Here is a 115,343-nt window from a genome sequence, read left to right on the forward strand (position 1 = left end):
CTGTCCGGTTCACTGGCGAAAAAATAGTGCGATTGCCTGAAACTTAATTCCCGAAGCTCTCGTCTTCCTCTTTAACCGCCGCAGAAAACTTGCGGCGGGTGATCAAAGGTCCGGATGATCCGGCCTGAACATTAGCAAGAGGTTGTCCCATGAAAACCGTTCTTCGTTCCATCGCCGCCACTGCCGTTCTGCTCGCAGGCGTCAGCCTGTCCCACGCCGCAAGCCACGGCGGAAACAAGATGGTCGGCGGCGCCGAGATGTTCCCCGACAAGACCATCGTCGAAAATGCCGTCAACTCCGCCGATCACACCACGCTGGTTGCCGCCGTCCAGGCCGCAGGCCTGGTCGAGACATTGTCGGGCGAAGGCCCGTTCACCGTGTTCGCGCCGGTCAATGACGCATTCACAGCCCTGCCGGAAGGCACGGTCGAAACCCTGCTGAAGCCTGAAAACAAGGACCAGCTCACCAAGATCCTGACCTGCCATGTGGTGGCCGCCGACGCGATGTCCGATGCGATCATGAAGATGGTTGACGACGATGGCGGCGTGCACCCGGTCAAGACCGTTGGCGGCTGCATGCTCAACATCCGCTATGAAGGCGACAAGGTCATGATCGAGGACGAAACCGGCGCCGTGGCCAATGTCACCATTGCCGATGTCGACCAGTCCAACGGCGTGATCCACGTCATCGACAAGGTGCTCCTGCCCAAGGGCTGAATGGTGATGAACTGACACTGTAAGTTCGGCGCGCCGGCGCCTCCAAGAGCACTCAATACGGCGCGCTGCGACAGTCCCCCGTCCTCCTCTTTGGCGGGGGACTGCTCACGGGCAATTGAAAACATGTGCTTGGCCTTTTCCCGCTCGCCTGCCTAGATTTCAATCAACGCAAGGAGACACGCCATGACAACGAAAACGGAAATCAGCCGTCGCGCGCTTTTGACTGCCGGAGTTACCGGTGTCGCCCTGACCATGTTCGGACGCCGCACGCCGGCGAGGGCCTCGGAAGGCACATTCGAATTCACGCTCACCGAGGCGGAATGGAAGGCCAGACTGTCACCCCGGCAATATGATGTGCTGCGCGAGGAAGCCACGGAACGGGCGTTCTCAAGCCCGCTCAATGATGAAAAGCGCAAGGGCATGTTCCATTGCGCCGGCTGCGATCTGCCGGTCTATTCCTCCGAAGCCAAATATGACAGCGGGACCGGCTGGCCGAGTTTCTGGAAGTCAGAAGAAGACGCCGTGCGGACCAAGGAGGACAGGTCGCTGTTCTCGCTCCGCACCGAAGTCCATTGCCGCCGCTGCGGCGGGCACTTCGGTCACATTTTCGATGATGGCCCGGCGCCGACCGGCAAACGCCACTGCCTCAACGGCCTGGCGCTGGCTTTCAAACCTGCCGAAAGCGCCTGAACAGGCAGCTGGTCATTACAGCGTGATGGCCAGCGCAATCGCGATTCGGAGTTCGGCAATGCCCTGATGCTTTTCCGATGAGGTGGCCAGCACTTCCGGAAAGGCCGCCGGGCGCTTCTTGATCGCCGCCAGCGTTTCGCTGATCAGCCGGGGTATGCCGGCTTCCTTGATCTTGTCGGTCTTGGTCAGAACCAGCTGGTAGGACATGGCGGCCTTGTCGAGCAGGTCCATCACCACTTCATCGTTCTTTTTAACCCCGTGCCGCGAGTCGATCAGCAGATAGACTCGCTTCAGCGTCGAGCGTCCGCGCATGTAGTCGAACACCAGCGCCGTCCACAGATCGACCTGGTCCTTCGGCGCCTTGGCATAGCCGTAGCCCGGCATGTCGACCAGCGCCATCGGCGGCAGGTCATCGGCGTCGCCGGCATAGCCTTCGGGCACGAAATAGTTCAGTTCCTGTGTACGGCCCGGCGTGTTGGATGTCCGCGCCAGACCCTTGACGCCGACCAGCGCGTTGAGCAGCGACGACTTGCCGACATTGGAGCGGCCGGCAAAGGCGATTTCCGGCGGACCTTCAGGCGGCAGGAACTTCAGCGACGGCACGCCGCGGATGAACACGAAGGGCTTGGAAAACAGCGTTGCCGAAAGCTCTTTTGCGGCTTGCATTGCCGGGTCTGCGGACAGTGTGCTCATCGCTCCGGCCTCCGCGCCGCTCAGGTTTTTGGGGATTTGGGTTTGAACAGGTCTCTGAGATTGTCCCACAGCTCGATCTTGGCACCCTGACGCTTCATGATCACGCCCTGCTGGAGAACGGACAATGTGTTGTTCCAGGCCCAGTAGATCACCAGACCGGCCGGGAAGGTCGCCAGCATGAAGGTGAAGACAACCGGCATCCAGGTGAAGATCATCGCCTGGGTCGGATCCGGCGGCGTCGGGTTCATGCGCATCTGGATGAACATGGTGATGCCCATGATCAGTGGCCAGACGCCGATCATCAGGAACGACGGCACGTCATAGGGCAGCAGGCCGAACAGGTTGAAAAGCGATGTCGGGTCCGGTGCGGACAGATCCTGGATCCAGCCGAAGAATGGCGCATGCCGCATTTCGATGGTGACATAGAGCACCTTGTAGAGCGCGAAGAACACCGGGATCTGCAACAGCACCGGCCAGCAACCGGCCACCGGGTTGATCTTTTCTTTCTTGTAGAGCTCCATCATGCCCTGCTGCAGCGCCATCTTGTCGTCGGCATGCTTGGCCTTGAGCTCTTCAAGCTTGGGCTGGACCTTCTTCATGTTGGCCATCGAGACGTAGGACTTGTTGGCCAGCGGGAAGAAGATCAGCTTGACGATCACGGTGGTCGCCAGGATCGCGACACCGAAATTGCCGAACAGTTTGAACAGGTAGTCGATCAGCCAGAACATCGGCTTGGTCAGGAAGTAGAACCATCCCCAGTCGATCATCAGATCGAAATTGAGAATGTTGTGCTCGTCCTGGTATCCGGCGATGACCGGCACTTCCTTCGCGCCGGCAAATACCAGCGTCTTCGACGACACGCTGCTGCCGGGCGCAATCGCCTGGGCGTCGGTCTTGAAATCGGACTGGTAGCGGACGCGGCCATCGGTGAAATGCGCAAAACGGGTCTCGAAGCCCGCGTCCTGCGGCGGCACGATCGCGGCAGCCCAATATTTGTCGGTGATTCCCATCCAGCCGGCAGTCGCCTTGGCGTGGGCGATGATCGGGGTGTCCTCGACATCGGAATAATCGATTTCCTGCAGGCCGTCCTCGCCGATGACGCCGATCAGGCCTTCATGCAGCACATAGATGCCCTGGGTGGCGGGCTTGAAGAAGCGCGTGACCCGGCCGTAGCCGGCGATCGACGCGGTGGCGCTGCCGGAATTGGCAATAGTGTCTTCAAAGCTGAACAGGTAATGCTCGTCGATCGAGATGACCCGGGTAAACAGCAGGCCGTTGCCATTGTCATAGGTCAGGGTCACCGGCGTCGAAGGGGTCAGCGTCTGGCCCGATTCCGCGGTCCAGACCGTATCGGGTCCGGGTGCGGGACCCGACTGTGCATCGGCAATGAAGCCGACCTCGGCAAAATAGCCATTGGCCAGCGAAGCCGGGCTGAACAATGTGATGTTGGGGCTCGATGGGTCGATGGTCTCGCGATATTCCTTCAGCAGCAGATCGTCGATCCGCGCTCCGGCGAGATTGATCGATCCCCTCAGGGCCGGGGTATCAATGGTGATGCGCGCAGTCTGGGCGACCGTTTGTTCGCGCGACAGGGCAGCGGCAGGCGCTGGCGTGGCAGCGGTGTCGCCACCGGGCGCTGAGCCGCTGACGGTACCCGGCGTGGCGGTGTTGGTTGCGGGCGCCTGGGCTGCCTGCTGGGCCTGCAGGGCTTCTGCGGCCACGCGTTCCTGTTCGATCTTGGGGCTCACATAGAGAAATTGCCAGCCGACAAGGACAAGCACCGACAAGAGGATTGCGACGAAATAGTTGCGATTGGTTTCCATCACTCATTCCTGATGGCCGGGCTCGAAGTGCCTGGCGTTCTGATGTTGTCCGTTGCGCCGGAACTGTGCCCGGCGCGGGCGTGTCTGGGCCGTGTCTGATTGGCACTTTCGCCGACCCGGTCAGTGAGCGCGGCGGCGAGTCGGTCAAAGGGTGCGGCCAGGGTGTCCCGGCGTGCCACCACCACATAGTCATGTCCGGGCTTGAATGGAACCCCCGCCGTGAGGCGGACGGCTTCCCTGAGCCGGCGGCGCATTCTGTTGCGCTCCACCGAGTTGCCCTGTTTTTTGGTGACCGTAAAGCCAATTCGGGGGGGCTGGTCCGGTTTGCCCCGATCGAGGCACTCCAGCAGGAAATAGGGCCCGCGCAGGCGCTTGCCTTTTTGCACGGCAAGAAATTCCGGCCGGGTTTTAAGCCGTCCGGGTTTCATGGTGATGTCGTCTTGTGCCACGCGACAATCTCTCTTCGCGGGCCGGTGTCAGCGATCAGGCCGACAGGCTGGCGCGACCGCGTGCGCGGCGAGCCTGGATGACCTTGCGGCCGCCCTTGGTAGCCATACGCGAGCGAAAGCCGTGGCGACGCTTGCGAACAAGTTTGGATGGTTGGTAAGTACGCTTTGGCATTATTTTAATACCGCGGTGTGCGGCCCTTCTTGGAACAACTTGGTTTGGGTGTTCAGTCCGTCAAAACACCTCCCGGAAACCGGAAGTCTCCACGGACGAGCGGCTTATAAGCGCGTTCACGTCCAAAAGTCAATGAGCCCGGCATTCCTGCAAACATGCAAGGCGCCGGCGCCGGCTCGCGCTTCCGGGTCACGTTCCTTCACAAGCCGGTGAGACCGCCCGCCTGCGGGTTGCTCCTTGCGCGCCCTTGCGCCAAGTCATTGAGACACCGCGTCGCAGCGGCCCGATACAGCACAGGATACATCATGGATCTTCACCGCCGCTTCGTCCTCGCAGGAATCGCCACCGTGATTGCCGGGTCGGCGCTGCAATCGGTGCCCACCTCGGCCGCACTCACCGGTTTTCGCCCCAAGGGGCAGTCGAAGGTCGATCATTCGGCGTTCGACGCCTTGCTTGCCGCCCATGTCAAACCCGACGCAAACGCCTACAACCGGGTCGACTACAATGGCGTCAAGGCCGATCTGGCCGCGCTCAGGGCCTATCTCGCCGCATTGCAGGCGGTGGACCCGGTTACGCTGTCGCGGCAGGAAGCCCATGCCTACTGGATCAACCTTTACAATGCCAAGACGCTTGAGGTTGTCGCCGATGCCTTTCCGGTGGCATCGATCAAGAAGATCAATCTCGGCGGGACTGGCCTGTTCGGTTCGGGCCCCTGGAAGGCGAAGCTGCTGACCGTCAATGGCAAGGAATTGTCGCTCGATGATGTCGAGCACGAGATCGTTCGCGCCCTGTTCAAGGACGAGATGTCGCATTACGGTCTCAACTGCGCCTCCTATTCCTGCCCGAACCTGGCACGCCGCGCCTATACCGGCGCCAATGTCGACGCGCTGTTGCGCGAAAATGCGGTGGCCTATGTCAACCATCCGCGCGGCGTGACGGTCGACAATGGCCGCATCACCGCCTCGAAGATCTATTCCTGGTATGACGATGATTTCGGCGGCAAGGGCAGGCTCAAGGCCCATTGGCAGGCGCTGGCCAGCCCCGACAAGGCCGCCCGGATCGCGACCGCGTCGATTTCCGGTTACGACTATGACTGGAGCATCAACGCATTGTAGATGTGATGACGCGGACCTCACACAAGCGTGAGCCTTGAAGGCGCCGGGATCACGCATGTTTGGGCCATTGTCATTGGCCAGGCAACCGGCGCTCCTCTAACCTCGTCTCCACAACTCTCTTGCGGCGCGCTCGCTGCAACACCAGACCTGGAGAACCAAATGACAACGCAAACCGCGACAGGGCAGATGGACAAGACCATGGCAAAGACCCCGGACACGGAGGCGCAGTGCACCAGAGCTCCGGCCTGGCGCCGTTATCTGCCGCTTGCCATTATTGTCGCCGGGCTGACGCTCGGCTACGCCGCCGGGCTGCACAATTATCTGTCCCTCTCCGTCCTGGCCGAACAGCGCGACGGTCTCAAGGCTTTCGTCGCCGATCACCAGATCGGCTCGGCCCTGGGCTTTGTGGTGGTTTATGCGCTGGCCGTTGCCTTCTCGTTTCCGGCAGCCTCGATCCTGACCATCTTTGCAGGCTTTCTGTTCGGCTGGCTGCTCGGTGGCGCGCTGACGGCGATCGCCGCCACCGCAGGCGCCTCCGCGGTTTTCCTGGCCGCCCGATCGGCCTTCGGCGATGTGCTGCGCAAGCGCGCCGGGCCTTTTGCCAGCAAGCTGTCTGAGGGATTTTCGAAAAACGCCCTGTCCTATCTCTTCGTGCTGCGGCTTGCCCCGATCTTCCCGTTCTTCATCATGAATATTGCGCCGGCCTTTTTCGACGTCAAGCTGCGCACCTATGTGGTGGCGACCTTCTTCGGCATCCTGCCCGGCACCTTCGCCTATGCCTGGCTCGGGCAAGGGCTCGACAGCGTCATCGTCTCGGCGGCCGCCGCGGGCCGTGAGGTCACCATTTCCGATCTGGTGACCACGGAAATCACCATTGCCTTTCTCGGGCTTGCAATTGTCGCGGCGATCCCCACCATAGTCGGCAAGCTTCGCGGCCGCTGACAGCCCCGCCCGGACCGAAATAAAGCGCCAGCCGCCCATTTCACGGAAAGACCTGATCATGACCAGTCGATTGACACCTGATATCTGCGTTATCGGCGGCGGCTCCGGCGGGCTGTCGGTCGCCGCAGCGGCCGCCGCCTTCGGCGTCGATGTCGTTCTCATCGAAAAGGGCAAGATGGGCGGCGATTGCCTCAATTATGGCTGCGTGCCCTCCAAGGCGATGATCGCCGCCGGCAAGCACGCCCACGCCATTGCCGAAGCGCCGGACTTCGGCGTCAGCGCCGGCGAGGCCACGGTCAATTTCCGCAAGGTCCATGATCACATCCATTCGGTCATCGCGGCCATTGCCCCCAATGATTCGGTCGAGCGGTTCCGCGCCATGGGCGTCAATGTGATCGAGGCCGAGGCCCGCTTCATCGACAAGAACACGGTGATGGCCGCTGGCACCGAGATCCGCGCCCGCCGCTATGTCATTGCCACCGGTTCCTCGGCCTTCGTGCCGCCGATCCCGGGACTCGATACGGTCGACTACCTGACAAACGAGACCCTGTTCGAGCGCACGCGTGCGCCAAGGCATCTCATCATCATCGGCGGCGGCCCGATCGGCATGGAAATGGCCCAGGCCCACCGCAGGCTCGGTGCCGAGGTGACCGTGGTCGAGGGCGACAAGGCGCTCGGCAAGGACGATCCCGAACTGGCGGCGATCGTGCTCGAAAACATCCGCGCCGAGGGGGTGGCCATTCTCGAGGGCAGCAAGGTGACATCGGTCGAAAAGCGCGGCAAGACCGGCGTGCGGGTTCATTATGAAAGCGACACCGGCACAGGCTCCGTCGATGGCAGCGATGTGCTTGTCGCCGTCGGTCGCCTTGCCAATGTCGAGGGCCTCGGGCTTGACGAGGCCGGTGTCGAGCATGACCGCCGCGGCATCAAGGTCGGCGCCAATCTCCGGTCCTCCAACAAGCGCGTCTATGCCATCGGCGATGTCGCAGGCGGCCTGCAGTTCACCCATGTCGCGGGCTATCACGCCGGCCTGGTGGTGCAGCAGATCCTGTTTCGCGCCCCGGCCGGGGAAAACCGCGTCATCATTCCCTGGGCCACCTACACCGATCCCGAGCTCGCCCATGTCGGGCTCACCGAGGAAGAGGCCGGCAAGCGCCATGGCGGCCGGATCTCGATCCTGCGCTGGCCCTATGCCGAGAACGACCGCGCCCAGGCGGAACGCAAGACCACCGGCCTGATCAAGATCGTGGTCGACCGCAAGGCGCGGATCCTCGGCGTCTCCATTGCCGGCGCCGGTGCCGGCGAAATGATCAACATGTGGGCGCTGGCGGTGACCAACAAGATGACGCTCAAGGATGTGCGTGGCTATGTGCCGCCCTATCCGACCATGGCGGAGATTGGAAAACGCGCCGCAGTCTCCTATTATAGCCCCCTGACACGCAAGCCGCTGGTGCGCTGGGTGGTCCGTTTCCTGCGACGGTTCGGATAACGGTTGAGCCGGGGAGGGTGGACAATGACGGATGCACATGCTGACGCGACACGGATCCCGTGGTGGAAACCCAGGCCGCGAAGCCTGACCGCAAAGCTGTTCTGGCTGACGGTGCTTTTCGTGATGATCGCCGAAGTGCTGATCTTTGTGCCGTCCGTGGCCAATACGAGGCTGCGCTGGCTCGACAGCCGGCTCAACATCGCCGCCGGGGCCGCCGTGGTGCTTGAGGGCGTCACCGAGCTGGCTCTGCCCCGGGTGATCCAGAATGATGCGATCATGGCCACAGGAACCAAGGCCATCGTGCTGCGCAAGGACGGCACGTCGCGCATGATTGCCGTTGCCGACATGCCGCCTGTTGTCACCCATCAATACAATCTGGCCGAAGTCACGCCGCTGGGCGCCATCATCGATGCCTTCGACACGATCCTGTTTGGCGGCGACAGGGTGATCCGCGTCTATGGACCGGTCAATGGCGACCCCGACATCGTGATAGATCTGGTGCTGGAGGACAAGCAGCTCCGCCACGCCATGCTGATTTACGGCCGCAACGTCTTCTTTCTCTCGGTGCTGATCTCGATGATCACTGCGGGGCTGATGTTCTTCTCCATCAACCGCCTGCTGCTGCGTCCGGTGCAAAGGGTGACCGCCAACATGCAGGCCTTTTCGGAGGATCCTGAAAATCCCGGCAATATCATCGTGCCCACACCTGCAGTTGACGAGCTGACCGCGGCCGAGGGCCACCTCGCGGCCATGCAGACGCGGTTGCAGCAGACGCTGAAGGAGCAGCGCCATCTGGCCGATCTCGGCCTGGCTGTCTCCAAGATCAATCATGACATGCGCAACATCCTCACCTCGGCGCAACTGATGTCCGACCGGCTGGCGATGATCGACGATCCCATGGTCAAGCGCTTTGCGCCCAAGCTGCTGCGCACCATAGACCGGGCGGTCGGCTATTCCAGTGAAGTGCTGGCCTATGGCAAGGCGCGCGAGGCGCAGCCGCGCCGCCGCTTCATCAATGTGGCGATGCTGGCCCGCGAGGTTCGCGACATCATCATCGAGGAAACCGGATCCGACATCGATTTCGTGCTCGACATCGACGATGCGCTCGAGGCCGAGGCCGACAGCGAACAGATGTTCCGGGTGATCTACAATCTGGTGCGCAACGCCGTGCAGGCCTTCGACGTCGATCCCATTGACGACCAGGCGCTGGTGCGGCGCATCACTCTGTCGGCGCGGCGGCAGGGCACGGTGGTGGAGATCAAGGTCGCCGACACCGGGCCGGGATTGCCCGCCAAGGCGCGCGAGAACCTGTTCCAGCCCTTCCGCGGCTCGGCGCGCTCCGGCGGCACCGGCCTTGGCCTTGCCATTGCCCGGGAACTGGTCATCGCCCATGGCGGCTCGATCACGCTGGACGAGACGGTGGCCCAGTGGCACCGCCTTCCGCATCGAGCTGCCCGATCAGCCGGTGCCGCTCAACACATTCCGGGCCCGCGCCTGAGCGCAAAGTGGGGGGCATCCAGGCAAGGCAGTCGCGATACTCCCGCGCTTACAGCGCCGGGCCGGCAGGCAAACTTGTGAGCTCATTCGTACTCCGGGCGTGGTCACGACCGCTAACGGTGCGCACCGCGCCACCGCACGGACCTTGCCAGATCACGAAATTCCGGCGCTCAAACCATTCCATTTCAAGATGAACGGCTCCAGGCCGGAGCTGGCGGACCGCCCGTGGCGGCGGCAAAAATCATGGCTTTCTGCCAGCCCTGATCGATCTGTCCTGCGACATTGATGCGACAATCGCTTTTTTCTCCAAATCCGCTTGCAATCCCCCGCAGTCCGTTTTAGGAGAACGCCTCGCAGGCAAACGACGCCTGCAACGCGCGCCCGTAGCTCAGCTGGATAGAGCACCAGACTACGAATCTGGGGGTCAGAGGTTCGAATCCTTTCGGGCGCGCCATTTATCTTCAATAAATCAACGAGTTGGTTGTGGGGGTGCTTGGCGCCAAGCGCGTTCGTTGTGGCGAGTCGCCACCGAGTCGCCACCGTCCGGTAAATGTGAACAGAGCGAAAAAATTTATCATTCGGCAGTTCAAAGTACGGGCTCAGAGCGAACTCCAGAAAATTCCAGCTTTGGTGTCCCCAAACTCGGGGCTATTTGATCAGCGCAAGCGTGTGGTTGGCGATCCATTTTCCGCTCGTCTATAAATCCAGCGCCGCGCCGTGCTTTCTGAGCCATGATTTGCGGCTCTGGTAGTCCGGGAGGATCTTGTCGACTTCATTCCAAAACGCATCGGAGTGATTGTGGTGGTGCATGTGGCAAAGCTCGTGAACCACCAGGTAGTCGATGACACTGGGCGTGGCCATCATGCACTTCCAGTGGAACGCCAGTGCCCCCTCAGAACTGCAAGTCGCCCAGCGATAGCCTAGGTCCCTTATCTGTATGCCGGTCGGATCGACACCCACCTTGGGCGCGAAATAGGCGACGCGGGCTTTGATGCGACGCAGGCCGTTTTCCGAGTAATAGGTTTCAAAGGCCCGCTTGGCAGCGCTCACACCGGACTTGTCGATCAGATCGCGGCTAAGGCAAAAGCGGCCTTCCTTCAGTTTGAGGTCCACCTCTTGGCCCTCAACCAACGATAATCGATATGCCCGCCCCAGATAGAGGAACGTCTCACCATTCACCCATTCCCGGATGACAGCGGTCGCATTCAGGTCGCGCCACTCAGCAAGGTTCCGGTAAATCCAAAGGCGTTTGCTTTCGACCACGGCGTCGACGTTTTCCGGGCTGAGGCTTTTGGGCGGGCGGACCACCACCGCGCCGTTACGCTCGATGACGATGTCGGTCGTGCTGCGCTCTGTGCCAGGCAGTAGTTGATACTCGATATCCAGAACACGGCGCGAATTCATGACGATTGGCCCTCATTCGATGTGCCTTTGAGCAGTTCGGTATGTCGATTTTTTGCCAGCTTCATGATCTCGACCGCAATGCGTTCCCGCTTGGTTTTCAGTTCCTCGATGCCCGTCATCGTCAGGGCAATCTTGATGTCGCTACGGGTCTTCTTCTGCTTGTCGGCATTGTTCCAGAAATCAATGCTGCCAATGCTGTCCTGCATCGTCTCGACGATGGCCTCCATTACCACCTTCATTTTTGCCTTGGCACTAAATGGCACCTTGCCGTTCTCAAAAGCTTCATTGGCAACGTGGTCGTAAAATGTGGTGGCTTCCTTGCTCATGCCAGCCTCGCCGGATTGCCTACCGGCAGCGGCTTCGGTGCGCAGTTTGTCCAGTTCTTCGGCCAATCGGATCCAGTCGCTCTGATGCTGGTTGAGCAGGTTTTCGACCTTCTCGGACAGGCTCTTGTAGAACGCGGGGTCCTCGTCGTGGTGCACCGTGCAATGCTTGCGAATGGCGTGTTCCATCTCGCTGGCCTTGGCTTCCGCGTTTCCTGCCGCGTGCAGATTGAGGCTTTCGATGAAGTCATCGGACAATAACTCAACCGGGGGAACCTTCGGATTTATGCCCAGGCTGATCAGATGCTCGTTGATCAGGTCTTTCACCTTCTCGCCCGCATCTCCAAGGTTCAAGCTCGTGTCCTTGTACCGCTCCTTGGTCACCCGAAGGATGTAACCAAAGCGCTTGGCGGGCACCTTGAACGGGTTCGCCGCCTGATGCGGCAGAATGATATCCATGCTTGCCAGGAATTTCTTCAGATAGACGTCGAAATCCGCCCGCAGTTTCTCGTCCTTGAGCAGCTTCACCGCCTCATGCACCACAGCGGTGTCGGCCTCAAGGCTTGGCAGCTTGCCTTGAACGAACGCCTCGACCTTGGCCACCTCGTTTGCCGAGAACAGTTGCAGCAGGCGCTGATAGCGCTCCTCGAGTACAGGCATTTCGGAGGTGATGCTCTTCAGTCCCTGCGCAAGCTCCTGCTGCTCGTCAGCGGCCGCGTAAAGGGTCAGTGCGTCGGTAAGGTTTTCCGTCAGCCCGATGTAGTCGACGACATATCCCCGCGTCTTGCCCTTCTTGACCCGGTTGGTGCGGGCGATGGCCTGCAGCAGAGTATGCTCGCGGATGCGCTTGTCGATGTACATGACCTGCTCGATAGGCGCGTCGAAGCCGGTCATCAGCATGTCGCAGACGATCAGGAAGGCGATCCCTGTGAGAGACCGGTCTGGATCATCCATGTCGAATGACCGGCAGAAATTGTCCACCGCGTTCCAGGCTTTGGCCTGCTTGCGTGCCTCGGTGACATAGGCAGCTTCGTTGGTCCCGTCGCTCGAGATCACCACGGCTGCCTTCAGGAATTCCACTTTCCTGATCAGCTCATGGTCGGGAACGGGGGCAGCCTTCAGCGCCTGCACACGATCGTTCAGCTCATTGGTGATCGCGGCCTGGTACCGAACGGCCGCCAGTTTGGAATGGCAAACCACCTGCGCCTTGAAGCCGTTGGGGAAGATGTGCTCGAGATAGTGGCTGACCATGTCCTTGGCGATTGCCTTGATGCGCGCCTCGGCTTCAAGAATGTCACCGGTTGCGCCGTATTTCTTCTTGATCGCCAGCAGCTCTTCGTCGCTGCGATCTTTGAACAGGTTTTCAAATTGCGTCTCAAAGCCGTGCTTGTCATTGAGCGCGGAGTCCGCCGTCCTGCCTTCATAGAGGATCTGCAGCGTGGCGCCGTCGTTCACCGCGTCCATCAGGCGATAGGTGTCGATATACTCGCCGAAGCGCTTGTGGGTCTTCTTCTCGCCATGCCGCTCTGTGATCAACGGCGTACCGGTGAAGGCGATGCGGGCAGCGTTGGGGAATGCCTCAAAAATATTGTCGCCCAGATCCGAGCCCTGGGTCCGGTGCGCTTCATCGATCATCAGCACGATGCGCGGCGAGGCATTCACCACCCCGAATGTCTGGGCGGCCGGCATGGCCTGATAGGTGCCCAGCGCTGCAGCCACTGTCAGCGGCAGGCTCTGATCGCGCAGCAGGAACTTGTGCACCATCACCATGTTGACGTCCGAGCTGTCGGTGGCCAGATCGGTGCGCAGTGCCTGGGCGCTTTCGATGGTGTTGACGCGCCCGCCGATCAGCGTGGCGGTCGCGGTCAGCTGGTCTTCCAGATCAACCCGGTCGTTTATCAAGAGGATCTTGTAGTCATTCAGATCCTCGGAGGTGCGCAGCATCCGCGCCACGAACACCATTGTCAGGCTCTTGCCCGATCCTTGGGTGTGCCAGACCACGCCGCTCTTCTCGGCGACGCTGTGGCCATTGCGCAGGCGTTCAACGATCTTGTTGGCGGCACGGAACTGCTGATAGCGGCAAATCACCTTGATGCGCGGTCCGCCATCGGTGTCCATGAACACCGAGCAAGTGCGCAGCATGCTCAGCAGGTTGGCCTTGGTGAGCATGCCATTGATCAGCTGCTCTTGCTGGGTCATGCCCTTGGCGGTTACATCGTCCTGCGGCCATTGGGTCTTCCAGGGAAAGAAGTGTTCTTCGCCTGAGGTGATGGTGCCGTAGTCCGCTTCCAGCCCGCAGCTGCGGATCAGCATCATCGCGGTGTGATACAGGCGCGGCTCGCCCTCTTTAAGGCCCTGCTGCTTGGTGGCGTTGCGGGCGTTCATATAGCGCTGTAATTGCTCGAAAGCTTCGGGCATCGGGTTGGCGCAGGTCGGGCCACCCTTCTTGCATTCAACGACAATCAGCGGAATGCCATTCACGAACAGCACCAGGTCGGGGACCATGAACGCCTTCACGCAGCCGGGTGTGTCGATGCGGAACTGGTTGATGGCGTGGAAGCTGTTGTTTTCCGGATTGGCAAAGTCGATCAGCTTGACGACCGGGTCGGGCTCGCCGGTCGCTTCGTTGACATCGACCTGCGCCTTGAACAGCAGCTTCTGGATCGCCTCATTGGCCTCCAGCAGGGTACGGTTGGGCTGGCGGCCGATCTGGTCGTGCAGGTCCTGCAGCTGCTTTTTGGTCAGCCATTCGGCGCCCGTGGCCGTCCTGTTGATCCGTGCGACCGCCCTGGCAAAGACCTCGGGCAGGATCCATTGCCGGAAATTCTGCCGCAGGCTTCTGAGCGGATCCTGCGGAATGTCCGCGCCTTGGTCGATGCTGATCCAGTCTAGGTCCGACAGCAGCTTTAAAAACGGTTGCTCGACCTCGGTATATTCAGACATGGGCGGCCTCGGGGTCGTTTACTTTAACTTGCACCTCACCGGTAAGGAGATCGTGCATAAGGCCCTTTTTCTGTTTCCGAAGTTTCGCAAGAACTGCACCGTTCGTATCCAGCATATTTCGATAAAAAAAGATGTGTTTCGCAATTTCATCCTGTTCTTCGGGTTTGGGAAGTGCGAGAGGCAGTTTTTGAAGGGCTGCCTTATTCAACTTGTATCTACCAGCACCTTGGCGAGTCAGCCAAAAGGTTATGTCTCTGTGCAGGAAATAGTAGAGCAACCAATCAGTGGAACATCCGTCTTTGCCGCTTAATACATGTGCGTGATTGTTTACATTGAATTTTCCTACTACTTTCTGGGTCATTTTTTTGTAGGAGTATTTCAAGAAATGATCTCCGTCTTCGCCGATTAAGACGTAGGTGCCATCAGCCCTAAATTCGTTGATGAAACCCACGATTCCAGTTGGCCCATAGTATGGATAGTCACCTCTCATTCCTTCTCTGACTTCAGACGAAAGTGGAAGCCGAAGATTGTTGTGGATATTCGCGCACTCATCAATGGTTTTGAATTCCCACTCCTTCGGAATCCAGCCAATCGGGGTTTCTTTGTAGAGGTCCGGTGCCTCTTCACGCGGGGGGCGGAGTTTACCGCCGGGGGTGAGGCCTCGGGTAAGCAGGTCATGCATCATCCCTGCTTTGACCAAGCCGTACTTATCAATCAACGCCTCGGTTTTTTCGATGGCTTCGTCGACAGTTCGAAGGATGATGGCGATCTTTTCCTGTTCGTTCTCATTCAAGGGAAACTTGACTCTGAATTTTGTCAGTTCTTTGCGAGTGACATGCTTCATAGTCGAGCCTTGTGACTGACCTGCCAACTTCTCCATATTGAAATCAAGAATCTGAAGGAGAAGTTGCTTGTTTACTCCGCTATTCGGCACAACCTTATAGAGGTGTTGATTGAGAACGGCAGGCCCGCCAGACCAAATTATGACTTTGAGCGTAGCGCTCCATGAGAATATTAGATCGCCGGTATCGATAAGATTTCTTGGAAGTACGAATCCGTTGAATTTGTCAGTTTCGGAGTTTGGTTTATTGATTTGTTCGATCCGAACAATAGGCAATCCATCTTCAACCCAATCCTTGGGCTTGAAAGCTGCGCCATTGTGATACTCGGCTAGATCATACAGGATTCTTTCATCCCAACCCTCCAAAATTTCCAGCTCGTTACACATATCCCAGCTCCGCCAGAAAACCCTGCAACTTTTCCGCGGCCTCATCGCGAGCCTGTTCAATCGACTTTGCTGTCACCGCGTATTTTGACCAGAGGTTCTCGATCGCCTTGACGCAATCGCGCTGGTCGGCCCGCAGATAGGCGGCATAGGTCTGCATCAGGATCTTGCGCAGCCGTTCGACAATGACAGTGCGTGCCTCGTCATCTGAAATTTTTGCCCGCGCACTGGCGACCAGTTCGTCCCGCTTGCCCTCGATTGCTTTGATGGTCGCCTTGAGGTCCTTCACCTCGTCCTCGAGCACCTTGTGCTGCTCAAGCGCTGTGGTGATGGATTGAGCCAGTTGGTAAGCAAGCTTGCCTTGCCCGATGGCGTCCGACAGAGGCGCCGAATACTCCGACTGGTGTTTCACCTGTGCCGCCAGATCGAGAATGCGCTTGCCATTGTCAAAGACCGGATTGCCGGGAGCGAAGCCTTCGCTGCAATAGAAAGCCTTCTTGGCCCCATGCGGCAGCAATCCTGCGGCCTGCAGTTCGATGAAGATATTGGTGGCCAGCGCTTTCATCTCTTTCAACTGCGCCTTCCAGTCGGCAGTGGCCGTTTTCAATTCCGCCTTTTTGCTTTTGACCTCATCTGCGGGCAGAACACCGCTGTCGTCACTGTCTTCAAAATCTTCCTCACTGGCAGCCGCAAACAGTGCCTGCAACTCGCCCAGCCGTGCCTGCGCCTTCTCCAGTTCCTCCAGCACCTCGGGGAACTGGCTTTGCAGAATATCCTCGTCCGGGATCAGCTCCGCCCCCCAACCGCTGGCGGCGATGGACTTGAAGTCAGCCTTGAGCCCGTCAACATATTTGGCAAAGGCGCCGCGCACCTGGGACGGTGTAAGCAGCGTCTGCTCAGCTAGTTCCTGATTGATGCTGGTCAGCAGCGTGCTGCGCATGACATAGACATTGCCCGCATGCTCGTGCTGGTTGTCGGGATCCGGCGCAAGCGCTTCGACAATCGGAAAATTGGCCTGCCACCAGTCTTCCAGCTGCTGCATGAACGCCGCATGGCTAGCCAACACGCTTTGGTGTTCCGCCACAAGACCGGCGATATCACGCTTTTCGCCAATAACCGGCGCAAGGTCACAATAGGTTTCGTCGCGAGGCACGAAGCAGTCCTCGCGCAGTTGCGGATAGTTCACCCAAAAATGTCCGAGACTATCCACCTCAACAAGTGGCACCCCACCATGCAGATGCGCCCTGACGTCCTGCGGTTCAGGCGGCGGTGCGTTGTCGACATAGCGGCGAATGTTGCAGTTGTAGTCCTCCGCCTCGATCTCCGCCTTTGGCACACGCCGCGCATAGGCGGGAATGTCTTTGTCCGACCGGTAGGCTTCGATGATCTTGTCGATGTCCTCAGCCCGCAGATGGTTCTGTGCCTTGCCCTCGCGATATTCGCGATCCGCATTGATGAACAGGACGTGTTCCCGTTTGGTCTTTCCATCAGGATATTTTGCGCCTGCCTTGTTCATCACCAGGATGCAGGCGGGGATGCCGGTGCCATAAAACAGATTGCTCGGCAGGCCGATGATCGCTTCGAGATAACCCTGTTCAATGAAGTGCTTCCGCGCTGCCTGCTCTTCGCCGCCACGGAACAGCACCCCGTGCGGCATCACGGTGGCCAACCGGCCGTCGTGCTTGAGCACCGAAAGCATGTGCTGCACGAACATCAAGTCCGCCTTCTTGCCGCCCTCCGGCATCATCACCGGGAAACGTCCGGGGAACTTCAAATTGGTCTTGCTGTAATTCTGGCTGAACGGCGGATTGGCGAGCACCCGGTCGAAGCGCCTTAGCTCATTGTTCTCGTCAAGGTGCTGCGGCTCCTTGATCGTGTCTTCCTGCCGGATGTCTGCGTGCGAGATGCCGTGCAGCAGCATGTTCATCTTGCAGATTGACCAGGTGGTGCCGATCTTTTCCTGGCCGTTCAGGGACACCTCGTTGGCGTCGCCATTGTTCTCGCGCAGATAATCCCGCGTTTGAATCAGCATGCCGCCAGAACCGACTGTTGGGTCATAGACACTCATGCCCTCCTTGGGGTCGCAGACCTCAACGCAGATCCGCACCACTTCGGCTGGGGTGTAGAATTCTCCAGCCTTCTTGCCCGCAGAATCTGCAAAGAACTTGATCAGCCATTCATAGGCCGCCCCGAGCAGGTCGGGGAATTCGAAGTCCTCGTCCCGGAGCGGAATCTTCTCAAAGTTCTGGACGAAGTCCGCGAGCGTATCGTCATCCAGCGTGCGCTGGCCGATCTTGCGGTTGAAATTGATTCCCTTGAGAACATCCTCCAGGGCGTCGGGGTTGGCATCTTCGATTGCCTCGAGCGCCTTGTTCAGCGTGGTGCCGACGTTTTCCTTTGTGTGTTTGAGAGCGGGCCGCTGAACGCGTTCGATTTCTCCGTCATCGTTGATGACGTCCTCGACCCAGCCCTGATTCCACCGGGCGCGTTCCGGCACGTAAAAATATTTGCCCGAGAAGTTGTCTGGGTCTTCCAGTTCGATCGCAATATCTTCGTCGGCCATGCCTTTGGCTTTGAGTTCAGTCTTCAATTCGGCGCGGCGCTGGTCGAACAGATCGCTGGCGCGCTTGAGGAACAGCATGCCGAAAATGTATTCCTTGTACTCGCTGGCATCCATGCTGCCACGCAGATCGTCACACGCGGTTAGCAGAAGGCTTTCGAGCCGGGCCAAAGTGAGCTTCAATTTCATTTGTCAAAATACCTTAGTATGCTGTCGAACAACCGAGACTGGTTGCGGGCAGTGTTGGCCTGCGGATGAGGTTTACGTCAAGGGGTGCATTATGTGCCGAGCGCGAGTGACAGCTCGAAGCGTGGGCTTAGCGGTTAGGTGATAAAAGTGCGTTTAACATTGGCGAATTCGCCTGCATTGGGCTTGCTGGTGATTTTCCCGAGTGTTGTGGGGTGGCAATTGAGGAAGCATTTGCCCCAGAACAGATGGACACCGGATCGCGCGAACCGCGGCGCCGTTTTGAATTCCAATTGGAGTTGCAAGCCATGAAGTTTGATGACCTGAGAGCCCGGCACGCGGTCATTTTCCCCCCGACCAGTGCTATTGAATGTGGGGAGGGGTGGGCCGCTGTAGTGGATCGTTTTTTGGCGACCGTAGCACCGTTGATGCAGGCTACCGGGTCGACCGTGACGGTGGTGCGACAGGACATGGGTGCCTTACGGATTCTGGACAATTACCCACAACCATATGCGACCGTTTTTGTGAGGGCGCGCCTGCTTGCCGAGTTCCGCAGCCGGACGACGTGCGAGGTGTGCGGAGAGCCTGGCCACATGCGCAAGGCTGCAGGCTGGTACCGGTGTCGGTGCGATGAACACGCCACGGCTTCGGAACGCGAAGAGCCGCCCCGCCCGTCATATTCTATTGGCCGCGATACGAGCGCTGGCTATCTCTGGTATGATGCCGCTGCCGACGATGTGAAAATTGTTGACGACCTCACCACCATTGGGATGCCGCCCAGCCAAATAGAGCGGCTGTTAAGATCGCGGGAGAACCTGCCGCCACGGAGCCGCTCATAAGTCGATAGATGTGTGACAATTCTAACCATTGGGCGGGGACACATATAGGCCAGAGATGCAGACGTCGTTCCTGATCCTTCCAGATAGCGTGTACTTCGCATGATCGACCAAGCGAAATCACCGAAGCGGCTTAACCGAAGATTATGATTGTGCACGATAGGTCTACTGCACGTTTTGCCATAACTGTGGAGGTCCCATCTTGAAGAGGAACACAAAGCTCTGGCTCGCCGGGTCACTTCTGACCCTCACACTGTGCCCGCCGGCAGTCGCGGATGTAACTGAGCGCTATGGGGAACTGCAGTCAGTCATTGATGCCATCAATGATCCGGACCCGCTGATGCGCTTGGCGCAGCTCGAGGAAATCCTGGAAAACGGCAATGCGACCGACATCCAGCTGGCTATACGCACCGCCTTTTCTGTCGATGACCCCAACGTTCGCTCCCTCGCTCTGCGCGCGCATTTTGCTGGTTTTCGCACATTTGTCGTCACGGCTGAACTGCCCGAGAGTGTGAAGGAGGTCCTGGACGGAAGTGACAAGGATGCGGCGAAAAAGATTCTGAATGGATACTTGTTCGAATTTTTTGAAAACGTCGGGTATCAATTCAGCTTTCAGGCAGAATATCCATCGAATGCCGAGCTGGAATTCAAGACTATGCTCTTGAATAATTACCGTACACAAAACGAGTTTACCGGGTCCGGCAACATTCGTGGCGGAATGCTGACAATCACGACGCCGATCTTCTTCAACAACAACAATCATGCCTGTAGCTTCGAATTTACCGAATATGAGGGCTTCACGCTGAAAGGGCTTGGCAGTTGCAACCTGAAGGGCGGCTTCCTGTTCCCGGTAGCCTTTCACCTGTTCGACGATGAAAAGGCCCCGCTTAAGGAGTGAGTGCGACCGTTGCCGCTCAAATAGGGGCGCGCAACCTTACCCGCCTCAGCCTTTCACAAGGTGCAGGGTCTCAACAATGTAGCCTGCGTCTCCGGAGCCCGTGAAGCTCAGCCTCAGCCTGGATGCGCGCCGGGTGGCCATCATGCACACCGTTTCGGCGGCAAGCTCGCAACGTGCGCCGGGAACAAAGCCCTGACCGTCATTGTCTGCCTCGATGATCATTGCACCCTGGCCTGACAAGCCCTTGATGTTGATCCGCACACCCTGGATCGCTGACACACGGTCAAGATCCAGAATGAGGGAGACGCGACCGTCCACAGGCGCCAGATGCAGGGCAGAGTCACCAGAGAGAAAACTGCCGATACTTGTATCCTTCTGCGAGATCCGTCCCTTTACCAGAACCAGGCTGTCATAAGGTCGCGTCGCTTCAGCCAGGCTTCGGGTTTCCGGGGTTGGAGCTCCAATCTTCTGAAGTTCAGCGGCAATGATATCGTAGCGAAGGGCAATGCCCAGGCCCTCGTCCGGCTCGACTTCGTACAGCATGGCGATGGGGCGGCCTTTTGACATTACAGTGCCGCCGCTCATACCCTTTTGGAACGAGGCGGAGGGATCCAGCGACGACAACACGATGATTCTTCCACCGTCGGCGTCTCGTGACAGGGCACGAAACGTAACCGACAGAGACTGGCGCTCAGTCGGTGTGGTGATCTCAAGCGTAGCCTGCTTGATGCTGTCGATGATTGGTTGAAGCGGTACTGACCTGACGCGATCTCTGCTGCACCCTTCCTTTGCAATGGCGCCGCCAACGGTCAGGAATGCAAGATCGAGGTCCTCGTCGATTGCCGCAACAGGCGATCCCGTTGGGTGCAGCCGGCCAAAACTGTCGAGAAGGTCGGGTGACGACAGAGTTCCATCCATCCGCTCCACGACATGGCGCGGCGTGGCAATGCGGCACGCGCCCGAAGCATCCAGGAAAAGCCAGCCCTGTCCAAACGTATCGTCACCCCTAGCCAGCAAGACTGTTTCCGCCCGGGCGGACAGGGAGCCAGATCCGCACACGGCAAGCAGAACGGAGAGGACCATCAGGCGGCAAATCGGTCTCATGCTGTGGCTTCTTTGTTTTCCGGAGGCGCGGCTTGGATATCCGGCTCACTTGGCGGCTCATCAGGATCCATTTTTTCCTGACGTGAATAGGCCAGGTTGATCGCATCCATGAACATCGGCCAAAGAAGGAACGGGAGCACAAAGAAAAGCTGGAGTTTCAGGAACACCGGATCGTTGATGAGTTGCACGAGGAGACTGAGATCAACACGGCTGCTGTTGGCACGCCCGCCTGGCGGCGTGATGGTCAGTGTAAGGGATTCCGTCGAAACGGAGACGGCAAGGCCGGGTTTATCCTCGGGAACCTTGATAAAACCGAACATCGCTGCTTCAGGATTGAGCGCAAGATCCTTATCACCCTCGATCGGCGCGGCATCGGTTTCTATGAGGCTGCCAGGTGGAATCTCCATTTCCTCAATGGCGACGTAGATTGAACCACCCCCATCCAGAATCGGTACATCTATGGTCCGACCGAAGACGTCGAGGTCGCCGCTCAGAAAGACCGGCGCTGGTCCATCACTGCGCATGGCGAAACGGGCGCCGATGCTGCCTGGTCCCCATATCGGCAGGCGTCGGGAGAGCAAGTCAGGGGCACAAGTAACATCGGCAAGCAGGATAAGCTCGCCCGCAAACGATACGGTTTCGCCGGTTTCCCTGCGAAAGTCACCTGTCCCTTCGACAGTCACTCGCAGAGGGTTCTTGTCAATGCGCTGATAGGTCACCATGGAACCAACGCCGGGCAGAAAGGCGCCTTCTGCACACGCACCGTCGAAGCTGCCATCGGGCCAGATGGCAATTCGAAAGCCTTGGCCGTACAGGATTGCCAGTTCCGGATTGGAGACGGCAAAGGAGACAATCTCGCTCTCGGCCTTGATCGAGGTTAGTGTTTTCGGCGTGTCGGAAATGCGATGCAACGCGTAGCTGGCCAGGAGCGCCAGACCGACCGCCAGGCCGATCGAAACGCCAATACGCCGCCAAGCAATGTGTTCAAGCTTACTCCACATGGACAGCATAACGCTGTTCAGTGGTCGTGCCTGTCAGACCTCTGACGCTGATCACAAGGTGCAGCGCCTTGCCCCTCATGGTCTCGGTGACAGGAATGTCGCATATATGGGAATAGGTCACGCGCGCGCCGCCAATCGGCTTTTTACACTTCACCTTTTCCATAGCCTCCTGGTCGTCGATCTGCAGACGGGCCTCCACTCGGCTTTGGCTGACATTGACATAGGCGAGCAAGCCGGCCGCGTCACGCTTGGCGCCGATGATGGCCGGCACATAGGTTTTTCCGGCAAAATCGTTGCAATTTTCTGAAAGCGTAGCAAGAAGAAGAAGGCTGTCAGAGCCATACATGCTGAGCTGCTCGGCGTAACGGGTGTGCACGGGTACCTTTGGCGGGGCTGAGAATCCGCCGGCAGCACGGTACATGTTGGCGGCCCAGTAGCGTCCGTCATCTGTCATCACACGCACACAGATCGTTGCCGGAGCGGCCTCGCTCTGCCGCAAAAGTCCCAGTCTCAGATCGTCAAGCGCGCCCTGAGTGATGGGGCCCGAATAGGCAAGCCCGGAGAGAAACTGGCCGTTGACCTGGGTGTTGCCTGCGTAGCGTTCGTTGAAATCCGGAACATTGGCGAGCTCCAGCACCGGGCTATCCGTCTGAGCAAAAGCCGTCACCGGGATCAAGAAAAGCGCGGCGATGAGCGGAAAAAGCCGTATCAGCGCGGAATGTGTAAAAAGCAATTTTATCACCGTCATGCCCCCATAGTTCGACCGGAGGTTGGGGCTTTAGGTGCTAAGATTCGCTTAATTGGAAACCCCACTCGCAAGTTACTGGGCAATTCACAACCGCAGGCAACGGCGTAACGATGTGAACTGTCCAGTTTCGAGTTTCTCGGCATGGAGTTGCGGGGCATCGGACATGGTCCAGCGATAGTATGGACCGGTGCACAAGTCCATAAGGTAGCGTGTGAGGGGCGTGTAGGCTTGCCCCCGAACGAGCCTTTATCGGATCCGCCCCGAATAACGCTGAAAGGCCGTGATCTCGAACATAGGAAGTTGCACGGGAGATCGGAGTACCTCTGACTGCAGGAATTCTACCTCTGCATCGATCAAGTCAGAGGGAACATCCTTCCACCAAGCCCGCGGGCCGATTGCTCGATCTGCATTCCATTTGTATCCGCGATTTTTTAAGGCATCCTTCATCTCGAACGGTGCGGCATCCGCAAAGATTCGCCAAGTCGACTGGCGCGCAGCCTTTAGGACGCAGCTAAGTACACGCTCACCACTCTTTGGCAGCTTCATCGTCAGCAGAGCAATGCCGGCTTCGCAATCATCGACGGCACGGTGCGCGTCAAAGAAATAATGGAACTTGTACAAAAGGTCGGACAATCGTCGCCCCTCGAAACCTTCTCCCTTCCAAGGAACATCGCACATCGTGCAGGCCCAAGGCTTAGCTGCGAATATAGGTGATATCCGTTCAACGAATGGCCGGTCGAAAGCGGCATTGTGGGCGAGCAGAACGTCCGTTTGTTCCACAAATGCTTCGATCGCGGGAATATCCAACCGGTGACCAGCCACGAGCTCATCTGTTAGACCGGTAATCGCGGTGATCTCTGGAGGGATCGAAGTCGCAGGCTCATTGAACTGGTGCAGGGGCTGTCCAACTGAAACGACCCGCCCATCAGCGCCATATTCGAACGGCATGATGGCGAGCTCTAAGATCTCACTGGTGCCAACGTCCAATCCAGTACTTTCGACGTCCAAAAACATTCCGGTTCGATTCCTCGAGCTATCGCTTGGCTCGATGTGCTCACTAAGCTTCAGTCGTCGAAGTACCCTGAAATCGCCTGTCGCCTCTAGTCTATCCACCAGTTCTTCAAGGTTCAGATTGGGATATGTATTGGTTACATCTTGCTCCACGTCAGGTAATGCTCCGTGGCGGTTCATCTTGCATCGAGCGCGGAACGCCAAGCAGTGGCTTGTCACTTTTCAGCGCGTCTTCCCCTTCTTCTGGGCCTACCGTGCCGTTTGTTCCAGGTAGCCATCGATCGTCAACGTACAGCCAATCGACAAGAGCCGGCAAAGGAGTCATTGGCGGCATTTCATAGCGCTCCGACTTGAAGGAATCTGTCCGTTTCCGAAGCCAAGCCGGATCGTCCGCAAACTCCTCGAGCACACGCAGTGCGGCCAGTGTTTCTGCAATCGCGGTCTGATAGTCGGGTGGCAGGTCCTCATCAGGAGAGCCCACGTTAGGTTTTGAGCGCCAGACAGACTCTAGTTCTAACGCCTTGGCGACTTTATAACGGGCCTCAGCGAAAGTGAGTGCCTTTCCATCGACCGTTCGTGTCCGGGGCTGACGTTGTTTGTTCGGATAGGAGCCGGGACCAGCATGGTTGCCTTTCTCCGTGGCGAATATTATCGGGAGGTGCGCAACGAGCCGCAGAGAGCGATGTTGATAATGCGGTCGGGGACGTTGATCGGTGGTTCGCAGCAAGTCGAGATCGGCAATGACCATGGCGGCCTCGGTTTCACCGAGCGGGCCACTATGCGTATCTCCGAGCTGGAAGATGCCCGGCGCTCTAGATCCATAGGGGGTCTTGATCCCTTCTGTTCGCTTCCAGCCATCGAGACCAATGAAACCGCTCTGACCACAACTCGCATGCGGAACGACGGCATTACAGAATACCGTAACAAGTCCAGCAGCCAAATACTGGTTCTGCCCGAAGATATGATAATCGGCAGAGCGTGTCGTCATGGCGGGAAGAACGATGAGCGTTCTCTGGAACGTTTCTCCCCTCAACAGTGCACCGTGGGTGTCGCCCGTAACCTTGGCTGAGTTTCGAAACGCGGTCCATCGCGCGAACTCGTAAATGTCTCTGCTTATATGGGTGAACATCGACTCGCCGCCCTTGCCGATGCCATATCTATCGGCAAGTTCGCTGTTTTCCTCAATGATGCCGACGAAGTTTGCGCTGCTGGCATGGGGGAACATTTCCGAGCAGACGAGCTCCAATGAGAACGTCCCGAGGTTGAACGGATCATTCTCGTTGACCAACAACGGGGTCCACGGCTCTGTGAATGGTGGCCTAATCAATTCTCCAGCTGCAGCGGACGGATAACGCTTTGGTCGTGCGAAATGCTCAACTCTAAGGCTCTGCTTATCCGTCCTAGTGCGCACACAGGTAAGAAGCGCCGTATGCGAGTCCCACCTATTCGTAAGCGTTGGCACTGAGCCCGCAGTGGAAGACACGAAGGGCACAATAGCCGCTTCGCTGAAATCCTGGTCAAGCTGCGTGCCATTGGGAACTCGAAAAGTGCCGCACCAAATGGTGATTTGCCGAGGCTGGGTTTTTAGCTGGCGCGTGAGCCAGTTGATGGTCTCGGGTCGCAGGCTGTATTCCGGAAACACAAGTCCATCGACCTTGAAATCAGCGCATGCCTTCAGAACTTCTCGTATGAGCGCGCGGCGGCGGTGTTCGGAAGTCGAAAGGAATACGCCGCCGCCTTTGACTTTTACCGGGTCGGCCTCCTTGTCTCCAGCTGCAGAGACCAGACCTTCATATCTTCCCCCGTTATGTCCCGGGCTGTAATAGCTGTCGGCGACATCCCATTGAATCAGCGCAACCCTATGTGTACCAGGATTCTTCGCCTTGGAACGATCTCCCCAAGAGCGAATGCGTTTTGTGTCAATCAACGCCAGCGCGTCATCCAGAGTGTTGGGATCCGACGGCGCTGGTTGATCCATAGCTTTATCTGGTGAGGTGCCGACCTCCGGGCCAGCTGCGGGATCCTCAATAATAGTCTCACCAGCTTCAGAATCCGGCATCACCTCCGGTGCCACTTTGTGCTCCCCCGAAGGGGTTTCAGTTTGGAACGGCTTTCCGAAAGCCGCCTCTCCAAGCTTGCGCGAAACGAGGTGCAGACCGAGAATTTGATCGCCACAACGCGAGATTGAATAAGGGAATCGCAAACGGCTACCGTCCGGATAGGCTTCCATTTTGGCACCCCGCTCGCCCCGTACATACGACACGTCAATCTGCCACTCGGCAAGGCTGACAGAACTGCCGTCGGCGAGCCGGATGATTGGGCGGTTGGCTTGACTGTCATTTGTTCGAGGGGGCGATATTGAAACTTCGTTGCTCACGGTTATGTCAGTTGCGTCGGTGACCTGCCGCAATAGCAATGGCAGATCGGAGGGGCGTTGCGAAAGCAGCTTGTCGAATACGTCCCACGGCCAATTGGGTGCATTCGCGTTCGCTTTCGAACTGCTCGCGAAATATTGAAGAAGGTTTTGGAGCGCAGTTTCGGCGCTGGCTAGCCCGGCATGTGCCTGCCATAGAGTTGGGCGGGCAAGGTCGCTTCGCTGGCGTACGGGAACGACCTGGATCAGGATGGCGACGAGCACTACCCAGCCGGCGGGTGTGATCTGGTCGCGGACGAAATTGAGGCCCCGGCGTTGGCCAAGAACTACTTGGGAGAACGCGCGCACGACCTTGTTCGTCTGCATGGCGAGGCCCGGTTCGTTGGTCGCAGACCTGTCATTAAGCATAATCAAATCGAGGCCCACAATGTCCGACACCCAGGCAAGATCAAACTCGGCGTCGGACAGGCGGTTCAGCGAGTCCTCGGGTAAGGCGGCAGCAATTTCAAAAGCTAACGCCCGCAGATCAGCGATTGCCGCCAGCACCTCAGCGCCTGCCTCGAGTGCGTTTAACGAGTCCGCGGTGTCTCCGGGAAGATCTATTCCCGCATGCCCGATCGCTGTCGACAATATCTGCCAGGCCGAAGCACCGCGTCGATGCGGCAACGACGGCGGGACAGCGATGTTCCAATGTTTAGCTGCTTCAGGAAGTGCGCGGCTCACTCGTCTGGTCGCCGCGGCGAGAAGCTCTGCCGGATTCCCGTTCGAAGTTAGGTCGTGGAGAACATTCACTCGCTCGCTCATGAACATTCCTTCCGCGACGGCTGCGACCAAGCACGATGCAGCTGCCGCAGCAGTGCCTGCGCGATCAAAATTCTCAAGAAGCGTCAGAGCGCGGCGAATGCGTATGGGAATCGGATTGTCTGGCGTACCCTCGCCAGGTCCCCACTGGTCGGCCCCAGAAAGGCGCGGAAGCACGCGGGCGACAATCGCTTCTCGCCGATGGAAATCCTCATCCAGCGCAGTTTCTGCGTGGGCATCCATCCCGGCATCATCGTCATGAGATGGCTCGGCGCGATTGCAGGCATCCCGTACAGCCCATCCATACCGCCAGTGATCCGCGCCATCAGCGTAGACACTGCGCGCCTCCAGCGAGGGCCCGACGCGGATGAACGCATGGCCATCAACGCTCGACCGAAGGGCGGGCCATGAAATCAGCTGCACGCTCGAGAAGTCGATGACGCCATCCGTCATGATGCCGAAGAAGGAGAACGCCGTTGGCACAGGTACGCGCCCAGCATCAAGGTCGATCTGTTGTGCGAACTGAGTAAATCCGGCCCGATAGAGGTTTGCGATTTCTGAGGGGAGCCATTTGCGAGCTTTTTCAACCAACAGCCTGCTGCCTTCAGGAAGTGTGGCTTCTCGCAAGGCGATTCCGGGTACTGACTGATCATTCAAGTCTGTCCATGTCACGCCAAGCGGCGGCGCTTCCGCAGTGTCGGGCGGCGATGCGAGCAGCAATCGGCCATCATCGGGACACCACAAGAGAATGCCGGAGGCTTTAAGGCCAGGTGGCGACGGCAATGGGACTGCATTCGCAACGCGGGCAATCATCTGCGTCAATCGTGGCCTGCGTAATACGATTTCGCCGAACACTGAGTATGTTAAATTGACCAATGTCGCGGCAGCATCCAATTCGACTTCAGTTGGTGGCGCGGTGCTGCAATCGATGTCTTTGCCCGGAGCCCAGATACTCAGTATCGATTTGGCGACGCTGACGACCTTGTTAGGGTCCTGCAATTCGGAAACGGAAAATATGGCGGGACCTTCATCACCTCCAAGGGCTTCGGCGCGCTGGAGTTCGACGAGCGTCTGATTAAGGCGGGAGAAAGCGGCCTTCGCGGATTGTCTGCTTGCAACAACCAAGCCCGGCAATGGGCGTGCGAACGCGGCGTCGTGTTTCAGCAGCGAGTGAAGCAAGCCTTCCGGCAGCACCTCGCCAAGACAAACGTTCGGCAGCAGGAATTTGTGTAGGCTGGTGAATTGGAACGTGCGGTCGCGGGGGCCTAGCTTCTCCGCGGCGAGGGAGGCCATATTTCCAATCTGGCAGCGAGTGTCGAAGCGCGAAAGCAGTCGATTATCGTTACAGTCGAGGAGCAGCGTTTCAAGCGGTGTAAACGGGTCATCTAGCACAGCCGTAGACAAAGTCAGCAAGTTTCGCTCAATTCGCTCGCACAATTCTTGCCCGAATGTTCCGGGAGGAACGGCGAATCGCAACGCCCGGTCCAAGCCCTCCATCGCTGCCATTGCAATATCGAGTCGGTCGGTTTCGTCCGCGAGCGGCAATACGCCTGGTTCGGCTTCGGCTAAAAGTTTTGCAAAGGACGCTGCGAGTTCCTCGCCCGACGCATTCTCTAAATTGTCAGATGCGAAGCACCAAAGTCGACGATACGCATTCGCCCGGTCATTGAACCGGATTTCGGTTGCGCTCAGTGCTGTGCCAATTTTGACCACGCCAATATCGGCATTTGCCGGGTTGTCCAGATCTGGGTCAAAAAGTAGCCCGAGTGCCGTACGGCGATCGATTTCGCCTGCGTCAGCAAGCGGATCCATCGCCTCTGTCGTTGGCAAATCGGCAAGCGCTCCTGAAAAGCCGAAGCCAGCGCGGTTGTCAGTGATCCAGCCGCGAGCCTGCGCCCGCGTCATTGGCGGCGGCGTCACATTCTTGCGATTGAGCGACAACCCCTTCAGGGAGACCAATGACTCGATTTTACGGCGGAGTTGGGCGGCGGTTTCGAAATCCCTACAGATGATAACTATATCGTCGACATAGCGAGCGTAGGCGGCCGAGCATCGGTCTTGATCGCGGGTTTCGTCTGGTACGACCTCTTGCTCATTCAGCCTAGCAACTTCGGCGCCCATCATGTCGTCGAGATCAAACAGCGAGATATTCGCGAGGTATGCTGAAAGGTCAGGCCCCTGCGGAATGCCACGTTTAGAGTCGGAGGAAGCTTCTTTTCCAGTGATTGGATCAAAGTAGCGGAGCCCGAAGCTGTGCTGGAGTAGGAATCGTGTAAAAGCCTCGGCCCGTCCCGTTGCGTCCTCGTGTTCTGAGGGAGCGAGCAAAGGCGCGAAGGAGCCAATATCGCCATCGGCAAAATTCAAGCCGTGGAGCGCTCGTTCGAGCGGCTGCGCAAGTGCGTCGCCGAATACGTCGGACCGAATGTGATCGTAGAAACCGGTGATATCGAGGCGCAGAATCTGCATCTCTTCATGCCGAAAATGTTTGATACGGCCATCGATAAAATCGATGAACGAGCGCCAACACTCGAAATAGGGCCGGAAAATGCCCTCACGTCGTGGCGGCTTGAGTCCGTTTACGATCGCCATGTCGATCTGATAAGCAAAACTTAATGCGGGTTGTTTTCGTCCGCTACCGGTCTTGAAAATGCCGTCATCGCCTTCCCCGTCGCGCGCATAGCGTATGGCGGGGATGCTATCCGCAAAACTTGGACAATCGTCGCGATCTCGCAGTAGTTCGACGAGGGCGTATTGTTGGAGAATTGCATCGTGCGCGACCGGTCCAGACTTTAGCCGATACTTTCCGTTTCCTTTGGGCACCTGCCGCGCCAAGAGCGGACTCGCCGGTCCGTCGGATGCCGCCAGCCTTTCACGATGAATGTGAAAGAGCGGAGACGCGGCGATTGCCAGCCGCTCCCATGCTTCATCATCGAGTGGATACTCGCGGCGCGAAGTCGATGAGCGCCCGAGGGTTAACGCAGTCAGAAGGTCTGAGCGATCATCTGCCGGATCCCGTAATTTCTGGAGGATCTGCGACGCTTGCGATGGCCCTAGTTGCGCGCCTCCATAGCTGCTCACCAAGGCAGCGAACTGTGTCAGACCAGGATGCTGATCGGCCGTTGACAACGGCGCGAAAATGCGCGCCCAATCGGCATCGCGCAGGGAATAGGCGACGCTCCTGGCGATAGACGCGAGCCGCAGGCGATTGACCGTCGACCAATCTAGCCGGGAGGGCTCCGTTCCCAGCCTATAAGCTGCCAGAAACTCAAGCGGCCCGACGCTTGCTGAAGCCAGCAACTTCTGAGCAGCTTCGGGTGGTACGTCGCGCAAGAATGTGTCGGGATCGGCCTTGGCCAGATCGTTGTTCGGCGAAGTGATGACCGTCAAATCGAACGGATGACCGTGCTGGAGCAGCCTGAGAAGCTGCAGCGTAGCGTCGTATGCACCGCGCTTGCCTGCATCGTCCCAATCGAAAAAGATGTGGAATCTGAGTTCCCCATCGAACTCGCCAACCTGTTCCTGAATTCGGACGATTTGTTCGATCTGGCCGGGCGTTAGCTGCGCGCCGAGCACGCCCAGCGCATGAAAACCCAATTGATCAAGACGGAGGGCGTCGAAGATCCCCTCGACGAGGTAGATATCAATGGCACCGTTGCGGTCAGACCGACGCAGATTTTGCACCGCCTTCAGCACGCGTCCTTGGCCATAGAGCGAGGTTCTGCGAGGAAAGCCGTAGGAGTAGAGGTATTTAGGCGTTTGACCATCAAGTGCGCGCGCAGCGAAGCCGACCGTCTCTCCCTGCGGCCCGTCGATTGGGAAAACGATGCGACTTCCGCCGAAGAAGCCGCGCAGTTTTTGACCATAAAGATCAGCGACCGGCTCAGCGGCATCTTCGCGGCGAAGGACGCCAGCTTCGACAAGCTGCTCCTCAATCGTCCGGTCAGCTCTTGCTCGCTCGATCAGGCTCCCAAGACTCGCATTCGCTCCGCCTCTGTTGCGGAGAAAGGCTGGATCAAACCCTCGTTCCTTGGAAAAGGCCGCGAACTTCTTGTCCGTCACTGGGATTTCGACGAGGTGATGCGTGAGGATAGCCGCTCCAGTCAAGCGATCGACTGCCGGACGCCGCCTCGAACTAAGCTCGACGCCCTCAATCGCAGCGAGCCGCTGAACAGCCTCCCAGAACGGGACCTTCTCATAATTCTGAATGAGGGAAACCGCATCCCCATGGGCGCCGCAGACAAAACAATGATAATGGTCGCGCTCAGTTCGCCCAGCACCACTGCGATAAAGGTTGAGCGATGGATCTTTGTCATCGTGGAACGGGCAAATGGCGCGACGCGGTTGCCGCACCCGGCTGTCGAGGTTTAGTCCAAGCCGCTCAGCGACTAGCGCAATATCGGCCTGCTCAACTAGCTGTGCAATATCCGATAATCCGGTTCTAGATTTGCGAGCCAATTAATCCCCCTCTGGGATGTGGTTTGTCCACTCAAACCCCACCCATGTGCTATCATGCTCCACCCTGGAGTTGTAAGCCCAAATAGAGACCAAGCGATTTGATTCGCGGATTTTGATTGGAGCAGCACGATGTCATCACAGCCAAATACCAGAAGGTAGTACGCATGACACAAGGTCTTCCGCTCAGACCTTGGTCTGCTCAAGGGTGGCTTTCGCCACTTTGCTGCCCGATTATCGCCCAGCGGCAATCGGCCACGAAGCGGAGATCATTTCCGTTCCGCGCCCTCACGTACGGGTCCGCTTCGGGGGGCGTGCGACGAGGTTGGCGTGTTTATCTGAAGTTATAGGCTCACTACGTCAGATGCAGTCCAAGCCACAATGACCTAAGGAATACTGGCCAAGGGCCGGTCGCCGGCAAAATCAGTGCGGCGCAGATTAAGGAAATCTGCGAGGCCCGATGATGGTTCCGCACGCATGAGCGGCTACCGACCCCGTCAGCTTGGCCCCTAGTGACTCATGGCCGGCGGTTGCTCGACCCTTTCGCGCCTGAGATTCTAGGACCCACCATCGATCAAGCCGAGCTTTGAGGAGCACGTCTAATCAAATGACTCATCCACACTGCGCACCATCGTCAACATCTTCAGGCTGGGTGGATTCAACGAGATGCAGTTGCGGGGGTGTCAGGTGGTCGGACTGTGAATATTCATAGTGGCGGCGCTCCAGAGTCCAGATATCAGATCCTCGGCGTCGAGCAGTGATGCAAAGTGACAATCTTCGGTTCAAACCGGGATGGACGACATCTCCGTCGCGTAGGTCTTTGATATACGTAGATTCGTCCATGAACTGCCACGAATCTGCGATGTAGTCGTTTGCTGGCATAACGCGCGCCCGGTGGGACGATAGGCTTTTCCCATTCTCGTCATGGACGCTCAATGTGACATCTTCGAAAATGATTCCTGTGTCATTTGACGCGTTGTAGTGAATGCCATTGAAGAAGTGGTATTGCTCGAGCGTCTTTTGGTGCTGCCGACTAAATGCGTTAATATATGCGCTCGGCGAAATCCATCTTTGAGATGATGATATCATTTCTTCGGTGTTGGCAAGAATATCAGACGAAGTTGTTTCTAGGGAAGCGATCCGATTTTCGATGATCCCCAGTGATATCTGCATTTGCCGGACCTCTGGATATGCGCTGGAAATCACTCCACCTTCCGACGACGATGCCGCAGAGAGCGTGCTGAAGCCGAATACCACGCCAGCCAGCAATATGCATGAGAGGCCGAAGGGCTTTGATTGAGCGCCTATTGAATCGTCTTCTCCAACAATCGTGCGCATGGTCTTACCGACGAATGCCGAAGGAGCAACGAGTGCCACGATGCCAAGGACCAGCAGAGATGCATACAGCGCGACAGCGACATTCTGGTCTTGCAATACGTCGGAAAGAGCAGCCAGCAGACCGCACAAGCCGATAAACGTCGGATAAGTAAATTTCACAATGCTTCGCATCGAACACCTCGCCGCCTGTGAGTAGCAAAGCGGTACTCAAGATTGCGTTAACCGGAGAACTGGGTCCAAGGCAAAGAACCTGACCGCAGGCATAATCTCCCACGAGGTTCTGGTTCAACCCAAGGACTCTCCCAAGGCTTTGACGACATCCAAATCGGCGCGCACCGTTGCCAGCTGGGCAAAGGAGCTCAGCCCTTTGTCAAATTCCATGGGAGCAATTGTTCCAACCTGCTGATGGGCGTGTCCGCGATGTTGGTGAGGGCGTCGGCAAGCCACGCTTGCGGATCGATATCGCTGAGCATTGCGGTCAGCGTTGCCATAAAGGCTGCGCGATCAGCACCACGATGCGGCAAAAAGCCAGGACTTTGGTGTTTCTGCCCATCGTGTCCGCCGGCTGATCAAGGAAGGGGCGCTTCCGAGAGAGCAGGTTAGTGACCCGACCGATAAGGATCTCGGCGCGCGACGTCCGTCGACCCCTCCGTGTCCTGAGAACCTCCAATGTAGTGTCTATGAAGAAGCGCCTTCTCGCTCGTCCATGTCGGATCACAGATCAGGCGACGGCGGGCAACGTGGGGGCGGAACACCGATATCGCCGTCCTATCCACGAGGGGCTACGCTGGTGCGCGCGCACCAGCGTGCGCGGTCCTGCGGGCTTGCGCGCATCCGCTTGGGTCCTTCTGCCGGGAAGCCGCCGCTGCGGGGTGCGTGGAGGCCCCGGGCTGACACACTTTTTGAGATTTTTTTCCTATTTTGATACTGTAATGTCGTTACATGTGTGCGCTCATGCGGGCTTGCGGACGATAGGTGCCCCCCTTTTGCGCGATCTGAGCATAAGTGCCGATTTCCCGCTCATCCGGCCTACCTCCTCCCCCCCCCCCCCCTTTTTTTTATGCTCAACATGAGCAAAAAACCCCCTACAGGTTGTATCGGCGTTTCCGAGGTTGTCGGTGATGTCGGTAATTCCGACCCCCGTAAATCCCCGTGTCCGCAGTGCATCATACGGGTGTGCGCGTGTACGTGTGTGGGTAACGGGACAGGTGGGACAGGTCCCTCTCAGTCATCCCCTATACCTGTCCCAAAAATTCCTCAATGATTTCAATGGGTAGGACAGGTAGGACAGGTAGGGCAGCTAAAAGCCTATAGAGACAAGAAACGAAGAGAGAGCTAAAAAGAGGAGTCAAAAGCTGCATGCAGCGGGAAGAAACAGCGCCGCAGCGTTTTTATTTTAGTGTGCGGGGAGCGCCTACAAATGACTACGTGGGAATTGCTGTCCCTACCTGTCCCCCTGTCCCACGATCCAATTAAACTACTGAAAATGCTCAATAAAATCGTGGGACAGGTGTCGGCAAAATCGTGGGACAGGTCTACCCCCTGTCCCAATTTCTCTTGTGCATTAGATTATACATTTTGCCGAATCAAAAATTGGAGCGCCAATGCGCGGTATGAAAAAGGGGGCCTCTAAGCCCCCTCCTCGTACAACCTATAGCCGCATTGCAGCTCATCGAAGGTGATATCCTCCCGCACTCGCCAGCGGTCCCGGACCTTCTGGATATAGTGTCGTTCGCCCTTGCCAGACCATCCTTTCAGATCGGCCAAAGCCTTATGGAGTTGCTGCGAAACTTGCGGATTTGTGATCGTGGACGGCAGGCCGAGGGCCGCAGCCGCGTCACTCAGCCGGAAGGCGCACCGGAGCACGAGCTGGTCGCCGAGCAAGCCGTCATCGTCATCGTCCGGGAAGTCCGACATGGGCTTGTCCAGCTCGGCCATGAACTCTTTGAGCGGCAAGGGCTCTTCGAGCCACATTTCGATCCGGTCGCGCATTTGCTCGTAGATTTCCTCGGTCCGGGACGCCTCTTGCAGGGCCACGGCGGTAGTCTTGGCTTCCGTGCTCTGGAGAGAGAGGTCCAGCTCTATGGAGTGGTCGCCGCCGGTCCGCCGGTCGTACTCAGCCAGCGTCGCGCCCCATAGGGCTTCGCGCTCTTGAGCGAGGCCGTGGAGGTCGAAGAACTTCTCCAGCAAGACGATGATCATCCAGTAGGAGCGGTTGCCTGTCGGGTCCTTGAGCACCTTGAGGTCGTTCGTCGTGCCCCAGAAGACCGACTGCCGGGGGAACTCGCTCACGCGCCTGTCGTAGGCCATGCGAACGTCGTCCCGGGTCCGGCGCAAGAACATTTTGGCCGCGTTGTGATCGGACTTGTGGAAGGCCGACAGCTCGGGCAGCTCGCAGCCCCACTTGCCCGCGATCTCCTCGGCGATCTCCTGCTTGTCGTCCAGCTTGCAGGCGATTTCGCCGAACCATTGCTCGCCGTAGAGAACCTTGATGAACGACGACTTGCCGATCCCCTGCTTGCCGCCGATGATGGGCGCGAAGTCGAACTTGCAGCCCGGGTTGAATATCCGGCTCACCGAGGCGAGCATGATGTTGCCCGCCACTTCGCGGTGGTAGGCGTTGTCCTCGACACCGAGGTAGCGGATCAGGAGCGTCTCGACGGCCTCCCACGAGCCCGCCTTGCAGGCGCGCAGGTAGTCCCGGATCGGGTGGAAGCTGTTGCGGTGCGCCGCGAGCAGAATGCCGCCGGAGAGGTCCCGGTCGGTGACCTTCATCCCGTAGCCTGCCTTCCCTTTGCCTGCCGGGTATTCGAGCAGCGCCCGGAACGCCGTGTCGTGGAAGTCCAACCAGCGTGAACCGTTGTAGTTGTCGGAGCAGATGATCTTCGGTACGGCCTTGATGCTGGTAGATACCGACCGCGTGCAGACCAATTGCCCGGTGAACTCGTTTTTCGCTGCCACGCCGCGCAGGCGGGGGTCGTTATAGATGATCGTGCCGACGTTCGGCAGGTTCGATATGATCTCGCCCTTCGCGGTCATTTCGACCTCGTTTGACAGCCAGTCTTCGTCCGGCTCCGGCAGTGCCCGGGGCGCGTGTTGCAGGCGGGTGATCAGTGGGGGCAGCTCGGCGTCGTCGCCGACCAGATCGCGCAGGATCGCCAGCGCCTCGGCGTCGTCCGCCGCGTCGCCGATCTTCGCAGGCTTCTCCCGTTTGGGCTTCGGCCTCGGGCCGTCGCCGACCAGATCAATCTCGTAGTCGTCCGGCGTGTCCAGCACCTCGACGCCCGCGTCCTCGAATATCGCGGTCATGTCGTAGTTGCGGGCAACGCGAGCGTCACGGACTGCCTTGAAGGTCCCGGCGAACTCGGTCATCGCCTTGAAGGACGGCAGCTCGGTAACCTTCTTGCCGGTCTTCTCGCCGTCGTCCAGCTCGCCGAACTTGTGGAGCCGGGCGAAGTCGAACGCGTTGAGGTTCATTTCGCAGCCCGGATCGTGCCCGTGGTGCGAGAAGATGAACTTGCCGTCATCGTAGACGATAGCGCCGTTCGAGGACGTGGAGCCCGCGTAGGTGTAGCGTGGGTGCCCGCTATTCGCGTCGCCGAGGATGTAGGTCCCCGGGATGATCTCTTCCATCACGTCGTAGATCGTGAACGCCCGGCAGAAGTCTCCGATGATCCCTTCCTTCTCGGTCGGGTCTTCGGACTTCTCCCCGTGGTGACGCAGCTCGTCTTCGTCCGGGTGACGCGGCAAGAGCGATAAATCGCGCCAGTCGCCAACCTCCCGTTCGAACTTCTCAAGGATCGCGTCGGCGTCGAGGATGTCGCCGTCGTTGCGGAAGTAGAAGAAATGCTTCTCGTCGTCCTTCGAGCACGTCGGGTAGAACATCATTTGCGCGGATCGGAACGACACCTTATCCACACGTTTCATCGCCGGATCGACCATTTGGCCGAGGATACGGGAGAGCGCGGTGTACTCCTCCTGACTGACCTTGCGGTTGATCGGCAGGATTACCCGGATGCGGGGCTCCTCGGGAGTGTGTCTCCGGGAGGAGTGCGCCGAGAACTCAAATTCGGACAGGCCGAAGTTGCCAGTGCGAATCAGATCGGGGATGAAATCTTCGATATAGTCGAGGTCGAGGGTGACCAGATTGCGCGGCAAGATATTGGCGAGGCTTCGAATGCCGCCGGAGCACTGCGCGCCCGAGAACCATCCAGCCATGGACTTGAGGTTGTCCTGATCGTCCTTGCTGACTCGGTTGAACTCTTTGCGCTTCTCGGGCGTGACGAAGGGCTTGTTTATCCGCTTCTGGAAGAGGCCCCAACTGGTGACGCGGTTGTCGGCTTTACCGAAATTCCGTTGTTTGCCATCGGCAAAGAAGATCATCATCTTATCTTTGTCCGCCATTCAAAAAGCCTTTCATTGCGCACAGCTCGATCGTCCCGGCAGGTTATGCCGGGCTGTTATTCAAGCGGTCCAGATGGTGTGAGTGGTGGACGTTAAGTGCTCAGAGCTGTAGGGGGAACGCCCTAAGTTGTTCCTCTGCCAAGCGCATAATTGCTATTCAGGATTGCTCGCCTGGTCTACCCAGGTTCTCAGGTCGTCCAACCGGTAACGGCAGGCCCTGCCAATCCGTACGACCGGCGGGGTGCCAGCCACGCGGAAGAATCGCCATTTTTCAAGCGTCGATGAACTAAGGCCGAGCAGGCGCGCGGCTTCTTTAGTGCCGACTAGAATCGGCTCAGTTCTGGTACTTTCGGACATTTTCGATGTGTCTCCAATCATTGAAAGACATCATCTTGCACCGACTTGGACGCGGGTATAGGCCCGTGCAAATGACCTTCAAAAATGAACAATTTGCACTTTCACAAAATAAGCTTGCGCTCCTTGAGCCAGTTCCTGATTGTTTTGTCTGACTTTTCCAACTCTGGATGGGAATCCTGAATTTTTTCGATGACCTTGGCAAAATTTACCTTTCCATTTTTTTTTAGATAATCCTTGAGGTCCAGGCCGTTGATTGTATTTTGGGCTGCAGAAATTGCTGGGGCACGTTTGACGGCGTTCAGAGCACTCATTGCCGCGTTGCGGCTATCAAAGCTGGCTCTTTTGTCTGCCTCTGCCCGCTCTTCACGTTTTCTCTCTTCGCGAAAATCGTCGGGCAGTTCACATTTTTCGTCATGTATGGCAACATGTAGCCAAGGGATAATGATGCCAGCATAAAAAGCTTTTTTTATAATATCGCCTGGCTTCCCTGTGGTAAGCCGGAGTCCATCTACTCTACGGAAACGATCCTGTATTTCGTCTTCCTCCGGCACATCTTCTACGTCGAAATGTTCAGCGGATAGCGAAGGTAACCATCGACGGCTTTTTCGGTCCGTGGTGTCCGATTCTGGATCCAAGCCTACGAGCAATAAACGTGACTCCTTCGGGGCCCAGCTGGGTTGTTCCAGCCAACCTCGCAGCAAGCTCTGCTTATATTTTTGCTTTGCACGTGTAAGTTGTTTAATTGTCAGAGCGTCGCATTCGGAATTGAGGCCTTCATTTTCTCTTTGCAATGGTTAAGCTCCTTTGCTGAAGGGAACGACATTTGTTCAGCCATTGAGTGAATTTGCCAGCGATGCTGCGATCATATCTGCAGCCTGGCGCAGCGGGTCAACGGCAAGGTGAGCGTGACGGGCAGTCGTCTTCGGGTCCGCGTGTCCCAGCAGTCCGCCAATGAGGGGCAGGCCGAGACCACCACCAGCCCCATCATACGTAAACGAGTGGCGAAGATCATGAATACGCAAACCATCGAGCTCAGCGGGCCGCGTCACCAAACGTCACGTTTTTTTGATGTCAGAATGTGGCTGCTCCCTTTCGGAGCCGGCGCTCTCAGAGGCAATGACGTAGCGTCCCAACTGCGGCAAAGTTTCCAAGATTTCAATAGCGGGCGCCGAAAGGACAATCGCCTTCTTGCCGGTCTTGCTGTCTGGGTCCTGCATTCCGGCAGATCTCTGCAATCGGTACACCGTCATCACTCTGCTTCAAAATGAACGCCTTCTGGGCGTCCGAAAAATTCAACGCGTTCATCGCTTCCGCTCCTTTTTCCAACCCCGAATTTACAGCGGAAAACTCCAATCAAAAAAATCCAGTTTTCGGGGATCAGAGCAAATGCCGATTTCGTCCGATCGCTCAACTTAGCGATTTTTTCCAATCGCGTGACTAAATGCTGTCCTTTACGCGGTCCCAGGTCTTCTTGAGGTGGTTCGCCATGGCTTCACCGAGGGCCAGGCCATCCCTGTCCTTCAGTGCACGCACCATTTCCTCATGATCGGCCACAGCCCCGGCCCAGGAGTCAGGTTTCTGGTTGCCGATGTAGCGAATACGCTTCAGCCGGGCCTGAATGTTCGCCTGCATTTCCTGCAGGGTCTCGTTCTTCGACAATCCTGCCAGACGCGAGTGAAAATCCTGGTTCATCTTGTAATAAGGCATCCGGTCACGCGCGCGGTAGCAGTCCATCATGTGCTTATGAAGATCAATCAGTGCTTCTATCTCTTCGTCGCTGGCCCGCTCGCAGGCGAGTTCGCCGGCCAGTTTCTCAAGATTTCCGAGGACTTCGAGCATGGAGAACACTTCGTCCCGGGTCAGCTTGCGAACGACGCTTCCTTTGGAAGGGCGCACAATCACCAAACCCTCGGCGGCGAGCGTCCGAAGCGCCTCGCGGAACGGGGTGCGCGATACACCAAGCTCCTCGATGAGATGTGCCTCGTCGATCCGGCTTCCGGGCTCCAGTGTGCCCTCGATAATGAGATCGCGAATGCGGCTGGCCACCTGATCGTGGAGCGATCGATTCGTAATGGCAATGGCGGATTTCATCTCTAAGCCTTTAAATTTTCGACGTTAAGTTCGGAGGGGCCACGGTTGAAATAAAATATCCATAAACGCCTTGCTAGTCCATACTTTCATCATGTATACAAAATACATTGTGCGAATATGCATAATATCATTTACGCGGGAGAGGAGACCACCCCATGAACACCCTTCGAAACGGCATTTCCGCCGGACTGATGATCTGCGCGATGTCAGTGACGGCAGCACCGGCACTGGCTGACACCTACATCGTCGCCGTTGGTGCAGCGTCAAACAGCCTTCAAGGCCGCAGCGCAGCCAAATTCGCCGAGGATCTTGGTGCGGAACTGGGCGACGCGCACACAGTCGAATTCTATGCCGACGGCCAGCTCGGTGACGAAAAGGAATTGATGCAGAAGCTTCGCCTTGGCACGGTTCAGTTCACTCTGATCTCGTCGATAATGACCAACGTCGCGCCAGAGTTTGCGCTCTTTGATATGCCGTTTCTTGTGCAAGACCGCGCGCATCTCAAAGCCATCGACGCCGACATCGTTCAGAATGACCTGGCGCCGAAAGCGGAAGAGGCTGGTTTGAAGGTCCTGTCGACCTGGGAGAACGGGTTCCGCCAGATTACCAACAACACCCGCCCCATCAATACGCCCGCCGATCTCAAGGGACTGAAAATCCGGACGCCGTCATCCGAATGGCGTGTGTCGATGTTCAAGGAGTGGGGCGCAAACCCGACGCCGATGGCGTTCTCTGAGGTGTTCGTGGCACTCCAGACCGGGACGATGGACGGCCAGGAGAATCCGCTGACCAACATCACCGGTGCAAATTTTCAGGAAGTGCAGAAATATCTCAGCCTGACCGGACACGTCTATTCGCCGACGTACCTGACAACAGGATTGGGCACCTGGGACGGCTTGCCGGACGATGTGAAGGCGGCTGTGTCGACTGTCTCGGCCTCGGTTCAGGACTGGTCGTTTGCACAGGGCGAAACCGCCGACAATGAACTCGTCGGTAAGGTCAAAGCCGCCGGCGTCGAAGTCAATCAGGCGGACAAGCAGGCGTTCATCGAAGCTTCTGCGCCGGTCTACGCGGCTTTCGCGAGTCAGGTGGAGGGCGGAGACGCGCTGGTAAGCCGCGCTCAGGCTCTGGCCAACTAATGCGTTGACGTGGAGCCGGCCGGAGTTTCCGGCCGGCTTCCTTTTTGGGGAGGAAACCCGGTTCATGGTCGCAACTTTTGAAAAAGCGCTTGTGTGGTTGATCGAGACAATCTGCCTTGCGCTGCTGGTCGCATTGGCGCTGTCGGTCATCTATTCAACCACGATGCGCTATCTCGGCTCGTCGCCGTCCTGGTACGACGAGATCGCCAGCGTGCTTCTCGCCTGGCTTACCTATTTCGGCGCGACATACGCGCTGTTTCTTCGCCAGCACATGAGCTTCGGCGGCATTGTCACGGCGCTGCCGAAACATGCCGCAGTGGCACTCGCCCTGGTTTCCGAATTCCTGGTGATCGGCTTCTTCGCCGTCGTCGCCTGGTACGGCAATGCGGTGCTTGCCGCTGCCAAGTGGGACTCGCTGCTCTCCATCCGCTGGATGACGCTCGACATCGTCCAGTCGATCATACCGTTATCCGCCGCGCTGATGATCATCGGAACCTTTCTGACGATGCCGCGCGCGCTCAGAAACGCCGCGGCAGGGATCGACACCGACCACGCCGAAATCGAGCAGGCCATTGCCGATGCCGAACGCGAGAACGCGACCGCGTCCCGAAAGGACCAATCCCTATGATCCTTCTTGCCACTACAGTTGCCTTGATAGGGCTGATCCTGATCAACGTACCGATCGCTGTCGCCATCGGGATCGTCGCCGTCGGCGGTCTTGTCCTGACACCGGGCGGCGCGACCCTGTACGACATGGCCATCGCGCTTTATTCCGGGGCGACCTCATTCCCGCTGATCGCGATCCCTCTGTTCATCCTGGCTGGAAACCTGATGAACACCACGGGCATCTCGGTCCGGCTGATCAACTTTGTGACCTCGCTGATCGGGTTCGTGCGCGGCGGTCTTGGTATGGTGAATATCGGAGTCTCGATGGTCTTTGCGGAGATCTCCGGCTCGGCAGTCGCCGATGTTGCGGCTACCGGCACTGTCTTGATCCCCGAGATGAAGAAACGCGGCTATTCGAGAACGCTTGCCGCAGCGATCACGTCGTCGTCGGCGTCATTGGCCATCATCATTCCACCCTCGATTCCGATGATCCTTTACGGCGCCATTGCGGAGACTTCGGTGCTGAAGCTGTTCGTTGCCGGTGTCGTTCCTGGTGTGCTGGGCGGCGTCCTGCTGATGGCGGTCACCTATGTGATGGCGGTTCGCTATGACCTGCCGCGTGCTGACGGCTTCGACCTTTGCCATGTCTGGCGGTCGTTCAAGGAGGCCATATGGGCCTTGCTGATGCCGGTCATCATACTTGGCGGCATCTTCACCGGTGTCGTGACGGCAACCGAAGGCGCAGGGCTGGCCGTTCTGGCAGCCTTGATCATCGGCATCTTCATCTACCGTGACCTCGATGTCTCGCGGCTTCGCAAGGTGATGCTTGAAGGTGTCAGCCAGACCGGAGTGGTGATGCTGCTTGTCGCAACTTCGGCTGCGCTGGGGCTGTTCCTGACCCAGGCGCAGGTCCCGCAGCAGTTGGCGCAGCAGATCACCGAGCTGACGACAAACCCGCTGATCGTATTGGCGCTTCTCAATCTCCTGCTTCTGGTGCTGGGCATGTTCCTGCACGGTGCTGCGGCCATCATCCTGGTGGTGCCGGTGGTGATGCCGCTGGTCAATGCCGTCGGTATCGATCCGGTCCATTTCGGGATCATGGTGACGCTTAACCTCGCCATCGGCCAGCAGACCCCGCCCGTGGCCTCGGTCCTGATCACATCGTGCTCGATCGCCAAGGCAGGGATCTGGGAGACCTCTCGCACCAACCTGCCGTTCATAGGCGTCCTCGCCTTTATCCTCTTGCTCGTCACTTACGTGCCGCAGGTATCTCTCGCTCTCACGGAGATCATCCAATGACCGACCGGAAACCACGAATCGCCATCATCCCCGGAGATCCTTCCGGGATCGGACCGGAACTCATTGCCAAGCTGCTGGAGCAGGAGGGCGTCAAGGACGCAGCCGACATCCTGCTGATTGGCGACCAGCATGTGTGGCAGCAAGGTGCACAGCAGGCGGCGTTGACAGTCGATCTGGCGCAGATAGACGAAGCGGAGATCGACACGCAAGAGGGGCTGGCCTGGCTCCCGATGCAGACCATTGCACCAGAGGACGTGAAAATCGCCGAGGTGACTGTTGCAGGTGGTGCCTCCAGCCTGCGCTGCCTCGACAAGGCGCTGGACCTGGCAATGGCCGGCAAGGTTGATGGCGTCCTCTTCGGACCGTTCAACAAGGCTGCCCTGACCAGCGCGGGCCTGAATGCCGAGGACGAACACCGCTACATAGCCCGGCACATCGGCTTCAAGGGCTATCACAGCGAGATCAATGTCCTGGACAATTTGATGACAACTCGCGTCACCAGCCATATCGGCCTTCGTGAGGTCGCCGAACGGATCACCGCGGAAGCGGTGGAAAAGGCGATCGGTCTTGCCGAGGATACCTTCCGGCGTGCGGGCAATGCCCGGCCGCATATCGCCGTGGCTGCGCTCAATCCCCACGCGGGCGACAATGGCAAGTTCGGTCGCGAAGAGATCGACATCCTGCAACCCGTCATCAAGGCCGCGCAGGCGCAACAGAAGCACGTCACCGGGCCCTGGCCCTCGGATACGGTGTTCTTGAAGGCGAAGCGGGGCGAGGTCGATGCCGTCGTCACGATGTATCACGACCAGGGACAGATCGCCATCAAGCTGATGGGGTTTGACCGCGGAGTGACCGTGGCCGGCGGTCTGCCAATTCCCATTGCTACTCCCGCCCATGGCACTGCTTTCGACATCGCCGGTAAAAACAAGGCCAACGTTGGCGCGACGCTCCAGGCCTTCAACCTGCTCGTTCGCATGGCCCGAAATCATCGCGCAAACCGCGCGGCAGCCTGACAAGGAAACTCACATGACCAAGATCAAATCTGTGCGTACGCGCGTCTGGAACTGGACCGGCCCGACCGTGCCGCCCACCGGCAATTTCTGCACCAACGCGTCGGATGCACTTTGGGCGAAGGGCGACGCCATGGCGTCGTTCCGCTTTTACCAGTGGCTGACCTGCGAGATTGAAACCGAAGACGGAACCATCGGTATCGGCAATGCGGCGCTGGCGCCGACAGTGGTCAAGACGGCCATCGACGACTGGTATGCCCCGCTGGTGATCGGCGAGGATCCGTTCGACTATGCCTATATCTGGGAGAAAATGTACCGCCGCACCCATGCCTGGGGCCGCAAGGGGATCGGCATGACGGCGATATCCGCCATCGACATCGCCATCTGGGATCTGATGGGCAAGCTGGTAGGCAAGCCCGTGTTCAAGCTGCTGGGCGGCAGGACCAAGGAAAAGATTCCGGTCTACTACTCCAAGCTCTATGCGGGTCCGGTCGAAAGCATGCAGGCCGAGGCCGAGGAAGCCATGAAGAACGGCTACACCGGCTACAAGTCCCGTTTCGGCTACGGTCCCAAGGACGGCATGGCGGGAATGCGCGAGAACCTCAAACGCGTGGAAGCACTGCGCGAGGTCATCGGCTACGACAATGACCTGATGCTCGAATGTTACATGGGCTGGAACCTGGATTACACCAAGCGGATGCTGCCGAAACTGGCGAAATACGAACCGCGCTGGCTGGAAGAGCCGGTTATCGCCGATGATGTCGAGGGCTATGCAGAACTCAACGCAATGAACATCGTGCCGATTTCCGGCGGCGAGCACGAATTCAGCGTGATCGGTTGCAAGGACCTGATCGACAAGAAGGCCGTCAGTGTCCTCCAGTACGACACCAACCGGGTGGGCGGCATCACCGCGGCCCAGAAAATCAATGCCATCGCCGAGGCGGCGCAGATTCCTGTCATCCCGCATGCCGGCCAGGCTCACAATTATCACCTGACAATGGCCAATACCAACTGCCCGATCAGCGAGTATTTCCCGGTCTTCGATGTCGAGGTCGGCAACGAGCTGTTCTACTATATCTTTGAGGGCGATCCTGAAGCCGTCGATGGGTTCCTGCAACTCGATGACGACAAGCCCGGGCTCGGGATCACGATCAGCGACAAGCATCTCTCAAATTTCGAGATCGTGGAATGACCCGCTATTCCGGCATCTGGCCGGTCGCCCCGACACCGTTTCACGACGATGGCACGCTCGACCTCGACGGCATGAAGCGCGGTCTGGACTGCCTGATCGACCAGGGCGCGGATGGTATCTGCGTTCTGGCCAACTATTCCGAGCAGTTCCTGATTTCGGACGAAGAACGCGCGATCCTGACCCGTCTCAGCCTCGAGCACGTGGCCGGTCGCGTGCCGGTGATTGTGACGATCAGTCATTACGCAACGCAGATTGCGGTCGAGCGGGCCCGCTTTGCCAAATCACTTGGCGCCGACATGGTCATGATGATGCCGCCCTATCACGGCGCGCTTTTGAAGGGGACGCCCGAGCAAACGTTCGAGCAGTTCCGCATGGTAGGCGAAGTTGGCATCCCGATCATGGTTCAGGACGCGCCGCTCTCGGGCGTCGATCTGCCAGTCTCGCTGTTAGTGCGGATGGCTCGCGAGATCGAAGAAGTGCGGTTGTTCAAGATCGAATGCCCGAAGGCCGCCAACAAGCTGCGCGCGCTGATCGCCGAGGGCGGCGACGCTATCGAGGGACCGTTCGACGGCGAGGAGGGCATCACCCTGCTGGCCGATCTGGATGCAGGCGCGACGGGATCGATGACCAGCGGCATGATTGTCGACCAAATCAAGCCTGTCATCGAAAAGCACCACGCCGGCGACATGGAGGGCGCAACCGCCTCCTATGCGCGCGTGGCAATGGCGATCAACCATGAAAACCGGCAATGCGGATGGCAATCCTGCAAAGCGGCGATGGTGGAAGGCGGCGTGATCCGGTCCGAGTTCTGCAGACATCCGATACCGCCGCTTCATCCGGCAATCCGTCAACGGATGATCGACCTGTTGCAACCGCTGGACCCCATGGTGTTGAACTGGGACCGTTAATCCAGATCTAGCAGAAGTGTCCAGCGCTATTGCCCTGACGACATTCAGTAAAAAAGCGTCAGAGCATCGTCCTGTTAACCGGGCGGTGCTCTGAAACGCGTCGCCTGGACTCGGTCTGGTGCGCCGTGCTGCAAGCCAGACAAGATTGGAAAATACATGTCATTCACGCCTCACGGAAAGCACCTGATCGCCGGCAACTGGATTGCAGGCGACACAACCTTCCGCTCGGAGCCCGCCGATGGCCCGGCGCACGACTTCAGCGTCGGCACGCCCGCGCTGGTTGACCGCGCCTGCACCGCTGCGGAAGAGGCTTTCTGGTCCTATGGCTACACAGCGCCCGCCGTGCGGGCGGAGTTCCTGAACGCAATCGCCGACGAGATCGAGGCCCGCGGCGAGGGGATCACCGAGATCGGCACGCAGGAAACCGGCTTGCCGGCAGGGCGGCTGCAAGGTGAGCGCGGGCGCACGGTGGGCCAGTTGAGGCTTTTTGCAAACCACATCCTGAAGGGCGACTACCTGGATCAGCGTCACGATCCGGCCATGCCCGACCGCCAGCCAATGCCGCGCCCGGACCTGAAGATGGTGCAGCGCCCGATCGGTCCCGTCGCGGTCTTCGGCGCATCAAACTTCCCGCTGGCCTTCTCCACCGCGGGAGGTGATACCGCTGCTGCGCTGGCCGCGGGCTGCCCTGTCGTGGTTAAAGGCCATAACGCACATCCTGGAACCGGCGAAATCGTGGCAGAAGCAATCCGTGCGGCGATCAGCACATGCGGCCTTCATCCCGGTGTGTTCAGTCTGGTCCAGGGCAACACGCGCGAGGTGGGGCAGACGCTGGTCCAGCATCCGCTGATCCGGGCTGTCGGCTTTACCGGATCGCTCGGCGGCGGCCGGGCGCTGTTTGATCTCTGCGCTGCACGCCCCGAACCGATTCCGTTCTTTGGCGAGTTGGGCAGCGTCAATCCGATGTTCCTGCTGCCGGGGGCACTGAAGTCACGTGCCGAGGCACTCGGCGAAGGCTGGGCCGCATCGTTGACCATGGGCGCCGGCCAGTTCTGCACCAATCCGGGTATTTCCGTCGTGATCGACGGTCCGGACGCGGACACCTTCGCCGCTGCGGCATCCGAGGCGCTGGAAAAGGTTGGTCCGCAGATCATGCTGACCGACGGAATTGCTGCGGCCTATCGCGAAGGGCGCGACCGTGTCGCGGCCGGCACCGGCGTGCGCGAAGTGCTGACATCGATGTGCGTTCAGCGGTCTGCAACGCCATACCTGTATACCGTGAGCGGCAAGGACTGGATGGCGAACAAGACCCTTGGTGAAGAGGTTTTTGGCCCGTTGGGTCTCATCGTTCGGGTAGCCGACAAGGAAGAGATGATCCGCCTGGCGCACAGCCTTCAGGGACAACTGACCTGCACGCTTCACATTGAAAACGCCGACATGGGTCTGGCTGGAAAGCTCCTGCCGATTTTGGAACGCAAAGCCGGTCGGCTTCTGGCCAACAGCTACCCCACCGGTGTCGAAGTCAGCGATGCGATGGTGCACGGCGGCCCCTATCCTGCGAGCACCAACTTTGGTGCGACCTCGGTTGGTACCTTGTCAATCCGCAGGTTCCTGCGACCTGTTTGCTATCAGGACATGCCGGAGGCGCTGTTACCTCAATAGCCAACGGAAATAGCAGAGGTTTCGGACGCAAGATATTCATAATTTGCTCGTCAGCGAAGCCGTCATCGAAGCAGGTCGCAGGTAATGGCGACTTCCAACCGTTTCAACGCCTCCCACCGTGCAGCAACGAACGACGCTTTCGGGTCAGGTCCAGAGCTGAATAATGACCGAGATGGGGGCGCGAAGCGGTCGCTTGATAGGAACGGCCAGAATTCCGGCTACGGGCCGGGAGCGGAATTGCGACAGAATTCATTAAACGGCTCAAGCGGGCGGGGAACGGTCGTTCGCAACACGGAGCGCGAATGGCTGTTTCTGGAAAATCTGCTGCCCCAAAGGACCTTCGATCAGGCGGGTTTATCCGCAAAGGACGCTTTCCAAAGTAGCAGGCCGACCTGTCTTGGCGGGCTGCTCTGCGCCCTCGGCTAACCCCAGAAAATCTAAGCCGAAAAGTCGGCCAAATGTTCTGACGCCATGCTTGCGGCAGAGCTCGAAAACCGGAACCCCGGTCTCATGCTCTTCACTATCCCAGTGATATGCTTTTCTGAATAAAGGCTGCGCTTCATGTTCTGGCCCTATGGTTAGGCCAGAACAAGCTTCAAACTAGATTAGATCGCAGGGGCAACGTCAGGATCTATAGAATGATGATTTACATCGTCGGCGCTTGAATTTCGCAAAGCAAATGAAGCGCGATAACGGGGATCTCCAGTCAGTCTGAAGATCGAGTCCAGAACCGAAAGAACCCGTACAAGGCCTATTTCCTTTGCCCTGGTGATCGGTCCTTGCGGGTGGTTGAGGCCATAGCGCATCGCCAAATCAATGTCGGACTGATCTGCAACACCCTGCAAAGAGGCTTCGAAGCCTTCATTCGCGAGCATCGAGAGCGTTCTCAGAACCACCAATCCCGGCCAATCCGGCAGGCGGACGGCATCAATTCCTTCCGGGGAGAGGCTCGCTACAAAACGCGAGACAATGGAATCCGGCATGTCAGCAGAAACGGCAAAGCCTAGCGTCGTTGCACCATCACTCATGAAGTCATGGAGAATGACCGGACGGCGCAGTTCCCGGGCCACTTCGCTGGCCATGCGGCCATCACTCAGTGCGATCTGGACACCTTCAAGTTCCTTGTCAGTCCCTATCTTGAAATTTCCAAGAGGGGGTATTCCGGCTTTAGGCGTTTCGAACCGTGGCAGCGGTCTTTTCGCGCCTTCCGTATAGTCGTAGTAGCCGCGGCCCGATTTGCGGCCAAGATGGCCGGCATTCACCAGCTCCAACTGCAGGAGCGACGGACGGAAGCGTGGATCCTGATAATAGGCATTGAAAACCGAAAGCGAGACCGCATAGTTCACGTCGTTTCCGATCAGGTCCATCAATTCGAACGGCCCCATCGGGAAACCGCCGCCACCCTTCATCAAGGCATCAAGCGTGGCTGGATCGGCCACCTGTTCCTCACAAAGGCGAAGCGCCTCGGCATAAAAAGGTCGGGCGACGCGGTTGACGATGAAACCGGGGGTCGAGCGGGTATGCACCGCAATCTTTCCCCATGCCGTTGCCGTATCGAAAAGTGTTTCGGCAATCGCCGGATCGGTCACCCGGCCAGACACGATTTCCACCAGTTTCATCACCGGTGCGGGATTGAAGAAATGAAGCCCGGCGACACGCCCTGGGGCGCGCAGGCCGCGTGCAATCGACGTGACAGAGATTGATGAGGTGTTTGTCGCCAGAATGGCGCCGGCAGCAACGATGTCCTCAAGCTGTGCGAAAAGCGCCTGCTTGATGTCGAGGTTCTCGACGATCGCTTCGATCACCAGAGATGCCCCCGTCAGCGCCTCCAGACCATTGGCTGGAACGATGTGTCCGACGATGGCATCCGCAGTTTCACGGCTGATCTTCTCTCGCGTGACCAGCCGATCGAGCCCTTTGCCAATGGTGACGATGGCAGCACGCGCTGCACCGTCAGCGACATCGAAGAGCAGGACCGGATGGCCTGCGGCCGCGGCGACCTGGGCGATTCCCGCACCCATGGTGCCGGCACCGATGACAGCCACGGTTTTTGATGTATCAAGGGCTGTCATGACTTACGTTCCCAGTCTTTCCCGTGACTTTGCGACGACGGACCGGCGGGCTGGCGCATAGCCTTGCTGGCCGGTCATCTCATAAATGGCGCTGGTGATGTCGTAATGGCGCTCAAGGCCGCCGCGCGCCACACGCTCGATCAAACCATCCGGATAGCCAAGTCCCATGCGGCAGGTCTGGTCCATGTCTTCCGCTGAAGCGAGGCCTTCATCCAGGAAGCGCAGGGCATCATTGTATTTGGGACGCACGAGCCGATCCACGATCCTGCCGGGCTGGTCAGCACAGACTGCTACGTCAAAACCGGCAGCTTCGAAAACGGCACGCGCGGCGGCCAGTGCCTCGGGGGACGTGCCTGGTTGGCGAACCAGCTCGATCAGATTGGAGGGCGCATCATTGCCGTTGCGATAGCGGGCGAAGCCGAGCGCATTCGAGCCTTCCCTGCCCATATCCTCACCGGTATGAACCCCGAGGCATTCGGTATCGAGTTCCACGAGAACAGCGGTTTTGGACGTATCGGGCTCAAATCCCCCGCCCAGATGGATGCACACAGGGCCCGCTTGCGACGCGCTAGAACGGAAGCTGTCGCCAGCGGGGAACGACCGGCTTTCGCCGGTTTGATGGATCAGGAATTCCAGCCCTGTCTGCGCAGGAACGGCAGCCGGACCGGTGAGCAATCCCCGGCCGGATTTGTTTCCAAGTTTGCCAGCAGCCACCATGCGCCTAAGCAGCGGCGGCACAGAGGCGCGGCGATCCAGCGTGATCGGGTAGAAGGCTTCGCCAAGCAGGATCTGGGTATCCAGGCCGATGAGATCAATCAGCGTGCATGGGCCCATCTTGTATCCGAGGCCGCTCCTGATTGCAGTGTCGATATCTTCGGCGCTTGCCAGTCCCGCCTCGATCGCACGGATCACGTCGTTGTTGAATGGCACCAGCAGGGCGTTGAGAATGAAGCCGGGCTTGTCCTGTGTTTCGACCGGCATTTGGCCCGTTGCCCTGGTCCAATTCCAGGCCGTTTGGAATGTCTCGTCGGAGGTGTTCAGTCCGCGCGACATTTCAATCAGTTTCATCATTTGCGCCGGCAGGCAAAAATGCATGCCGACCACGCGGTCTTCACGGCCGCAGCCACCGGCAATCTGGGTGATCGACAGGGTCGAGGTGTTTGAGGCGAAGATGGTTTCGGGCTTGCAGATGCGGTCAAGCTCCTCAAACAGCGCCTGCTTAACTTCGAGATTTTCAAAGATGGCCTCGATGATCAGATCGCAATCGGTTAGCGCCGAAAGCTCTGTTTCATCGGAAATGCGGGCAAGTGTGGCGTCGCAATCGTCTTGCGACATGCGTCCGCGCTCAACCGACTTGGCCAGGAACTTTTCCGCCGCCTTGCGCGAGCGGGCCAGACCGTCGGCCGACCGGTCAAAACAAACGGTCTCGAATCCGCCACGGGCAGCCACCAGTGCAATGCCCGCGCCCATGGTGCCGCCTGCGCCGCAGACGGCTATTTTCCTGATACTGGTCATTTGCTCCTGAAACTCCGTCCGATGAGCTGGCGATGGACCTGATTGGTGCCTTCCCAGATCTGTGTGATTTTTGCGTCCCTCATCAGCCGTTCCGCACGATAGTCCTGGCAGTAGCCATAGCCGCCGTGGAACTGAACGCATTCAGTTGTCATCTTCATGGCCAGGTCGGAGGCGCGCAGCTTGGCGATCGAGGCTTCCAGCCCGAAATCGGTGTCTCCGCTGTCAATCAAATCGGCGAGGTAGTCCAGCCAGCGCTCGAGCATCAACAGCTCGCTAGCCAGATCCGCGAGTGTGAACTGGTTTGCCTGGAAGTCGAGGACAGCCTTGCCCGATTGAACCCGCTCATTGCCGTAGTCGACCATGTCGCGGAACGCAGCCCTTGCGATTCCGCGCGCGTGCGCCGCTACCGATGGCCGGGATTTGTTGAGTGAAGCGAGCAGGATTTTCAGGCCATCGCCCGGATCGCACAACAGATTGGCGCGAGGCACCCGCGCGTTTTCGAAGGAGAGGCCGCAGGTGGAGGAGCCGTTGTGACCCATCTTGCGTTCCTTCGAAATGATGTTGAAACCCTCGGTTCCCTTTTCAAGAATCAGGACCGATATCGACTTCTTGGGATCTTCAATCTTCGACCATTTGCCGAATACCAGATACAAATCTGCCACATCGCCATTGGAGATGAAGATTTTTGATCCCTTGATGATGATGTCGTCCCCATCAGGGGTGAAGCTGGTTTTCATGCCGGTCGCATCCGAGCCTGCAGTGGTCTCGGTGATCGCCAGTGCGGCGAGGCCACCTTCCGCAATGCGCGGCAACAGCCGGGCACGCTGCTCATCATTGCCGAAATCAATGAGCGGCTTCATCGCATGATAATTGGTGGCGTAAATAATCCCGGTTGAAGCGCAGGCCTCGGCAATGATGGAGACAATTTCCAGGTAAAGCTTGAAGGGCATCGGCATGCCACCGAACTCTTCGGGAATGAAGATGGTGTTCAGTCCCAAGGCATTGATGGCTTCGACATTTTTCCATGGAAATTCGCTGGTGCGGTCGATGTCCGCCGCGTTGGCTGCAACAACTTCATTGACCATGCGCTGGACCTGATCAAGGATTTGACGCTCCTCGTCATTCCAGTTGCGCGCAGCGAGAACTTTTTCAAACAGTTTCATTAGTGATTCATCCCTTGCGCGCCATCGATGTAGATCGTCTCGCCTGTGAGGAAACCGATGTTTTCGAAGAAGATGGCCGCCACCAGCCGTGCGACGTCTTCCGGCTTGCCGGCGCCACCGGCCGGTATCCGGTTTTTCATCCAGGCCCGCACTTTTTCGCGGGCAAGAAAATCCCGGTTGAGATCGGTCTCGATGTAGCCCGGCGCTACATTCATGACCTTGATGCCATCGCGCGCCCACTCCACTGCCATGCAGCGTGTCATGGCGGCAACGGCGGCCTTGGATGCGCAGTAGGCCAGATTGTCCGGTACGCCCAACTTGTCGAAGAACGAGCCGATATTGACGATGGTGCCGTTGTGCTCTTTCAGGAAGGGATATGCCTCCCGGGCAGCCACCATCACCGCCGTCGCATTCAACGCCATGGTCTTGGTGAAGTCGGCAGTTGGAAGTGTGGCGATCGAGCCGCCGATATGGATGCCGGCATTGTTGACCAGTCCGATCACCGATCCTGTAGATGCGATCTGGGCGAATGCCTGACGGACGGCGTTCTCATCTGTCATGTCGCAGATAATCTGATTGCCAACGCCTCCCCCGACCGGGAAAGACTGACGACTTGAAAGTCACGACGCGCCAGCTCTTCAGCGATTGCAAGCCCGATCCCCTTGGAGGCCCCGGTTACAATAATTTGTCCCTCACTCATCACCGAACTCCGGTTTGCGTTTCTCTTCAAATGCGGCCATGCCTTCCTCGGCATCCCGGGTCTGATATGCGAGCGTTGACAGGTCGGCTTCCAGTTGCAGTCCTTCGTGCAACGGACCATCGCCGGACCGCTGAACCGCCCGGCGCGCGAATTCGAGCGCCGGCAGGCTGTACCGCGTAAAGCGCCCGGCAAATGCCAGCCCTGCCTCGATCAAGTCGCCGTCTGCGATCGTGTTGACGAGGCCAATCCGCTCCGCCTCTTCGGCCTTGACGCTACGACCGGTCATGATGATTTCCAATGCCCGGCCTTCGCCGATCAGACGCGGCAGGCGCTGCGTACCGCCATAGCCGGGAATAAGTCCGAGCTTGATTTCCGGAAGGCCGAAAACGGCATCGGCACCGGCCAGCCGGAATGTCGAAGCCAGGGCCAGCTCGGCACCGCCGCCAAAGGCATAACCATTGACCAGCGCGATGGAGGCAATTGGCAGCCGATCAAGCTTGCCGAAGACGGACTGGCCGAATTCCGAGCCGCGCTTTTGCTCTGTCAGCGTGCGGTTGCGCAGTTCCTTGATGTCTGCCCCGGCGCAGAAGGCTTTCTCGCCGGCGCCGGTGATCAAAAAAGCGCGCACATCCTTCCAACCCGCGACCTCGTCAAAGGCGTCACCGATCTCACGCAGGATATCGAAGGAAAGGGCATTGAGCGCTTCGGGGCGGTTGAGCGTAAGAAGCGCGCACCCGCTCCGTTTCTCCAGGTCGATGGTCATGATGCCGGGTCCTTCTTCTCAGCGTAACGCACCATCGCCGGCGTGATCTCGCCGCGTTTGGCCATCTCGGTCAGTTCCCGTTTGAGGATCTTGCCACTGGCTGTCAGCGGCAGTTCATCCAGCGTCAGATACCATTCGGGCATGTCGAATTTCGACAGGCCTTCGCGGCCCAGATGCGCCAGCATGTCTTCTGCCGTCACAGTGCCGATAATGGCGAGACAGACTTTTTCGCCCAGACGTTCGTCGGGAACCGGAAACGCGGCCGCCCTACTGACACCCGGATGGGTCAGCGCGCGCGCCTCGATCTGCGAGGGATAGATGTTGTGCCCGCCGCGTATGATGAGATCCTTGACGCGACCTTCAATCTTGAGATTACCGTCCGCATCGAAAGAACCCAGATCGCCCGACATCAGATAGCCATGCCGATTGAAAGTATTCTCAGTGGCAGACTGGTTGGCGTAGTATCCCAGCATCAAAGCCGCACCACGTCCGCCGATCTCGCCGGTTACGCCGGCAGCGGCTTCCTCATCGCGATTGTCGCGATCCCAGATCCTGACTTCATAGGCGGGGCCGCCGCGTCCGCAGGTCGAGATCCAGATGTTTTCGGGATCATCGGGGTGGGTGTATTGATGTGAGGACGATTCCGTCATGCCATAAATGTTTTGCGGCGTAATGCCTTGATCGACAAATGCCTTCGCAACCACTTCGGGAATGGGCGACCCGGCCATATAGAATATGCGGACATCCCCCAGTCTCTCGAGCCCGCGCTTGCGTTGTTCGGCCAGAACATCCATCGCATGGGTTGGCACGCCCATCACATAGACCGTACCTGTTTCGATGATCCAGTCGAGCCGGCTCATGTCCTTGGGAGGATCGTCGGTCACCAGTTCGCAACCGCAAACCAGCCACTGACCGACAGCAACCCATGCAATGTGGTGGGACAGCGGGCTCAGCGTCAGCATTGTATCGTCCGGGCCGATCTTCCAGTCGCGGACAAGGTCGCGCGCATTGGCCAGAAGCGTGTTGCACGAATGCATGACGCATTTCGGCTTGCCCGTCGTGCCGGATGTAAAGGCGAGATAGGCTATGCTGTCTGGGTTGGCGTGCGGCTCGCGGGAAAGCTGCGTGATATGCATCGGAAAAGTTTCGGGTTTGTAGACCTTCTTGAGAAAGGGGAGCTGCGTGAGCATCGCGTCGAAATCTGTCGACTTCCGGTCCGCCCCCCAGCCGGGTTCGGTGATCAGCACCGTGGATTGAAGTTGGTCGAGCAAATCGACAATCTCGGCGCAGGTATAGGTCCGGTGCAGTGAAGGGTTGCAGGCAACCCCTTCTCGCGAACAGGCCAGAAACGCGATGATCGTTTCCACCCGGTTGCCCATCCAGATCGATACGCGGTCCCCGGCCGTGATGCCACGTTCATACATGTCGTCAGCCATCGCATCGACGCGTGCTTTCAGCGTCTGCCAGTCCAGCCGGGCGCGTCCATCGCGCAGCGCCATGGCCTCCGGACGTTTTACGGCGTGGCGTGCCATAAGGGTATAAAACGTGTCCTCTGTCCAAAGTCCCTTGGCGTAGAAAGAGCGCGCCGCGGCCGGATCATGCAGGGTCAGGAAAGGTCTCATCTCGCGCCTCAATGGCCAAATTTCGATGCATCGGGTTTGCGGCGTTCACTGAAGCTGTTTTTCAGCTCATCGGCTTCTTCCGTGCCGAGATACTGGCCAAGCAACAGATCGTGGGTCACGCGCGAGAGGCCTCCGACGCCGCCATGACGTGCATTGAATGCAGCCTTGATCGAGGCCAGAGCGAAGGCGCCCCGATCCGCTATCTCGAGCGCGAATTCCAGCGTTTTCTCTTTTAGGTCCGCATCGGGGACGACGCGGTTGATCAGGCCGATTTCCTTGGCATAGGCGGCCGTGATCTTGGGATTGGCATACCAGATTTCCTTGGCGCGTTTTTTCCCGACAATATCTTCGAGATACCATGTTCCATAACCCGCATCGAACGATCCCATCATCGGACCCACCTGGCGGAATATGGCGCTTTCCTTGGCGATCGTGACATCGCACACCATTTGCAGAACGTTGCCGCCGCCCACGGCAAAGCCGTTGACGCTGGCGATCACCGGCTTTTGCAGTTTGTCGATGGCCTCATACATTTCCAGTGTGGGAAGGGTGCCCGCATAGAGTTTGGTTTTCTCCATGCCGTCCTTCTGTCCGCCGATGCAGAAAAACTTGTCGCCTGCGCCGGTCATCACGATCACCCGCGTTCTGGTTTCACGGCGGATCAACTCGATACAGTCCCGAATTTCATGGCACATCGTTTCGGTGAACATGTTGCCATCGTCCGGGCGGTTCAGTGTGATTGTGCCAACCGGACCAGCTTCCTCATAGGTAATCTGTGTGAATGTCATTGATTCTTTCCTGATCATCATTTGATTTCTTGAATGCGCTTATGTGTTATTCTGTCGGTACCGCAGAGAACAATCGCGCGAATTCCGCATTGTGTTCTCCCAGCCGTGGTGGTGCCGACCGCGGGACATTTGGTTTCCCGTCGATGTGGATACCCAACCCGATCTGGGGCATGGGGCCATCTTCGCCATTCTCTAGATTGAAAAACATGCCGCGTTGCTGCAATTGAGCGTCGCCTGCGACCTCATCGATCCGATTGATCGGTCCGGCGGGAACACGCATCTTGGCAAACAGGTCCAGCCAATGGGAGCGGGACTCGGCAACAAGGATGTGCTGGATTTTTGCAACGATCTTTGCACGATGCTCGCGGCGCTCCGAATTGCTGGAAAATTCTCGCTGAGCTCCAAAATCTGGATCACCCACTGCTTTCCAGAAGCGGGCCCAGATGGCATTTGTTCCAAGCGCCAGGTTGATCGGCCTGTCGGCGGTTTCGAAGGCCTGATAAACGGCAATGACACTGTCTGTGCCGCCGGAGCGCTGGGGCACTTCGCCGGAGCCGAGATAGGTCGAAATACGGCAAGTGAGAAACCGGGTCATGCTTTCGACAAGACTGATATCGATCTTGCGTCCCTTGCCGGTTCTTGTGCGGTCAAACAAAGCCGCCAGAGTGGCCATGGCCGCGTCCTGACCCGCCAGCATGTCTGCCGCCGGGGCGCCGACCTTTTGTGCCGGTCCATTTTCCGCGCCGGTGACATCCATGATTCCGGAATACCCTTCCGCAACCAGATCATAGCAGGTGAAATCCGCGCGCTCGCCGGTCAATCCGAATCCTGTGATGGAGACAAATATCAAATCCTCCCGCACCGCTTTCAGGCTGTCATGATCGAGCTTCAGCTTGCGCTGCACATTGGGTGGCTGGTTCGTCACGACAACATCTGCGGAAGCAATCAGCGTCATCAGCTTTTTGAAGTCCTCCTCCGTCTGCAGATCGAGCGTGATGCTCTTTTTGTTGCGATTGACAGCATTAAACCAAAGGGAGTGGCCGTTGAGAAATGGTGGACCCCACTGACGGGCATCATCGCCTTCCGGCCGCTCGACCTTGATAACTTCCGCACCGAAATCGGAAAGAAGCATTGTCGAATAGGGGCCTGCGATCGAAGTGGTCAGATCGACAATACGCAGTCCCGACAAAAATCCGAAACTTCCTCCCAATGGCCAGACCGGCAGTGACGCGCAAGGCAGTTCGGACTCTTGGGTCGCTGACGGCGGAGTGTTCTTGTGCATTCAATAGCCCTTCCGTTCGGTTCGAAAAGGTCTACGCAAGTTGCATGCCATTCACCGCGGGTGGTTGCTTTTGCGCAGCGGCAGAGGTGGGGCTTAACCGAACGGCAATGGCGGAGTTTTAAGTGTCCTCATCATGGACACGCCCAACAAAATTTGTCGCCATTGCGTACATTCGATAGGCCGGATCACTCTTCGCCGAGTTTTGTATAAAGATAGGATCGGGAGACACCAAGAAACTCGGCGACCTTTTTCTTATTGCCTTCGAACCGCGCCATCGCATCGGCAATCATCTCGCGTTCCAATTGGTTCATTGCGGTTTTAAGCGTCGCGGCCTGACCGGATTCGCCCGGTGAAGCGGAGCGATGTGCAGTGGTTGGAGAGAACGGCGCCTGTTCGCCCGCTTGGTGAAAGTCGGAAACCACAAGTCTGCTGCTTTCAAGAAAGACAAAGGTGCGTTCAATGACATGTCGCAACTCCCGCACATTGCCTGACCATGGCCGTTCCCTGAGGAAATCAAAGACCGCCTCGTCCACCTCGGGCACCGGCCGGACGTATTGCGCGGACAGTTCCGTCAGAAAGCTCTCGACCAGCAGCGGTATATCCTCAAGCCGCTCGGAAAGGCTCGGCAGTTTCAATATCACCGGGCTGATACGGTAGAACAGATCGAGCCTAAACTTGTTTTCGTCGATAAATCTCTCAAGATCCCTGTTTGTCGCGCTGCAGAGTCTGAAATCAATGTGGCGCGGCTTGTCGCCTCCAACACGTTCGACAATCCTGTCCTGGAGGACACGAAGCAACTTGGACTGGACCTCAAGTGGCATGTCGCCAATTTCGTCCAGAAATATGGTGCCCTTGTCGGCCTGTTCGAATTTGCCAGGCCGTCCCTTTTGATCTGCACCTGTGAACGACCCCGCCTCGTAGCCGAACAATTCACTTTCCACCAAAGAGGCCGGCAAAGCCGCGGCGTTGACGGTGATCAGCCGCCCGTGACCGCGCGGACTCAACATATGCAGCGCTTTGGCTACGAGTTCCTTGCCGGTACCCGATTCCCCCTGAATGAGAACAGGAATATCGAGCGGAGCCACCTTGCGGATCTGGTCGCGCAGCGTCTGGATGGCTGGACTTTGTCCGACAATCGCATTCAGAAAAGTCTCGCCGCGCATCGCTTCCTTGGTTTGCGTCTGATAGGTGGCAACTTCCTTTTCGAGCACTTTAATCTGCCGGGCCAGAGCGTCTACCTGTTGCGGACCTTTGAACATCACGCGCCCGATTGCACCGACAACAGTGCCGTTCTTGCGGATTGGATGGCGCGAAACGACACGCTGGCTGCCTTCCATTTTCTGGATCTGGCCGACTTCAGCCACCCCTGTTCGCACGACATGATGCAGCCGGGTGTTCTGGATTACATCACGCACGTTCCGGCCAAGGGATTCGCCGGTGCCAAGGCCGAAAAACTTCTCGTGAATCGGCGAGACAAAAACCAGCTGGGTTTTTGCATCGATCACTGCCATTGCGTCATAGGGATCGCTGAGAATGTGCTCGATGATGTCGAATGCAAACTCGACCTGGGTGAAAAAGCGCATCACTGTTTCCGATACATTGTCGAAGAACAGGACAAGCCGTCCACCCTCGATGGATGTGGCCAATGCGATATAGCTTGCATCGCTGAGAAGGACCGGCATGATCCGCCGCTGGACGGCTTCAGCAATCCATTTTGGATCGCTCAGCAAGGCTTTCAGGCGAGGGTCGTCGCCACCCAGTTGAAACAGGCGCTGCCCGGTGTCATCGGTGACGACGAGTGCTTTTATGCTGGCAGTGGCTGTGTCTGGCATTCCTGGCCCCATGGTTGTCGGTTCTGCGGGCACTGGATGTCATTTTGTCCGCGAATAAGACACACCTATGATGAATTGACCGTGACGACAACACATTCTGCCAAAAGGGCTGCGCCAGATTCAGTCCATCCTGAATTCTCTGGCTCGCTTGGTACGGTTGCAGCTCAGCCAGTCGGGTTCTGTCCTGCGCGGGTAGTTAGGCGCGATTGCGTGCTGTTCCGGCCGGTTGAACGCAGCCAGCGCGCTCGGCCTGCGGGGCGTGCTGGGAGGATTTGGTCTGCTCGGCTGACGGATCAGTGATGCCGGCTTTCAGCAAATGGCACGCTGCTTGCGTGGGATCTATTGCTGCCGCATTGACGCGGTCATAAGCACTACTTTTGTGGGAGGGTAAGAGAATATGAAGCTCGTAACTGGTTTTACCGCGACGATGATGCTCTGGGCGAGTACCGCCATGGCCCAGGAAATTTCCAACGATACCGTCAAGATTGGCGCAATGGTCGACATGACGGGTGTGTATTCCGCCAATGGCGGGACGGGTGCCGTGCTCGGCGCGCAGATGGCCGTCGAGGATTTCGGTGGCAAGGTTGCCGGTAAGCAGATCGAAGTGATCTCCGCCAATTATCAGAACCGCGTCGATGTGGCCTCGAACCTGGCGCGTGAATGGATCGACCGGGATGGGGTCGACATGATCATCGAATCGACGGATTCTGCCGCCGCTATCGCGATACAAAATATCGGCAAGGAAAAGGGCGTCATGACAATTGCCGCAGGCTCGGCGTCAACCGCTCTGACCAATGCCGAATGCTCGCCCTTGGGCATCCACTATGTTTATGACACTTATGCTCTGGCGACTGGTACCGGTAGCGCTATCGTCAAAAGCGGACTGACCGATTGGTACTTCATCACTGCCGACTACGCCTTCGGTCATTCCCTTGAGGAGAACACTGCTACTGTTGTCAAGGATATCGGCGGCACGATTGTAGGTTCTGTCCGGCATCCGTTCAAGGCAACGGATTACAGCTCGTTCATTCTGCAGGCGCAGACTTCGGGCGCACAAGTGGTCGCGTTCGCCAATGCGGGCACAGACTTCTCGACCGCTCTGAAGCAGGCCAGTGAGTTCGGTGTCGTTCAGTCCGGCCAGACTGTCGCCGGCATGCTGGTGTTCCTCACCGACCTCTATGCTCTCGGTCTCGATGTGGCTCAGGGTCTGACGTACACGACCGGATTCTACTGGAACTACAGCGACGAAACACGCGAATTTTCCAAGCGCTTCAAGGACCGTCACGGCACGATGCCAACCATGATCCAAGCGGGGATCTATTCGGCGGTCACGCATTACCTCAACGGCGTTGAGGCTACGGGTACCGATGATGCCGTCACCGTGCGCAAGTGGATGGGTGAGAACAAGATCAACGACTTTTTCGCCAAGGATGGCTACATCCGTGAAGATGGCCGGATGATGCACACCATGTATTTGGCTCAGGTCAGGGCGCCCGGCGAGTCAGACGATAAGGATGATGTCTCCAAGGTTCTTCGCGATATCCCAGCAGAAGACGCCTTCATGCCTCTCGCCAATAGCGCGTGCTCGCTGGTGAAGAAGTAGGGCTCCTGTTTCAAGCGGCGCCCGCATCCATGCAGGCGCCGCATTTCCGCAAGAAAGTCTGATCATATGATGTCACTTCAAGACGATCAGGCCGATTATATTCTGACCGCCAGAGGCTTGACCAAGGTGTTCGGAGGAATAACGGCCGTTGACAACGTGGATTTGGCGGTGCGTCCCAACACGATTCACGCGCTGATTGGCCCCAATGGAGCGGGCAAGACGACTTGCTTCAATCTGCTGTCGAAATTCCTGCAGCCGAGCAAAGGAAAGATTTCCTATGCGGGCAAGGATATTACGAATGAAGCGCCAGCCACGATCGCCCGCAGGGGCATGGTGCGCTCGTTCCAGATTTCGGCTGTGTTCGGCGACATGAGCGTGCTGGAAAATGTCCGGTTGGCGTTGCAGCGGCGTGTGCACGGCGGATCATTTGACTTCTGGCGATCTAACAAGTGCCTGCGCTCACTTGAAGATGAGGCGGTTTCGCTTCTTGACGATGTAGGGCTTGGCGATTTGCGCCATCACCGCGCGGCAGATTTGCCTTACGGGCGAAAGCGCGGACTGGAAATTGCCACCACACTGGCGCTCGACCCCAAACTGCTGCTTCTGGACGAACCGCTGGCCGGCATGGGCCAGGAAGATATTGGGCGGACGTCCGAACTCATCGCACGGGTTGCGAAGACCCGCACGGTCTTGATGGTGGAACATAACCTGTCGGTTGTTGCAACGTTGTCCGACACGATCACGGTGCTGGCCCGCGGGGCGGTGCTGGCCGAAGGCACCTATGCGGAGGTTTCCCGGAACCCTGCAGTCATTGAAGCCTATATTGGAGAGGTCGATGAAGCACACGAGTGATAATCTCCAAGCAAAGCCTTCCGCGGCAGGTGAAGAAGACACGCTTTTGAACGTCTGCGACCTCCAAGGTTGGTACGGCGAAAGCCACGTCCTTCACAACTGCAATTTGACTGTCAGGAAAGGCGAGGTTGTAACGCTGCTTGGTCGCAATGGCGCAGGCAAGACAACCACGCTGAAGGCCATTATGGGGCTTTTGAAAGCGCGAACAGGTTCCATCCATTTTGATGGGACCGAGCTGATCAACAAGCAAGCCCGCGAGATTGCCCGGCTTGGCATCGGCTACGTACCTGACAGCCGGGGTATCTTCGGCAGTCTGTCTGTTATGGAAAACCTGCTGCTGCCGCCAAAGATCGCTGACGGCGGGTTTGAACTTCCCGCTATCTACGAGCTCTTCCCCAATTTGAAAGAACGACTCAACAGCTATGGCAACAAGCTTTCAGGGGGCGAACAGCAGATGCTCTCGATCGCGCGCATCCTGCGCACAGGCGCACGGTTCATTCTGATGGATGAGCCGACCGAAGGACTGGCGCCAGTGATCATTCAGCAGATTGGCCACACTGTCCGACGACTCAAATCAGCGGGCTACACCATTTTGCTGGTCGAGCAGAATTTTCACTTCGCACGCAAGCTCGCCGACCGGCACTACATCGTCCAGGAAGGACGGGTGGTTGACGAGTTCCACAACAATGAGGTCGAGGCAAACCTGGAGAAAATCCAGGGTTACCTTGGAATTTAGGGGTAAACCATGTTCGAACTCTTGGGGATTCCGCCACAGGCGCTCTTCGGCCAAGTGCTCCTCGGATTGATCAACGGCTCATTCTATGCCGTGCTCAGTCTCGGCCTGGCCGTCATATTCGGCCTGCTTAACATCATCAATTTCGCTCATGGCGCTCTCTACATGATGGGGGCGTTTGTATCCTGGATGCTGCTGACCTATTTCGGTATTCCGTTCTGGTTCGCGCTGGTGTTGTCGCCGCTTATTGTTGGCGCATTTGGCATGGTAATCGAGCGGACCATGCTGCGTCCGCTGCATGAACTGGACCATCTTTACAGCTTGCTTCTGACTTTTGGACTGACGCTGATCATCACCGGTATTTTCCAGAATTATTACGGGGTTTCAGGCAAGCCTTATCCAATCCCTCCCATCCTCAGTGGCGGCGTAAATCTGGGATTCATGTATCTGCCAAAATACCGCGCCTTCATAATCGTCATGTCGATACTGGTCTGTTTCAGTACCTGGTTTCTTATCGAAAAGACCCGGCTTGGCGCTTATCTTCGGGCGGCAACTGAAAACCCGGAAATGGTCAGCGCCTTCGGGATCAACGTTCCGCTTCTTGTGACGCTGACATATGGCTTCGGAGTTGCATTGGCAGCATTTGCCGGTGTTCTCGCTGCTCCCGTCTATTCGGTCAATCCGGTCATGGGTAACGACCTCATCATTGTGGTCTTTGCAGTCATCGTGATCGGCGGAATGGGTTCGATTATGGGCGCAATCATCGGCGGCTTCTCTCTTGGCCTGGTGGAAGGCCTGACCAAGGTCTTCTATCCCGAAGCTTCCACCACCATCATCTTCATCATCATGGCTCTTGTCTTGCTATTCAAGCCAAGCGGCATATTCGGACGGGAGGCATAGACGATGCCAGAAAATGCCACTGTTCACTCCGCGACCGCCCTGGACTTGAAGGGCGCCGAAGACAACGCAAGATCTTTTCGCTATCAGTTGGTCGCCTTTGCCCTGGTCGCGGCCTTCATCCTCATCGCACCGCAGTTTCTCTATCCCGTTTTCGTCATGAAACTGCTTTGCTTTGCGCTCTTCGCGGCGGCGTTCAACCTTATGCTCGGGTTTGGTGGGCTGCTGTCCTTCGGCCACGCCGCCTTTTTTGGCGGGGCGGGCTATGCGGCCGGCCACGCCGCAAAAATCTGGGGACTGCCACCGGAAGTCTCAATCATGTTTGCAGTGTTTGTCACTGTCTTGCTTGGCGCAGTTTTCGGTTTTCTGGCAATCAAGAGCCGTGGCATCTACTTCGCGATGATCACCTTGTCCTTCGCTCAGATGGTCTATTTCTACGCTCTGCAATCGCCGGTCACCGGCGGTGAAGACGGTTTGCAAAGCATTCCGCGCAACCACCTCTTCGGCCTGATCGATATGTCGAGCGACGAGAATTTCTACTGGATGGTCGCGACCATTTTTGCTCTGGGCTTTCTGTTTGTCTACCGCGTGATTCATTCGCCCTTCGGCGAAGTGCTCAAGGGCATTCGCGAAAATGAACCCCGGATGATTTCGCTGGGCTATCAGGTGCAGCGCTACAAGCTGCTCACATTCATCATCTCTGCCGGCGTGTCGGGTCTGGCTGGCGGCACGAAGGCGATGGTCTTTCATCTTGCTTCGCTGGTGGATGTGCATTGGACCATGTCCGGTGAAGTGGTGCTGATGACACTGATTGGCGGCATGGGCACAATCTTCGGTCCGATCATTGGAGCTGCCGTGGTTGTGACCATGCAGAACTATCTCGCCAATCTGGGCTCCATGGTTCTGATCATTCAGGGCGGCGTGTTCATCATCTGCGTGCTTACCTTCCGAAAGGGCATTGTTGGTGTGATCGGAAGCTGGCTGAAAGTGCGTCTGTAATGCGAAGGAGTTTGTCATGACCGGACCGCTCGCAGGAATCCGTGTTCTGGATTTTTCGACCTTGCTGCCTGGGCCGATGGCCACGCTTTTTCTGGCCGAGGCAGGTGCGGAAGTTATAAAGATCGAGCGTCCCGGCAAGGGCGAGGAGATGCGCGGTTACGAACCCAAATGGGGTGACGACAGTGTGAATTTCGCATTGCTCAATCGTGGCAAGACCTCGCTGGCGCTGGATTTGAAAGACACTGTCCAGCGCGACAAGCTGCTGCCGCTGCTCAAGCAGGCTGATGTCATTGTCGAGCAGTTCCGGCCTGGCGTGATGGCACGTCTGGGACTGAGTTATGAAGAGATCAGGGCCATCAATCCTGGGGTGATCTATTGCTCGATCACCGGTTACGGGCAGACCGGACCACGTGCCGCTCGTGCGGGACACGATCTAAACTATATCAGCGATATGGGCCTTCTCGCGCTGAGTCTCGGTTCCGCAGAAACGCCGGTTGTCCCGCCAGCCTTGATTGCGGATATTGCCGGTGGCACCTATCCGGCGGTTTTCAACATTCTGCTCGCTCTGCGAAACCGGGACAAGACCGGCAAGGGGACCTATCTGGATATAGCCATGTGCGATGGCCTGTTCCCGTTTGTCTACTGGGCGCTTGGAGAAGGAGTGGCGACGGGCAGGTGGCCGGGCAACGGTGACTCCCTGGTCTCGGGCGGAAGCTGCCGCTACCGGCTCTATCCCGCGTCCGACGGCTCCTTTGTGGCGGCAGCTCCTCTTGAGCAGAAATTCTGGGAAATTTTTGTCGAGGCAATCGGGCTGGCCCCTGAAGTGCGTGACGACCGGCGGGATCCAGAAGCAACGACACAAGCCGTTGCGCGCATAATTGCCCAACAGAGTGGTGACCACTGGAGCAAGGTTTTCGAAGCTGCGGACTGCTGTTGCTCGGTGGTCCGTGACCTGCGGCATGCATTGCAGGACCCGCATTTCCGGGCGCGTGGGCTTTTCGATGCCGAAGTGGAAAATGAATCGGGTGAGCGGATCACTGCATTGCCGGTTCCGGTCGCCAATGCTTTCCGGGTCAACACCGGCGTCGCGCGCGCCCCCCGGCTTGGAAACAAAAATGATTTGGTTGCAAATGACAATTCCGATGACAGGGAGGCGCCGCGATGAAGGCCGTTCTAGTTCGCCGGTTCGCGCCGATTGAAGAAGCCGCCATCGAGGATGTGGCTTCCTTGGTTCCGGGCAAGGGAGAGGTCGTTGTCGACCTTCATGCTGCGGAAGTGAATTTCCCAGACATCCTTGTGATGGAGGGCAACTACCAGAAAAAACCCCCGCTGCCGTTCTCGCCTGGCAAGGCGGGCGCTGGTGTCGTTTCGGCCGTGGGCGAGGGCGTGACCAAGCTTTCTATAGGTGATCGAGTGGCGGTTCAGGTGGAATATGGCGCTTATGCCGAGCAGCTTTGCACCACAGCCGTCAACTGTTTCAAGATGCCGGTCGCAATGCCGTTTGAAGTCGCTGCCGCGCTCAGTCTGGTTTACCAGACCGCGCATTTCGCGCTGGTGGAGCGGGCTCACATGCAGCCTGGCGACAGGGTTATGGTTCTGGGAGCTTCGGGCGGGGTTGGTTCGGCAGCCGTGCAGCTTGCCAAGGCACTGGGCGCGGGCACGGTAATCGGCGGCGTAAAGGGTGCACGCAACGCTGAATTGGCGCGCGCAGCGGGATGCGATGAGACGGTTGATCTGGATATGGACAATCTGCGCGACGGGCTGCGCGATGCAGTACACCTCGCGACCGACGGCTATGGCGTTAATGTCGTGATCGATCCGGTCGGCGGTGCAGTGACAGAAGCCGCACTTCGGGCACTGGACTGGCGTGGCCGACTGGTCGTGATCGGTTTCGCAGCGGGCAGCATACCAACGATCAAAGCCAATTACCTACTGGTCAAGAATATCGCGGTCACCGGACTGCAATGGTCAGACTACCGCGAGCGCGCCCCGGATTGGATCGAGCGGGTTCAGCTGGAGATTTTTGATCTCTGGTCAAGCGGGCGATTGGCTCCCCAAATCGCCGACAGCATGCCGCTTGCTCAATTTGCCGAAGCACTCAACAGGCTTAAATCGGGCAGTGCGCACGGCAAGATCATTCTCGTTTCCTGATCGCTGGCACCAACGGTATGGCCCAGGATCAATACCAACCTGCAAACACAAAAGGACAAAACCAATGGACAATGCCACCTACGAAAAGGGTTTGAAGATCCGCCGGGAAACGCTCGGCGAGGACTATGTGAACAAGGCCTTGGCCAATGTCGATGATTTCGGCAAGGACCTGCAGGAACTTGTGACGACCTACTGCTGGGGCGAAATCTGGGGACGCGAAGGGCTGGACCGCAAAACCCGTTCGACCATCAATCTTGCCATGATCAGCGCCCTCAACCGGCCGCATGAATTGGCAGCGCATATTCGCGGCGCGATCAACAACGGCGTGACCCCTGACGAGATCAAGGAGATCCTGCTGCAGGTCGGCATTTATTGCGGTGTACCGGCCATGGTCGACAGTTTTCGCATCGCAAGAACCGTCCTTGGAGAGATGAATGAGATCTGAAGCTCAAATCAAGCTTGGCTTTGTCGGCATTGGGACCATGGGTGCACCCATGGTCCGGCGCCTGGCCAAAGCGGGTTACCGTCCAACGCTTCTGGACGCACACCCTGATGCAGCACGCGCAGTGGCGCAAGAAACCGGCCTGAGTGTTGCTGGCTCGGTAGAGGATCTTGGCCGGGATTGCGATATCGTGATTCTGATGTTGCCGACATCTGCCATCGTTCACAAAGTCTGCATGGGTTCGGGTGACGGCAAATCGGGCCTTGCTGCGGAACTTGCGGCAGGCAACGTCATTTTGGATATGAGTTCGTCCGATCCGGTGGAAACCCGAACGCTTGGAGCGCGGTTGGCCGAACAAAACATTCGCCTTCTCGACGCCCCAGTTTCAGGTGGCGTGCGCAAGGCGATTGCCGGAACACTGGCCATCATGCTGGGGTCAGACGATGAAGATGCCGTTGCCCCGGCAACGCAAATTCTCGAGGCGATGGGAACGGTTTACAGAACCGGACCTTTGGCATCCGGCCACGCGTCGAAGGCGCTGAACAATTATGTTTCAGCGGCCGGACTCGCTGCCGCCTGCGAAGCGGTCATTGTGGGCAGAAAATTTGGCCTGAACCCGGAAACCCTCGTCAATGTCATCAATGCCTCAACAGGCAGGAACAACTCGACAGAAAACAAGCTTGTTCAATTCGTTCTGAGTGGCGAGTTCAGCAAGGCAGGTTTCGCGCTGGGTTTGATGGCAAAGGATGTCGGACTCGCCGCGTCTCTCGCCGAAGCGCTGGAACTTGACTTGCCTGGCTTGAGTGAAGCGCGCCGGCTTTGGAGCGAAGCAAGCGGAAAATTGCAACGCGGCGCCGATCACACTGAGATCTTCCGTTATCTCGAGAATGCGGCGGAGACCAATGACACTTGATCTGAATGCGTGGGCCGCGCGGGCAGTTGCCGACACGATATTCGGCTGGCATTGCCGCGGCCTGTCGCTGGTTTTGTGTCTGCGCACGCCCGACAGTTCCCTGGGGGTGTTGATGTGTGAAAAGCCACGCATTCTCACCGCTGAAGAATGCACGCAACCGGACATTCTGATTGGAGGTCCACAGGAAGCGTTCAATCTGATCGGGCGCACCAACCCGCCGCCCGGAAGTCATTCATTCGGCGCGTTGCTGCGTCACGACACCGGAATAGCAATTGTCGCCGAACCTTTGAAGCAAGCCCAGGCGCTCGCCGCACTTGAGCGTCTGATCGAATTGTCCCGCCCCGAGCGCCCTTATTTTGAAGGCCATGATTTCGCGCATGACGAAGTTGCTGTCACCGGCCATCGAAAGCACTTGCGCACCAGCGGCAATCGGCAAGCAAGCATCCACTATCTGGAAGCTGGCCGCGGTGTCCCGACCATCTTCCTTCACACGGCGGGCGCCGATAGCCGCCAATATCTGCACCAGCTTGCGGATTGTGCGCTGCAGACCTCCCACCGTATGCTGGCTTTTGACATGCCCTGGCATGGCCTCTCGTCCGGCGAAGACAATCAGGAGTTCACGGCCGGTTACCAATTGACCGAAGAAGCCTATCTGGATTGGTGTGCAGGTTTCATTGAGCAGGTCGCGGGTGGTCCAGCCATCATCATTGGATGTTCAATGGGCGCGGCAATTGCTCTCACACTGACCGCACGACGACCAGATCTGGTGCTTGGCTGCATCGCGCTTGAAGCGCCGATGACAGCGCCGGGCCGTCGCAGCGAATTGCTCACGGACGCCCGCATCGCCGACAGCCAGCATAATCCGGCCTATGTTCGCGCCATGCTCGGTCCCAACTGCCCGCAACGCCAGCGCGACGAGGCTTGCGCAATCTACGCGCAGGCGAGGCCGGGCATCTATATGGGGGACCTGGCCTATTACAGCAATGAATATGACGGTGCCCGGATTGCCGCTCCGCTTGCAATTTCCGGGCGGCCAGTCGCGCTGCTGACCGGTAGCTACGACTATTCTGCCTCGCCCGCCAATACGCGTCAGCTTCACGACGCGGTCAATTCCGACAATGTCACATTTAATGAAATGCCGGAATTGGGGCATTTTCCGATGATCGAGGATCCGACGCGATTCCGTCCTCATTTGCTAACAGCCCTCAAGCGCCTTGGAGACTGAAATTCATGAGTGATGTTCCCGTATTTGAAGTCTACGCGATCCAGTATGCGACCTCGATGCGTCCAACAGCAGATTACTTTGTTGGCGCCGATCCCCATGACGGACAATCACCGATCAATTACTATGTCTGGTTGATCCGCAGTGATGACCACATCATTCTCATCGATACGGGGTTCAATGCCGAGCGCGCAAAGCAACGCGGCCGAAATTTCTTACGCTGCCCGACCGAAGGGCTAAGATCACTTGGCATTGCGCCTGAAGATATCAATACGGTGATCGTCACCCATCTGCATTATGATCACGCGGGAAATCTTGATCTGTTTCCCAATGCGCGGTTCGTCCTGCAGGACGAGGAGATGCGGTTTGCGACTGGCCGCTACATGCGCCACGAGTTGATGCGCGCTCCATTTGAACTTTCGGATGTCCTGCGCATGGTCACCAGCAATTTCGAAGGACGGGTGGATTTCGTCAATGGCGACGCCGAGCTCTGCCCCGGCGTAGGGCTGCATCACGTGCCAGGTCATTCCCTCGGCTTGCAATCTGTCACGGTCAATTCCAAACGCGGCCGTCTTTGTCTTGCTTCGGACGCGGCGCATTTTTTCGACAATATCCGTCTTGGTAATCCCTTCAAGGTCACGACCCATGTTGGCGACACGCTCGAAGGTCACGATCGCGTTCTCAACCTTGCCGGCTCGACTGACCGGCTGATACCCGGTCATGATCCGCAAGTGTCGGAAATCTATAGGCAACATTTTGATGACAATCTGATTGTGGTCCTTCATGAAAACCCGACCCGAGACCCGCTTGCTGGTTAATACAGGGGACGACTAGCTTTAATGATGGGAAACAAGGGCTCAACGCCCAATAAGGAGCTTTTTCCGAACCCCTCTTTGCTGCTCAAGCTCGCTCACCTGAGCTACCCACGTTATCAGATTTTCTAGCCAGTAACGGCAAGCACGGCCTATAAGAACAAATAGTGGGTTGCCCCTAAGGCGGACGAAAGGTCATTTTTCGAACGTTGATGAGCTGAAGATCGGCATACATGCGGCTTCATTGGTGTCTACTAAGATTGATTCTGTTCTTGTGCTTTTGGACAATTTTAATTGTCCCCAAATTGTCGAATGCTGCTATTTTGCACCGACTTCAACCACTACCGTCCGTATTCAAGGCTGGCTGGTCTGACGCTATGAATAGCCCCTAGATTTGTAGACGCCTTCTTCCCTAAATTTGAGGCAAGGAGGCCATCATGAGCACAGCCAAATTCAGTGACGATTTCAAGCGCGATGCTGTTCATCAGATCGTTGAGCGCGGTTATCCGGTTGCGGAAGTTTCGAAGCGCTTGGGTGTCAGTTCCCACTCGCTTTATGCGTGGAAGAAGCGGTTCGCGAAGTCAGGCTCCCGCGATGGGTCTATCGACGAACAGGCTGCTGAAGTTCGACGACTGAAGCTTGAACTGGCGCGTGTGACGGAGGAGCGCGACATCTTAAAAAAGGCAACGGCGTACTTCGCGCGAGATGCAAAGTGAAGTACGCCTTCGTAGCAGAGCATCGTCCGCTGTTTTCGGTGCGAGCGATGTGCCGTTCCCTTCGCATTCAACCTAGCGGCTTCTACGCATGGCTGAAGAACCCGTTTAGCAATCGGGCGCAGGAAGACGAACGTCAGACAAAGCTGATCAGGACAGCTTGGGAAGACAGCGGCAAGGTCTATGGCTATCGTAAGCTCCACGATGATCTGCTGGATCAAGGCGAAACGTGCTGTCCTAACCGCGTTGCGCGTCTGGCTACACTGGCGGGCATCAAGGCCCAGATCGGCTACAAGCGTCGGCCTGGCAGCTATGGCGGAAAGCCGGCATTGGTCGTCAACAACACGCTGGACCGGCAGTTCGACGTGGATGCGCCAGACACGGTCTGGGTGACCGACATCACCTATATCAAAACATTGGAAGGTTTCGCCTATCTGGCGGTCGTGATCGATCTATACTCCCGGCGTGTCGTCGGCTGGGCAATGCAGAGCCGTCAGACGGCGGGCGTGGTCTTGCAGGCCCTGCTCATGTCCGTGTGGCGTAGAAAGCCGAAGAACAGGGTGCTGATCCATTCGGACCAGGGCTCGCAGTTCACCAGCATCGACTGGGCTGCTTTCCTCAAGGCTCACAATCTGGAACACTCAATGAGTAGGCGCGGAAACTGTCATGACAACGCGGTTGCCGAGAGCTTCTTCAACTTGCTCAAACGGGAGCGGATACGGCGTCGAACCTACAAGACCCGAGTCGAAGCCAGACAGGATGTGTTCGACTACATCGAGATGTTCTACAACCCAAACCGCAAGCATGCCAGGAACGGGATGCTGTCGCCCGTCGAGTTCGAACGGCAGCAAGAAATGAAAACCGAGGGTGTCTAGAAAACTCGGGGCTATTCAGTCAGCCGGTGCCGGACATAGTTCGTCACGGTGATGCCAACCGCGCGCCCGATGGAGGCGTTCTGCCAGGTCCGCTCCGCCACCCGCCGGACGATCTCGTCGCGATGGACGGGAGGGCAGTTCGGGAAGTGTTTCTGCATGTGCTTAGCGACCGCCTTCGCTTGAAATCGTCTCTCAGTCATGGGCGATACCTTTTGCCTCGCCCTTGTCGGGGCAATGCTGCCGATGACGGCTCTGGGTGGCACTTCCGGAGGCTGTCTCTGTTATCGGTTCGCTCGCGGGGCCCGCCGACGGGGATGATGGAAGCAGATCGCCTTGGTTCCTAAAATCGGAATCGTTAAATGCGTGGCGTGCCGTTTCCGCTTGTCTCCTGCCCAGAGCGAGCCTAAAGGCCTGGACACTTCGTAGATCCGGCGCCGGGTCTGCGCCATCGGAGATCAAACGAAGGAATTCGATCCAGGCGCCCTCATTTTCTGTCAGTGACATCATCATCATTTTCCGAAGATTCCCCTGACTGCGGACCGGGCTCTGCCTGTCAGCGGCGGATCGGTATTCTCGCTGGCTTCCCGTATCGCGCGGAGCCAGTCACCCTCGTTCTCGGTGACAGTCGTGCGGAAGATGCGCTGTATGGCGTTGGCCGTGGTGGGGTTCTCGATCTGCTCAAGGGCCATGAGAAAGAGCCGCGCCGGGTCGCACTCGAGCGCCATGGCAAGGCTAGGCACGCGATCAAGAGCGAGCTTGGAGGCGCCGCCTTTGATCATCGAGATCATGTTCGGATTGGGGAAGCCGGCTTCGGCGGCGATCTGGGCTTGGGTCTTGCGGGACTTCAGCTCCAGAACACGCTTGGTGACGAATTGGGCAAGGCGGCTGTTTCGGTAGGGCTTGGTCGACAATGTGGTCTCCTTGTTCGCTGACGCAGCGAGCGTGCTGCTAAGTCAGATATAGCGAGGGGGAGACGGTCATTTTCGGAGGGAGGTTGGGAAATTGAGTGTGCCATCGGAATGACGACGGCGTGCCAAAGCAGTGAGCTCGCAATGAAGCGAGTATAGGTATCGGTCAACGAGAGCAGATGCTGTAAAGAGCCAGTTCTGGCGGCCGGCGGTGGGAAAAGCGGTTTGCAGCTCTCTTGCCAACTCTTTGATTTCATAGACAACAGGTATGCGATGGTTTGAAATTAAAGTGTTGCAGAATCAATGAATTACACCAGACTACGAATCTGGGGGTCAGAGGTTCGAATCCTTTCGGGCGCGCCATTTCGACTTCAGGGGACTGAAGGTTGAGCAGGGCCTTGGAGCGCGAGGTCGAGACTGAGGGGCGACGCCCGTTTTCATGCACATATTTGGCTTTTCCCTGACCATCGGTTGCGAGCGTGGTCATGTTTGGCCGAGCTGCCAGGATCGCAGGTCTGGGGCCGCGCGCAGGAAATCCAGTCGCGGTCCCTTCGTCATGGCTGGGCGCGAACGCTGACATCTTGCTTTCCGGGCTCTATCGCATTCCTCCACGGGGCTGGCCGGCTCTGCCTCCCACCGTGCCCGGCCCGCCCATGTCGATGCAGGGGATACTGGCAATGCCGGAGGCCGGGACCTTGCTTTCGGAACCATGCAGCGGGCCGGCGGCACTTGCCCTGGGCCGGATCCTTCCAGGCCCGGCTACACCCATGGATTGCATCCGGTCTCGGCGAACTGCTCCTGCAATTGAGTCTGCCTGTGCCGAAAAGGGAGATCTGTGGCTGCCCGGTGCGGTGCCGCGGCATATATAATTATAAGAATTTCACGTGCTGCACATTCGCCGGCCGACGGCAGGCGGAGTGCCGTTAATGATCTGCTAAACGGAAATAATCACTCGGTAATTCCAAGTATTGAGTATCGAGCACGAGCTTTTATACAAAATGTATGCAGAAAGTATAGAGAACTACTGATATTTTGTTTTTGCCGGTCAGGTCTTTGCAAAAGGGCGCGGTCTGGGCAATCTGTTGCGTGTTGGCAACACAACAAATGGTTGGTTAGAAATCATATAGAGAACGGTTGTGCGGGACTCGCAATGCGGTGCCGGAGGCTGTACGCAAAATCGCGGCGTATAAATTGCGGAGTTAAAATGTTTAGAACGTTCTTGTATTCGTGCTGTTTTTCGATCGGCTTTGGTGCGCTCTCTGTGGTTCCTGCCGGCGCCCTGACGTTGAAGGAAGCGGTGAGCGAGGCGCTGAGGTCGAACCCGGACATTCTTTCGTCCGCGGAAAACCGCGAGGCGGTGGAATTCGAATTGCGCCAGGCCCGCGGTCTCTATCTGCCGACGCTGGATCTCGAAGCCTCCGCCGGCGGCCGCAAGCTCGACAGCCCCGGCCGTCGCCGGCTCGGCACCGAGGACGATACGCTCAATTCGGCCGATGTCGGCCTGAGCTTCACCCAGACCCTGTTTGACGGCGGCGCCCGCCGCGCCGAGGTTGAGCGCCAAGCCGCCCGCGTCGACGGCGCCTCCTTCCGCGTCGCCGAGCGCTCCGAGGCGATCGCGCTGGCCGTGTCGCAGGAATATTTCGAAATCCTGCTGCAGGCCGAGATCGTCGCCGTGGCGCGCAGGAACGCCAATGTGCTCTCGCAGATCGTCAATGACATTTCCTCGGGTGTTTCGGGCGGAACACTGACATCGGCCGACCGCACCCAGGGCCGCGAGCGGCTGCTGTCGGCCAAGGCCCGGCTCAAGGAAGCCGAAGAGGACCTGGCCCAGGCCGAGATCCGCTTCCTGCGGCTGGTCGGCGTCCGGCTCGGCAAGATGACCGCGCCGCCCTCGATCGCAAAGGCGCTGCCGCGCTCGGTCAATGAGGCCGTCGACATTGCCCGGCGCCAGAGCCCGCGTCTGGCGGCTGCGGCCGCCGATGTCGATGCGGCCGATGCTTTGACGCGCGGCGCCAAGGCGGCCTATCTGCCGGTGATCTCGTTCGAGGCCAATGCCCGCGTCGGCGAGGACATTGACGGCGCCGAAGGCCGCACCTCCGATCTGGAAGCCAAGGTGGTGGCGCGCTGGAACCTCTATCGCGGCGGCCGTGACCAGGCTGTCGAGCAGGAGCGGATCCGCCGCGCCGGCCAGAGCCGCCAGGAAAATGTGCTGGCCCATCGCGAGGTGCAGGAATCGGTGCAGTCGGCCTGGGACAAGCGCAGCAAGCGGGCCCAGCAGGCCTCGATCCTGCGCGAGCAGGTCTCGGCCTCGGGATCGCTGGTCTCATCCTATCGCGACCAGTTCCGCATCGGCGAGCGCTCTTTGCTCGACGTGCTGAGCGCCCAGAACACCCGCTTCAACACCGAGGTTCTGGCCAAGACCGCGCAATATGCCGCCATCTATGCCGATTACCAGGTTCTGGCGGCGATGGGATCGCTGGTCCGGGCCTTCACCCTCGACACCGTCGCCCAGGCCGAACCCTATGCCCGCGACGAATTCGAGGTCGTGTCCCAGGAAGCCGAGCCGGTCTATGCCCGCATGCCTTCCCGCCAGGTCAAGGGCGCACCGCTCGACCTGCTGGCCCCGGTCCGGAAGAACTGACCGTTCGCAAGACACGGGCAATGGCAGCGGCACAGGGCTTCGCTATGCCGCCGCTGAAACTCAGGCATGTGCAGGGGTGGCCGGCTTCGACGCCGGCCAGGGCCGGTGTCTGTGGCCGATGCGCTTCGTGCCGCCGGCGCCGGGCCGGTAGCGGGTGGACAGCACCATCAAGCACGCCATCCGCCCGGGCATGATTGCCTCCGTGGAGATCCTGACCGGGGAGAAGACGGTGCTGGATTATCTGCTCAAGCCGATCAGCAAGGCGCGTTACGAGGCGCTGACCGAACGGTAAGCGCGAGGGTGGGCAAATGATGGCCGGGGCGGCGAGAGCCCAGATCTGAAGAGAGCGTCACTGGATGTATGATCCCGATCAACTCAAGCCGCATTTCCGGGCGATCAACACCGACGGCAAGCGCCGCGGCTTTCGCCTGGAACGCGTGTTCTGGACGGCACTCGAGGATCTGACCCGGGCCGACGGCGTTTCGGTGTCGGACTATGTGGCCCGGCTGCATGACGGCAAGACCGGCGACAGCGGCCTGAGCTCGCTGCTGCGCGCCTCGATCATGCGGCGGCTGTTGTTGCAATATGAAGGCTTGCGCGCCCGCATCGGCCGCTTCAACTCCAGAACCATCATCGCCGCCTGTCCGGTTCCCGCCTTCATCATTTCGGTGGAGAAGAAGATCCTGTTCCAGAACAGCGCATTTCTGATGTATCTGCAGACCCGGTTCACCGGCCTCGACAATGTCGCGGCACTGGGCCAGATCAAGCTGACGCTGGAAATGCCGTTGGCCGATCTGATCGAGCAGATGAAGGCCGACAGCAGCCGCCCGAAATATACCGGCTTCACCATCGGCTATGGCGAGCGCTTGTTGCGCGGCCGGCTGAGCCTGGCGCTGGCGCCGGACATGGACGACCCGCCGGCAGCCATCGCCTTTGTCTCCGGCCCCTCGTAAGGCGAACAGTGCAGTGCTGCGGCAGACGGCAATGCCGCGCGTCCGGTGACTCGCGGCATGGTATGATCGGGGTTGCTTGGCTGGCTGGAGAGGCGGCCGGCTCAGAAGCCGGCGCCGGGTGCCACCGAGAGGATCTCGCTGAGCGAGGCGAGCTTCTGGTTCTGGCCTGACTTGTAGCCGAACACGTAATTGGCGGTTCCGGAGATGGAAAACAGCGGCGCGTAGTCGCGCTTGGCCACGTCGGTTTCCACCGCATCGGTCATGTTGTCGAGAATGTAGCTGTTGCCGTTCACCGACACCGACAGCACCGCGTGAAACAGCCGCCGGCGGGTGTCCTTGACCACGACGATTTCCATCGAGGAAAGCGGCACGCCGGCGCCGGCCAGCAGCGCCATCTTCAGGATCGCGTAATCCTCGCAGTCGCCGGCGCCGCGGCGCAGGGTCTCGTTCGGCGTCGACCGCTGGTCGAGCCGGCCATGCATCTGCGCATCGGTCTCATAGCGGACCAGATGGTTGACCGAGCGCGACACTGCACGCAGCTGGTCGACGGTGCCCGTGCCCTTGCGGGTCAGCTCGGTGGTCAGCGCGGCGCATTGATTGATGCAGATGATATCCGGCCCGGCGAGGGCGGCCTTGCGGATCAGCGACGAGATCCGCAGCCCGCTCTTGATCTTGCCGAAGCGGATCCGGTGGGCGCCGAACAGCGACAGATCCTTGCGGATGCCGTAATCGACCGAGGCGATCGAGGCGGTGGTCATTGCATCGGCGCCGGGAGTGCCGGTGCTGCCTGTCAGAACGGCCGCAGTCCGGCCCGGAAAGCCTTCGATCGCGCCAAAGCCGACCCCGGCGGAGCCGAGTGTATAGCGAGCGGAGACAGGGAAGCTGACAAGCCGCACGGTCGCCGGCTGCGCCGCAGTGTCGAGCTGGGAGATGGCTGCGGGGGTAAAGGCAGCATGTGTGCCGGTAACAAGTTCCGGGACAGGTGTTGACTTGGCCATTTCAGGAATGTCGGCCTGTGCTGTTGTGAGCCAGAATAAAGAGCCCAGAAAAGCAGAAGAATACTTGAATATATTAAATGTAAACTGAATTTCATTCGAGTTGCCTTCATCGCTGCTGCGAAGAAACTTATCGAGGCAAGAATAAAATCCAGGAAACAAATACAGCTATCAGATATCTAGTAAAATCGCTAAAAATTGAATCAATATGTTCTCTGTGTCCCCTATCCGGGCAGGGCCATCCGCAAGCCCGGCGCATGCCTTGCGGCGGCAGCCGTCGGTTTGGGCATATGTAAATATGCAATTGAATTTACCATATCCATATTAAAGCGGCTTTGGCATAGTTATCTATTCAATGACGGACTCAAAGTATTTGTTGTCGCAATACCAATTGGTTAAGCAAGGGTTAATGTGATGTAGGAGTCCTGTTATGATTGAAGACCGCGGCGTTGAACCTTCCGAAACCATGATCGAAACTGCTGAGGACGAAGGGCGCAACGACGCGATCCTGATGGCCCAGGCTGACACAGGTTCCGGCTCTCCCGTTTCTTCATCCCCTGACGAGGGCCCCGCTGAAATCAGTGTTGTGGTTCCGGATTCGCAGAACCGGGTCACCCTGCGCGAGACGGCCAGCATCGAGGATATCAGACTCGACGGCAGTGATCTGCTTCTGGTTCAGCCGGACGGTTCCCAGATCCGGGTTGTCGGCGGCGCGCTCAATCTTCCTACATTTGTCATTGGCGACATCGAGATCCCGCAGGAAGTGCTGGTTGCGGCGCTTGACACCAACGGCTTCAATGTCGCGGCAGGACCCGGCAACACGCTTTCGGTCTCGCCCCAGGCGCCGGCCGGTTCGGGCGGAGAATTCCAGGATTCAACCGGTGCGTCGATCGCCGGTGACGGGCCGCAGACATTGGGACTGCTCGGCAATACCGAGGACGGCTCCGGTCAGCAGGCGGGCGCCACAACGCTTGACGGCATCGGCAATGACGGTCCTGACCTGACGGGCGGCAATGTGTCCGGGGCGATCGTGGAATCGGATGACAATCCCGGCGGGACGGATGCGGACCCGGTTGCCGCGACAGGCTCGATCAGTTTCCTCGATCTTGATTTCGGCATGACCCGCACCGCGGAAATCACCTCGCGCAGCGTGGTCTCGCAGGCGCTGGCCGGTGGAGTCACCCTGTCTCCGGCGCAATTGCAGGCCCTGCTTGACGGCTTCAGCCTGGATTCGATCGGCGGCATCACTGTCGAGTCGACCACGGAAGCAGGCGGATCCATCGACTGGACCTATGCGGTTGGCAATGAATCGGTGGATTTCCTCGCGGCCGGCGAAACCATCGTGCTGTCCTTCGATGTCCAGATCAATGACGGCACATTTTCCTCGGTGCAGGCGGTGGCAATCACCATCACCGGCACCAATGACCAGCCGGTGATCGAGGCAAGCTCCGTTCTTGCCGATGACATCACCGAGCAGGACGACATCACCGGTGCGTCCACGCCGCTGACGGCCTCCGGCCAGATCGACTTCTCCGACGTCGATGTGACCGACGAGCACTCCACCAGCAAGGATTTCGTCTCGGCCGTGTGGAGCAATGGCGACACCGCGATTGCCGATCCGGGCACGCTGGTCATCGATGCTGTCGACCAGGGTGCCGACACAGCCGGCTGGACCTATACGGTCGCCGACAATGCGCTTGATTTCCTCGCAAACGGCGAGACGCTGATCGTCACCTACGACGTGACGGTTGAAGACGACAGCCTGACCGGCAATGCCGCTTCGGCCACGCGCCAGATCGTCGTCACCATCACCGGCACCAATGACCAGCCGGTGATCGAGACAAGCTCCGTTCTTGCCGATGACATCACCGAGCAGGACGACACCACCGGTGCGTCCACGCCGTTGACGGCCTCCGGCCAGATCGACTTCTCCGACGTCGATGTGACCGACGAGCACTCCACCAGCCAGGATTTCGTCTCGGCCGTGTGGAGCAATGGCGACACCGCGATTGCCGATCCGGGCACGCTGGTCATCGATGCTGTCGACCAGGGCGCCGACACGGCCGGCTGGACCTATACGGTCGCCGACAATGCGCTTGATTTCCTCGCAAACGGCGAGACGCTGATCGTCACCTACGACGTGACGGTTGAAGACGACAGCCTGACCGGCAATGCCGCTTCGGCGACGCGCCAGATCGTCGTCACCATCACCGGCACCAATGACCAGCCGGTGATCGAGACAAGCTCCGTTCTTGCCGATGACATCACCGAGCAGGACGACACCACCGGTGCGTCCACGCCGCTGACGGCCTCCGGCCAGATCGACTTCTCCGATGTCGATGTGACCGACGAGCACTCCACCAGCCAGGACTTCGTCTCGGCCGTGTGGAGCAATGGCGACACCGCGATTGCCGATCCGGGCACGCTGGTCATCGACGCTGTCGACCAGGGCGCCGACACGGCCGGCTGGACCTATACGGTCGCCGACAATGCGCTTGATTTCCTCGCAAACGGCGAGACGCTGATCGTCACCTACGACGTGACGGTTGAAGACGACAGCCTGACCGGCAATGCCGCTTCGGCCACGCGCCAGATCGTCGTCACCATCACCGGCACCAATGACCAGCCGGTGATCGAGACAAGCTCCGTTCTTGCCGATGACATCACCGAGCAGGACGACACCACCGGTGCGTCCACGCCGTTGACGGCCTCCGGCCAGATCGACTTCTCCGACGTCGATGTGACCGACGAGCACTCCACCAGCCAGGATTTCGTCTCGGCCGTGTGGAGCAATGGCGACACCGCGATTGCCGATCCGGGCACGCTGGTCATCGATGCTGTCGACCAGGGCGCCGACACGGCCGGCTGGACCTATACGGTCGCCGACAATGCGCTTGATTTCCTCGCAAACGGCGAGACGCTGATCGTCACCTACGACGTGACGGTTGAAGACGACAGCCTGACCGGCAATGCCGCTTCGGCGACGCGCCAGATCGTCGTCACCATCACCGGCACCAATGACCAGCCGGTGATCGAGACAAGCTCCGTTCTTGCCGATGACATCACCGAGCAGGACGACACCACCGGTGCGTCCACGCCGCTGACGGCCTCCGGCCAGATCGACTTCTCCGATGTCGATGTGACCGACGAGCACTCCACCAGCCAGGACTTCGTCTCGGCCGTGTGGAGCAATGGCGACACCGCGATTGCCGATCCGGGCACGCTGGTCATCGACGCTGTCGACCAGGGCGCCGACACGGCCGGCTGGACCTATACGGTCGCCGACAATGCGCTTGATTTCCTCGCAAACGGCGAGACGCTGATCGTCACCTACGACGTGACGGTTGAAGACGACAGCCTGACCGGCAATGCCGCTTCGGCGACGCGCCAGATCGTCGTCACCATCACCGGCACCAATGACCAGCCGGTGATCGAGACAAGCTCCGTTCTTGCCGATGACATCACCGAGCAGGACGACACCACCGGTGCGTCCACGCCGTTGACGGCCTCCGGCCAGATCGACTTCTCCGACGTCGATGTGACCGACGAGCACTCCACCAGCAAGGATTTCGTCTCGGCCGTGTGGAGCAATGGCGACACCGCGATTGCCGATCCGGGCACGCTGGTCATCGATGCTGTCGACCAGGGCGCCGACACAGCCGGCTGGACCTATACGGTCGCCGACAATGCGCTTGATTTCCTCGCAAACGGCGAGACGCTGATCGTCACCTACGACGTGACGGTTGAAGACGACAGCCTGACCGGCAATGCCGCTTCGGCCACGCGCCAGATCGTCGTCACCATCACCGGCACCAATGACCAGCCGGTGATCGAGACAAGCTCCGTTCTTGCCGATGACATCACCGAGCAGGACGACACCACCGGTGCGTTCACGCCGCTGACGGCCTCCGGCCAGATCGACTTCTCCGACGTCGATGTGACCGACGAGCACTCCACCAGCAAGGATTTCGTCTCGGCCGTGTGGAGCAATGGCGACACCGCGATTGCCGATCCGGGCACGCTGGTCATCGATGCAGTCGACCAGGGCGCCGACACAGCCGGCTGGACCTATACGGTCGCCGACAATGCGCTTGATTTCCTCGCAAACGGCGAGACGCTGATCGTCACCTACGACGTGACGGTTGAAGACGACAGCCTGACCGGCAATGCCGCTTCGGCCACGCGTCAGATCGTCGTCACCATCACCGGCACCAATGACCAGCCGGTGATCGAGACAAGCTCCGTTCTTGCCGATGACATCACCGAGCAGGACGACACCACCGGTGCGTCCACGCCGCTGACGGCCTCCGGCCAGATCGACTTCTCCGACGTCGATGTGACCGACGAGCACTCCACCAGCAAGGATTTCGTCTCGGCCGTGTGGAGCAATGGCGACACCGCGATTGCCGATCCGGGCACGCTGGTCATCGATGCTGTCGACCAGGGCGCCGACACAGCCGGCTGGACCTATACGGTCGCCGACAATGCGCTTGATTTCCTCGCAAACGGCGAGACGCTGATCGTCACCTACGACGTGACGGTTGAAGACGACAGCCTGACCGGCAATGCCGCTTCGGCCACGCGCCAGATCGTCGTCACCATCACCGGCACCAATGACCAGCCGGTGATCGAGACCATCGTCGCGGATGGCAGCCTGACGGAAGTGGCGGGCACCGGCACGGGCACAGCGGAGCTGTCCGATAGCGGCACAATCACGATCTCCGATGTTGACGACACAGACGAGGTGACGATTTCGTACATCTCGAACAACGATATGGTCTGGTCGGGCGGCGTGACCGGTGCAGTCACCGACGACCAGCTGAGCGCGACGCAGATCCAGAATCTGGTCGACGGCTTCGAGCTCAATGACAGGTCGGCGCTGGCGATCGACGACGTGACCAACACGGTGTCGAGCGGCTGGACCTATTCGACGTCGGAAGACCTCAACTTCCTGGCTGCCGGAGAGACGCTCAAATTCAGCTATGACGTGACGGCGACCGACGACAGCACCCGCCCCAATGCGGCCTCAGCTGTCCGGACGGTGACGATCACCATCACCGGCACCAATGACCAGCCCGTGATCGATACGATCACGACGGGCGCAGCATTGACCGAAGATGCCTTTGGCGGAGAACTGTCCACTCCACGCATCAATGAGATTCACTACGACAATACCGGAACCGATGCCGGCGAGTTCATTGAGATTCGGGTGGCTGCCGGTGAAGACGTCTCCGGCATGCTCATCGAGCTCTACACCGGCGCTCCGACCATGCGCTCGGTCTATGCTTCGACGTCCGTCGCCGGCTTGACCAAGACAAGCGACGGCACTTTTGATTATTACGTGTGGGAGCATGCAGGCATTCAGAATGGTTCGCCAGACGGACTTGCACTGTCAGACAGCGGCACCGTTATCGAATTCATCAGCTATGAGGGCAGCTTCACCGCTGCCAATGGCACCGCTGCCGGTCTGGTTTCCACCGATATCGGCGTCCGTGAAACCGGGTCAACACCCCTGGGTGCGTCGCTGCAGCGTGTCGGCGATGCGCTGACCGAATGGGTTCGCTCGACATCCGAGACACCGGGTGCCGCCAATGAGAGCGACGGGATCCTGTCCGCCCTCGGCACGATCACGATCTCCGATCTTGACGACACCGACGAGGTGACGCTGTCCGAAACTTCGAACAATGACCTCGTCTGGTCGGGCGGAACCATCACCGATGCCGAGCTGGATGCAACGCAGATTCAGAACCTGATCAATGGCTTCGTGCTTGATGATGACCTGACAGCCCTGGCGATCGACGATGCAACCAATACGGTGTCGAGCGGCTGGAGCTATTCGACGTCTGAAGACCTCAACTTCCTGGCTGCCGGCGAAACGCTGACATTCAGCTACCAGGTGATAGCGACCGACAACAGCACTTCCCTCGATGCGGCTTCGGCGGCCCGGACGGTGACCATCACCATCACCGGCACCAATGATGATCCTGTCATTTCCGGTGGACCTGTCCTTGTCGAATTCAATGAAGCGGTCGACGTGGCCGGCGCCGCCTCTAAGGGGGACCTGACCGGCGGCTCGTTTATCGGCAGCCTGGCCTTCAATGATGTCGATGTGACCGATATCCCGAAGATTTCGCTGCTGTCAGTCACGGCAAGCGGCAAGACCGGCACCCACACCACAGCGGAATTCGAGGCGCTGATGAGCCTGCTCGGATCGGTTTCCTCGACCGGCACGACGACCGGCGGCAGCATCAACTGGTCCTTCAATGCCGGCAGCACCAACGATGATTTCTTCGATTACCTCAAGACGGGTGAATTTGTTGAAATCGCCTATGTGGTTCAGGTTGATGACGAAAAGGGCGGCGTCGCGCAGGAGACCATCACGGTCAGGGTCAACGGCGCCGATGACGTATTGTTCACCACCAGTGGCGAGACCGTCGACCTCAGGATTCTGACCGCGGCTGACGCGCAGGACGAAAATTACCTCAACGCCCTGGGCGGCCGTGATGTCGTCTACCTGCCTGATTCGGACGATGTCCTGGCTTCAGAATACGGACCCGGCAACGTCTTCAACGCCGGAGGTGGCCGCGACACGGTTTACGGCGGCAACATGAATGACACCGTCCGGGGCGGCGGCGGCCGGGATCTGATCTATGGTGGCGCCGGAGACGATGACCTGGGCGGCAACGCCAATGCCGATGAGCTGCACGGCGGCACCGGTGACGACAAGCTGTCCGGTGGTGCCGGCGCCGACCGGTTGTTTGGCGACGAGGACAATGACGAACTGACCGGCGGCAGGGGCAGCGATCTGCTCGACGGCGGCACCGGAACCGACACTGCGGTCTACAATCGGGCGGTCACGCCGGACATGGTCACCTTTGTCGACGATGCCGATGCGGCGACCGCCGGCAATCAGGTCGGCTGGACGGTCACGACCGGCAGTCGGGAGGGCACCGACGGACTGATCGAGATCGAAATCATCCAGCATGCCGATGGCAATATTCTGCTGGTCGGCAATGGCGGATTTGACAGCCTGCAGGCCGCGGTTGACGCGGCCCGGGACGGCGACATCATCATGATCGCGCCCGGCACCTATGTCGGCGATACCAATGTCGACAAGGCAGTCACCATCCTGGGCCCCAATGCGGGCATTGCCGGCAATGGCACGCGCTCCGGCGAAGCGGTGATCGAGGGTCAGATCACGGTCTCGGCTGCGGCCGGCAAGGTCGTCATCGACGGCATCGAGGTCTCCAACACCAGCGACCGGGCCACCGAATTCGATGGCGTGACCGTCACCGGCGGTGCCGATGTCACGGTGCAGAACAGCGTCTTCGCCTCCACCAGCGGCGAGAAGGCAAACAACGACCAGGCGATCTATCTTGCTTCGACCGCCACCGGCGCCATCACCATTGACGGCAATGATTTCGGCGGCATCATCCACGGTCACTACAACGAGAGCTGGAACCCGGCGATCCAGTCGGCTGCGCCCGGCACCCATCTGTCCATCACCAACAACAGCTTCACCTCCGTCGGCGCTGCGATCAAGCTCGTCGCCTATGACGATGCGACCGGTTCGATCTCCGGCAATGTCATGACCACGGTGGCCTATGGCCTGCAGATCGACGCGATCAGCGGCGGTCCGGACGTGACCAGCATCACCGGCAACGAATTCTACAATGTCATCACCGACATCGCCTTCGGCAATGTCGCCGCCGACATCACCATCGATCTGGGCGCAACGGGCAATTTCTCGGTCACCGGCACCGGCAATTCCGACCTGAAGATCACCACCGGCAGCGGCAATGATACGGTCACCGGCACCAGCGGCGTCGACACCATCCGGGGCAATGGCGGCGACGACACCTTTGTTGCCACCGGCGGCAATGACAGCTTCACCGGCGGCGAGACCGGCGAGACCGCGGGTATCGGCGATACCGTGGTCTATGCCGGCAACCGCGAGGGCTACGATCTGACGCTGGTCACCGATGCCAATGGCTTTGTCATCGACATCAGCCAGGTCAGGGATATCGCGCCGCTTGCCGATGGCGACACCGGCACCGACAGCCTGTCGGAAATCGAGATCCTGTCCTTTGGCGATGCGACCATCAATCTTGCTCACACCGTGCAGCTGTTTGATGGCGCCGGCGTCCTGATTGCCTCCTTCGAGACCATCCAGGAAGCCGTCGATGCCTCCGCTTTCCGCGGCACCACCGATGATCTCATCCGGCTTGCGGAAGGAACCTATTCCGATGCTGTGCTCATCGGGCATTCCGTCACCATCGTCGGTCCCAATGATGGCGACCCGGCGTCCCTCGGCCGCACCGGCGAAGCTGTCATCAGCGGTGAGATCACCGTCAATTCGCTCGCAGCAATCGATGTGGTGCTGGATGGCGTGCGTCTTGAAAAGCCCGCGGGCCAGCCATCCCTGACTGTCCAGGGAAATGCCAGCGTCAGCGTTGAAAACAGCGTTGTCTACCACCCGAACAACCCCAATGGCGGCGTCGGCATCCAGGTCGACGCGGCGGCAACCGGCGCAATCAGGATCGTCGACAATGCCTTTGGCGGTGCCGGCGGCGGCGCGGGCGGCGCGCATTACGGCGTCAACTGGTCCTGGGCCATCCAGTCGGATGCAACCGGCCTGGCTGATCTGACCATTGCCGGCAATGACTTTACCAGCGGACATAACGGCATTCATCTTGCGGTCTTCGATGCCGGCAACGCGCCCGACAACACTCCGTGGACTGTCTCCGACAACACCTTCTTCAAGGTGGTCAACGCCATCAGGATCGACGCGATTGTCAACGGCCCCGAGCTGACAACACTCGAAGACAACAGCTTCACCAACGTGCTGACCGAGTTCAACTTCGCCGCGGTTACGACCGACATCGTGTTCAATGCCGGCGGCAATCCGGATGGTGATGGTCAGACCAATGTGGCCATCGGCAAGCCGATGAACATTCTTGGCGGCAGCGGCGATGACCAACTGACCGGAACCGCAGGGCGCGACACCATCAGTGGCAATGCCGGCAATGACGTTCTGTCCGGCGGTGCCGGCGATGACGAGTTGTTCGGCGGTTCCGACGATGACACGCTCACCGGCGGATCGGGCAAGAACCTGCTCGACGGCGGTGCAGGCACCGACACGGCGGATTACTCCTCCGAGGACGAGGGCACCTATGTGCGCCTCGATGCCGGCTGGAAGACCGATCTTTCGACCAAGCCCCTCTACAACTGGGTCGATCTGAACGCTGCGATCGCGGCGAACGCGGTCGATCATGACAAGTTGGTCAGCATCGAGAACGTCACCGGTTCCGACCATGTCGACCTGATCGTCGGCAATTCGGGCGACAACGTCATTGACGGCGGCGCCGGCAATGACCGGCTGTCCGGCCTGGCCGGCGCAGACACGCTGATTGGCGGCACCGGCAATGATTTCCTCGATGGCGGCACCGGCGATGACAGATTGTTCGGCGGCACCGACAATGACACGCTCACCGGCGGATCGGGCAAGAACCTGCTCGACGGCGGTGCAGGCACCGACACGGCGGATTACTCATCCGAGGACGAGGGCACCTATGTGCGCCTCGATGCCGGCTGGAAGACCGATCTTTCGACCAAGCCCCTCTACAACTGGGTCGATCTGAACGCGGCGATCGCGGCGAACGCGGTCGATCATGACAAGTTGATCAGTATCGAGAACGTCACCGGTTCCGACCATGTCGACCTGATCGTCGGCAATTCGGGCGACAACGTCATTGACGGCGGCGCCGGCAATGACCGGCTGTCCGGCCTGGCCGGCGCAGACACGCTGATTGGCGGTACGGGCAATGATTTCCTCGATGGCGGCACCGGCGATGACAGATTGTTCGGCGGCGCCGACAATGACACGCTGGTCGGCGGCACCGGCAGCGACCTGCTCGATGGCGGCGACGGCATCGACACGGCCAACTACGCTGCCGACAGCGGCGGCGTCTATGTGCAACTGGGTCAGGGCTGGGCCACATCCCGCCTGGTGCAGCAGTCCTACGGCACCTTTGCAGCGCTGAAGAATGCGGTCGACAACGATCTGGCCGAACATGACGATCTGGTCAGCATCGAGAACGTGACCGGAACGGCTTACGCCGACATCATCAATGGCAGCAGCGGCGACAATGTCCTCAAGGGCGGCGCCGGTGGCGACTGGATCCAGGCCGGAGACGGCAACGACAAGCTCTATGGTGAGGATGGCAACGACACGCTGGTCGGCGGCACCGGCAGCGACCTGCTCGATGGCGGCGACGGCATCGACACGGCCAACTACGCTGCCGACAGCGGCGGCGTCTATGTGCAACTGGGTCAGGGCTGGGCCACATCCCGCCTGGTGCAGCAGTCCTACGGCACCTTTGCGGCGCTGAAGAATGCGGTCGACAATGATCTGGCCGAACATAACGATCTGGTCAGCATCGAGAACGTGACCGGCACGGCTTACGCCGACATCATCAATGGCAGCAGCGGCGACAATGTCCTCAAGGGCGGCGCCGGTGGCGACTGGATCCAGGCAGGTGCGGGCAACGACAAGCTCTATGGCGAAGACGGCAATGACACGCTGGTCGGCGGCACCGGCAGCGATCTGCTCGATGGCGGCGACGGCATCGACACCGCCAACTACGCTGCCGACAGCGGCGGCGTCTATGTGCAACTGGGTCAGGGCTGGGCAACGTCCCGCCTGGTGCAGCAGTCCTACGGCACCTTTGCAGCGCTGAAGAATGCGGTCGACAACGATCTGGCCGAACATGACGATCTGGTCAGCATCGAGAACGTGACCGGAACGGCTTACGCCGACATCATCAATGGCAGCAGCGGCGACAATGTCCTCAAGGGCGGCGCCGGTGGCGACTGGATCCAGGCCGGAGACGGCAACGACAAGCTCTATGGTGAGGATGGCAATGACACGCTGGTCGGCGGCACCGGCAGCGACCTGCTCGATGGCGGCGACGGCATCGACACCGCCAACTACGCTGCCGACAGCGGCGGCGTCTATGTGCAACTGGGTCAGGGCTGGGCAACATCCCGCCTGGTGCAGCAGTTCTACGGCACCTTTGCGGCGCTGAAGAATGCGGTCGACAATGATCTGGCCGAACATGACGATCTGGTCAGCATCGAGAATGTGACCGGCACGGCCTATGCCGACATCATCAATGGCAGCAGCGGCGACAATGTGCTCAAGGGCGGAGCCGGCGGCGACTGGATCCAGGCCGGAGACGGCAATGATGAGCTTCATGGCGAGGACGGCAACGACACGCTGGTCGGCGGCACTGGCGATGACAAATTGTTCGGCGGCGCTGACAATGACAGGCTCATGGCAGGGTCGGGCAAGAACCTGGTCGACGGCGGCGCAGGCACCGACACGGCGGATTACTCTTCCGAGGACGAGGGCACCTATGTGCGTCTCGACGCCGGCTGGAAGACCGATCTTTCGACCAAGCCTCTCTATAACTGGGTCGATCTGAACGCGGCGATCGCGGCGAACGCGGTCGATCATGACAAGTTGATCAGCGTCGAGAACATCACCGGCTCCGATTATGTCGACCTGATTGTCGGCAATTCCGGCGACAACGTCATTGACGGCGGCGACGGCAATGACCGGCTGTCCGGCCTGGCCGGCGCCGACATGCTGATTGGCGGTCTGGGCAATGATTTCCTCGAAGGCGGCGCCGGCATCGACAGCGTCCATGGTGGCGCGGGCAATGACCGCATCTCCTGGAAAGTGGGAGAAGGCTCCGACACGGTTGATGGCGGTGCGGACGAAGACACTCTCGAACTGGCATCGACGGCAGCGGGCCAGACCATCACGCTGAATGCGGTTTCCGGCACTCCGGGTTTCACCGCCACATCCGGCGCCGATACGGTCTCGGTCGAAAATGTCGAAGAGGTCAAGGTCGACTTCACGGCCGGCAGCGGAACGCTGAACATCACGGGCGACTTCGCAACCTCCGGCGTCAACACCTCGACCATTGAATTTGAAGGCGGATCGGGCAACGACACGGTCGACGGCTCAACCATGGTCCACTCGGCGGGCGGATCCGACGTGCGCATTGTTGCCCATGGCAATGACGGCAATGACGAATTGCGCGGCGGCACCGGCAACGACCAGCTTTTCGGTGGCGAGGGCAATGATGTTCTCAACGGCGGCGATGGCGACGACTTCCTTTCAGGCGGCGCAGGCAATGATCGCATGGGTGGCGGCGGCGACGCCGGCAGTGACGTCATCGTCGGCGGAACAGGCAATGACACAATCTATCTGACCAAGGGTGTCGACACGATCTATGGCAATGAACAGGATCTCGGCACGCCCTCGAATGTTCACGCCGTCGACACTGAAAACGACATTGCGATCATTCAGGGATCAGCATCCGGCTTCTCTGTCACAAGAGGCAGCGATGGCAGCTGGGTCGTTCAGCAGAACGGCACCACCAACGTGTCGACGCTGTATGGCATCGAAACCATCCAGTATTCCGGCACCGGAGCCGATCTTGACCTGACTGCCGATGTGTTCGTGTTCAATACCGCCAATGAACTGGTCGGTACCTACTCGACGATTTCGGCCGGTATCATCGCGGCAGCAACCGGTTACACCGTGGAAGTGCATGCCGGCACCTATAATGAGAACCTGACGATCGACAAATCGATCAACCTGGTCTCGACCGATGGCCGCGATGTGACGATCATCGACGGCATCAATGCCGGCTCCGAGCTCGGAACGATCGAGATCGACCCGAATGTCGACAATGTCACCATCGGCGGAACCGGTCAGGGCTTCACAATCCGCGGGATCAACGGAAATGGCGCCGTCGAAAAGGCGGCGATCTATCTCCAGGGAGGTCATGACGGCATCGTCATCAAGGGCAACGACATCGTTGCACGCGGCGATTCCGGCATCACGTCGGAAACTGCTTATGCGGTGACCAACACGCTGATCGATGGCAACATCATCTCTGGGCAGACCTTCGAGGGGACAAATCCGTCCGGAATTGGCTTTGGGACCCAGTTCGATGTCGGCAACAATGTGCCGCGCCAGCTTGTCGTCATGGGCAATGGCAACAATGCGGCGCCTTCCAGCCACAACATCACCTTCTCCAACAACCAGGTGACCGGCACGGCCGGTGGTGTCAGCTCGGATGACGGCGTTTCAGCCCAGGGCAATGCGCTCGTCACCATTGATGCGGCGGACTCGTTCATCACCGGCAACATTTTCACCGGCTTTACCGATCGCTACGGCGTGGCCGTGCGGGCACGTGGTCCGAATACGGATGTCGAAAACAACACGCTCGATCACACCGGCAACGGCAACAGCCGTGGCATGGAGATCGTCAACCACGGTGCACCGGGCGCCTATGGCGGCAATGTGTTGACCGGCGGTGCTGATGGCGAACTGATTTACACCATGACCCCGGGTTCCGATCTGCTCAATGGCAATGGCGGCAACGACATCCTCAATGGCGGTGGCGGCAACGACATCATCAACGGCGGCGAAGGCGATGACACCATCATCGGCGGGACCGGCAATGATGATCTGCATGGCGGTGACGGCACCGACACGGTGGTCTTCACCGGCTCGGTGAGGGACTACAATTTCCAGCATTATCCGGGCTTCACGCTGGTCACCGACAGCCGCGTCAACGGCGATGGCCAGACAAAGGTGTTCAAGGATGTCGAAAAGTTCGAGTTCAGCGAAGGCACCTTCACCCTGGACCGTGGCCACAACGCGGTGGACGCACTCGTTGCTCCGGATGGACAGCGGACCCTGCTGCTCGGCTTCAACAACAACGATGCACTGACAGGCGGCAACAGCGATGATGCGCTTGTCGGCGGCAATGGCGTGGATGTGCTCAACGGCGGCGGCGGCAATGATCTGCTTATTGGCGGCGCCGATGATGACAGGCTGATCGGCGGGACCGGCAATGATGATCTGCATGGCGGTGACGGCACCGACACGGCGGTCTTCACCGGCTCGGTGCGGGACTACAATTTCCAGCATTATCCGGGCTTCACGCTGGTCACCGACAGCCGCGTCAACGGCGATGGCCAGACCAAGGTGTTCAAGGATGTCGAAAAGTTCGAGTTCAGCGAAGGCACCTTCACCCTGGACCGTGGCCACAACGCCGTGGACACACTCGTTGCTCCGGATGGACAACGGACCCTGCTGCTCGGCTTCAACGACAACGATGCACTGACAGGCGGCAACAGCGATGATGCGCTTGTTGGCGGCAATGGCGTGGATGTGCTCAACGGCGGCGGCGGCAATGATCTGCTTATTGGCGGCGCCGATGATGACAGGCTGATCGGCGGGACCGGCAATGATGATCTTCATGGCGGTGACGGCACCGACACGGCGGTCTTCACCGGCTCGGTGGGAGATTATAATTTCCAGCACTATGGAAGCTTCACGCAGGTCACCGACAGCCGCGTGAATAGCGATGGTCTGACCAAGGTGTTCACGGATGTCGAAAAGTTCGAGTTCAGCGAAGGCACCTTCACCCTGGACCGTGGCCATAACGCCGTGGACGCACTCGTTGCTCCGGATGGACAACGGACCCTGCTGCTCGGCTTCAACGACGACGATGCACTGACAGGCGGCAACAGCGATGATGCGCTTGTCGGCGGCAATGGCGTGGATGTGCTCAACGGCGGCGGCGGAGATGACTCGCTGTTTGGCAGTCTTGGCGAGGACATCCTCAACGGCGGTGCGGGCTTCGATATCCTGTCCGGTGGCGGCGGGGCTGATACCTTTGTCTTCGATGCCGATGCGCTGGCCGATGTCGATCTGAGCATTCTCGACCTGATCGCCGACTACAATTTCGATGATGGCGATGTCGTCGATCTGTCGGAGCTTCTCGGCGCGGAGGACGTTCCCGCCGACGGAGCCGGATATGTCCAAATGAACGGCGACGTTCTGGAAGTCGATGTCGATGGGTCCGGTCCGGCCGGTTTCGTGCAGATCGCCGAATTCGTTCCGGGCACGGATGCACTGCGCATCCTGGTTGATGATGACGCAGCCTCGACACCCGTGATCATCTGATAAGATGTGTCGGTCCCCGAACCCTGACCGGTTCGGGGACCGTATCGTGTCACGGAATGGAAGTGCGGCGGCAGGTGTCAGGTTTGACGCAAGGCACGCTGTAGGGCATTTGTACGGTTTGTTCGGAGTATTGCAGTGCAGGACCATGTGTGTGACGGGGTGGCAAGGCCGGGCCGGGTGTCGTTGAAAGGCGTAGCCCGCGCGTTTTTGCTGATGGCGTGCGTCGGCCTTGCCGGCTGCCAGGCTTCAAATCTCGGTGACGGACTGGGCGAAGGTTCCGCACCATCGCCGGTGAGCAATTCGACCTATGGCAACGGCCCGGTGAAGATCGCCGTGCTGCTGCCGAGCGATCCCGACATGCGGGTCAAGGCCGCCGACATCGCCGACGGCGCCCGAATGGCGCTGGATGATCTCGGCGACGGCCAGCTCATGCTGGACATTCGCGCCTTCCGGTCCGGTTCCACCCAGGCCGTGGCGGAAGTCCGGGCCGCATCGGCTGCCGGCGTCAAGATGATCATCGGCCCTGCGACCAACGCCGAAGTGTCACGCATCATTTCGGGCACCACCCCACCGCGGCCGCCGATCCTGGCGCTGATCGCCAACAATTCAGCCGGCGGCAGCAATATCTGGCCGCTCTATGGCGATGCCATCGACAGCGCGCTCGAGGGGGTCGGCGTCGCCGTCGCCGCCAAGCAGAAAAACATCGTCGTGGTCCATGAGGCGGGTTTCCCGGCGGAAAATCTTCTCAGGCTGCGTGAAGGCATCCGGATCAAGGGCGGTACCACGGTCGGCTTCGTGCCCTATCCGGCCAATGGCAAGAATTTGAGCGCGGCCTTTGCCAATGCAACGCCGGTTTTCTCCAAGGCCAACACCATCGTGCTGCTCGGCGGCGGCGAGGCGATCGGCCAGGTGATCGACATTCTGGCGGCAGGCGAATTCGGCAAGTCCATCGCCACGGCGATCGCCACATCGCTGATCCCGGAAGAAATCTACAAGCGGCCCTCGGCGCAGGGCCTGATGGTGGCGATCCCGTCAACCGCCAGTGTCCGCGTCATCTCCGAGCGTTTCAAGGCCAAGTTTGGCCGCACGCCGAGCTATGATGCAGCAATTGGCTATGATGCGGTGGCGGTTGCCGCCGGTCTGGTGCGCACCGGCGGGCCGGACTCCATCACCGTTGCCAATCTGACATCGACGCAAGGATTTCGTGCTGCGACCGGCCTGTTCCGGTTCCGGCCCGATGGCCGAATCGAGCGGCGCATGATCGTTCACCGCATCGAAGACGGTTCCCTGAAGGTCATTCAGGAAGAAGGCAGCGGCTTCTGATTGGGGCTTTGCCTTGCGGACGACACATCCGGTCGCCAGAACACAAGATCCGGTCCGGCACTGTCGCCGGCGACCGGATGTGAAACGACACGCGGACGCAGCATGAACACACCGGTCGAGGCCTTCATCATTCATCTGGCGCGTGCTGACGCACGGCGGCCACAGGTCGATCGCCTGCTCGCAGCCTGCCCGGTGCCGGCGGGCATTGTCGATGCGGTGGACGGCCGCGACATGTCGGGCGCGGAAATCGACGCGGTCTATTCATCCGCCCCCTGCATGCCCCGCGCTATCCGTTCCGGTTGAGCGCCGGCGAGGTCGGCTGTTTTCTCAGCCATCGCAAGGCCTGGCAGGCCATTGCCGATGCAGGCCTCGAGGCCGGCCTGGTGATCGAGGACGATGTCGAGATCGACACCGCCACCTTCGCCCCGGCGCTGGAACTGGCGCAGGCCTATATCGCCACCCATGGCATCATCCAGTTTCAGGTCCGCGACATTGCCAGGCCGGGAGCGGTCGTGGCGTCGGCCGGCAATGTCCGGTTGACCCGACCGGTGCAGATCCCGCTGCGAGCCTCCTGCACGCTCTATTCGCGGTCCGCCGCACACCAGTTGCTCGCGCAGACCGCGCGTTTTGACCGCCCCGTCGACACCTATATGCAGATGCACTGGCTCACCGGCCTGCGCGCCTGCCTGGTCCTGCCTTCCGGTGTCAGCGACAAGGGCAGCGAGATTGGCGGCACCACCATCCAGGCCCGCAACCTTGCGCTGCCCCAACGCCTCCGCCGCGAGATCCTGCGCCCGCTCTACCGCGCCCGCATCGCCGCACTTTCGCGGGTTCATGCCGGTCCGGCTTGACACGTGCAGCCATTCTTGCGAGAGCCGGGCGATCAAGGAGATCAGCATGTTCAATCAGCTTGTATGGGCATCCGGCGCGACGGAAGCATGGCTATGACCCGCGTGATCTCGCGCCTGCATGGCGGACTTGGCAATCAGCTGTTTCAATATGCCGTTGGCCGCGCTGTAGCTCTGCGCACCGGCGCCGAGTTGCTGCTCGACACCCGCCACTACACAGCCGAAAATCCGTTCAAATATGATTTGGAACACTTTGCCATTCAGGCCCGGGTGGCCAGTAATGATGAATTGCCGCCGGCAAAGAACCGGCCGCTCAGCTATGCCTGGTGGCGCAAGTTCGGCCGTTCGCCGCGCTTTGTCCGCGAGCAGGGCCTGGGCTACAACGAGCGGATCGCTTCAATCGATGCCGATTGCTATCTGCACGGCTATTTTCAGTCCCAGCGTTACTTTGACGACATCGCCCCAACGCTGTGGAACGATCTGAGCTTCAGGGAACCGATCAGCGGCGAAAATGCCCGCATGAGCGAGCGCATCCAGAGCGGGCCGTCGGTTTCCCTGCACATTCGCCGCGGCGATTACATCACCAATGCCAAGGCACAGGCGGCCCATGGCTCGACCGACCTGGCCTATTACCAGCAGGCGCTCGAAGAGGTCAGGACGCGCTCGGGGCAGGATCCGGTGGTCTATCTGTTTTCCAATGATCCCGATTGGGTGCGCGACAATATCAAGCTCGATGCCGAACTGGTGCCCGTCGCCATCAATGACGGCGCAACCGCGCACGAAGATCTGCGGCTGATGAGCCTGTGTGATCACAACATCATCGCCAACTCCACCTTCTCCTGGTGGGGCGCCTGGCTCAACCCGTCGCACAACAAGATCGTGGCAGCACCAGTGCAATGGTTCGCTGACCCGAAACTCTCCAATCCCGATATCACCCCGCCGGGATGGCTCAGGCTGTAGATCCGTTTACGCGAAAGCGGCCTTGAGCGCCGCGGCCAGTTGCTGCATCGGCGCATCAAGCGGGTAGTGATGGTTGCCGATGAACAGGCCGTGTGTGTCGGCCAGTTCGGCATTCTTGAGCCCGCCGTGGATTTCATGATCCATGTAACGCGTCACCACCTCGTTCTTGGCAAAATTGCCGGCCACGATCGGCCGCGCCTCGATGCCGTGGCTGAAAAGACAGGCGACAAGCTCCTTGCGGGCCACGCCGCACTCGGGATCGATGATCATCGAAAAACCGAACCAGCTGCTTTCGCCGGTCTCGCGCTGGGTGCGGATCTGCGGGAAGTCAGCCATCACCTGCTTGAACAGGACGGCGTTCGTGCGGCGGTTTTCCACGATCATCGGCAGCTTGGCCATCTGCTCGATACCGATGGCGCCGCTCATTTCCAGCGGTCGCAGATTGTAACCGGGCAGCACGAAGCGGAAGGCCTCCTCGAAGGGATCATCGCCCTTGGCGCCGGTAACGTGGTTCGGGTTGGGCAGGTTGCGGGTCCAGCCATGCGCCCGGAGGCTGAGCATGATGTGATAGAGCTCCTCGTCATGGGTGACGGTGACGCCGCCTTCCATGGTCGAGATATGGTGCGAGAAGAACGCCGAATAGCTGCCTGCCAGGCCGAAGGTGCCTGCCTGCTGGCCGTTATAGGTCGCGCCGAGGGATTCGCAATTGTCCTCGAGCAGCACGATGTCGCGGCCGCCGATGATCGCCTTGATGCGATCGAACGCGTTCGGATTGCCAAGCAGGTTGACCGCCAGAATGGCCTTCGTCTTGTCCGTGATGGCCGCTTCGAGCTGGCCAAGATCGAAGTTCAGTGTGTCGAGATCGATGTCGACAAATTTGAGCCGCAGGCCATATTGATAGAGCGGATAATAGGTGGTGCTCCACGACACTGCCGGCACGATCACCTCGTCGCCGGGCGCGAGCGTGTGGCGCGAGTGATAGCGTAGGGCTGCCACGAACAGCAGATTGGCCGAGGAGCCGGAATTCGACATCACTGCATAGGGCGCGCCGATCTGGTCCGCGAACAGTTTCTCGAAAGCGGCGACTTCCTTGCCCATCGAAAAGAAGCCGGATTTCACCACGCGGTCGATCGCCGCATATTCCTTCTCGTCCCAGGAGCTGGTGGCCAGCGGAAAGGCTTTGTCTGTCACGGGTGATTCTCCTCAGCCGCTGCCGGGAGCGCGCGGAAATGGGCGTAGGTTTTTGCAATCGCATCATCGAGCGAGGTCGACGGCAGCCAGCCGAACTCACGCTGCATGGCAACCGAGACAAGCTTCTGCTTCATGCCGACCGGCTTGCTCAGATCATGGGTGAAGCTGCCCTGCCATCCGATTACCCGGGCCACGGCGGCATAGTAATCATTGATCGAGTGATCATGACCGACGCCCATGTTCATCATGCCGGGCAGATCGTCGAACCGCTCGACCGCGGTCCAGATGCCGTCGGCGAGGTCGGAGGCGAACATGAATTCGCGCCGCGCCTCGCCGCTGCCCCAGATCTCGACGCTCTCCGCACCGGTGCGCGCGGCCTCGTCAACCTTGCGGATGATGGCGGGCAGGAGATGGGAAACTGCGGGATCGAACTTGTCGTGAATGCCGAAAATATTGCACGGGATCAGCGTCTTGTAGTCAAGCCCGGGGTTTGACAGGCTGACATAATCGCACAGCCGCGCCGTCATCACCTTTGCCAGCGCATAGCCCTCATTGGTGGGTTCGAGCTCACCGGTCAGCACCATGCTCTCTTCCAGCGGATTGGGGGCTGCGCGCGGATACATGCAGGAGCTGCCGATATTGATGAGTTTCGGCGTCCCCGACGCGCGCGCGGCCATGACGATGTTGCGCCCCATGTCGAGATTTTCGACCAGGAACTCGACCGGATGCGCCATGTTGGCCTGGATGCCGCCGACCCGGCCCGCAGCATGAATGATCAAGTCCGGCTTGACCCGCGCGATATAGGCTTCGGTCGCCGGTCCGTCGGTGAGATCGAGCTCGCGGCTGCGCGGCGCGATCAGCTCGTGTTGGCTGGCCGTCGCGTGGTCGCGGATATTGCGCCCCACCATGCCGTTGCCGCCTGTCAGCACTATCTTCATCGAAGCCTGTCTCCCTGCCGCCGGCAAGCCGTCACTTTCCGTCCCGCGTCGCTTCGGCGAGGTCGGATTGAGCCATTTCGGCGACCAGATCGGCAAACGAGGTCTGCGGCGTCCATCCGAGCTTCTGCTTGGCCTTGGAAGCGTCGCCCAGCAGCGTCTCGACTTCGGTCGGGCGGAAGTAGCGTGGATCGACCTTGACGATCACCTTGCCGGATGGATCGCGGCCGACTTCGTCGACGCCTTCGCCTTCGAAATGGATCACCATGCCAAGCGCGTCCGCGGCCGCGAGCACGAAGTCGCGCACCGAATATTGCACGCCGGTGGCGATGACGAAATCATCCGGGGCGTCCTGCTGCAGCATCAGCCACTGCATCTCGACATAGTCGCGCGCATGGCCCCAGTCGCGCAGTGCATTGAGATTGCCAAGCCGGAGGTCTTCCTGCATGCCAAGCTTGATGCGGGCCAGCGCGCGGGTGATCTTGCGGGTGACGAAGGTCTCGCCGCGCAGCGGGCTTTCGTGATTGAACAGGATTCCGTTGCAGGCATAGAGCCCGTAGGCCTCGCGGTAGTTGATGGTGATCCAGTAGGCGTAAAGCTTGGCCACGGCATAGGGCGAACGCGGATAGAACGGAGTGCGCTCCGTCTGCGGGGTTTCCTGGACCAGGCCGTAAAGCTCCGAGGTCGAGGCCTGGTAGAACTTGCTCTTGTCTTTCAGGCCGAGGATGCGGATGGCTTCGAGCAGGCGAAGCGTGCCGAGCGCATCGGAATTGGCGGTGTATTCCGGCTCTTCGAACGACACCGCGACATGGCTCTGGGCCGCAAGATTGTAAACCTCGTCCGGCTTGGTCTGCTGCAGGACATGGGTGAGCGACGAGGAATCGGTCATGTCGCCATGGTGCAGCACGAACTGGCCCGAGCGGCCATATTCACCCTCGAAGAGATGATCGATGCGCGCGGTGTTGAACAGCGAGGTCCGCCGCTTGATGCCGTGCACCTCGTAGCCCTTTTTGAGCAGGAACTCGGACAGATAGGCGCCGTCCTGTCCGGTGACGCCGGTGATCAGGGCGGTCTTGCGCGAAGTCTCGGTCATGGCTGGGCTATATCCCTTCGGGCAACGGTCTTGATGGTGTCGGGTCGCCGCCGGTCATGGTCAGCATGGTGCGTGGCTTTTTCCGTGTTCTTGGCGACAAATTCAAGTCGAGTCTGATTCTCGGCCCCAGATAGTGTGGCAAACATGGGTTTGATCCGGTCCGGCGGCCGGCCGGCCGGTATTGCAATGCCGGCATCAATGACGGGCGAACAGGGTCGATCCGGATCTTGCGAAGACAGGCCTTGCGGCGATCAAACAGGCGCAACTGCGCTCCGGCGAGGATGGGCAGCGAAAATCTGATCGGCGGGGTGCATCCAGGGGATGCGATTTCGTTCAAGATGGATTAGCTTGCCAGTCAAGCGGGGAGGCGCGGATGCAATTGAAGACACGACATTGGGACCGGATCGGCAATGGTGGGCTGACGTTTACCGAACTGGGCTTTGGCACGGCACCTCTGGGCAATCTGTACCGGGCGATCACTGATGATGATGCCCATGCGGTTCTGAGCAGGGCATGGGATCTGGGCGTGCGCTATTTCGACACCGCGCCGCTCTATGGGCTGGGGCTCTCGGAGACCCGACTCAACCGGTTCCTGCGCGGCAAGCCGCGCGGCGACTATGTGCTGTCGACCAAGATCGGGCGGCTGATGCGGCGCTGCGAGCCGGGCGAGGAGCGCACCGGCGAGGGCAAGTTCTTCGATGTGCCGGCGCGCTGCGAAGTCTACGATTACAGCTATGACGGCGTGATGCGGTCGCTCGAATTCTCGTTCGAACGGCTCGGCGTCGACAGCATCGATATTCTTTACGCCCACGACCTTGATGTGTTCACCCATGGCAGCGAGGCAGCGCGCGACGCCCGGCTGGCGGAGCTGATGGCGGGCGGCTACAAGGCGCTTTTGTCGTTGCGCGAGCAGGGCGTGATCAAGGCCTTTGGCGCCGGCCTGAATGAATGGCAGGCCTGCCAATGGCTGACCGAACGCGGCGATTTCGACCTGTTCCTGCTGGCCGGGCGCTACACGCTCCTGGAGCAGGAGGCGCTCGACAGTTTCCTGCCGCTGGCCGAGCAACGCGGCATCGGCATAGTCATCGGCGGCCCCTACAATTCGGGCATTCTGGCCACCGGGCCGAAGCCGGGCGCATTCTACAATTACGACATCGCGTCGCAGCCCATCCTTGACCGGGTGACGAAGATCGAGGCCGTCTGCCAAAGCCACGGCGTGCGAATGGTGGATGCTGCCTTCCAGTTCCCGCTCAGGCATTCTGCCATCGTCTCGGTCATTCCCGGCGGCCAGGGCGTTGCCGAGATGGAAGCCAATTGTGTTGCCGCAAGGGCCGAGATTCCGCCGGCGCTGTGGGCGGAGCTGAAGGCGCAAGGCCTGATGCGCGAAGACGCACCTGTTGGAGACCTGTCCGCATCATGACAACCGATTTCAACCAGACCATTCGCCTCAATCCGCAAGACAATGTCATCATCGCCCTGAAAGACCTGGCGCCGGGTGCTGCCGTGCCGGGCCTCGATGTGCCGCTCTTGGACGGCGTGGCGCGCGGCCACAAGATCGCCTCGCGCCCGATTGCCGAGGGCGAGAAAGTCATCCGCTACGGCCAGACCATCGGTGTGGCCACCTGCGCCATTGCGCCCGGCGCGCATGTGCATGTCCACAATCTCGGCATGGGCGGCCATGCCGAGGCGCAGGAATTTTCCACCGAAGTCCGGCCGCTTCCCGCGCCTTCCGAGAAGCGCCATTTCATGGGCTATCACCGCGCCGATGGCGGCGTCGGCACCCGCAATTATCTCGGCATTCTCACCTCGGTGAATTGTTCGGGATCGGTGGCCCGCTTCATTGCCGAGGCATCCGAGAAGCAGGGCTGGCTCGACGCGTTCGAAAATGTCGACGGCATCGTGCCGATCGTGCATGGCACCGGCTGCGGCATGTCGGGCAAGGACGAGGGCTACGACACCCTGTTCCGCACCCTGCAGGGCTATGCCCGCAATCCCAATTTCGGCGGCATCCTGTTGCTCGGGCTCGGCTGCGAGGTCATGCAGGTGCCGGATCTGGTCGGCCGCGGCCGCATGCGCGCCGATGGCAATATCCGCTACATGACCATCCAGCAGTCCGGCGGCACCCGCAAGACCATCGAACGCGGAATCGAGCAGCTCAAGGAAATGGCGCAAGTCGCCAACAGCATCACCCGTGCGCCGGCCGGGCTCGAGCATCTGATGATCGGCATGCAGTGCGGCGGCTCGGATGGCTATTCCGGCATCACTGCCAACCCGGCGCTCGGCGCGGCGTCCGATATGCTGGTCGCCCATGGCGGCACCACCATCCTGTCGGAGACCTCGGAAATCTACGGCGCCGAGCATCTGCTGACCCGCCGTGCAGTGACACCCGAGGTTGGCGCCAAGATCGTCGAGCGGATCCACTGGTGGGAGGACTATGCCGCGCGCAATGGCGGCGAGATGGACAACAATCCCTCGCCCGGCAACAAGAAGGGCGGGCTGACCACCATTTTGGAAAAATCGCTGGGCGCCGTGGCCAAGGGCGGCACCGCGCCGCTGACCCAGGTCTACAAATTTGCCGAGCCGATCCCCGAGCGCGGCTTCGTGTTCATGGATTCTCCGGGCTATGATCCCTGTTCGGTGACCGGGCAGATTGCCTCGGGCGCCAATCTGATCGCGTTTACCACCGGCCGCGGCTCGGTCTCTGGCTACAAGCCGACGCCCTGCATCAAGCTGGCGACAAATTCTGAAATGTATGGCCGCATGTCCGAAGACATGGACGTCAATTGCGGCGACATCATCACTGACGGCGTCAGCCTCGAGGCCAAGGGCCGCGAGATTTTCGAGCTGTTCCTGCGCGTCGCCTCCGGCGAGGAAACCAAGAGCGAGCAACTCGGCTTCGGCGGCGCCGAATTCGTCCCCTGGCAAATGGGCGCGGTGATGTAGTGCGGTTCATTCGGCTGGACTTGTGAAAACGGCGCCCGAAAGGCGCCGTTGACCGAACTCAAAATTGGGTGCGTCAGAGGTTTCCGGCGCTCATTTCACTGGCGATATGATCGGCTTGCCGGATTGCCAGTGCAACGATGGTCAGCGTCGGGTTTTCCGACGCACCGGTGGTAAACTGCGATCCGTCGGACACGAACAAATTGGCGATGTCATGGGTCTGACCCCATTTGTTGACAACGCCGTCACGCGGGTTCTCCGACATCCGGTTTGTCCCCAGATTGTGGGTCGACGGGTAGGGCGGGGTTGGAAAGGCCCGCGTTGCACCGACTGCGTCATAGATTGCCATGCCCTGCTTGTAGGCGTGTGCGCGCATCGCCCGGTCATTGGGATGATCATCGAAATGAACATTTGGCGCAGACAGACCGTGCTGGTCCTTCAGCTCATGGTTGAGCGTTATCCGGTTGGTTTCCTGCGGCATGTCTTCGCCGACAATCCACATGCCGGCCATGTTCTCGTAGGAATCGAGCGCCGTCGTGAACTCCCGTCCCCATCCGCCCGGATCGAGGAAAGCGGCCATGAACGGCAGGCCAAGGCTCAGGGTTTCGAGTTCATAGCCACCGACAAAGCCGCGTGACGGATCATGCCGTGCTTCGTCCTGGATGATCCCGGCCATGGTCGTGCCGCGCCACATCTTTACCGGCTTGTCGAACACCGCATAGACCGACCCGGTCATGTGGCGCATGTAGTTGCGGCCGACCTGTCCGGAGGAATTGGCAAGCCCGTCGGGATACATGGCGGAGGCGGAGTTGAGCAGCAGCCGCGGGCTTTCGATCGAATTGCCGGCAACGCAGACGATCCGCGCCTTTTGCAGATGCTGATTGCCGTCCTGGTCGGCATAGAGCACGCCGCTCACCTTGCCGCTGTCGTCATGCTCGATCTTCAGTACATGCGCGCGCTCGCGGACTTCCAGATTGCCTGTGGCTTCGCCGCGCGGGATGTCGGTATAGGCCGCCGACCATTTGGCGCCCCATTTGCAGCCCTGGAAGCAGAACCCGGTTTGCTGGCAGGCCATGCGGTCATCATAATCGGCAGAGTTGATCGCCATGCGGCCGGTGTGGACTTCCTTGTAGCCCAAGGCCTTGGCTCCGGCTTCGAACACCATGAAGTTGTTGTTGCCGGGCAGGCCAGTACGGTCACCGGTGCGGGTCACGCCGAGCTTGGTCTCGGCCTTTTCATACCAGGGTTCCATTTCCGCGAGATCAATCGGCCAGTCGAGCAGATTCGCGCCCTGAACATCGCCATAGGTTGTCCTGGCCTTGAACTCATGCGGCTGGAAGCGCAACGACGCACCGGCCCAGTGGGTCGTGGTCCCTCCGACCGCCTTGACGATCCAGGCCGGCAATCCGGAAAAATCCTTGGCGACGCGCCAGTCGCCGGAGGTCGAACGGGCGTCCAGCCATGCCAGTTGGCCAAAGCTTTCCCACTCGTCATTGATATAGTCATCCGGCAGATAGCGTCCGCCGGCTTCCAGAGCCACCACCTTGATGCCCTTCTGGGCCAATTCATTGGCCAGCACGCCGCCTCCGGCGCCGGTGCCGACAATCACGACGACCGAGTCGTCATTCAGTTCAAACTTCGCAACCATGTCCGACGCCTCCCTCAAAGCCAATTGATGTCGTTGAAGCCACGGTCGATGTAACCACCCTGGCTGTAGCTCTCGCCTTCGTACCCGAACAGCGGCCAGACCTCTTTCTGGTTGTAAAGACCTGTGACCAGACCGCCGCGGATGCGCTGGAAGAAGGCGCTGTCTTCCATGTTGCGAAGGATGTCGACACGGTCGCGTTCCCAGCCGGTGTCGAGATAGGAGGCGTGCCCCTTGCCGCGCGCCGCGGCATCGAGGGCTGCGATGCCGGCTTCGATGTCGGGTGCAACCTCGGCTGTGTCGTAGCCCTTGACCGCGATGGCATAGAATTCATCGGCGACATGGTCATGCGGATAGATATCGCGTGCCATCTGGATCAGCGTCGCCATCGATGATGGCTTGAGCGCCGTGGTTTCCATCGCCCAGGCGGCGTCAGGTCCGGCGATGAATCCCGGACCGATGAGGAATGCGGTGCCTGCCGCGATTGAACGTGAAAGCAATTGGCGGCGGCTCATGCCTTGCTGTCTGGCTTGGGTTGTCATGGTAATCCTCCCTTGATGTGTCTGTCTTACCGCGCTTGCCGAAACCTCCTCCCGGCAAGCTTGTTTCCCTGGCTAGATGTAACGTCCGGCGCGCTGTAGAACCTCGATCTGGTATCCATCCGGATCTGCGATAAAGAAGAAGCGGGCAATCACCTCACCACCGGGGGCGAAGTCGACAAGTTTGCGTGGGGTCAGGCCGAGCTTGGTCAGGCGCGCATGTTCGCTGTCGACATCAGCAACCGAGAATGCCAGATGCCCGTAGCCGTCGCCCAGGTCATAGGGCTCGCTCCGGTCCTTGTTGACAGTCAGCTCAAGCTCGAATCCGGTCTCGGCATTGCTGAGATAGACGAGGGTAAAGCTGTCGAAGTCGAGCCGGTCGGCGACGTCCAGGCCGAAAGCGGTCTTGTAGAAATCGACAGAGCGTGCTTCGTCCAGCACGCGGATCATGGTGTGAATGGCCTTGGCCATGGTCGCTCCCGTATGGTTTCAAACTTGCACACAAGTCTGGAACCGGTCGAGGCGCTGCGGGTAGTAGTTGTATACTACGGGTGTTTTTTCATTCGGCAGCAATCAGATGATCGCTGTCTGCACCGTTGTTCTCGAGGTAAACCAGACAGCAGCAGCGCAGCAGCGACGCAAAGTTCTTCGGTTCGCCATGCAGCTCCAGCACCTCGGAATGCAGCTTCGACATGAACACCGGGGTCGTCATGCCCTGGGACTCTGCAAGTTCGTCCATGATGCCCCAGAACGTCCGTTCAAGGCGAATCGATGTGCTTTGGCCATTCAATCGGAGTCGGCGAGTGACCTGCTCGTAACGTGTCGGGTCCTGGCCTGCGAACATCTTGCACATGGTTTGCTCCTCCTTCGTGGTTCGATCACTCAAACATGTCTCCCCGGTCGTCAATTGTGCAGCACTGGAAGCATATTTGCCAAGTGCTGTTGGCCGAAAGTGATAAGCCGGGACTGCGAAATCTGCGGATTGACTCTCGCCGCGACTCTGGCGTTAAATGGAACATAACAGGAACAATATGGATTGATCATGAGTCTCTCGAGGCTGCAGACCGCGACGGATATTCTCAAGGCGCGCACCCGGGCTTATGAGGCCGAGGCGCATCGGGGCATGGGGCTGGGGGACGCTGCGGTGTCGCCGCCCTTGGCGCTTGGCGCCAGCGTTGTCGACCTCTGTCTTGACGGCGGACTTGCCTGCGGCGGCTTGCATGAGGTGCGGGTCGGGCTGGCGCGTGACATTGCCGCCGGATCGGGATTTGCGCTCGGACTGGCCGCGCGCGCCATCCATGCTGGCAGGGAGGGGGCGGGCCGCGGCAGGCAGGGCATTGTCTGGGTCACAGATCCCGCCACACGTGTCGATGGCGGCGGGCTTTTCCCCGCCGGACTTGCCCAGTACGGGCTGGATCCGTCCCGTGTGACATGTGTCGAACCGGGTGATCTGCAGGGCGCCATGTGGGCGGCGGATGAGGCGGCGGGCTGCGCCGGGCTGGCGGCGCTGGTGTTCCAGATCAAGGGCAATCCGGCGCGATTCGACATCACCGCAACACGGCGTCTGATGCTGCGGGCGCGGCAGAGCGGTGTGCTCGCCCTGGTCTTGCGGCAGAGCGGCGAGGAGGAGGCCAGCGCTGCGGTGACGCGCTGGTGTGTGAACACTGAAATGTCCGGGGCGGACGAGACCTTTGAACGCGGCGTCGGGGCAATGCGGCTGTCCCTGACGCTTGAACGCAACCGCGCCGGACGGACCGGCCAATGGCTTTTAGCCTGGAACCCCAAAGCAAGAAGTTTCGACCATGCCGCTCCCCACACAACAGACCAGCGCATTTCCGGCGCCACCCCGCCAGCGCATTCTCTCGATCGCATTCCCGCATCTGCCGACCGACGCGATTCTGCGGGCAAGATGGGGCAGGTCCTGGATCACAGACAGGATTTTGGACGCGCATCCTGAAACGCCGCCTGTCGTTGTCACCGACACGCTCAAGAACGCCATTCGCATAGTAGCGTTCGACCAGCGCGCCCATGCCCGGGGCGTGCGGCTCAACCAGACGCTCAGCGATGCCCGCGCACTGGTGCCCGATCTCGATTGCCATCCGGCCAATGTGGAGGCGAACCGGGCGCTGCTTTTGACCATCGCCGGCTGGTGCGAGCGTTACACCCCGCTGGTTGCGCTGGGCTCGGCCCCGGAGATCGCCCGCGATCACGGACTGTTCATGGACATCACCGGCTGCGCCCACCTGCTTGGCGGCGAGACGGCGCTGATGGCTGACCTGGAAGCCCGGCTGCGCGCCCAGGGCCTGTCCGTCCGGCTCTGTCTGGCCGACACGCCCGGCGCCGCCTGGGCCATGGCGCGCTATGGCCAGACCCGGATCATTGCCGAGGGTGGCCATGGCGCGGCGCTTCTGCCCCTGAGTCTGAGCGCCCTGCGTCTGCCTGCCGCCATGGTTGCCTCGCTCGACCGGGTCGGGCTCAAGACCATCGGCTGCATCGCCAACCTGCCGCGAGCGCCGCTGGCGGCCCGCTTCGGCGCGCGCCTGTTGCAGCGGCTTGATCAGGCGCTGGGCCGCGAGGCCGAGGCGATTTCGCCGATCCTGCCGGTGGCGGAGCTGTCCACCGAGCGGCGCTACGCCGAGCCGGTGACACATCAGGACGAGATCAGCCATGCCATTGCCGGACTGGCCGCAGGCATCCTCGAGCCGCTGGAGCGCCGTGGCCTGGGCCTGCGCCATTGCCGGCTCAGGCTGTTCCGGGTCGACGGCCAGGTCAGTCATCTCACCGTGCAGACGGCCCGGCCCTTGCGGGATGCGAAGATGATCGCCCGGCTGTTTGAGGAACGTATCGCCGGCCTGCATGACGATCTCGATGCCGGCTTCGGCTTCGATCTGATCCGGCTTGATGTGGTTCATGCCGATCCGTTCGAGGCCGCGCAGGCGGACATGATGGCGGGGCAGGCCGCCGGACAGGGCCATGATGCGCTGGTCGACCGGCTCGGCGCCCGGCTTGGCCTCGAGCGGGTCCAGCGTTTCGTGCTCGCCGACACTCATATTCCCGAGCGCAGTTTTGGCCGCCAACCGGTTGCAAGCTTCGGTGCTCGCAAGCCAACCATGGGCGATATGGCGCTGGAGCTGGAAGCCTTCAGTGAGACCACCACTCGTCCGCTGATCCTGTTTGACCGGCCCGAACGGATGCAGACCATCGCCGAGGTGCCCGATGGCCCGCCGTTTCGCTTCCGCTGGCGCGGTGTCTCCTATGAGGTCGCCCGCTCCGAAGGCCCCGAGCGCATTGCCTGCGAATGGTGGCGCGATGGCCGCGGCGCCCGCACGCGCGATTATTTCCGCGTCGAGGACCGCCAGGGCTACCGCTTCTGGCTGTTCCGTCATGGCCTTTACGGACGCGAGACCGATGACCCGAGCTGGTACATGCACGGGCTGTTTGCATGACCTCGCCTCTATCGAAGCCAGCCTATGCCGAACTTGCCGCCGCCAGCAATTTTTCCTTCCTGCGCGGCGCCTCGCATGCCGAAGAACTGGTGGTGCAGGCCTCGAGGCTCGGCCTTGGCGGCATTGCGATAACCGACCGCAATTCACTGGCAGGCGTCGTCCGCGGACACATGGCGGCGAAAGAGGCAGGGCTGGCCTACGCGCCGGGTTGCCGGCTGGTGTTCCGGGACACCACGCCGGATATTCTGGTCTGGCCCGAGGACCGTGCGGCCTATGCCCATCTGTGCGAACTTTTGACCACCGGCAAGCGCCGCGCGCCGAAGGGCGAGTGCCACCTGACGCTGGAGGATCTGCTGGCCCATGGCCAAGGCCTGCTGATGGCCGTTGTCGCCCCTGCCGCGATGGCCGGGCTGCAGCTTCTCGATCCCGTGCTTGAGCGGTTGCGCGCGGCCTTTCCCGATCATCTTCATTTGGCCCTTTCGCGGAGCTATGGCAGCACGGACCAGCGCCGCATGGCGAGGCTTGCCCGGCTGGCGCAGGCCCATGATCTGCCGCTGGTGGCGATTGGCGACGTGCTCTATCACGCGCCCGAGCGCCGCCCGCTGCAGGATGTGCTGACCTGCATCCGCGAGGGCAAGACGCTGGCCACGATCGGCACAGGGCTTGCCGCCAATGCCGAACGCCATCTGCGCCCGCATGCCGAGATGCTGCGCCTGTTCAAGGGGTTTGAGGCAGCCGTTGCGCAAGCCGCGGTACTGTTTAACCGCATCCGCTTTTCGCTCGATGAATTGCGCTATCAATATCCCGACGCGCCGATGTTCGAGGAACTCGGGCCCGAACCGCTGCCCGCGCAGGAGGCGCTCGAAAAGCTCACCGTCCTCGGGTTGAAAAAGCGCTATCCCGCAGGCGCGCCGGACAAGGTTCTCAAGGCTATCGCCCACGAGACCCGGCTGATCAGGAAGCTTGATTACGCACCTTATTTCCTCACCGTCTATGACATTGTCCGCTTTGCCCGCTCGCAGGGCATCCTGTGCCAGGGGCGCGGCTCGGCCGCCAATTCCGCTGTCTGCTATTGCCTCGAGGTCACCGAGGTCGATCCCGGCAAGGTCGATCTCCTGTTCGAGCGCTTCATTTCCGAGGAACGCAACGAGCCGCCCGACATCGATGTCGATTTCGAGCATGAGCGGCGCGAGGAGGTCATCCAGTACATCTACGCCAAATACGGGCGCGAGCGGGCAGGGCTCGCCGCCACCGTGATCACCTATCGTGCCCGCTCGGCGATTCGCGAGGTCGGCAAGGTTTTTGGCCTCTCCGATGATGCGATCAGCGCCATTTCCGGCACCAAATGGGGTGGCTGGTCGCGCGAGGTCGATGCCGAGGATGCCCGCCGCGCAGGCCTTGATCCGGCCGACAAGCACCTGGCGCAGATGCTGGATCTGGCCTCGCAGATCGTCGGCTTTCCGCGCCATCTCTCCCAGCATGTCGGCGGCTTCGTCATCACCCGTGACAAGCTGTCTTCGCTGATTCCGATCGAGAATGCGGCGATGGAGGACCGCACCATTGTCGAGTGGGACAAGGACGATCTCGAAAGCCTCGGCATGCTCAAGATCGATGTGCTGGCGCTCGGCATGCTGACCTGCATCCGCAAGGCCTTTGGCCTGCTGGACAGCCATTATGACCGCCACGAAACGCTCGCCTCGCTGCCGGACAACGATGTTCCGACCTATGACATGATCTGCCGCGCCGACACCATCGGCGTGTTCCAGATCGAAAGCCGGGCGCAGATGTCGATGCTGCCGCGGCTCAAGCCACGCTGCTATTATGATCTGGTGATCGAGGTGGCGATTGTCCGCCCCGGCCCGATCCAGGGCGACATGGTCCATCCATATTTGCGCCGCCGCCAGGGCAAGGAGGAGGTGTCGTTTCCCAAGGAGGAATTGCGCGCCGTGCTCGGCAAGACGCTGGGCGTGCCGTTGTTCCAGGAGCAGGCGATGAACATCGCCATCGTCGCCGGCGGTTTTTCGCCGGGGGAGGCGGACAAATTGCGCCGCGCCATGGCCACCTTCCGCCGTGTCGGCACCATCGGCTCGTTTCAGACCAAGATGGTCGAGGGCATGGTCAGGAACGGCTATGAACGCGATTTCGCCCAGCACTGCTTCCGCCAGATCGAGGGCTTTGGCGAATATGGCTTTCCCGAAAGCCACGCCGCCAGTTTCGCGCTGCTGGTCTATGTCTCCTGCTGGCTCAAATGCCATTATCCGGACGTCTTTTGCGCCGCCATCCTTAACTCCCAGCCGATGGGGTTTTATGCCTCCGCCCAGCTGATCCGCGATGCGCGTGAGCATGGCGTCGAGATCCGCCCCGTCGATATCAATTGCTCAGATCAGGACTGCACGCTGGAGCCGGATGCCGATCCTCAGCCGCTATCCTCCCGGCATCGCGAGATGAGGGGCGTGATGAAACACAGCCACGCGGTGCGGCTGGGGCTGCGCCACGTCAAGGGATTTGGCGAGGCCGAGGCCGAACAACTGATGGTCCGGCGCGGACGCGGCTATGACAGTGTCCGCGATCTGTGGATGCGCTCCGGCCTGCCGCGCCGGGCCATCGAGCAACTGGCCGAGGCCGATTGCTTCCGTTCCATCGGGCTGGACCGCCGCGATGCGCTGTGGGCGGTCAAGGCGCTCGATCCGCTCTCAAGTGCCGAACGGCTGCCGCTGTTCGCGCTTGCCGACAGCCATGATTTGCAAAAGGAGCCCGATGTCGACCTGCCGCCGATGCCGCTGGGCGAGCAGGTGATCAATGACTACCAGTCGCTGTCGTTTTCTCTCAAAGCCCACCCGATGTCGTTCCTGCGCGAGCGCCTGACCCGCTCCGGCTGCCGGCCCAATGCGGATTTGCAGAACATCCGCTCCGGCAGGGTGGTCAAGGTCTCGGGGCTTGTGCTGGTCAGGCAGCGGCCGGGCTCGGCCAAGGGCGTGGTGTTCGAGACCATCGAGGACGAGAGCGGCGTCGCCAACATCATCGTCTGGCCCAAGGTGTTCGAGAAATTCCGCGCCATCGTGCTCGGAAGCCGCTGCGTCGGCGTGCGCGGCAAGTTGCAGAACGAGGACGGCGTCATCCATGTCGTGGCCGAATATCTCGAGGACCTGACGCCGATGATGGCGCAGATCTCGGACATGGCGAGCGAGATGGGCGGGCTTGCCAATGCCGACGAAGTGCGCCGCCCGATCGAGGACATGCGTCCGCGCACCAAGCCGGCAGCGCAGATCATCAGGCTGATCCGTGATGCGCCGGAACTGCGCCAGGATTACGAAGAGCTGGCAACCGCCAGGGCGGCGGGGCGGGCCTTGCCGAAGGGGCGGAATTTCCACTGAGCACGAGCCGAATTGATTCCTTCGTCCGCGCCGTCTATCAAGCCCGGGCCACGCGGATTGTTTTTCCGCACATTGAGGTGGCGGGGGAATGTAATAATGACCAGTGACACGAACCAGAAAAATCTGTTCAGCCTGAAGGGCCGCGTAGCACTTGTAACAGGTGCGAGCTCCGGGCTTGGACGCGCGGCGGCAACCTTCCTTGTTCGCGCCGGCGCGCAAGTTGTCGGCCTTGCCCGCCGCGCAGACGCGCTCGAGCAATGGCGCGGCGAGGCCGGCGGCGAAACCGCCGCCCTGGTTGCCGACCTTGCCGCCGATTCAGATATCGCAGCAATTGCCGCAAAGGCGGCAGCACCCTTCGGTGCGCCCGATATTCTGGTCAATGCGGCCGGGCTCAATTTGCGCCAGTCGGCCTCCGACGTGACGCCGGAGAGCTGGGACCGCACCATCGCACTCAACATGACCGTGCCGTTCTTTCTGGCGCAGGCCTTGGTGCCGGCGATGCGCGCCAAAGGCTGGGGCAGGATCGTCAACATCGCCTCGCTGCAATCGCGCCGGGCCTTCCCAAACGGCATTGCCTATGGCGCCTCCAAGGGCGGCGTCGAACAGCTCACCCGTGCCATGGCGGAAGCCTGGTCGGCCGATGGCATCAACGCCAATGCGCTGGCGCCCGGCTTCTTCCCGACGGAACTGACCGGCCCGGTCTTTGCCGATCCCGAGCTGGCAAGCGCGCATGCCAGGGCCACCTGTATCGGCCGCAATGGCGAGCTGGGCGATATCGAAGGCCCGCTGCTGCTGCTTGCCTCCGACGCCTCGGCCTATGTGACCGGGCAGCTTTTATTTGTCGACGGCGGCTACACCGCCAAATGAAACTCGGCTCCCGGCGCGCGTTCCTCACGCCGCCGCGGACACATGACCGCAGCAGCGGTTTGACCAGGCGCCACCGTCGCGACGGCTGCGCAGCAACTTGCAGGGATGCCCACACATGTCTTCACTGTCCGATCTGAAGGTGCGGGTGCGCAGCCTGTTTCCCGGTCTGCTGCTGGCAATCACCATTGCCGTGGCGGCAAGGTTTTTGTCCGATCATTATGCCGCGCCGGTCATGCTGTTCGCCCTGCTGATCGGCATGGCCTTCAATTTCATGGCGGATCAGGAGCGCACCTCCGAAGGCGTAGTGTTTGCCTCCAAATCGCTGCTGCGGCTCGGCATCGTGCTGCTCGGCGCGCGCATCACCCTGGGCGACATCACCAGCATCGGAACCTCCGGGCTGATCACCGTTGCCGGGTTGATGGCGCTGACCATCGGCTTCGGCTTCATTTGCGCAAAACTGTTTTCGCGCGGCTGGCGTTTTGCAATCCTCACCGGCGGCGCCGTGGCAATCTGCGGCGCCTCGGCGGCGCTGGCGCTGGCGGCGGTGATTCCGGCCAATGACAAGACCGAGCGCAACGTGCTGTTCACCGTCGTCGCCGTCACCACGCTGTCGACCATTGCCATGATCATCTATCCGGTGCTTTTCGGTCTCGCCGGACTGAACGACGCGCAAAGCGGCTTTCTGATCGGCGCCACCGTGCATGACGTGGCCCAGGTGGTGGGTGCGGGCTATTCGATCTCGACCGAAGCCGGCGACATGGCAACAATCGTCAAATTGCTGCGCGTCACCCTGTTGCCGGTTGTGCTGATCATCGTGGCGCTCTCGACCATGCAGCGTGGCAGCGGGTTTTCGCAGGTGCGCCTGCCGCTTTTCGTGGTCGGCTTCGGCGTGGTGACGATCGCCAACAGCATGGCCTTCATTCCCGCCACCGTCGCAGCCGCCGCGGTCAACGGCTCATCCTGGCTGCTGGTGATCGCGATTTCCGCTCTCGGCGTGCGGACCAACATGAAAGCCATGCTCGATCTCGGCTGGCGGCATGTGGCGGTGGTTGTCGTGGAAACCCTCTTCCTGCTGGGGCTTGCCTGGGCAGCAATTTCGACTGGAATTGCCGGAGTGTAACAACCTGTACGCGAAACTCCTTGAGACAGGATTCATTTTAGACACGAAATTATTCTGGGCCGCGATGCGGGTGAATTCCTGCGCCGGCCCGCAACTGCGCGGTTTCACAAGCCGGCCGGGGCCATGCCCGAATACGATCCCCGGTCGAGCCGGTGCCGGCCCTGCTTGACAGGTCCATGGGGCTGTGGCCTCAATGCATCTTACGTTAGGTGACAAGGGACAATTATCCCCGCGCTAACGGACCTGTACTCGGGAATAAATCAACTGGGAGTTGTATCGTGAAGCACGTTCAAAAATTCGTGGCTGTAGCGCTGATGTGCACAGCCGTGGCCTTTGCGCCTGGACCGGTCAAGGCCGAGACGCCCGCAGACACCCTCATCCAGGCCTGGGCGATCGATGACATCATCACGCTGGATCCGGCCGAAGTGTTCGAGTTCAGCGCCTCCGAGGTGCTTGGCAACTCCTATCAGGGCCTGATCGGCTACAACGTCAATGATGTCTCCGAGATCTTCGGTGTCGTCGCCGAAAAATGGGACGTGTCAGAAGACGGCAAGACCTTCACCTTCACCATCCGCGACGGCATGAAATTCGCCTCCGGCAACCCGATCACCGCGGATGATGCGGTCTACACCCTGCAGCGCGTCATCAAGCTGGACAAGTCTCCGGCGTTCATTCTGACCCAGTTCGGCTTCAATGCCGACAATGTCGACGCGATGATCCGCAAGACCGGCGACATGACCTTCGAATTCGAGATGGACAAGCCCTATGCGCCGACGCTGGTGCTGTATTGCCTGACCGCAACGGTCGGCTTCATCGTCGACAGTGAACTGGTCAAGAGCAACGAGGTCGACGGTGATTTCGGCTACAACTGGCTCAAGACCAATTATGCCGGATCCGGCGCCTTCACCATCCGCGACTGGCGCGCCAACGAAGCCATCGTGCTTGAGCGCAATGACAATTACTCGGGCGAAGCTCCGCCGATGGCCCGCGCCATCTACCGTCACATTCCCGAAACCGCGACCCAGCGCCTGCTGCTCGAGCAGGGCGACATCGATATTGCCCGCAATGTCGGCGCAGAGGAAATCGCCGCGCTGTCGACCAATGCCGACATCGTCGTCGAAAGCGGCGTCAAGGGATCGATCTACTATCTCGGTCTGAACCAGAAGAACGAATACCTGTCCAAGCCGCAGGTGCGTCAGGCGATGAAATACCTCGTCGATTACGCGATCATCGCCGACACCATCATGAAGGGCAAGGTGATCCCGCATCAGGCCTTCCTGCCGCGCGGCTTCCTCGGCGCGCTTGAGGAGACCCCGTTCTCGCTCAATGTCGACAAGGCCAAGGAACTGCTGGCCGAAGCCGGCCTGCCCGACGGTTTCACCGTCACCATGGACACGCGCAACACCAATGAAATCACCGCCATGGCCCAGGCCATCCAGCAGACCATGGCGCTGGCCGGCATCAACATGGAGCTGATTCCAGGCGACGGACAGCAGACGCTGACCAAATATCGCGCCCGCAATCACGACATCTATATCGGCCGCTGGGGTCCGGATTATCAGGATCCGCACACCAATGCCGATACCTTTGCGCGCAACCCGGACAATTCGGACGATGCTGCCTCCAAGCCGCTGGCCTGGCGCAATGCCTGGGACATCCCGGAAATGACGCTCAAGGCTGACGCAGCGATCCTGGAAGGCGACGCCAAGAAGCGCGCCCAGATCTATATCGATCTCCAGACCGAACATCAGCAGACATCCCCGTTTGTCATCATGTTCCAGGAGATCGAGGTTCTGGCCCGCCGCAAGAATGTCGAGGGCTTCATCGTCGGCCCGTCGTTCAACGACAACTCCTTCAAGGCAGTGACCAAGTAATTGTCCGATCTGTCTCGCTCTGCGGAAGGGCGTGCCAACGCCCTTCCTGCTCTGTTCGGCAAGGCCCTGCGGCTCAGCGCAACGGTCGCCGTCACCATCATCGGTCTGCTGGTCGTCACCTTCCTGATCGGCCGTGTGGTTCCGGTGGACCCGGTGCTGGCGGTGGTCGGTGACCGGGCCTCGCAATCGACCTATGACAAGGCCTTTGTCGAACTCGGGCTCGACCGCCCGCTCTATGTGCAATTCGGCCTCTATGTCGAAAAGGCGCTGACCGGTGATTTCGGCGAGAGCCTGCTTACCAAGAAACCCATCATTGACGACCTCATCCGGGTTTTCCCCGCCACGCTGGAACTGGCCACGGTGGGAATCGCCATCGGCACCCTGTTCGGCATCCCGATCGGGGTCTGGGCCGCGGTCCGGCAAGGCAAGCTGGTCGACCAGGTGGTGCGCATCCTCGGGCTTGTTGGCTATTCCGCGCCGATCTTCTGGCTCGGGCTGCTCGGGCTTTTGCTGTTTTACGCCAAATGGGGACTGGTCTCCGGCCCGGGCCGGATCGACATTTCCTATGAATATTCCTTCACGCCGACCACCGGGCTGTTTCTGATCGACACCGCGATGCAGGGGCAATGGGCGGCATTCCGCAACACCGTTTCCCACATCGCCCTGCCGGCGGCGCTGCTGGGCTATTTTTCCATGGCCTATATCGCGCGCATGACCCGCAGTTTCATGCTCAACGAGCTGGCGCAGGAATATGTCGTCACAGCTAGGGTCAAGGGCGTCGCCGAATGGCGCATCATCTGGGTGCATGCGCTTCGCAATGCCGCCGTGCCGCTGGTCACGGTGATCGCGCTGTCCTATGCGGGGCTGCTCGAAGGCTCGGTTCTGACCGAAACCGTCTTTGCCTGGCCCGGCCTCGGGCAATATCTGACCAATTCGTTGCAGAACGCTGACATGAATGCCGTTCTCGGCGGCACATTGCTGATCGGCATCATCTTTGTCGGCCTCAACCTGTTGTCGGACTTTCTCTACACCCTGCTTGACCCGCGGGTCAGGAGACGCTCATGACGACCGGCACCAAACCCTCCGGACTCAGTGAATGGCTGCTCACCGAGCAGCCGGTCTCGCGCAATCAGGCGCGCCTGGGACAGGCCTGGCGCATCTGGCTGGCCTTTACCCGCAACCGGCTCGGCATGGTCGGGCTCGGCATTGTCGTGCTGCTGATCATCGTC

84 protein-coding genes, 2 tRNA genes and 1 pseudogene (2 of these 87 only partly in view) are annotated in these 115,343 nt (G+C 59.6%); 47 read left to right on the forward strand and 40 right to left on the reverse strand.

Going from position 1 to position 115,343, the window contains the following annotated elements; genetic code table 11:
• The 3 genes from OEG82_RS04180 to msrB form a co-directional block, all read left to right on the forward strand.
• Window positions 1-27, forward strand: the 3' end of a protein-coding gene (locus tag OEG82_RS04180; RefSeq protein ID WP_425497534.1) for an anti-sigma factor. 405 nt of this gene lie to the left of the window's left edge; the window shows 27 of its 432 coding nt (coding positions 406-432); its start codon lies beyond the left edge, outside the window; it ends in the stop codon at window positions 25-27.
• 122 nt (window positions 28-149) lie between these two features.
• The gene (locus OEG82_RS04185) at window positions 150-716 is read left to right on the forward strand and encodes a fasciclin domain-containing protein (protein ID WP_267611208.1); all 567 of its coding nucleotides are present in this window, start codon (window positions 150-152) and stop codon (window positions 714-716) included.
• A 183-nt stretch (window positions 717-899) separates the two neighbouring features.
• Window positions 900-1,406 (forward strand): peptide-methionine (R)-S-oxide reductase MsrB, encoded by a 507-nt coding sequence (msrB, locus tag OEG82_RS04190; protein WP_425497535.1) that lies wholly within the window; start codon window positions 900-902, stop codon window positions 1,404-1,406.
• A gap of 15 nt (window positions 1,407-1,421) precedes the next feature.
• Here the strand turns inward: msrB and yihA are convergent, their stop codons facing one another.
• From yihA to rpmH, 4 genes are read right to left on the reverse strand one after another with little or no spacing between them, the layout of a single operon-like run.
• A complete protein-coding gene (gene yihA / locus OEG82_RS04195; RefSeq protein WP_425497627.1) occupies window positions 1,422-2,072 on the reverse strand; it encodes a ribosome biogenesis GTP-binding protein YihA/YsxC in 651 nt (216 codons plus the stop codon).
• Window positions 2,073-2,119: 47 nt separating this feature from the next.
• Entirely contained in the window at window positions 2,120-3,922 is a 1,803-nt protein-coding gene (yidC, locus tag OEG82_RS04200) for a membrane protein insertase YidC (RefSeq protein ID WP_267611210.1), read from the reverse strand.
• Window positions 3,922-4,350, reverse strand: coding sequence for a ribonuclease P protein component (gene rnpA / locus OEG82_RS04205; RefSeq protein WP_267614859.1), 429 nt, complete (start codon window positions 4,348-4,350; stop codon window positions 3,922-3,924). Before rnpA ends, yidC begins: the two co-directional genes overlap by 1 nt.
• 55 nt (window positions 4,351-4,405) lie before the next feature.
• On the reverse strand, window positions 4,406-4,543 hold the full coding sequence (gene rpmH / locus OEG82_RS04210) for a 50S ribosomal protein L34 (RefSeq protein WP_082128227.1): 138 nt from the start codon (window positions 4,541-4,543) through the stop codon (window positions 4,406-4,408).
• A gap of 305 nt (window positions 4,544-4,848) precedes the next feature.
• Between rpmH and OEG82_RS04215 the strand changes: the two genes are divergently transcribed.
• From OEG82_RS04215 to OEG82_RS04235, 5 genes are all read left to right on the forward strand, one after another.
• The gene (locus OEG82_RS04215; protein WP_267611211.1) at window positions 4,849-5,658 is read left to right on the forward strand and encodes a DUF547 domain-containing protein; all 810 of its coding nucleotides are present in this window, start codon (window positions 4,849-4,851) and stop codon (window positions 5,656-5,658) included.
• A 198-nt stretch (window positions 5,659-5,856) separates the two neighbouring features.
• Window positions 5,857-6,600: a TVP38/TMEM64 family protein gene (locus tag OEG82_RS04220; RefSeq protein ID WP_267614860.1), complete on the forward strand. Its 744-nt coding sequence runs from the start codon at window positions 5,857-5,859 to the stop codon at window positions 6,598-6,600.
• Between the two features lie 58 nt (window positions 6,601-6,658).
• Window positions 6,659-8,089, forward strand: coding sequence for a dihydrolipoyl dehydrogenase family protein (locus tag OEG82_RS04225; protein WP_267611212.1), 1,431 nt, complete (start codon window positions 6,659-6,661; stop codon window positions 8,087-8,089).
• Window positions 8,090-8,113: 24 nt separating this feature from the next.
• The gene (locus OEG82_RS04230) at window positions 8,114-9,667 is read left to right on the forward strand and encodes a HAMP domain-containing sensor histidine kinase (protein WP_324288929.1); all 1,554 of its coding nucleotides are present in this window, start codon (window positions 8,114-8,116) and stop codon (window positions 9,665-9,667) included.
• 296 nt (window positions 9,668-9,963) lie between these two features.
• Window positions 9,964-10,040: transfer RNA gene (locus tag OEG82_RS04235), tRNA-Arg, on the forward strand.
• Between the two features lie 242 nt (window positions 10,041-10,282).
• On the opposite strand, the gene OEG82_RS04240 is transcribed toward OEG82_RS04235, so the two are convergent.
• From OEG82_RS04240 to OEG82_RS04255, 4 genes are read right to left on the reverse strand one after another with little or no spacing between them, the layout of a single operon-like run.
• Complete coding sequence (locus tag OEG82_RS04240; protein WP_267611213.1) at window positions 10,283-10,990, reverse strand: M48 family metallopeptidase; 708 nt, start codon at window positions 10,988-10,990, stop codon at window positions 10,283-10,285.
• Window positions 10,987-14,256 (reverse strand): type I restriction endonuclease subunit R, encoded by a 3,270-nt coding sequence (locus tag OEG82_RS04245; protein ID WP_267611214.1) that lies wholly within the window; start codon window positions 14,254-14,256, stop codon window positions 10,987-10,989. Before OEG82_RS04245 ends, OEG82_RS04240 begins: the two co-directional genes overlap by 4 nt.
• Complete coding sequence (locus OEG82_RS04250) at window positions 14,249-15,484, reverse strand: restriction endonuclease subunit S (protein ID WP_267611215.1); 1,236 nt, start codon at window positions 15,482-15,484, stop codon at window positions 14,249-14,251. Before OEG82_RS04250 ends, OEG82_RS04245 begins: the two co-directional genes overlap by 8 nt.
• Window positions 15,477-18,212, reverse strand: a complete 2,736-nt coding sequence (locus tag OEG82_RS04255) for a type I restriction-modification system subunit M (protein ID WP_267611216.1) — start codon at window positions 18,210-18,212, stop codon at window positions 15,477-15,479. Before OEG82_RS04255 ends, OEG82_RS04250 begins: the two co-directional genes overlap by 8 nt.
• Before the next feature lie 1,053 nt (window positions 18,213-19,265).
• Here OEG82_RS04255 and OEG82_RS04260 point away from each other — a divergent pair.
• Window positions 19,266-19,961 (forward strand): hypothetical protein, encoded by a 696-nt coding sequence (locus tag OEG82_RS04260; protein ID WP_267611217.1) that lies wholly within the window; start codon window positions 19,266-19,268, stop codon window positions 19,959-19,961.
• A gap of 45 nt (window positions 19,962-20,006) precedes the next feature.
• On the opposite strand, the gene OEG82_RS04265 is transcribed toward OEG82_RS04260, so the two are convergent.
• The 12 genes and pseudogenes from OEG82_RS04265 to OEG82_RS04315 all read right to left on the reverse strand — a co-directional run bounded on the left by OEG82_RS04265 (window position 20,007) and on the right by OEG82_RS04315 (window position 39,642).
• Window positions 20,007-21,065, reverse strand: coding sequence for a hypothetical protein (locus OEG82_RS04265; RefSeq protein WP_267611218.1), 1,059 nt, complete (start codon window positions 21,063-21,065; stop codon window positions 20,007-20,009).
• Window positions 21,062-22,075 carry a hypothetical protein gene (locus OEG82_RS04270; protein ID WP_267611219.1) on the reverse strand — a complete coding sequence of 338 codons (1,014 nt, stop codon included), beginning with the start codon at window positions 22,073-22,075 and terminating at the stop codon, window positions 21,062-21,064. Before OEG82_RS04270 ends, OEG82_RS04265 begins: the two co-directional genes overlap by 4 nt.
• The gene (locus OEG82_RS04275) at window positions 22,056-22,814 is read right to left on the reverse strand and encodes a hypothetical protein (RefSeq protein WP_267611220.1); all 759 of its coding nucleotides are present in this window, start codon (window positions 22,812-22,814) and stop codon (window positions 22,056-22,058) included. The genes OEG82_RS04270 and OEG82_RS04275 overlap by 20 nt, the downstream gene beginning before the upstream one ends.
• 246 nt (window positions 22,815-23,060) lie before the next feature.
• Window positions 23,061-23,978, reverse strand: a complete 918-nt coding sequence (locus OEG82_RS04280; protein WP_267611221.1) for a 3'-5' exonuclease — start codon at window positions 23,976-23,978, stop codon at window positions 23,061-23,063.
• Between the two features lies 1 nt (window position 23,979).
• Window positions 23,980-31,455: a CHC2 zinc finger domain-containing protein gene (locus tag OEG82_RS04285; protein ID WP_267611222.1), complete on the reverse strand. Its 7,476-nt coding sequence runs from the start codon at window positions 31,453-31,455 to the stop codon at window positions 23,980-23,982.
• Window positions 31,456-32,064: 609 nt separating this feature from the next.
• On the reverse strand, window positions 32,065-32,961 hold the full coding sequence (locus OEG82_RS04290; protein ID WP_267611223.1) for a hypothetical protein: 897 nt from the start codon (window positions 32,959-32,961) through the stop codon (window positions 32,065-32,067).
• Between the two features lie 188 nt (window positions 32,962-33,149).
• A pseudogene (locus OEG82_RS04295) lies at window positions 33,150-33,305 on the reverse strand (transposase domain-containing protein); the annotation flags it as partial.
• A gap of 1,114 nt (window positions 33,306-34,419) precedes the next feature.
• Complete coding sequence (locus tag OEG82_RS04300) at window positions 34,420-37,194, reverse strand: virulence-associated E family protein (protein WP_267611224.1); 2,775 nt, start codon at window positions 37,192-37,194, stop codon at window positions 34,420-34,422.
• A 153-nt stretch (window positions 37,195-37,347) separates the two neighbouring features.
• Entirely contained in the window at window positions 37,348-37,572 is a 225-nt protein-coding gene (locus tag OEG82_RS24300; protein WP_425497536.1) for a helix-turn-helix transcriptional regulator, read from the reverse strand.
• Window positions 37,573-37,652: 80 nt separating this feature from the next.
• Entirely contained in the window at window positions 37,653-38,342 is a 690-nt protein-coding gene (locus tag OEG82_RS04305) for a hypothetical protein (protein WP_267611225.1), read from the reverse strand.
• A 264-nt stretch (window positions 38,343-38,606) separates the two neighbouring features.
• Window positions 38,607-38,768 (reverse strand): hypothetical protein, encoded by a 162-nt coding sequence (locus OEG82_RS04310; RefSeq protein WP_267615056.1) that lies wholly within the window; start codon window positions 38,766-38,768, stop codon window positions 38,607-38,609.
• A gap of 220 nt (window positions 38,769-38,988) precedes the next feature.
• A complete protein-coding gene (locus OEG82_RS04315; RefSeq protein WP_267611226.1) occupies window positions 38,989-39,642 on the reverse strand; it encodes a GntR family transcriptional regulator in 654 nt (217 codons plus the stop codon).
• Window positions 39,643-39,797: 155 nt separating this feature from the next.
• On the opposite strand from OEG82_RS04315, the gene OEG82_RS04320 reads away from it, so the two are divergent.
• The 7 genes from OEG82_RS04320 (at window position 39,798) to OEG82_RS04350 (ending at window position 47,458) form a co-directional block, all read left to right on the forward strand.
• Window positions 39,798-40,781, forward strand: coding sequence for a TRAP transporter substrate-binding protein (locus OEG82_RS04320; RefSeq protein WP_267611227.1), 984 nt, complete (start codon window positions 39,798-39,800; stop codon window positions 40,779-40,781).
• A 64-nt stretch (window positions 40,782-40,845) separates the two neighbouring features.
• Window positions 40,846-41,409: a TRAP transporter small permease gene (locus OEG82_RS04325; protein WP_267611228.1), complete on the forward strand. Its 564-nt coding sequence runs from the start codon at window positions 40,846-40,848 to the stop codon at window positions 41,407-41,409.
• On the forward strand, window positions 41,406-42,686 hold the full coding sequence (locus OEG82_RS04330) for a TRAP transporter large permease (RefSeq protein ID WP_267611229.1): 1,281 nt from the start codon (window positions 41,406-41,408) through the stop codon (window positions 42,684-42,686). The genes OEG82_RS04325 and OEG82_RS04330 overlap by 4 nt, the downstream gene beginning before the upstream one ends.
• Window positions 42,683-43,699 (forward strand): 4-hydroxythreonine-4-phosphate dehydrogenase PdxA, encoded by a 1,017-nt coding sequence (locus OEG82_RS04335; RefSeq protein WP_267611230.1) that lies wholly within the window; start codon window positions 42,683-42,685, stop codon window positions 43,697-43,699. The genes OEG82_RS04330 and OEG82_RS04335 overlap by 4 nt, the downstream gene beginning before the upstream one ends.
• Before the next feature lie 13 nt (window positions 43,700-43,712).
• On the forward strand, window positions 43,713-44,888 hold the full coding sequence (locus tag OEG82_RS04340; RefSeq protein WP_267611231.1) for an L-rhamnonate dehydratase: 1,176 nt from the start codon (window positions 43,713-43,715) through the stop codon (window positions 44,886-44,888).
• Window positions 44,885-45,796 carry a dihydrodipicolinate synthase family protein gene (locus tag OEG82_RS04345; RefSeq protein WP_267611232.1) on the forward strand — a complete coding sequence of 304 codons (912 nt, stop codon included), beginning with the start codon at window positions 44,885-44,887 and terminating at the stop codon, window positions 45,794-45,796. Before OEG82_RS04340 ends, OEG82_RS04345 begins: the two co-directional genes overlap by 4 nt.
• A gap of 156 nt (window positions 45,797-45,952) precedes the next feature.
• Window positions 45,953-47,458, forward strand: coding sequence for an aldehyde dehydrogenase (NADP(+)) (locus tag OEG82_RS04350; protein WP_267611233.1), 1,506 nt, complete (start codon window positions 45,953-45,955; stop codon window positions 47,456-47,458).
• Between the two features lie 605 nt (window positions 47,459-48,063).
• Here the strand turns inward: OEG82_RS04350 and OEG82_RS04355 are convergent.
• From OEG82_RS04355 to OEG82_RS04400, 10 genes are all read right to left on the reverse strand, one after another.
• Window positions 48,064-49,530 (reverse strand): 3-hydroxyacyl-CoA dehydrogenase NAD-binding domain-containing protein, encoded by a 1,467-nt coding sequence (locus OEG82_RS04355; protein WP_267611234.1) that lies wholly within the window; start codon window positions 49,528-49,530, stop codon window positions 48,064-48,066.
• A 3-nt stretch (window positions 49,531-49,533) separates the two neighbouring features.
• Window positions 49,534-51,045 carry a 3-hydroxyacyl-CoA dehydrogenase family protein gene (locus tag OEG82_RS04360; protein WP_267611235.1) on the reverse strand — a complete coding sequence of 504 codons (1,512 nt, stop codon included), beginning with the start codon at window positions 51,043-51,045 and terminating at the stop codon, window positions 49,534-49,536.
• A complete protein-coding gene (locus OEG82_RS04365) occupies window positions 51,042-52,208 on the reverse strand; it encodes an acyl-CoA dehydrogenase family protein (protein WP_267611236.1) in 1,167 nt (388 codons plus the stop codon). Before OEG82_RS04365 ends, OEG82_RS04360 begins: the two co-directional genes overlap by 4 nt.
• The gene (locus OEG82_RS04370; RefSeq protein ID WP_267611237.1) at window positions 52,208-52,768 is read right to left on the reverse strand and encodes an SDR family NAD(P)-dependent oxidoreductase; all 561 of its coding nucleotides are present in this window, start codon (window positions 52,766-52,768) and stop codon (window positions 52,208-52,210) included. The genes OEG82_RS04365 and OEG82_RS04370 overlap by 1 nt, the downstream gene beginning before the upstream one ends.
• Window positions 52,765-52,962 (reverse strand): SDR family NAD(P)-dependent oxidoreductase, encoded by a 198-nt coding sequence (locus OEG82_RS04375; RefSeq protein WP_324288930.1) that lies wholly within the window; start codon window positions 52,960-52,962, stop codon window positions 52,765-52,767. Before OEG82_RS04375 ends, OEG82_RS04370 begins: the two co-directional genes overlap by 4 nt.
• Window positions 52,901-53,671, reverse strand: coding sequence for an enoyl-CoA hydratase/isomerase family protein (locus tag OEG82_RS04380; protein ID WP_267611239.1), 771 nt, complete (start codon window positions 53,669-53,671; stop codon window positions 52,901-52,903). The genes OEG82_RS04375 and OEG82_RS04380 overlap by 62 nt, the downstream gene beginning before the upstream one ends.
• A complete protein-coding gene (locus OEG82_RS04385; RefSeq protein WP_267611240.1) occupies window positions 53,668-55,293 on the reverse strand; it encodes a class I adenylate-forming enzyme family protein in 1,626 nt (541 codons plus the stop codon). Before OEG82_RS04385 ends, OEG82_RS04380 begins: the two co-directional genes overlap by 4 nt.
• 8 nt (window positions 55,294-55,301) lie before the next feature.
• Window positions 55,302-56,102 (reverse strand): enoyl-CoA hydratase-related protein, encoded by an 801-nt coding sequence (locus OEG82_RS04390; protein ID WP_267611241.1) that lies wholly within the window; start codon window positions 56,100-56,102, stop codon window positions 55,302-55,304.
• Between the two features lie 25 nt (window positions 56,103-56,127).
• Window positions 56,128-57,363 (reverse strand): CaiB/BaiF CoA transferase family protein, encoded by a 1,236-nt coding sequence (locus OEG82_RS04395; RefSeq protein WP_267611242.1) that lies wholly within the window; start codon window positions 57,361-57,363, stop codon window positions 56,128-56,130.
• 185 nt (window positions 57,364-57,548) lie between these two features.
• Entirely contained in the window at window positions 57,549-59,195 is a 1,647-nt protein-coding gene (locus OEG82_RS04400) for a sigma-54 interaction domain-containing protein (protein WP_267611243.1), read from the reverse strand.
• A 397-nt stretch (window positions 59,196-59,592) separates the two neighbouring features.
• Between OEG82_RS04400 and OEG82_RS04405 the strand changes: the two genes are divergently transcribed.
• From OEG82_RS04405 to OEG82_RS04460, 12 genes are all read left to right on the forward strand, one after another.
• Window positions 59,593-60,798 carry an ABC transporter substrate-binding protein gene (locus OEG82_RS04405; RefSeq protein ID WP_267611244.1) on the forward strand — a complete coding sequence of 402 codons (1,206 nt, stop codon included), beginning with the start codon at window positions 59,593-59,595 and terminating at the stop codon, window positions 60,796-60,798.
• A gap of 66 nt (window positions 60,799-60,864) precedes the next feature.
• On the forward strand, window positions 60,865-61,650 hold the full coding sequence (locus OEG82_RS04410) for an ABC transporter ATP-binding protein (RefSeq protein WP_267611245.1): 786 nt from the start codon (window positions 60,865-60,867) through the stop codon (window positions 61,648-61,650).
• Window positions 61,634-62,386, forward strand: coding sequence for an ABC transporter ATP-binding protein (locus tag OEG82_RS04415; protein WP_267611246.1), 753 nt, complete (start codon window positions 61,634-61,636; stop codon window positions 62,384-62,386). The genes OEG82_RS04410 and OEG82_RS04415 overlap by 17 nt, the downstream gene beginning before the upstream one ends.
• Window positions 62,387-62,395: 9 nt before the next feature.
• A complete protein-coding gene (locus OEG82_RS04420) occupies window positions 62,396-63,283 on the forward strand; it encodes a branched-chain amino acid ABC transporter permease (protein ID WP_267611247.1) in 888 nt (295 codons plus the stop codon).
• Window positions 63,284-63,286: 3 nt separating this feature from the next.
• Entirely contained in the window at window positions 63,287-64,279 is a 993-nt protein-coding gene (locus OEG82_RS04425; protein WP_267611248.1) for a branched-chain amino acid ABC transporter permease, read from the forward strand.
• A 16-nt stretch (window positions 64,280-64,295) separates the two neighbouring features.
• A complete protein-coding gene (locus OEG82_RS04430) occupies window positions 64,296-65,444 on the forward strand; it encodes a CaiB/BaiF CoA transferase family protein (RefSeq protein ID WP_267611249.1) in 1,149 nt (382 codons plus the stop codon).
• The gene (locus OEG82_RS04435; RefSeq protein ID WP_267611250.1) at window positions 65,441-66,430 is read left to right on the forward strand and encodes an NADPH:quinone oxidoreductase family protein; all 990 of its coding nucleotides are present in this window, start codon (window positions 65,441-65,443) and stop codon (window positions 66,428-66,430) included. The genes OEG82_RS04430 and OEG82_RS04435 overlap by 4 nt, the downstream gene beginning before the upstream one ends.
• A 64-nt stretch (window positions 66,431-66,494) precedes the next feature.
• Complete coding sequence (locus OEG82_RS04440; protein ID WP_267611251.1) at window positions 66,495-66,875, forward strand: carboxymuconolactone decarboxylase family protein; 381 nt, start codon at window positions 66,495-66,497, stop codon at window positions 66,873-66,875.
• Entirely contained in the window at window positions 66,865-67,785 is a 921-nt protein-coding gene (locus OEG82_RS04445; RefSeq protein ID WP_267611252.1) for an NAD(P)-dependent oxidoreductase, read from the forward strand. The genes OEG82_RS04440 and OEG82_RS04445 overlap by 11 nt, the downstream gene beginning before the upstream one ends.
• The gene (locus OEG82_RS04450; RefSeq protein ID WP_267611253.1) at window positions 67,775-69,010 is read left to right on the forward strand and encodes an alpha/beta fold hydrolase; all 1,236 of its coding nucleotides are present in this window, start codon (window positions 67,775-67,777) and stop codon (window positions 69,008-69,010) included. Before OEG82_RS04445 ends, OEG82_RS04450 begins: the two co-directional genes overlap by 11 nt.
• 5 nt (window positions 69,011-69,015) lie before the next feature.
• A complete protein-coding gene (locus tag OEG82_RS04455; RefSeq protein WP_267611254.1) occupies window positions 69,016-69,825 on the forward strand; it encodes an N-acyl homoserine lactonase family protein in 810 nt (269 codons plus the stop codon).
• A gap of 431 nt (window positions 69,826-70,256) precedes the next feature.
• Window positions 70,257-71,407, forward strand: a protein-coding gene (locus tag OEG82_RS04460; protein ID WP_267611255.1) for an IS3 family transposase whose coding sequence is annotated in 2 segments (ribosomal slippage) — window positions 70,257-70,506 and window positions 70,506-71,407 — 1,152 coding nt in all. Because the reading frame shifts where the segments join, the coding sequence is not laid out codon by codon here.
• Window positions 71,408-71,418: 11 nt separating this feature from the next.
• On the opposite strand, the gene OEG82_RS04465 is transcribed toward OEG82_RS04460, so the two are convergent.
• Complete coding sequence (locus OEG82_RS04465) at window positions 71,419-71,607, reverse strand: hypothetical protein (protein WP_267611256.1); 189 nt, start codon at window positions 71,605-71,607, stop codon at window positions 71,419-71,421.
• Between the two features lie 309 nt (window positions 71,608-71,916).
• A complete protein-coding gene (locus tag OEG82_RS04470; RefSeq protein ID WP_267611257.1) occupies window positions 71,917-72,318 on the reverse strand; it encodes an XRE family transcriptional regulator in 402 nt (133 codons plus the stop codon).
• Window positions 72,319-72,585: 267 nt separating this feature from the next.
• On the opposite strand from OEG82_RS04470, the gene OEG82_RS04475 reads away from it, so the two are divergent.
• The 4 genes from OEG82_RS04475 (at window position 72,586) to OEG82_RS04490 (ending at window position 75,909) form a co-directional block, all read left to right on the forward strand.
• A tRNA-Arg gene (locus tag OEG82_RS04475) sits at window positions 72,586-72,678 on the forward strand.
• An 841-nt stretch (window positions 72,679-73,519) separates the two neighbouring features.
• Window positions 73,520-74,956, forward strand: a complete 1,437-nt coding sequence (locus OEG82_RS04480; RefSeq protein ID WP_267611258.1) for a TolC family outer membrane protein — start codon at window positions 73,520-73,522, stop codon at window positions 74,954-74,956.
• 154 nt (window positions 74,957-75,110) lie between these two features.
• Window positions 75,111-75,248 (forward strand): hypothetical protein, encoded by a 138-nt coding sequence (locus tag OEG82_RS04485; protein ID WP_267611259.1) that lies wholly within the window; start codon window positions 75,111-75,113, stop codon window positions 75,246-75,248.
• 64 nt (window positions 75,249-75,312) lie between these two features.
• Entirely contained in the window at window positions 75,313-75,909 is a 597-nt protein-coding gene (locus tag OEG82_RS04490) for a ribbon-helix-helix domain-containing protein (protein ID WP_267611260.1), read from the forward strand.
• Window positions 75,910-76,010: 101 nt separating this feature from the next.
• On the opposite strand, the gene OEG82_RS04495 is transcribed toward OEG82_RS04490, so the two are convergent.
• Entirely contained in the window at window positions 76,011-76,907 is an 897-nt protein-coding gene (locus OEG82_RS04495) for a transglutaminase-like cysteine peptidase (protein ID WP_267611261.1), read from the reverse strand.
• 427 nt (window positions 76,908-77,334) lie between these two features.
• Between OEG82_RS04495 and OEG82_RS24200 the strand changes: the two genes are divergently transcribed.
• From OEG82_RS24200 to OEG82_RS04530, 5 genes are all read left to right on the forward strand, one after another.
• A complete protein-coding gene (locus OEG82_RS24200; protein ID WP_324288931.1) occupies window positions 77,335-91,959 on the forward strand; it encodes a VCBS domain-containing protein in 14,625 nt (4,874 codons plus the stop codon).
• A gap of 135 nt (window positions 91,960-92,094) precedes the next feature.
• A complete protein-coding gene (locus OEG82_RS04515; RefSeq protein ID WP_267611262.1) occupies window positions 92,095-93,282 on the forward strand; it encodes a hypothetical protein in 1,188 nt (395 codons plus the stop codon).
• A 102-nt stretch (window positions 93,283-93,384) separates the two neighbouring features.
• Window positions 93,385-93,585: a glycosyltransferase family 25 protein gene (locus tag OEG82_RS04520; RefSeq protein WP_267611263.1), complete on the forward strand. Its 201-nt coding sequence runs from the start codon at window positions 93,385-93,387 to the stop codon at window positions 93,583-93,585.
• Window positions 93,582-94,133, forward strand: a complete 552-nt coding sequence (locus tag OEG82_RS04525; protein ID WP_267611264.1) for a glycosyltransferase family 25 protein — start codon at window positions 93,582-93,584, stop codon at window positions 94,131-94,133. The genes OEG82_RS04520 and OEG82_RS04525 overlap by 4 nt, the downstream gene beginning before the upstream one ends.
• Before the next feature lie 87 nt (window positions 94,134-94,220).
• Window positions 94,221-95,090, forward strand: a complete 870-nt coding sequence (locus tag OEG82_RS04530; RefSeq protein ID WP_267611265.1) for an alpha-1,2-fucosyltransferase — start codon at window positions 94,221-94,223, stop codon at window positions 95,088-95,090.
• A 6-nt stretch (window positions 95,091-95,096) separates the two neighbouring features.
• Here OEG82_RS04530 and OEG82_RS04535 read toward each other — a convergent pair whose 3' ends face one another.
• From OEG82_RS04535 to gmd, 3 genes are read right to left on the reverse strand one after another with little or no spacing between them, the layout of a single operon-like run.
• The gene (locus OEG82_RS04535) at window positions 95,097-96,281 is read right to left on the reverse strand and encodes a DegT/DnrJ/EryC1/StrS family aminotransferase (RefSeq protein WP_267611266.1); all 1,185 of its coding nucleotides are present in this window, start codon (window positions 96,279-96,281) and stop codon (window positions 95,097-95,099) included.
• Window positions 96,278-97,219 (reverse strand): GDP-L-fucose synthase family protein, encoded by a 942-nt coding sequence (locus OEG82_RS04540; RefSeq protein WP_267611267.1) that lies wholly within the window; start codon window positions 97,217-97,219, stop codon window positions 96,278-96,280. Before OEG82_RS04540 ends, OEG82_RS04535 begins: the two co-directional genes overlap by 4 nt.
• Before the next feature lie 31 nt (window positions 97,220-97,250).
• Window positions 97,251-98,309 carry a GDP-mannose 4,6-dehydratase gene (gene gmd, locus OEG82_RS04545; RefSeq protein ID WP_267611268.1) on the reverse strand — a complete coding sequence of 353 codons (1,059 nt, stop codon included), beginning with the start codon at window positions 98,307-98,309 and terminating at the stop codon, window positions 97,251-97,253.
• 379 nt (window positions 98,310-98,688) lie between these two features.
• Between gmd and OEG82_RS04550 the strand changes: the two genes are divergently transcribed.
• Both OEG82_RS04550 and OEG82_RS04555 read left to right on the forward strand, forming a co-directional pair.
• A complete protein-coding gene (locus tag OEG82_RS04550; RefSeq protein WP_267614862.1) occupies window positions 98,689-99,729 on the forward strand; it encodes an aldo/keto reductase in 1,041 nt (346 codons plus the stop codon).
• Complete coding sequence (locus OEG82_RS04555) at window positions 99,726-101,252, forward strand: UxaA family hydrolase (RefSeq protein WP_267611269.1); 1,527 nt, start codon at window positions 99,726-99,728, stop codon at window positions 101,250-101,252. Before OEG82_RS04550 ends, OEG82_RS04555 begins: the two co-directional genes overlap by 4 nt.
• A gap of 73 nt (window positions 101,253-101,325) precedes the next feature.
• On the opposite strand, the gene OEG82_RS04560 is transcribed toward OEG82_RS04555, so the two are convergent.
• The 4 genes from OEG82_RS04560 to OEG82_RS04575 form a co-directional block, all read right to left on the reverse strand.
• Window positions 101,326-102,897: a GMC family oxidoreductase gene (locus OEG82_RS04560; protein WP_267611270.1), complete on the reverse strand. Its 1,572-nt coding sequence runs from the start codon at window positions 102,895-102,897 to the stop codon at window positions 101,326-101,328.
• Between the two features lie 14 nt (window positions 102,898-102,911).
• A complete protein-coding gene (locus OEG82_RS04565) occupies window positions 102,912-103,436 on the reverse strand; it encodes a Twin-arginine translocation pathway signal (RefSeq protein WP_267611271.1) in 525 nt (174 codons plus the stop codon).
• 72 nt (window positions 103,437-103,508) lie between these two features.
• Window positions 103,509-103,904 carry a VOC family protein gene (locus OEG82_RS04570; protein ID WP_267611272.1) on the reverse strand — a complete coding sequence of 132 codons (396 nt, stop codon included), beginning with the start codon at window positions 103,902-103,904 and terminating at the stop codon, window positions 103,509-103,511.
• A gap of 88 nt (window positions 103,905-103,992) precedes the next feature.
• Window positions 103,993-104,286 carry a ribbon-helix-helix domain-containing protein gene (locus OEG82_RS04575; protein ID WP_267611273.1) on the reverse strand — a complete coding sequence of 98 codons (294 nt, stop codon included), beginning with the start codon at window positions 104,284-104,286 and terminating at the stop codon, window positions 103,993-103,995.
• Window positions 104,287-104,475: 189 nt separating this feature from the next.
• Between OEG82_RS04575 and OEG82_RS04580 the strand changes: the two genes are divergently transcribed.
• The 8 genes from OEG82_RS04580 to OEG82_RS04615 all read left to right on the forward strand — a co-directional run.
• On the forward strand, window positions 104,476-105,390 hold the full coding sequence (locus OEG82_RS04580; protein ID WP_267611274.1) for an ImuA family protein: 915 nt from the start codon (window positions 104,476-104,478) through the stop codon (window positions 105,388-105,390).
• Window positions 105,374-106,879, forward strand: coding sequence for a Y-family DNA polymerase (locus OEG82_RS04585; RefSeq protein WP_267611275.1), 1,506 nt, complete (start codon window positions 105,374-105,376; stop codon window positions 106,877-106,879). The genes OEG82_RS04580 and OEG82_RS04585 overlap by 17 nt, the downstream gene beginning before the upstream one ends.
• Window positions 106,876-110,253, forward strand: a complete 3,378-nt coding sequence (locus tag OEG82_RS04590) for an error-prone DNA polymerase (protein WP_267611276.1) — start codon at window positions 106,876-106,878, stop codon at window positions 110,251-110,253. Before OEG82_RS04585 ends, OEG82_RS04590 begins: the two co-directional genes overlap by 4 nt.
• A 96-nt stretch (window positions 110,254-110,349) precedes the next feature.
• Window positions 110,350-111,120, forward strand: a complete 771-nt coding sequence (locus OEG82_RS04595; protein WP_267611277.1) for an SDR family NAD(P)-dependent oxidoreductase — start codon at window positions 110,350-110,352, stop codon at window positions 111,118-111,120.
• Between the two features lie 115 nt (window positions 111,121-111,235).
• Window positions 111,236-112,240, forward strand: a complete 1,005-nt coding sequence (locus tag OEG82_RS04600; protein ID WP_267611278.1) for a YeiH family protein — start codon at window positions 111,236-111,238, stop codon at window positions 112,238-112,240.
• 314 nt (window positions 112,241-112,554) lie between these two features.
• A complete protein-coding gene (locus tag OEG82_RS04605; protein WP_425497628.1) occupies window positions 112,555-114,114 on the forward strand; it encodes an ABC transporter substrate-binding protein in 1,560 nt (519 codons plus the stop codon).
• Complete coding sequence (locus tag OEG82_RS04610) at window positions 114,115-115,179, forward strand: ABC transporter permease (RefSeq protein WP_425497540.1); 1,065 nt, start codon at window positions 114,115-114,117, stop codon at window positions 115,177-115,179.
• A protein-coding gene (locus tag OEG82_RS04615; RefSeq protein ID WP_267611280.1) for an ABC transporter permease crosses the window boundary here: on the forward strand, window positions 115,176-115,343 show its start. It continues 756 nt past the right edge of the window; the window shows 168 of its 924 coding nt (coding positions 1-168); its start codon is at window positions 115,176-115,178; its stop codon lies beyond the right edge, outside the window. Before OEG82_RS04610 ends, OEG82_RS04615 begins: the two co-directional genes overlap by 4 nt.

It is taken from the genome of Hoeflea ulvae, from assembly GCF_026619435.1.
Lineage (GTDB): Bacteria > Pseudomonadota > Alphaproteobacteria > Rhizobiales > Rhizobiaceae > Hoeflea > Hoeflea ulvae.

Bases quoted from the DNA above. Each gene is read 5' to 3' on its own strand.
- OEG82_RS04540 (WP_267611267.1), bottom strand. From the start codon at position 97,219: ATGAAGATAGTGCTGACAGGCGGCAACGGCATGGTGGGGCGCAATATC.
- OEG82_RS04340 (WP_267611231.1), top strand. From the start codon at position 43,713: ATGACCAAGATCAAATCTGTGCGTACGCGCGTCTGGAACTGGACCGGC.
- OEG82_RS04310 (WP_267615056.1), bottom strand. From the start codon at position 38,768: ATGCAGGACCCAGACAGCAAGACCGGCAAGAAGGCGATTGTCCTTTCG.
- gmd (WP_267611268.1), bottom strand. From the start codon at position 98,309: ATGACCGAGACTTCGCGCAAGACCGCCCTGATCACCGGCGTCACCGGA.
- OEG82_RS04410 (WP_267611245.1), top strand. From the start codon at position 60,865: ATGATGTCACTTCAAGACGATCAGGCCGATTATATTCTGACCGCCAGA.
- OEG82_RS04390 (WP_267611241.1), bottom strand. From the start codon at position 56,102: ATGATGATCAGGAAAGAATCAATGACATTCACACAGATTACCTATGAG.
- yihA (WP_425497627.1), bottom strand. From the start codon at position 2,072: ATGCAAGCCGCAAAAGAGCTTTCGGCAACGCTGTTTTCCAAGCCCTTC.
- OEG82_RS04325 (WP_267611228.1), top strand. From the start codon at position 40,846: ATGGTCGCAACTTTTGAAAAAGCGCTTGTGTGGTTGATCGAGACAATC.
- OEG82_RS04450 (WP_267611253.1), top strand. From the start codon at position 67,775: ATGACACTTGATCTGAATGCGTGGGCCGCGCGGGCAGTTGCCGACACG.
- OEG82_RS04590 (WP_267611276.1), top strand. From the start codon at position 106,876: ATGACCTCGCCTCTATCGAAGCCAGCCTATGCCGAACTTGCCGCCGCC.
- OEG82_RS04520 (WP_267611263.1), top strand. From the start codon at position 93,385: ATGAACACACCGGTCGAGGCCTTCATCATTCATCTGGCGCGTGCTGAC.
- OEG82_RS04605 (WP_425497628.1), top strand. From the start codon at position 112,555: ATGTGCACAGCCGTGGCCTTTGCGCCTGGACCGGTCAAGGCCGAGACG.
- OEG82_RS04395 (WP_267611242.1), bottom strand. From the start codon at position 57,363: ATGCACAAGAACACTCCGCCGTCAGCGACCCAAGAGTCCGAACTGCCT.
- OEG82_RS24300 (WP_425497536.1), bottom strand. From the start codon at position 37,572: ATGATTGGAGACACATCGAAAATGTCCGAAAGTACCAGAACTGAGCCG.
- OEG82_RS04440 (WP_267611251.1), top strand. From the start codon at position 66,495: ATGGACAATGCCACCTACGAAAAGGGTTTGAAGATCCGCCGGGAAACG.
- OEG82_RS04225 (WP_267611212.1), top strand. From the start codon at position 6,659: ATGACCAGTCGATTGACACCTGATATCTGCGTTATCGGCGGCGGCTCC.
- OEG82_RS04365 (WP_267611236.1), bottom strand. From the start codon at position 52,208: ATGAAACTGTTTGAAAAAGTTCTCGCTGCGCGCAACTGGAATGACGAG.
- OEG82_RS04495 (WP_267611261.1), bottom strand. From the start codon at position 76,907: ATGGCCAAGTCAACACCTGTCCCGGAACTTGTTACCGGCACACATGCT.
- OEG82_RS04350 (WP_267611233.1), top strand. From the start codon at position 45,953: ATGTCATTCACGCCTCACGGAAAGCACCTGATCGCCGGCAACTGGATT.
- OEG82_RS04220 (WP_267614860.1), top strand. From the start codon at position 5,857: ATGGCAAAGACCCCGGACACGGAGGCGCAGTGCACCAGAGCTCCGGCC.
- OEG82_RS04435 (WP_267611250.1), top strand. From the start codon at position 65,441: ATGAAGGCCGTTCTAGTTCGCCGGTTCGCGCCGATTGAAGAAGCCGCC.
- OEG82_RS04480 (WP_267611258.1), top strand. From the start codon at position 73,520: ATGTTTAGAACGTTCTTGTATTCGTGCTGTTTTTCGATCGGCTTTGGT.
- OEG82_RS04420 (WP_267611247.1), top strand. From the start codon at position 62,396: ATGTTCGAACTCTTGGGGATTCCGCCACAGGCGCTCTTCGGCCAAGTG.
- msrB (WP_425497535.1), top strand. From the start codon at position 900: ATGACAACGAAAACGGAAATCAGCCGTCGCGCGCTTTTGACTGCCGGA.
- OEG82_RS04560 (WP_267611270.1), bottom strand. From the start codon at position 102,897: ATGGTTGCGAAGTTTGAACTGAATGACGACTCGGTCGTCGTGATTGTC.
- OEG82_RS04185 (WP_267611208.1), top strand. From the start codon at position 150: ATGAAAACCGTTCTTCGTTCCATCGCCGCCACTGCCGTTCTGCTCGCA.
- OEG82_RS04355 (WP_267611234.1), bottom strand. From the start codon at position 49,530: ATGACAGCCCTTGATACATCAAAAACCGTGGCTGTCATCGGTGCCGGC.
- OEG82_RS04425 (WP_267611248.1), top strand. From the start codon at position 63,287: ATGCCAGAAAATGCCACTGTTCACTCCGCGACCGCCCTGGACTTGAAG.
- OEG82_RS04370 (WP_267611237.1), bottom strand. From the start codon at position 52,768: ATGACAGATGAGAACGCCGTCCGTCAGGCATTCGCCCAGATCGCATCT.
- OEG82_RS04415 (WP_267611246.1), top strand. From the start codon at position 61,634: ATGAAGCACACGAGTGATAATCTCCAAGCAAAGCCTTCCGCGGCAGGT.
- OEG82_RS04375 (WP_324288930.1), bottom strand. From the start codon at position 52,962: ATGCCGAGGAAGGCATGGCCGCATTTGAAGAGAAACGCAAACCGGAGT.
- yidC (WP_267611210.1), bottom strand. From the start codon at position 3,922: ATGGAAACCAATCGCAACTATTTCGTCGCAATCCTCTTGTCGGTGCTT.
- OEG82_RS04215 (WP_267611211.1), top strand. From the start codon at position 4,849: ATGGATCTTCACCGCCGCTTCGTCCTCGCAGGAATCGCCACCGTGATT.
- OEG82_RS04250 (WP_267611215.1), bottom strand. From the start codon at position 15,484: ATGTGTAACGAGCTGGAAATTTTGGAGGGTTGGGATGAAAGAATCCTG.
- rnpA (WP_267614859.1), bottom strand. From the start codon at position 4,350: ATGAAACCCGGACGGCTTAAAACCCGGCCGGAATTTCTTGCCGTGCAA.
- OEG82_RS04565 (WP_267611271.1), bottom strand. From the start codon at position 103,436: ATGACAACCCAAGCCAGACAGCAAGGCATGAGCCGCCGCCAATTGCTT.
- OEG82_RS04555 (WP_267611269.1), top strand. From the start codon at position 99,726: ATGACAACCGATTTCAACCAGACCATTCGCCTCAATCCGCAAGACAAT.
- OEG82_RS04360 (WP_267611235.1), bottom strand. From the start codon at position 51,045: ATGACCAGTATCAGGAAAATAGCCGTCTGCGGCGCAGGCGGCACCATG.
- OEG82_RS04275 (WP_267611220.1), bottom strand. From the start codon at position 22,814: ATGACGGTGATAAAATTGCTTTTTACACATTCCGCGCTGATACGGCTT.
- rpmH (WP_082128227.1), bottom strand. From the start codon at position 4,543: ATGCCAAAGCGTACTTACCAACCATCCAAACTTGTTCGCAAGCGTCGC.
- OEG82_RS04575 (WP_267611273.1), bottom strand. From the start codon at position 104,286: ATGTGCAAGATGTTCGCAGGCCAGGACCCGACACGTTACGAGCAGGTC.
- OEG82_RS04240 (WP_267611213.1), bottom strand. From the start codon at position 10,990: ATGAATTCGCGCCGTGTTCTGGATATCGAGTATCAACTACTGCCTGGC.
- OEG82_RS24200 (WP_324288931.1), top strand. From the start codon at position 77,335: ATGATTGAAGACCGCGGCGTTGAACCTTCCGAAACCATGATCGAAACT.
- OEG82_RS04290 (WP_267611223.1), bottom strand. From the start codon at position 32,961: ATGCGAAGCATTGTGAAATTTACTTATCCGACGTTTATCGGCTTGTGC.
- OEG82_RS04600 (WP_267611278.1), top strand. From the start codon at position 111,236: ATGTCTTCACTGTCCGATCTGAAGGTGCGGGTGCGCAGCCTGTTTCCC.
- OEG82_RS04445 (WP_267611252.1), top strand. From the start codon at position 66,865: ATGAGATCTGAAGCTCAAATCAAGCTTGGCTTTGTCGGCATTGGGACC.
- OEG82_RS04265 (WP_267611218.1), bottom strand. From the start codon at position 21,065: ATGAGACCGATTTGCCGCCTGATGGTCCTCTCCGTTCTGCTTGCCGTG.
- OEG82_RS04230 (WP_324288929.1), top strand. From the start codon at position 8,114: ATGACGGATGCACATGCTGACGCGACACGGATCCCGTGGTGGAAACCC.
- OEG82_RS04430 (WP_267611249.1), top strand. From the start codon at position 64,296: ATGACCGGACCGCTCGCAGGAATCCGTGTTCTGGATTTTTCGACCTTG.
- OEG82_RS04490 (WP_267611260.1), top strand. From the start codon at position 75,313: ATGTATGATCCCGATCAACTCAAGCCGCATTTCCGGGCGATCAACACC.
- OEG82_RS04345 (WP_267611232.1), top strand. From the start codon at position 44,885: ATGACCCGCTATTCCGGCATCTGGCCGGTCGCCCCGACACCGTTTCAC.
- OEG82_RS04455 (WP_267611254.1), top strand. From the start codon at position 69,016: ATGAGTGATGTTCCCGTATTTGAAGTCTACGCGATCCAGTATGCGACC.
- OEG82_RS04245 (WP_267611214.1), bottom strand. From the start codon at position 14,256: ATGTCTGAATATACCGAGGTCGAGCAACCGTTTTTAAAGCTGCTGTCG.
- OEG82_RS04380 (WP_267611239.1), bottom strand. From the start codon at position 53,671: ATGACCATCGACCTGGAGAAACGGAGCGGGTGCGCGCTTCTTACGCTC.
- OEG82_RS04270 (WP_267611219.1), bottom strand. From the start codon at position 22,075: ATGCTGTCCATGTGGAGTAAGCTTGAACACATTGCTTGGCGGCGTATT.
- OEG82_RS04465 (WP_267611256.1), bottom strand. From the start codon at position 71,607: ATGACTGAGAGACGATTTCAAGCGAAGGCGGTCGCTAAGCACATGCAG.
- OEG82_RS04320 (WP_267611227.1), top strand. From the start codon at position 39,798: ATGAACACCCTTCGAAACGGCATTTCCGCCGGACTGATGATCTGCGCG.
- OEG82_RS04405 (WP_267611244.1), top strand. From the start codon at position 59,593: ATGAAGCTCGTAACTGGTTTTACCGCGACGATGATGCTCTGGGCGAGT.
- OEG82_RS04570 (WP_267611272.1), bottom strand. From the start codon at position 103,904: ATGGCCAAGGCCATTCACACCATGATCCGCGTGCTGGACGAAGCACGC.
- OEG82_RS04595 (WP_267611277.1), top strand. From the start codon at position 110,350: ATGACCAGTGACACGAACCAGAAAAATCTGTTCAGCCTGAAGGGCCGC.
- OEG82_RS04335 (WP_267611230.1), top strand. From the start codon at position 42,683: ATGACCGACCGGAAACCACGAATCGCCATCATCCCCGGAGATCCTTCC.
- OEG82_RS04315 (WP_267611226.1), bottom strand. From the start codon at position 39,642: ATGAAATCCGCCATTGCCATTACGAATCGATCGCTCCACGATCAGGTG.
- OEG82_RS04300 (WP_267611224.1), bottom strand. From the start codon at position 37,194: ATGGCGGACAAAGATAAGATGATGATCTTCTTTGCCGATGGCAAACAA.
- OEG82_RS04385 (WP_267611240.1), bottom strand. From the start codon at position 55,293: ATGAGACCTTTCCTGACCCTGCATGATCCGGCCGCGGCGCGCTCTTTC.
- OEG82_RS04530 (WP_267611265.1), top strand. From the start codon at position 94,221: ATGGCTATGACCCGCGTGATCTCGCGCCTGCATGGCGGACTTGGCAAT.
- OEG82_RS04580 (WP_267611274.1), top strand. From the start codon at position 104,476: ATGAGTCTCTCGAGGCTGCAGACCGCGACGGATATTCTCAAGGCGCGC.
- OEG82_RS04400 (WP_267611243.1), bottom strand. From the start codon at position 59,195: ATGCCAGACACAGCCACTGCCAGCATAAAAGCACTCGTCGTCACCGAT.
- OEG82_RS04330 (WP_267611229.1), top strand. From the start codon at position 41,406: ATGATCCTTCTTGCCACTACAGTTGCCTTGATAGGGCTGATCCTGATC.